This is a genomic window from Achromobacter sp. NFACC18-2 (assembly GCF_900108985.1).
GTDB lineage: Bacteria > Pseudomonadota > Gammaproteobacteria > Burkholderiales > Burkholderiaceae_B > Achromobacter.
Window position 1 is genome coordinate 111407 of sequence record NZ_FNYM01000004.1, and the last position, 115343, is coordinate 226749.

General features: G+C 67.4%; 93 protein-coding genes and 2 pseudogenes (2 of these 95 running past the window's edge). 44 read left to right on the forward strand and 51 right to left on the reverse strand.

Going from position 1 to position 115343, the window contains the following annotated elements:
- Together BMW75_RS07555 and BMW75_RS07560 are read left to right on the forward strand one after the other, a co-directional pair.
- On the forward strand, positions 1–31 hold the end of the coding sequence (locus BMW75_RS07555; protein ID WP_092578235.1) for an efflux RND transporter permease subunit. 3065 nt of this gene lie to the left of the window's left edge; 31 of the gene's 3096 nt are visible here — the last part of the coding sequence; its start codon lies beyond the left edge, outside the window; the stop codon is at positions 29–31.
- 70 nt (positions 32–101) lie between these two features.
- Positions 102–641, forward strand: coding sequence for a PaaI family thioesterase (locus tag BMW75_RS07560; protein ID WP_092578238.1), 540 nt, complete (start codon positions 102–104; stop codon positions 639–641).
- Between the two features lie 37 nt (positions 642–678).
- Here the strand turns inward: BMW75_RS07560 and BMW75_RS07565 are convergent, their stop codons facing one another.
- On the reverse strand, positions 679–1413 hold the full coding sequence (locus BMW75_RS07565) for an acetoacetate decarboxylase family protein (protein WP_175493119.1): 735 nt from the start codon (positions 1411–1413) through the stop codon (positions 679–681).
- A 127-nt stretch (positions 1414–1540) separates the two neighbouring features.
- Here BMW75_RS07565 and BMW75_RS07570 point away from each other — a divergent pair, with 127 nt between their 5' ends.
- From BMW75_RS07570 to BMW75_RS07580, 3 genes are all read left to right on the forward strand, one after another.
- Positions 1541–1945, forward strand: coding sequence for a DUF2946 family protein (locus BMW75_RS07570; RefSeq protein ID WP_175493120.1), 405 nt, complete (start codon positions 1541–1543; stop codon positions 1943–1945).
- 188 nt (positions 1946–2133) lie between these two features.
- Positions 2134–4245, forward strand: a complete 2112-nt coding sequence (locus BMW75_RS07575; protein WP_092578245.1) for a TonB-dependent receptor — start codon at positions 2134–2136, stop codon at positions 4243–4245.
- Between the two features lie 14 nt (positions 4246–4259).
- Positions 4260–5726, forward strand: a complete 1467-nt coding sequence (locus tag BMW75_RS07580) for a PepSY domain-containing protein (RefSeq protein ID WP_092578247.1) — start codon at positions 4260–4262, stop codon at positions 5724–5726.
- Positions 5727–5765: 39 nt separating this feature from the next.
- Here BMW75_RS07580 and BMW75_RS07585 read toward each other — a convergent pair whose 3' ends face one another.
- From BMW75_RS07585 to araD, 5 genes are all read right to left on the reverse strand, one after another.
- Positions 5766–5963, reverse strand: coding sequence for a hypothetical protein (locus BMW75_RS07585; RefSeq protein ID WP_092578249.1), 198 nt, complete (start codon positions 5961–5963; stop codon positions 5766–5768).
- 30 nt (positions 5964–5993) lie between these two features.
- Positions 5994–6686 (reverse strand): HAD-IA family hydrolase, encoded by a 693-nt coding sequence (locus tag BMW75_RS07590; protein ID WP_092578251.1) that lies wholly within the window; start codon positions 6684–6686, stop codon positions 5994–5996.
- A 231-nt stretch (positions 6687–6917) separates the two neighbouring features.
- Positions 6918–7907 (reverse strand): Bug family tripartite tricarboxylate transporter substrate binding protein, encoded by a 990-nt coding sequence (locus BMW75_RS07595; RefSeq protein WP_092578253.1) that lies wholly within the window; start codon positions 7905–7907, stop codon positions 6918–6920.
- A gap of 60 nt (positions 7908–7967) precedes the next feature.
- Positions 7968–8678 (reverse strand): ribonuclease activity regulator RraA, encoded by a 711-nt coding sequence (locus BMW75_RS07600; protein ID WP_092578255.1) that lies wholly within the window; start codon positions 8676–8678, stop codon positions 7968–7970.
- Positions 8679–8731: 53 nt separating this feature from the next.
- A complete protein-coding gene (gene araD, locus BMW75_RS07605) occupies positions 8732–10462 on the reverse strand; it encodes an L-arabinonate dehydratase (RefSeq protein WP_092578257.1) in 1731 nt (576 codons plus the stop codon).
- 136 nt (positions 10463–10598) lie between these two features.
- Here araD and BMW75_RS07610 point away from each other — a divergent pair, with 136 nt between their 5' ends.
- Positions 10599–11288: a GntR family transcriptional regulator gene (locus tag BMW75_RS07610; RefSeq protein WP_092578259.1), complete on the forward strand. Its 690-nt coding sequence runs from the start codon at positions 10599–10601 to the stop codon at positions 11286–11288.
- 5 nt (positions 11289–11293) lie between these two features.
- On the opposite strand, the gene BMW75_RS07615 is transcribed toward BMW75_RS07610, so the two are convergent.
- On the reverse strand, positions 11294–12712 hold the full coding sequence (locus BMW75_RS07615) for a hypothetical protein (RefSeq protein ID WP_092578261.1): 1419 nt from the start codon (positions 12710–12712) through the stop codon (positions 11294–11296).
- A 149-nt stretch (positions 12713–12861) separates the two neighbouring features.
- On the opposite strand from BMW75_RS07615, the gene BMW75_RS07620 reads away from it, so the two are divergent.
- Entirely contained in the window at positions 12862–13320 is a 459-nt protein-coding gene (locus BMW75_RS07620; RefSeq protein ID WP_092578263.1) for a surface-adhesin E family protein, read from the forward strand.
- A 41-nt stretch (positions 13321–13361) separates the two neighbouring features.
- Here BMW75_RS07620 and BMW75_RS07625 read toward each other — a convergent pair whose 3' ends face one another.
- From BMW75_RS07625 to BMW75_RS07700, 16 genes are all read right to left on the reverse strand, one after another.
- Complete coding sequence (locus BMW75_RS07625; protein ID WP_092578265.1) at positions 13362–14657, reverse strand: O-acetylhomoserine aminocarboxypropyltransferase/cysteine synthase family protein; 1296 nt, start codon at positions 14655–14657, stop codon at positions 13362–13364.
- Between the two features lie 170 nt (positions 14658–14827).
- A complete protein-coding gene (locus BMW75_RS07630) occupies positions 14828–15298 on the reverse strand; it encodes a ubiquinone anaerobic biosynthesis accessory factor UbiT (protein ID WP_092578267.1) in 471 nt (156 codons plus the stop codon).
- Positions 15295–16188: a U32 family peptidase gene (locus tag BMW75_RS07635; protein WP_092578269.1), complete on the reverse strand. Its 894-nt coding sequence runs from the start codon at positions 16186–16188 to the stop codon at positions 15295–15297. Before BMW75_RS07635 ends, BMW75_RS07630 begins: the two co-directional genes overlap by 4 nt.
- The gene (locus BMW75_RS07640) at positions 16185–17201 is read right to left on the reverse strand and encodes a ubiquinone anaerobic biosynthesis protein UbiU (RefSeq protein ID WP_092578271.1); all 1017 of its coding nucleotides are present in this window, start codon (positions 17199–17201) and stop codon (positions 16185–16187) included. The genes BMW75_RS07635 and BMW75_RS07640 overlap by 4 nt, the downstream gene beginning before the upstream one ends.
- A gap of 102 nt (positions 17202–17303) precedes the next feature.
- On the reverse strand, positions 17304–17966 hold the full coding sequence (locus BMW75_RS07645) for a response regulator (protein ID WP_076520644.1): 663 nt from the start codon (positions 17964–17966) through the stop codon (positions 17304–17306).
- Between the two features lie 14 nt (positions 17967–17980).
- Positions 17981–19918 carry a type IV pili methyl-accepting chemotaxis transducer N-terminal domain-containing protein gene (locus BMW75_RS07650; protein ID WP_092578272.1) on the reverse strand — a complete coding sequence of 646 codons (1938 nt, stop codon included), beginning with the start codon at positions 19916–19918 and terminating at the stop codon, positions 17981–17983.
- 78 nt (positions 19919–19996) lie between these two features.
- Positions 19997–20494, reverse strand: coding sequence for a molybdopterin-guanine dinucleotide biosynthesis protein B (gene mobB / locus BMW75_RS07655; protein WP_092578274.1), 498 nt, complete (start codon positions 20492–20494; stop codon positions 19997–19999).
- The gene (locus BMW75_RS07660; protein WP_092578276.1) at positions 20491–21156 is read right to left on the reverse strand and encodes a carbonic anhydrase; all 666 of its coding nucleotides are present in this window, start codon (positions 21154–21156) and stop codon (positions 20491–20493) included. Before BMW75_RS07660 ends, mobB begins: the two co-directional genes overlap by 4 nt.
- 1 nt (position 21157) lies before the next feature.
- Entirely contained in the window at positions 21158–22156 is a 999-nt protein-coding gene (gene moaA / locus BMW75_RS07665) for a GTP 3',8-cyclase MoaA (protein WP_092578278.1), read from the reverse strand.
- A complete protein-coding gene (locus BMW75_RS07670; RefSeq protein ID WP_092578280.1) occupies positions 22153–22914 on the reverse strand; it encodes a peptidylprolyl isomerase in 762 nt (253 codons plus the stop codon). The genes moaA and BMW75_RS07670 overlap by 4 nt, the downstream gene beginning before the upstream one ends.
- A gap of 22 nt (positions 22915–22936) precedes the next feature.
- Entirely contained in the window at positions 22937–23620 is a 684-nt protein-coding gene (gene narI, locus BMW75_RS07675; protein ID WP_092578282.1) for a respiratory nitrate reductase subunit gamma, read from the reverse strand.
- An 18-nt stretch (positions 23621–23638) separates the two neighbouring features.
- Positions 23639–24286 (reverse strand): nitrate reductase molybdenum cofactor assembly chaperone, encoded by a 648-nt coding sequence (narJ, locus tag BMW75_RS07680; protein WP_092578284.1) that lies wholly within the window; start codon positions 24284–24286, stop codon positions 23639–23641.
- A 15-nt stretch (positions 24287–24301) separates the two neighbouring features.
- Positions 24302–25867: a nitrate reductase subunit beta gene (gene narH / locus BMW75_RS07685; RefSeq protein WP_092578286.1), complete on the reverse strand. Its 1566-nt coding sequence runs from the start codon at positions 25865–25867 to the stop codon at positions 24302–24304.
- A complete protein-coding gene (locus tag BMW75_RS07690; RefSeq protein WP_092578288.1) occupies positions 25864–29607 on the reverse strand; it encodes a nitrate reductase subunit alpha in 3744 nt (1247 codons plus the stop codon). Before BMW75_RS07690 ends, narH begins: the two co-directional genes overlap by 4 nt.
- A gap of 180 nt (positions 29608–29787) precedes the next feature.
- The gene (locus BMW75_RS07695) at positions 29788–31173 is read right to left on the reverse strand and encodes a NarK family nitrate/nitrite MFS transporter (RefSeq protein WP_092578290.1); all 1386 of its coding nucleotides are present in this window, start codon (positions 31171–31173) and stop codon (positions 29788–29790) included.
- Positions 31174–31200: 27 nt separating this feature from the next.
- Positions 31201–32460, reverse strand: a complete 1260-nt coding sequence (locus BMW75_RS07700; RefSeq protein WP_076520633.1) for an MFS transporter — start codon at positions 32458–32460, stop codon at positions 31201–31203.
- A gap of 241 nt (positions 32461–32701) precedes the next feature.
- Here BMW75_RS07700 and BMW75_RS07705 point away from each other — a divergent pair, with 241 nt between their 5' ends.
- The gene (locus tag BMW75_RS07705) at positions 32702–33958 is read left to right on the forward strand and encodes an NnrS family protein (RefSeq protein ID WP_092578292.1); all 1257 of its coding nucleotides are present in this window, start codon (positions 32702–32704) and stop codon (positions 33956–33958) included.
- Positions 33959–33970: 12 nt separating this feature from the next.
- Here the strand turns inward: BMW75_RS07705 and BMW75_RS07710 are convergent, their stop codons facing one another.
- Positions 33971–34927: a molecular chaperone DnaJ gene (locus tag BMW75_RS07710; RefSeq protein ID WP_092578294.1), complete on the reverse strand. Its 957-nt coding sequence runs from the start codon at positions 34925–34927 to the stop codon at positions 33971–33973.
- A 174-nt stretch (positions 34928–35101) separates the two neighbouring features.
- Here BMW75_RS07710 and BMW75_RS07715 point away from each other — a divergent pair, with 174 nt between their 5' ends.
- The 11 genes and pseudogenes from BMW75_RS07715 (at position 35102) to BMW75_RS07765 (ending at position 54158) form a co-directional block, all read left to right on the forward strand.
- Positions 35102–36343: an efflux RND transporter periplasmic adaptor subunit gene (locus BMW75_RS07715; RefSeq protein ID WP_092578296.1), complete on the forward strand. Its 1242-nt coding sequence runs from the start codon at positions 35102–35104 to the stop codon at positions 36341–36343.
- A gap of 15 nt (positions 36344–36358) precedes the next feature.
- Entirely contained in the window at positions 36359–39439 is a 3081-nt protein-coding gene (locus tag BMW75_RS07720; RefSeq protein WP_092578298.1) for a multidrug efflux RND transporter permease subunit, read from the forward strand.
- Positions 39436–42504: an efflux RND transporter permease subunit gene (locus BMW75_RS07725; RefSeq protein ID WP_092578301.1), complete on the forward strand. Its 3069-nt coding sequence runs from the start codon at positions 39436–39438 to the stop codon at positions 42502–42504. The genes BMW75_RS07720 and BMW75_RS07725 overlap by 4 nt, the downstream gene beginning before the upstream one ends.
- A gap of 281 nt (positions 42505–42785) precedes the next feature.
- Positions 42786–45743, forward strand: coding sequence for a caspase family protein (locus tag BMW75_RS07730; RefSeq protein WP_092578303.1), 2958 nt, complete (start codon positions 42786–42788; stop codon positions 45741–45743).
- Between the two features lie 8 nt (positions 45744–45751).
- Complete coding sequence (locus tag BMW75_RS07735) at positions 45752–47578, forward strand: gluzincin family metallopeptidase (protein WP_139208503.1); 1827 nt, start codon at positions 45752–45754, stop codon at positions 47576–47578.
- A gap of 128 nt (positions 47579–47706) precedes the next feature.
- Positions 47707–48459: pseudogene (locus tag BMW75_RS07740) on the forward strand (efflux RND transporter permease subunit); the annotation flags it as partial.
- Between the two features lie 122 nt (positions 48460–48581).
- The gene (locus BMW75_RS07745) at positions 48582–49574 is read left to right on the forward strand and encodes a glycosyltransferase family protein (RefSeq protein ID WP_092578307.1); all 993 of its coding nucleotides are present in this window, start codon (positions 48582–48584) and stop codon (positions 49572–49574) included.
- A 298-nt stretch (positions 49575–49872) separates the two neighbouring features.
- The gene (locus BMW75_RS07750; RefSeq protein ID WP_092578309.1) at positions 49873–51429 is read left to right on the forward strand and encodes an efflux transporter outer membrane subunit; all 1557 of its coding nucleotides are present in this window, start codon (positions 49873–49875) and stop codon (positions 51427–51429) included.
- Complete coding sequence (locus tag BMW75_RS07755; protein ID WP_092578311.1) at positions 51426–52589, forward strand: HlyD family secretion protein; 1164 nt, start codon at positions 51426–51428, stop codon at positions 52587–52589. The genes BMW75_RS07750 and BMW75_RS07755 overlap by 4 nt, the downstream gene beginning before the upstream one ends.
- The gene (locus BMW75_RS07760) at positions 52579–53664 is read left to right on the forward strand and encodes a DUF2955 domain-containing protein (protein WP_092578313.1); all 1086 of its coding nucleotides are present in this window, start codon (positions 52579–52581) and stop codon (positions 53662–53664) included. Before BMW75_RS07755 ends, BMW75_RS07760 begins: the two co-directional genes overlap by 11 nt.
- Positions 53661–54158 carry a transporter suffix domain-containing protein gene (locus tag BMW75_RS07765; RefSeq protein ID WP_139208504.1) on the forward strand — a complete coding sequence of 166 codons (498 nt, stop codon included), beginning with the start codon at positions 53661–53663 and terminating at the stop codon, positions 54156–54158. The genes BMW75_RS07760 and BMW75_RS07765 overlap by 4 nt, the downstream gene beginning before the upstream one ends.
- 53 nt (positions 54159–54211) lie before the next feature.
- Here BMW75_RS07765 and BMW75_RS07770 read toward each other — a convergent pair whose 3' ends face one another.
- Positions 54212–55144 carry a LysR family transcriptional regulator gene (locus BMW75_RS07770; protein WP_076520620.1) on the reverse strand — a complete coding sequence of 311 codons (933 nt, stop codon included), beginning with the start codon at positions 55142–55144 and terminating at the stop codon, positions 54212–54214.
- Between the two features lie 112 nt (positions 55145–55256).
- On the opposite strand from BMW75_RS07770, the gene BMW75_RS07775 reads away from it, so the two are divergent.
- Both BMW75_RS07775 and BMW75_RS07780 read left to right on the forward strand, forming a co-directional pair.
- Entirely contained in the window at positions 55257–56726 is a 1470-nt protein-coding gene (locus tag BMW75_RS07775; protein ID WP_092578315.1) for a M20 family metallopeptidase, read from the forward strand.
- An 18-nt stretch (positions 56727–56744) separates the two neighbouring features.
- Entirely contained in the window at positions 56745–57725 is a 981-nt protein-coding gene (locus tag BMW75_RS07780; protein ID WP_092578317.1) for a Bug family tripartite tricarboxylate transporter substrate binding protein, read from the forward strand.
- A 60-nt stretch (positions 57726–57785) separates the two neighbouring features.
- Here BMW75_RS07780 and BMW75_RS07785 read toward each other — a convergent pair whose 3' ends face one another.
- From BMW75_RS07785 to BMW75_RS07795, 3 genes are all read right to left on the reverse strand, one after another.
- On the reverse strand, positions 57786–58364 hold the full coding sequence (locus tag BMW75_RS07785) for a lipid-binding SYLF domain-containing protein (protein WP_092578319.1): 579 nt from the start codon (positions 58362–58364) through the stop codon (positions 57786–57788).
- A gap of 117 nt (positions 58365–58481) precedes the next feature.
- Positions 58482–60857, reverse strand: a complete 2376-nt coding sequence (locus BMW75_RS07790) for a catalase (RefSeq protein ID WP_092578321.1) — start codon at positions 60855–60857, stop codon at positions 58482–58484.
- A gap of 12 nt (positions 60858–60869) precedes the next feature.
- On the reverse strand, positions 60870–61484 hold the full coding sequence (locus BMW75_RS07795) for a hypothetical protein (protein ID WP_092578323.1): 615 nt from the start codon (positions 61482–61484) through the stop codon (positions 60870–60872).
- A gap of 333 nt (positions 61485–61817) precedes the next feature.
- Between BMW75_RS07795 and BMW75_RS07800 the strand changes: the two genes are divergently transcribed.
- From BMW75_RS07800 to BMW75_RS07815, 4 genes are all read left to right on the forward strand, one after another.
- A complete protein-coding gene (locus BMW75_RS07800; RefSeq protein WP_092578325.1) occupies positions 61818–62168 on the forward strand; it encodes a DUF3325 domain-containing protein in 351 nt (116 codons plus the stop codon).
- 171 nt (positions 62169–62339) lie between these two features.
- Positions 62340–64334 carry a ribonucleoside triphosphate reductase gene (locus BMW75_RS07805; RefSeq protein WP_092578327.1) on the forward strand — a complete coding sequence of 665 codons (1995 nt, stop codon included), beginning with the start codon at positions 62340–62342 and terminating at the stop codon, positions 64332–64334.
- Between the two features lie 95 nt (positions 64335–64429).
- Positions 64430–64612: an anaerobic ribonucleoside-triphosphate reductase gene (gene nrdD, locus BMW75_RS07810; protein WP_092578329.1), complete on the forward strand. Its 183-nt coding sequence runs from the start codon at positions 64430–64432 to the stop codon at positions 64610–64612.
- The gene (locus BMW75_RS07815; RefSeq protein ID WP_175493121.1) at positions 64578–65384 is read left to right on the forward strand and encodes an anaerobic ribonucleoside-triphosphate reductase activating protein; all 807 of its coding nucleotides are present in this window, start codon (positions 64578–64580) and stop codon (positions 65382–65384) included. The genes nrdD and BMW75_RS07815 overlap by 35 nt, the downstream gene beginning before the upstream one ends.
- Here the strand turns inward: BMW75_RS07815 and BMW75_RS07820 are convergent.
- Positions 65375–66793, reverse strand: a complete 1419-nt coding sequence (locus BMW75_RS07820) for an aminotransferase-like domain-containing protein (protein ID WP_254791955.1) — start codon at positions 66791–66793, stop codon at positions 65375–65377. The genes BMW75_RS07815 and BMW75_RS07820 overlap by 10 nt on opposite strands.
- 129 nt (positions 66794–66922) lie before the next feature.
- Between BMW75_RS07820 and BMW75_RS07825 the strand changes: the two genes are divergently transcribed.
- The 3 genes from BMW75_RS07825 to BMW75_RS07835 all read left to right on the forward strand — a co-directional run bounded on the left by BMW75_RS07825 (position 66923) and on the right by BMW75_RS07835 (position 70153).
- Complete coding sequence (locus BMW75_RS07825; protein WP_092578617.1) at positions 66923–68212, forward strand: hydroxymethylglutaryl-CoA reductase, degradative; 1290 nt, start codon at positions 66923–66925, stop codon at positions 68210–68212.
- Positions 68213–68282: 70 nt separating this feature from the next.
- The gene (locus BMW75_RS07830) at positions 68283–68768 is read left to right on the forward strand and encodes a hypothetical protein (protein WP_092578333.1); all 486 of its coding nucleotides are present in this window, start codon (positions 68283–68285) and stop codon (positions 68766–68768) included.
- Complete coding sequence (locus BMW75_RS07835; RefSeq protein WP_092578335.1) at positions 68765–70153, forward strand: tripartite tricarboxylate transporter permease; 1389 nt, start codon at positions 68765–68767, stop codon at positions 70151–70153. The genes BMW75_RS07830 and BMW75_RS07835 overlap by 4 nt, the downstream gene beginning before the upstream one ends.
- On the opposite strand, the gene BMW75_RS07840 is transcribed toward BMW75_RS07835, so the two are convergent.
- Positions 70137–71282, reverse strand: coding sequence for a type VI secretion system Vgr family protein (locus BMW75_RS07840; RefSeq protein ID WP_175493122.1), 1146 nt, complete (start codon positions 71280–71282; stop codon positions 70137–70139). The two genes, BMW75_RS07835 and BMW75_RS07840, sit on opposite strands and share 17 nt — an antisense overlap.
- A 243-nt stretch (positions 71283–71525) precedes the next feature.
- Here BMW75_RS07840 and BMW75_RS07845 point away from each other — a divergent pair, with 243 nt between their 5' ends.
- Complete coding sequence (locus BMW75_RS07845) at positions 71526–72683, forward strand: NAD(P)H-dependent flavin oxidoreductase (RefSeq protein WP_092578338.1); 1158 nt, start codon at positions 71526–71528, stop codon at positions 72681–72683.
- Positions 72684–72696: 13 nt separating this feature from the next.
- Here the strand turns inward: BMW75_RS07845 and BMW75_RS07850 are convergent, their stop codons facing one another.
- Together BMW75_RS07850 and BMW75_RS07855 are read right to left on the reverse strand one after the other, a co-directional pair.
- Positions 72697–73365 carry an HAD family hydrolase gene (locus BMW75_RS07850; RefSeq protein ID WP_092578340.1) on the reverse strand — a complete coding sequence of 223 codons (669 nt, stop codon included), beginning with the start codon at positions 73363–73365 and terminating at the stop codon, positions 72697–72699.
- Positions 73366–73477: 112 nt separating this feature from the next.
- Complete coding sequence (locus tag BMW75_RS07855; RefSeq protein WP_092578342.1) at positions 73478–74686, reverse strand: MFS transporter; 1209 nt, start codon at positions 74684–74686, stop codon at positions 73478–73480.
- 118 nt (positions 74687–74804) lie between these two features.
- Between BMW75_RS07855 and BMW75_RS07860 the strand changes: the two genes are divergently transcribed.
- Positions 74805–75716: a LysR family transcriptional regulator gene (locus tag BMW75_RS07860; RefSeq protein ID WP_092578343.1), complete on the forward strand. Its 912-nt coding sequence runs from the start codon at positions 74805–74807 to the stop codon at positions 75714–75716.
- Here BMW75_RS07860 and BMW75_RS07865 read toward each other — a convergent pair.
- On the reverse strand, positions 75707–76507 hold the full coding sequence (locus BMW75_RS07865) for a DUF169 domain-containing protein (protein WP_076520603.1): 801 nt from the start codon (positions 76505–76507) through the stop codon (positions 75707–75709). The genes BMW75_RS07860 and BMW75_RS07865 overlap by 10 nt on opposite strands.
- Before the next feature lie 224 nt (positions 76508–76731).
- On the opposite strand from BMW75_RS07865, the gene BMW75_RS07870 reads away from it, so the two are divergent.
- Both BMW75_RS07870 and BMW75_RS07875 read left to right on the forward strand, forming a co-directional pair.
- On the forward strand, positions 76732–77481 hold the full coding sequence (locus BMW75_RS07870; RefSeq protein ID WP_092578345.1) for an SDR family oxidoreductase: 750 nt from the start codon (positions 76732–76734) through the stop codon (positions 77479–77481).
- A gap of 27 nt (positions 77482–77508) precedes the next feature.
- Complete coding sequence (locus BMW75_RS07875) at positions 77509–78009, forward strand: GNAT family N-acetyltransferase (RefSeq protein ID WP_092578619.1); 501 nt, start codon at positions 77509–77511, stop codon at positions 78007–78009.
- 587 nt (positions 78010–78596) lie between these two features.
- Here the strand turns inward: BMW75_RS07875 and BMW75_RS07880 are convergent.
- The 4 genes and pseudogenes from BMW75_RS07880 to BMW75_RS07895 all read right to left on the reverse strand — a co-directional run.
- A complete protein-coding gene (locus tag BMW75_RS07880; RefSeq protein ID WP_092578346.1) occupies positions 78597–79424 on the reverse strand; it encodes a TIGR02391 family protein in 828 nt (275 codons plus the stop codon).
- Positions 79425–79448: 24 nt separating this feature from the next.
- The gene (locus BMW75_RS07885) at positions 79449–82958 is read right to left on the reverse strand and encodes a DEAD/DEAH box helicase (RefSeq protein WP_092578348.1); all 3510 of its coding nucleotides are present in this window, start codon (positions 82956–82958) and stop codon (positions 79449–79451) included.
- On the reverse strand, positions 82948–83718 hold the full coding sequence (locus tag BMW75_RS07890) for a Hachiman antiphage defense system protein HamA (protein WP_092578349.1): 771 nt from the start codon (positions 83716–83718) through the stop codon (positions 82948–82950). Before BMW75_RS07890 ends, BMW75_RS07885 begins: the two co-directional genes overlap by 11 nt.
- Before the next feature lie 151 nt (positions 83719–83869).
- Positions 83870–84109: pseudogene (locus BMW75_RS07895) on the reverse strand (IS3 family transposase); the annotation flags it as partial.
- A 976-nt stretch (positions 84110–85085) separates the two neighbouring features.
- Here BMW75_RS07895 and BMW75_RS07905 point away from each other — a divergent pair.
- Positions 85086–85616 carry a hypothetical protein gene (locus BMW75_RS07905; RefSeq protein WP_139208505.1) on the forward strand — a complete coding sequence of 177 codons (531 nt, stop codon included), beginning with the start codon at positions 85086–85088 and terminating at the stop codon, positions 85614–85616.
- A gap of 70 nt (positions 85617–85686) precedes the next feature.
- Entirely contained in the window at positions 85687–86817 is a 1131-nt protein-coding gene (locus BMW75_RS07910; RefSeq protein WP_092578353.1) for a hypothetical protein, read from the forward strand.
- Between the two features lie 518 nt (positions 86818–87335).
- On the opposite strand, the gene BMW75_RS07915 is transcribed toward BMW75_RS07910, so the two are convergent.
- From BMW75_RS07915 to BMW75_RS07940, 6 genes are all read right to left on the reverse strand, one after another.
- A complete protein-coding gene (locus BMW75_RS07915; protein ID WP_092578354.1) occupies positions 87336–89312 on the reverse strand; it encodes a TRAP transporter large permease in 1977 nt (658 codons plus the stop codon).
- A complete protein-coding gene (locus BMW75_RS07920; RefSeq protein WP_092578356.1) occupies positions 89309–89932 on the reverse strand; it encodes a TRAP transporter small permease subunit in 624 nt (207 codons plus the stop codon). Before BMW75_RS07920 ends, BMW75_RS07915 begins: the two co-directional genes overlap by 4 nt.
- A 125-nt stretch (positions 89933–90057) precedes the next feature.
- Positions 90058–91185: a TRAP transporter substrate-binding protein gene (locus tag BMW75_RS07925; protein ID WP_092578358.1), complete on the reverse strand. Its 1128-nt coding sequence runs from the start codon at positions 91183–91185 to the stop codon at positions 90058–90060.
- A 284-nt stretch (positions 91186–91469) separates the two neighbouring features.
- Positions 91470–92993 (reverse strand): amidase, encoded by a 1524-nt coding sequence (locus tag BMW75_RS07930; RefSeq protein WP_092578360.1) that lies wholly within the window; start codon positions 92991–92993, stop codon positions 91470–91472.
- Positions 92994–93005: 12 nt separating this feature from the next.
- Positions 93006–93986, reverse strand: a complete 981-nt coding sequence (locus BMW75_RS07935; protein WP_092578362.1) for a Bug family tripartite tricarboxylate transporter substrate binding protein — start codon at positions 93984–93986, stop codon at positions 93006–93008.
- A gap of 48 nt (positions 93987–94034) precedes the next feature.
- Entirely contained in the window at positions 94035–95384 is a 1350-nt protein-coding gene (locus BMW75_RS07940) for a D-serine ammonia-lyase (RefSeq protein ID WP_092578363.1), read from the reverse strand.
- 120 nt (positions 95385–95504) lie between these two features.
- Here BMW75_RS07940 and BMW75_RS07945 point away from each other — a divergent pair, with 120 nt between their 5' ends.
- Positions 95505–96434 (forward strand): LysR family transcriptional regulator, encoded by a 930-nt coding sequence (locus tag BMW75_RS07945; protein WP_092578364.1) that lies wholly within the window; start codon positions 95505–95507, stop codon positions 96432–96434.
- A 39-nt stretch (positions 96435–96473) separates the two neighbouring features.
- Here the strand turns inward: BMW75_RS07945 and fhuE are convergent, their stop codons facing one another.
- The 7 genes from fhuE to BMW75_RS07980 form a co-directional block, all read right to left on the reverse strand.
- Positions 96474–98669 (reverse strand): ferric-rhodotorulic acid/ferric-coprogen receptor FhuE, encoded by a 2196-nt coding sequence (gene fhuE / locus BMW75_RS07950; RefSeq protein ID WP_092578365.1) that lies wholly within the window; start codon positions 98667–98669, stop codon positions 96474–96476.
- A 118-nt stretch (positions 98670–98787) separates the two neighbouring features.
- Positions 98788–99543 carry a dienelactone hydrolase family protein gene (locus tag BMW75_RS07955; protein WP_092578367.1) on the reverse strand — a complete coding sequence of 252 codons (756 nt, stop codon included), beginning with the start codon at positions 99541–99543 and terminating at the stop codon, positions 98788–98790.
- 92 nt (positions 99544–99635) lie between these two features.
- Complete coding sequence (locus BMW75_RS07960) at positions 99636–100451, reverse strand: AraC family transcriptional regulator (protein WP_092578369.1); 816 nt, start codon at positions 100449–100451, stop codon at positions 99636–99638.
- 131 nt (positions 100452–100582) lie between these two features.
- Positions 100583–101224, reverse strand: a complete 642-nt coding sequence (locus BMW75_RS07965) for a Vgb family protein (RefSeq protein ID WP_092578371.1) — start codon at positions 101222–101224, stop codon at positions 100583–100585.
- A gap of 30 nt (positions 101225–101254) precedes the next feature.
- On the reverse strand, positions 101255–102484 hold the full coding sequence (locus BMW75_RS07970) for a helix-turn-helix domain-containing protein (protein ID WP_092578372.1): 1230 nt from the start codon (positions 102482–102484) through the stop codon (positions 101255–101257).
- A 101-nt stretch (positions 102485–102585) separates the two neighbouring features.
- Complete coding sequence (locus BMW75_RS07975; RefSeq protein WP_092578374.1) at positions 102586–103938, reverse strand: ATP-binding protein; 1353 nt, start codon at positions 103936–103938, stop codon at positions 102586–102588.
- Positions 103935–104597: a response regulator transcription factor gene (locus BMW75_RS07980; RefSeq protein ID WP_092578375.1), complete on the reverse strand. Its 663-nt coding sequence runs from the start codon at positions 104595–104597 to the stop codon at positions 103935–103937. The genes BMW75_RS07975 and BMW75_RS07980 overlap by 4 nt, the downstream gene beginning before the upstream one ends.
- 134 nt (positions 104598–104731) lie before the next feature.
- On the opposite strand from BMW75_RS07980, the gene BMW75_RS07985 reads away from it, so the two are divergent.
- The gene (locus BMW75_RS07985; RefSeq protein ID WP_092578377.1) at positions 104732–105508 is read left to right on the forward strand and encodes a MipA/OmpV family protein; all 777 of its coding nucleotides are present in this window, start codon (positions 104732–104734) and stop codon (positions 105506–105508) included.
- A 51-nt stretch (positions 105509–105559) separates the two neighbouring features.
- On the opposite strand, the gene BMW75_RS07990 is transcribed toward BMW75_RS07985, so the two are convergent.
- On the reverse strand, positions 105560–106162 hold the full coding sequence (locus BMW75_RS07990) for a M23 family metallopeptidase (protein ID WP_175493123.1): 603 nt from the start codon (positions 106160–106162) through the stop codon (positions 105560–105562).
- Positions 106163–106337: 175 nt separating this feature from the next.
- On the opposite strand from BMW75_RS07990, the gene BMW75_RS07995 reads away from it, so the two are divergent.
- The 8 genes from BMW75_RS07995 to BMW75_RS08030 form a co-directional block, all read left to right on the forward strand.
- Positions 106338–107201 (forward strand): DUF3348 domain-containing protein, encoded by an 864-nt coding sequence (locus tag BMW75_RS07995; RefSeq protein WP_092578379.1) that lies wholly within the window; start codon positions 106338–106340, stop codon positions 107199–107201.
- Positions 107202–107211: 10 nt separating this feature from the next.
- Positions 107212–110508: a DUF802 domain-containing protein gene (locus tag BMW75_RS08000; RefSeq protein ID WP_092578381.1), complete on the forward strand. Its 3297-nt coding sequence runs from the start codon at positions 107212–107214 to the stop codon at positions 110506–110508.
- The gene (locus tag BMW75_RS08005; protein WP_076520581.1) at positions 110505–111155 is read left to right on the forward strand and encodes an OmpA family protein; all 651 of its coding nucleotides are present in this window, start codon (positions 110505–110507) and stop codon (positions 111153–111155) included. The genes BMW75_RS08000 and BMW75_RS08005 overlap by 4 nt, the downstream gene beginning before the upstream one ends.
- Positions 111145–111888, forward strand: coding sequence for a DUF2894 domain-containing protein (locus BMW75_RS08010; protein WP_092578384.1), 744 nt, complete (start codon positions 111145–111147; stop codon positions 111886–111888). Before BMW75_RS08005 ends, BMW75_RS08010 begins: the two co-directional genes overlap by 11 nt.
- Positions 111889–111961: 73 nt before the next feature.
- Positions 111962–112207: a ParD-like family protein gene (locus tag BMW75_RS08015; protein WP_076520579.1), complete on the forward strand. Its 246-nt coding sequence runs from the start codon at positions 111962–111964 to the stop codon at positions 112205–112207.
- A complete protein-coding gene (gene map / locus BMW75_RS08020; RefSeq protein WP_092578386.1) occupies positions 112208–112999 on the forward strand; it encodes a type I methionyl aminopeptidase in 792 nt (263 codons plus the stop codon).
- A gap of 130 nt (positions 113000–113129) precedes the next feature.
- Positions 113130–114383, forward strand: coding sequence for an MFS transporter (locus tag BMW75_RS08025; protein ID WP_092578623.1), 1254 nt, complete (start codon positions 113130–113132; stop codon positions 114381–114383).
- Positions 114384–114636: 253 nt separating this feature from the next.
- Positions 114637–115343, forward strand: the 5' portion of a protein-coding gene (locus BMW75_RS08030; RefSeq protein WP_092578388.1) for a Bug family tripartite tricarboxylate transporter substrate binding protein. 280 nt of this gene lie beyond the right edge of the window; the window shows 707 of its 987 coding nt (coding positions 1–707); it begins with the start codon at positions 114637–114639; its stop codon lies off the right edge, out of view.

Consider the following 115343-nt stretch of genomic DNA (forward strand, 5'->3'; position numbering starts at 1 on the left):
CGCCGCCAGACCCGAGGCCGTTCCCGGGTGACGATGGGTTCACCCATACCGCCCGCGGCGCGGCGGCCCCTCGCCGCGGGCATCACGATGAAGGGGTACGCATGTACAACAATCGACAGGCCTGCTGGATGACGCAACACGAGGCCGCGCGCGCCCGACTCCTTGCAGGAGGCGGCAAGCCCGACATCGCCAGCGCGGAACAACTCGGCGGCATGACGGGCCTGCAGATCCTGCAGGCCATGATGGCCGGCGAGCTGCCCTATCCGCCAATGAACGACACCATGAACATGACCCTGGTGGATGCGGAATCGGGCTGGGTGGTGTTCATGGGCGTGCCGCAGGCGCGGCATTGCAACCCCTTCGGCACCATCCATGGCGGCTGGTTCTCCACGCTGCTCGATTCGGCGCTAGGGTGTTCGATCCAGAGCGCGCTGCCGGAAGGCCGCACCTACACGACCGTCGAACTGAGCGTCAACATCGTGCGGCCGGCAACGCCGTCCAGCGGCCCGCTGCGCGCCGCCGCCACGCTGATACACAGCGGCAGACAGATCGCCACGGCGCAGGCACGCGTGGAGGACGAAAACGGCAAGCTGTACGCCCACGGCACCACGACGTGCATGGTGTTCGACCGCCGCGCGTAGCGGCGCGGGGCTGGGTCGGCGGGCGCCCGCTCCGCCCCTAGACCCCGAACGACACGGACATGTCCTGCAGCCACACGCTGGCCAGCGGCTGGCGTGCGGCCAGGAAACCGAGCGGACCGTCTTCGGCCACGCGCCAGCGCGCCGACCCGAAACGCGCCCTGCCCCGCACGGTGCAGCGGGTGCGCAGCGGGCCCGCGTGACCGTCCTGAACCGTCCACACCGCAAGGCGCAGCGGAACGGCCACGCGCAACCCCGGGTGAAATTGCAGGCTGGCCACGAACTGCCCGTCATCCGTGCGGCACGCGGCCGTGCCGGTGCCGACATTGCCGGAAGCGCCGAACTCGCCGGGAACGCCGGGAACGCCGGAAGCCCCTTCCGCGCGCAGCGGCTCGAACCGGCCCATCCGCTTGGGAATGCCCCACAACTCCCGGCCTCCGGCGGCGGCGGCATCGTCGTCCACCCAGATCGGGCCGACAGTGCAGGCGGGCGCCAGCAAACCCGCATGGCGCACGGCCGTGGCAAAGAGCAGTTCGTTGTAGGCCAGCGTGCCGCCCGGTTCATAGGCAGTCCAGACCGTGGCGCAGATGGCATGGCGGCCCAGGGTGACCACGCGCGCGTCGCCGGGCGCCCGCTGGCGCGGCAGATCGACCAGAGGGACGCGCCACGCGCTGATGAGCGCATGGCCGCGCAGGTGCCATGGCGCCGGGGGATAGGCGCCCGCCGCATCGGGGTGCACGTCATCCGAGGGACGGTCGTGGGAAGGCTCAATCATGCTGGCGAACTCCTGTGCAGGCCGCCGGCGGCGCGCCGCAAGATCGATAGTAAAGGTCCTGCGACAGATCGCCGCACGTGTTGCGATTCGTAGAGAATGCGTCAGATTCTGTAATAGAATCCCGCCCATGCGTACCGACCGGGACTCTGCGATCAAGCCCCGCGGCCTGCCCTGGCGTTTGCTCGTCTGTCTGGCAATGGCCGCGTTCGTGCTGCGCGCTTTCATCCCGGACGGCTTCATGGCGGGGCGGTCGACGACCTCGCTGATGCTGACGCTGTGCGACGCGGGCGGCGCGCTCAATGTGACGTTCGATCTGCCGTCGCAGCCCGATTCCAAGCATGCCGCGAGCGATGCCTGCGTCTTCGGCGCCCTCGCCGCGCATGCGATATTGCCCGAGACCGGTCTGGCGCCCGTGCTCTCGGCCCAGGCCGCCTACGCAGCGCCTGCATCCGCCGTCCATCGCGCCGCGCCGCCGCTTCCCGCGCTGGGCCCGCCCCTCGGGCCACGCGCCCCGCCTTCCCTGTCTTCCTGATTTGCCGCGCCCGCGCGCTTTGCGCCGCGCTCGGCAGCGAAGGGAGGGATACGTCCGGAACATGCCTCGATACGTCGCCAGTACATTGGCGCCGCCCGCGTGATGTCCCCCTCTTCGCGTCCGCATTGCCCGCCGGCATTCACGCCGGCGGCAGATCCAGTCGAAGACACTGAAGAAGAGGGGTCATTTTGGCCATCGTTCGTACGCACGCGTGCCTGGGCACGTCCCTGGTCCTGGCCGCATTCAATGCCGCCGCGCAAACCGCTCCCGCAACACTCGCCCCCATCACCGTGATGGGAGGCGCCGAAACGGCGCTGACCACCGAGGCATCCACCGGCTCCAACCTGGGGCTCACGCCCATGCAGACGCCCGCCAGCGTCGACATCATTTCACGGGACCAGATCACGGCGCGCGGCGACGCCAGCGTGATCGAAGCGATCACCCGCGCCCCCGGCTTCTCGGCCATGCCCCATCCGGGCAACGGCAACAGCGCCCTGTCGGTGCGCGGCTTCACGGACAGCACCTCGGTCATGCGGCTGTACGACGGGCTGCGCCAATATGGTGGCGTCGGCCTGACGTTTCCGTTCGACACGTGGTCGGTGGAGCGCATCGAGGTCCTGCGCGGACCGGCGTCGGTGATCTATGGCGACGGCGCCATCGGCGGCGTCGTCAACGTGATCCCCAAGCGGCCGACGCGCGGGCCCATCCAGAACGAGATCCAGGCCACGATAGGCACGCAGGACACGGCCCGGCTTGGACTGGGCAGCGGCGGCGCGCTGAGCGATACGCTGTCGTATCGCCTGGACGTGAGCGGCAATTACACGGACGGCTGGGTGGACAACGGTCAATCGGGCGACGCCACGTTCTCGGGCGCGCTGCGCTGGGACGCGACGCCGGACCTGAACATGACGCTGAGCTACGCGTATGGCTATCAGCGCCCGATGCGGTATTTCGGCACGCCAATGATCAACGGCGAGCAGGACGAGGCGCTGCGCAAGCAGAACTACAACGTCGACGACGGCTTCATGCGGTTCCGGGATCAGTGGACGCAACTGGACACGGTCTGGACGCCGAACGACGCCACCACGGTGCGCACCCGCCTCTACCACGTGCAGAGCGACCGCGACTGGCGCAATGCCGAGCGCTACGTCTACAACCCCGCAACCAGCCTGATCGACCGGTCCGACAACACCCAGATCACGCATGACCAGACGCAGACCGGCCTGACCACCAGCGCCGTGTTCAAGGGCAGGCTGGCCGGCCTGGACAACACGGTGTCGGTGGGCTTTGACGTCAACCACGCCACCTTCAAGCACACCAACAACACCTACACCGGCAGCTCCGGCCCCGTGGACCCCTATGACCCGGATCACGGCAAATACCAGAGCGACGTCCCGTTCATCCCGCGCTACCAGAACAAGGCGGACCAGTTCGCCCTCTTCATGGAGGATCGCCTGGCGTTGACCAGCAAGTGGTCCGTCATCGGCGGCTTGCGGTACGACCATGCGAAGGTCACGCGCGATGACCTGATCACCGATCAACGCGCGCTGTCCCAGACTTATTCCGACGTCGGCTGGCGCATCGGCACGGTGTACGACATTACGCCGGATCTTGCCGTGTACGCGCAATACGCCGAGGCCGCCGATCCGGTCAGCGGCCTGCTGATGATCAGCCCGGCCAATGCCGAGTTCGACATGTCGCGGGGCAAGCAGATCGAGGTCGGTCTCAAGCAGAATTTCCTGGACAACCGTGGCGAATGGACGCTCGCGGCCTATCAGATCCGCAAGACCAATCTGCTGTCGCGCGACGCCGACGACCCCAGCCTGCGCGTGCAGGTGGGCGAGCAATCGTCGCGGGGCCTGGAAGCGTCGCTGTCGCTGGCGTTCGCGCCCGGCTGGACGATCGAGGCCAATGCCACCATGCTGCGGGCCAAGTACGACGACTTCTCCGAATCGGTCGGCGGCGCCGCCGTGTCGCGCGCGGGCAATGTCCCGCCCAATGTGCCGCAGCGCCTGGCCAACCTGTGGCTGACCTGGAATTTCCAGCCGGGCTGGACCGCCATGGGCGGCCTGCGCTACGTGGGCAAGCGGTACGCCGACAGCGCCAATACGCTGGAACTGCCGTCCTACACGACGACCGATCTGGCGCTGCGCTGGGACGTGAACAAGGACACCGCCATCACGGCCCGGGGCTTTAACGTCTTCGACCGCGCCTACTACACGACCGCCTACTACACCAACACGCAGTGGCTGTACGGGCCCAGCCGCCGCTTCGAGCTGACCCTGAACCATCGCTTCTGAAGGCGGGCCGGACCATGGACCTCAAGGCACGGGCCCGCAGGCTGACCTACCTGGTCCATCGCTGGCTGGGCGTGGCAGGCTGCGTGCTGATGCTTGCGTGGTTTCTGAGCGGCATCGTCATGCTGTACGTCGGCTACCCGAAGCTGACGCCTGCCGAACGCTACGCCCGCCTTCCCGTCCTGGCCGCGGACGCCTACCCGGCGCCGGACGCGGCGGGCCCCCGCGTCCTGACGTCGGTGCGCGGCGAGCCCAGCTATGTGGTGTCGACGCCGGACGGGCCGCGCGCCTGGTCCGCGCGCACGGGCCAGCCCCACGGCGCGGTGACGGCGCAGATGGCCGTCGCCGAGGCCGGGCGCTTCTGGCCTGCCGGCGAACCGCGCTATGAGGGCCTGGTCGAGGAAGACCGCTGGACCCATTCGCGCGGCCTGGACCGCCATCGCCCGCTGCACAAGGTCCGCATGGACGGGGAACCGGCCGGCGTCCTGTACGTGTCCTCGGCCACCGGCCAGGTCGTGCTGGACGCGCCGCTGGCGCAGCAGCGCTGGAACTACGCGGGCGCATGGCTGCACTGGCTGTACATGGCGCGGGACCGCTCCGTCGATCCGGTCTGGAGCTGGATGGTGATCGTCCTGTCCGGCCTCTGTACGGTGCTGGCGGCCAGCGGCGCGGTCGTCGGGGTGTGGCGCTGGCGCTTTCGCGGGCGCTACAAATCAGGCGCGCGCACGCCCTACCGCGAGGCCTGGATGCGCTGGCACCATATCGCCGGCCTGCTCTTCAGCGCCTTCGTGTGCACGTGGATCTTCAGCGGGCTGATGTCGATGAATCCGGGCGGGATTTTCTCCGGGTCCGGCCCCGGCCCCGATCGCCCCGCCATGGCGGGCCCGGAACACGACGCCTCCCTCGCCGACCCGCAGCCGGTGCTGCAGGCACTGCGACGCGCGGGCTTTCTGGCCGTTGAGCTGGAATGGCGCTGGCTGGCGGGTGAACCGTACGTGGTGGCGCGCGACGCCAGCGCCGACAGCCGCATCGTCAGGCAGGGCACGGCCGGGCTTGCGGTGCAATCGTCCTGGCAACCGGAGCCCGTGCGCAACGCGGCCCGCGCGCTATTTCCAGACGCGCCGGTGCACGCGCAAGTGCTGGACCGCTACGACGCCTATTACTACGCCCGCCACGCCGAAGCGATGAATGGCGGCGCGCCGCGCGGACTGCCCGTACTACGGCTGGACTTCGACACGGCGGCGGCGGATCGCGTCTATGTGGACCTGCGCACGGGCGAACCGGTCCTCAGCCTCTCACGCGCGCAGCGGGTCGGGCGCTGGCTCTTTTACTTCCTGCACAGCTGGGACCTCCCCGCCCTGCTGGACGCTGGCGTGGGCCGGGACCTGGCGCTCATCCTGCTTAGCCTGGGCGGCCTGGCCCTTTCCGCCACCGGCATCGTGCTGGGCGCGCGCCGGCTGGGCTGGGCGCGCGACCGCCAGTAGCCTCCGGCGGCCCGCCGGCCGACACGCAGCGCGCCCGGCTCAATCCGAGTGCGGCTGCGGCGGCGTGTCGATGGACGCATCGACCTGCGAGATCGACTCGCCCGGATAGGCGACGCGCGCCGCCGCGGCCGCGTCCTCGCGGGTGGGATAGGCGCCCGGATCCTCCTGGACGCCCAGCAGCGCAATGCCCCGAAAGCCCCACTTGCCATCGGCGCGCTGGAAGACTTCGACGATCATGTCATCTCCTCAATGCAAGACGGGCTTCCGTCATGGTGTCCCTGCCAGGCGGGCGCAGGCGGCCGGCAGGTCGTCAAAGTGATGCAGCAGCACGTCTGGCGCCAGCGCCGCGGCGGGGATCTCGCTGTATCCGAAGTCCACCAGGATCAGCGGGGTTCCCGCGCTGCGGGCGGCGCCTGCGTCGGTGTCGGCGTCGCCCACCATGACGGTGCGCGCGAGGTCGCCGCCCACGGCCTGCACCGCCTCGATCAGATGGGCGGGATTGGGCTTGGCCGCTGACACGGCGTCGATGCCGGCCACGCCGTCGAAAAGGCCCGCCATGCCAAGCTTGGTCAGCAAGTTGCGCGAGAGGTCCGTGGGTTTGTTGGTGCAGACGACCAAGGCCGCGCCTGCGGTCCGCAGGGTCTTGAGCGCATCGATGACGCCGGGGAACGGTCGCGTTTCGTCCGCGATATGGTCGCTGTAATAGGCAATGAAGCCGCCGAACAGCGCAGCCGTGCGCGCGGCGGGCTCCGGTTCGCCGGCGCTTTCCAGGCCAAGCTGTAACAGCCAGCGCGCACCTCGGCTGACGTAGGGCCGGCCCCGTTCATAGGCCAAGGGCTGATAGCCGTGCGCAATCAGCACGGCGTTGACTGCTCCGATGAGATCGGGGGCCGATTCGACCAACGTCCCGTCCAGATCGAACGCGATGGTGGCCCCTGCGAGGGCGGCGAGATCGTTCACGATAGGTGACTCCACTGCGGTGACTCCGCTGCGAGCCTGACTGCCGGACAGGACGCCGGGCCAGGTCCCGATAAGCCTTAGCTTACTGCCGCGCGGCCTCGCCCACACGACCCGCGTGCAGACGCCATCAGTCACCGTGCAGCGCAATGCCGCCCCGGGCGCCGGATGATCCAGGCGCCGAGGGCCGCTGCGTGAACCACAACGCGCCCCCGGACTTCGCCCGATACTGCCCTACTCCACCGACGCGCCCGACTTCTTCACGACCTCGGCCCAACGGGGGATTTCCGTGGCCATCAGGTCGCGCAGTTGGTCCGGCGTGCTGCCGACCAGCTCCATGCCCATGGTCTTGCCCAGCTTTTCCTGGACGTCCGGTTCTTTCAGGATCAGGGCGATTTCGGCGGCCAGCTTGTCCAGGATGGGCTTGGGGGTGCCCTTGGGCGCGTAGACCGCCTGCCATGACGCCATCTGGAAGCCAGGCACGCCGGCCTCCTGCATGGTCGGCACGTCCGGCGCGAGCGCGATGCGGTCCTTGGTGGTCACGGCCAGCAGCTTGAGCTTGCCGGTCTGCAGCAGCGGCAAGGCCGCCGTCATCTGGTCGAACATGAACGTCACCGCGCCCGACGACACATCCACCATGGCCGGCGGCGTACCCTTGTAGGGCACGTGGGTGAGCGGCACGCCGATCATGCCGGAAAACAGTTCGCCGGCCAGGTGCGTGGAGGTGCCCGCGCCGGAGGACGCGAAGGTGCGCTTGGATGGGTCGCGCTTGAGCAGCGCAATCAGGTCGGCCACCGAGTTCACGCCCAGGTTGGGATCGACCAGCAGCACGTTGGGCAGGAAGGCAATCAGGGACACCGGTTCGAAGTCCTTGACCGGGTCGTACTTCAGGTTCTTGTACAGGCTGGCGTTGATGGCGTGCGTGCTGATCGTGCCGCCGAACAGCGTGTAGCCGTCGGGCGCGGCCTTGGCCACGTAGGTGGCGCCGATGCCGCCGGCGGCGCCGGGCTTGTTCTCGACGATGACGTTCTGGTGCAGGCGGTCGCCCAGCTTCTGGGCTAGCACCCGGCCCACCACGTCGGTCGAGCCGCCCACGGTGAACGGCACCACATAGGAAATCGGCTTTTGCGTCGGCCAATCGGCGGCACTGGCGGGCATGGCCAGGGTGCCGAGGACGGCGCCGGCCAGCAGCGCGGCCAGCGCGCCGCGTCGTTGCATGTTCATGGTTGTCTCCTGCCTATCTTTATCGGTATGGGGGGGTGCCGGCTGCGCCGGCGGCAAGGCTCAGCGGCCCTGTTCTTTGCGCCAGGCGGCGAACTTGTCCTTGGTGCCGGGATCGGTCGGCGGATACAGGCCCAGGATGGACGCGCCGCCCTGCACCTGGCTGGTGACGAAGTCCTCGAAGACGGTCATCTCGACCGCTTCGATCGCGATCTCGTCGGCCAGGTGGGCCGGAATGACCACCACGCCTTCGCGGTCGCCCACGACGATGTCGCCGGGCCACACGGCCACGTCGCCGCAGCCGATGGGCACGTTGATGTCCAGCGCCTGGTGCAGCGTCAGGTTGGTGGGCGCGGACGGACGCTGGTGGTAGGCGGGAAAGCCCATCTCGGCGATCTCGGGCGAATCGCGAAAGCCCCCGTCCGTGACCACGCCGGCCACCCCGCGCTTCATCAGGCGGGTGACCAGGATGGAGCCGGCGGACGCGGCGCGCGCGTCCTTGCGGCTGTCCATGACGAAGACCGCCCCTTCGGGGCAGGTCTCGACGGCGGCGCGCTGCGGATGCGCGCGGTCTTCGAACACCTTGATGGTGTTCAGGTCTTCGCGCGCGGGGATGTAGCGCAGCGTGAAGGCCGGGCCGACCATGTTGGGCAGATTGGCGTTGAGCGGCCGCACGTCCTGGATGAACTGGTTGCGCAGGCCGCGCTTGAACAGGGCCGTGCACAGCGTGGCGGTGCTGACGCCGGACAGCCGGGCGCGGGTTTCGGGATTCATGGGGGACACGATGGCTCCGGGTAGGTAGACGAAAATGCGGAAAAAGTCTGGGTTCAGAAAATGGCGGGCTCGGGCACGGGCGCGCCGAATTCCGTTTCCAGGAAGTCGAAGTCGCAGCCGTCGTTGGCCTGCAGGATGTGCCGGGAATACATCCAGCCGTAGCCGCGCTCGTAGCGCCGCGGCGGCGGTGTCCAGGCGGCGCGGCGCGCGGCCAGTTCCTCGTCGCTGACGTTCAGGTTGATGGTGCGCGCGGGCACGTCCACGGTGATCGTGTCGCCCGTCTTGACCAGCGCCAGGGGGCCGCCCACGTGGCTTTCGGGCGCGACGTGCAGAATGCAGGCGCCGTAGCTGGTGCCGCTCATGCGCGCATCCGACAGGCGCAGCATGTCGCGCACGCCCTGTTTGACCAGCTTGGTCGGGATGGGCAGCATGCCCCATTCCGGCATGCCGGGGCCGCCTTGCGGGCCGGCGTTGCGCAGGATCATGATGTGGTCGGCGGTGACGTCCAGGTTTTCGTCTTCGACGGCGGCTTTCATGCTGGGGTAGTCGTCAAAGACCAGCGCCGGGCCGGTATGGCGCAGGTACTGCGGGGCGCAGGCGCTGGGCTTGATGACGCAGCCGTCGGGCGCGATATTGCCGCGCAGCACGGCCAGCGCGCCCTCGTCGTAGATCGCTTCGTCCAGCTTGCGGATCACGTCGTCGTTGTAGACCTCGGCGCCGGCGATGTTCTCGCCCAGCGTCTTGCCCGTGACCGTCATGGCGGACAGGTCCAGGTGGCCGTGCAGGCGGGACATCAGCGCGGGCAGGCCGCCCGCGTAGTAGAAGTCTTCCATCAGGTAGGTGTCGCCGCTGGGCCGGATGTTGGCGATGACGGGCACCTTGCGGCTGGCGGCGTCGAAGTCGTCCAGGCCCACCGCGCAGCCCGCGCGGCGCGACATGGCGACCAGGTGGATGATGGCGTTGGTGGAACAGCCCATCGCCATGGCGACGTTGATGGCGTTCTTGAACGACGCGGGGCTCAGGATGCGCTGCGGCGTCAGGTCGTCCCAGACCATGTCCACCACGCGGCGGCCGCATTCTGCCGACATGCGCATGTGGTTGACGTCGGCGGCGGGAATCGACGAGGCGCCCGGCAGCGTCATGCCAATGGCCTCGGCGATGGCCGTCATGGTGCTGGCGGTGCCCATGGTCATGCAGGTGCCGTAGCTGCGGGCGATGCCGCCCTCCACCTCGGTCCATTGTTCCTGCGTGATCTTGCCGGCGCGGCGTTCGTCCCAGAGTTTCCAGGCGTCCGATCCGGACCCCAGCACCTTGCCCTTCCAGTTGCCGCGCAGCATGGGGCCGGCGGGCACGTAGACACAGGGCAGGCCCGCGCTGATCGCCCCCATGATGAGGCCCGGCGTGGTCTTGTCGCAGCCGCCCATCAGCACCGCGCCGTCCACCGGGTGGCTGCGCAGCAGCTCTTCCGCTTCCATGGCCAGAAAGTTGCGATACAGCATGGTGGTCGGCTTGACGAAGGATTCCGACACCGAGATCGCGGGCAGTTCCACCGGGAAGCCGCCGGCCTGGAACACGCCACGCTTCACGTCCTCGACGCGCTGCTTGAAATGGCTGTGACAGGGATTCAGGTCGGACCAGGTATTGATGATGGCGATGACCGGGCGCCCGGCCCAATCGTCGGGGCCGTAGCCCATTTGCATCATGCGGGAACGGTGGCCGAAGGAGCGCAGGTCGTCCTTGGCCATCCAGGCGGCGCTGCGCAGGCTTTCGTAGGGTCGTTTCATCGGGATAGGAGGAAAGGCGTTGTGACGGTCAGGGCATTTAAACACTAATACATTAGTGCGTCAGCTAGGTGGAAACCCGCTACACTGCCGTTTTCGTCACCGCCCTTCCCTACGCGGAATCTCGATACCGTATCCGATGCAAAGCCAGAAGCTCAGACTGGACCGCTCCCGCTACGCGGCGCCCCAGGTTTTCGAACACCTGCGGCGCCAGATCATTTCATTGGAGCTCGCGCCCGGCGCGCCGCTGTCCCGCGTCACGCTCGCCGACAGCTATGGCCTGAGCCAGACGCCCATCCGCGACGCGCTGATGCGGCTGGCCGAGGAAGCCCTGGTCGATATCTATCCCCAACACACCACCGTCGTCAGCCGCATCGACATCGCCGCCGCCCGCCAGGCGCACTTCCTGCGCCGCTCGCTCGAATTGGAAATCGTGCACCTGCTGGCGCAGCGGACCGACCCGCTCCTGCTCCAGCGCCTGCAGTCCAGCATCGACCTGCAGCGCGCCAGCCACGCCAGCGGCCAATACCAGCAGTTCATCAATGCCGACCAGGCGTTTCACCGCGACATGCACGAGGCCGCCGGCGTCGCCAGCCTGTGGGACATGGCGCAGCGCTACAGCGGCCACCTGGACCGGCTGCGCCGCCTGCATCTGCCCGAAGCCGGCAAGGCCGAACGCATCCTGGACGATCACCAGCGGCTGGTGGACGCCATCGCGGCGCAAGACCCCGCGCGGGCGCAGCAGGTGCTGCGCGAGCACTTGTCCGGCACGCTCAGCCAGGTCAACGAAATCTGCAAGCGCTATCCGGAATACGTGGTGGCGGGATAGCGGTCTCAGTCCAGCGGATAGCGCTGGATCACGGTCTTGCCGCCGCGCTCGGCCAGCGTCAGCAGGGCGTCGCCCGTCTGGTCCAGGCCCAGCAGCCCGCGCTCCTGTTCGTAGGACAGTTGGAACGGCCGCCAGGACCTGCCTTTGTCGCGGCTGTAGAAGTAGGTTTTGGTGTATTCGTTGTCGGGGAACAGGTGATCGGCATAGGTCTTGATGACCCACGCATTGCGGCCGAACCACGCCTGCCCGATCCAGGACCGGGCCCCGCGCACGTCGGGCGACGTCGATCGCTTCACCCAGGACAACCCGGCCTTGTCCAACTGGTAGATGGCCCCGCCCTCCGTCTCGAACACCGGCTCGTCGCGTGTCAGAAGCACCTGCGCCGCCTGCTCGGGCACCCGAGGCACTTCCGGCGTGACGCGGAACGCGGGCGAGGCGTCTTCCTGGAACTGCACCTCGAAACGCCGCGTCTCGATCAACTCGGGCGCCTCCTGGCCCTCGGGCCTCACGCGCGTGCGCCAGCTCCAGCCCACCGCGCGACGGTCGTCCAGCGGGTACAGCGACCAGCCGTACCCGAGCTGGCCTTCGCCGTAGGCTTCGCGGTCCCGCTCCGCCGACGCCGCGAACTTGCGCTCGAAGGCGGCCGAATCGGGCCAGACCTGTTCCTTGAGCAGCGTCGCCGACCAGCGCCGCGCGCCGTCGCAGCTGTAGAGGAGCCGCACGCCGGTCTCGTGGTGTTCCAGCGCGATGGCCAGGCGGTCCGTCAGGAAGGTGGTGTGCTGTTGGGGGACGCCCAGCGTCACCTCGGGATCGTAGGTCCAGGTCGTGCCCAGATCGTCCGAGCGCAGCGCGTCCCAAGCGGCGGGCTGGTCGCCTTCGCCCGGGCTGCGCAGGGTGCCGGCGACAAGAAATAGCGGCTGGCCGCCCGGCGCGCCGATGAGCGTGACGCCGGTATCGCCGCTGATGGAACCCAGCAGGTCGAATACGCCGGTGCCCCGGCCCCCATAGATGAGATTGCGCGCGTCGGTGGTGGACCGGCCGGTCTGCAGCATGGCCAGGGCCAGGTCGCCAGTCCCGTGCGCCAGGGTGGTGATGGCGCCGGCCTGCGCCAGCCGCACGCGCTGCTGCTGCAGACGTTCTTTCAGGGACGGAACCTGTGTGTCCAAGACCGGGGCCTGCGCCAGCCCGTCGATGTCCCGGGCGGTGACCAGGAGCTGACCGGTGAGGAGCTGGCGTTCTCCGTAGCGGTGGATGGCCACCCGGGAATACGAGGCCAGCGCCGGTCCGTTGAGTTCGCCCACGATCTCGCTACGCGGCAGGGGCTCGCCCATCGGGATGATCTGGTAGATCCCCCAGGCCAGCACTCCGGCGGCGGCGATCGCAAGGCCTGCGGCCAGCAGTCTGATGGTCTTGGGTCCCGGCATTCTGGGCATATACGCCAGCCCCCCGCCGCCAGCCATTTATCGAACGGACGGAACTATAGCGCGTTGCGTCCGGTTCTCTATACTGGCGTAACGCATGCTCACGTCTTGCCGGACGCGCGCCCCTGCCCCGACGCCACGGAAACCGTCCCATGACCGCAAGGCCTCCCGCCGCCCTCCTCGCCCTGGCCCTGTTTGTCGCCGCTCACGGCAGCCCCGGCGCGCACGCCGCCGCCAACGATCCCAACTGGGTCCCGGTGGACCCGCAGGCAATGCCGGGGGTGTTCTACGACACCCACTCGATCCGGGCCGTGTCCGACAACCCGACCGTGATGGCCGTGACCGTGGCCTGGTTCTACGCCCAGCCGCGGATCTCCGAAGCCAACGGCCAGCCTTACGGCTCAGTCACCCAGCCGGTCACGCTGAACTGCGCCGCCAACACCTACACGGTCACCCAGGTCCTGCACCACGCTGGCAATGACGCCACCGGCGCGATCGTGGAATCGATACCGGTGGCGGGCATCCGCAACGCGCCGGTCACGCGCGACCCGGTCCAGCGGCGCCTGCGCGACCTTATCTGCACGGAAAATGGCAAAAGCGCCCGCAAATAGCGGGCGAGTAGCGGGCGCCTTGCCGGCCGCCGGCGCGGCGATCACACCTGTTCCAGCGCCTGTTCCAGGTCGGCGATCAGGTCGTCGATATGCTCGATGCCGATGGACAGACGCACGGTTTCCTCGCGCACGCCGGCCTTTTGCAGTTCTTCGGGGTTGAGCTGGCGGTGCGTGGTGGACGCCGGATGCGTCGCCAGGGACTTGGAATCGCCAATGTTGACCAGGCGCGTGAAGAGCTGCAGCGCATCCTGGAAGCGCGCGCCGGCCTCGCGGCCGCCCTTCACCCCGAAGGTGAACAGGCCGGGGACCTTGCCGCCCAGGTACTTGCGGGCGAGCGCGTGGTCCGGATGGTCCGGCAGGCCCGCGTAGTTCACCCATTCCACCTTCGGATGCTCTTTCAGGTACCCGGCGATCTTGACCGCGTTTTCGACAATGCGGTCCACGCGCAGGGCGAGGGTCTCGATGCCCTGCAGGATCTGGAACGAATTGAACGGCGAAATGGCCGCGCCGGTATTGCGCAGCGGCACCACCCGGGCGCGGCCGATGTAGGCGGCCGGGCCGAAGGCTTCGGTGTAGACCACGCCGTGATAGCTGACGTCGGGCTCGTTCAGCCGCTTGAACCGCGCCTTGCGCTCGGCCCACGGGAACTTGCCCGAGTCGATGATGGCGCCGCCCAGGCTGGTGCCGTGGCCGCCCAGGTACTTGGTCAGGGACTGCACCACGATGTCGGCGCCGTGTTCGATGGGGCGCAGCAGGTACGGCGAGGGCACGGTGTTGTCGACGATGAGCGGCAGGCCGTGACGATGCGCCAGCTCGGCCAGCGCGGCGATGTCGGTGATGTTGCCCAGCGGATTGCCGACCGATTCCGCGAAGATGGCCTTGGTGCGGTCGTCGATCTGCGCCTCGAACGCGGCCAGGTCCGAGGGGTCGGCAAAGCGCGTGGTGATGCCGTACTGCGGCAGCGTGTGGGCGAACAGGTTGTAGGTGCCGCCGTACAGCGTGCTGGACGAAATGATGTTGTCGCCGGCCTCGGCGATGGTCATGATGGCGTAAGTGACGGCCGACTGGCCCGACGCCAGCGCCAGCGCGGCGATCCCGCCTTCCAGGGCCGCCACGCGCTGCTCCAGCACGTCGGTGGTGGGATTCATGATGCGGGTGTAGATGTTGCCCGCGACCTTCAGGTCGAAGAGGTCCGCGCCGTGCTGCGTGTCGTCGAACGCGTAGGCCACTGTCTGGTAGATCGGCACCGCCACCGCGCGCGTGGTCGGATCGGGGCGGTAGCCGCCGTGGACGGCCACGGTTTCCAGGCGCCAGTTGGGCTTCTTCGCTTCAGTCATGAGTCTCTCCGGGTATTGCGTTTTTCAAGGGTTCAGATCAGGCGGCAAACGCGCGCGCGGCGCGCAGGATGCCTTCGATGTCTGCCTGGTTGTCATTGGGCCCGTTGGACGGGCGCACGTAACCATACCCCACGATGCGCGCCGCGGCACTAGCCGGCGATCCCGGACCATTACCCGCCAACCCCACCCCCCACCCCGCCGCCCGCCCCGCCGGTCATGCGCTGCAACCACGCGGGCCGGGGCGCCGCGTCCAGCCAGTTCTTCACGATCAGGCCCAGCTCCGTATCGCCCGCGATGCGCAGGCGGCGCTGGAAGAACAAGGTGTCGGCGTCGGTCTGCGCGCGCATCAGCGCCAAAAAGTCGGCCAGCTTCGCGCCCAGTTCCAGGTCGGCGGCCGCCTCGGCCGCGCCGCGGCTCCAGAGCGGCCGGAAAGCCCCGTCCCGCACGATGAAGCGGCTGCGCAGGCCCAGGTCTTCGACCGTGATGGCAAAGCTGCGCCCGTCCAGTTCGGCGGGCGGCTCCAGCCACTTGAGGCGGCGCGCCAGTTCCAGCCCGGCGGCGAAATGCAGCGAGACGAAGGGCCCCGGCACGCGCCGGCCCAGCTTGGCCAGCAGCGGCGGCAGATTCAGCGCGGCGCTCATACGGCAACCTCCTGCAGCGCGATCCCGGCCTGCCCGTAGTAATAGCCGTTGCAGCGGCCAATGCCGGCCGGCGGCGACACGGCGTCCGGCTTGCCGCCGCGGCGCGTCGCGTCCAGCGCGGCAATCGCTTCCAGCGTCCCGGCCGATTGGGGGCTGACGCGCAGCACCTCGATGCCCATCCCCGCCAGCTCCGCGGCTTCGGCCAGCAGATCCAGGCAGGCTGCCGACTGCACCTGGATGCCGTTGATGCCCAGGAATTCGCGCGATTCGCGCGTGCGCATGTCCAGCCCGTCGGGATGCTCGATGCAGCGAAACCCGCAATCGTCCTTCTTGAGCCGGAAGTGGCGCGCCGTGAAGCACCGCGCCGAGAACGCCAGCGCCATCCTGCCCCAGACCATGACTTCGGCCTGCATGCCCGCCGGCCGCTCCTGCAGCAAGCGGGCCAGCGTGGGGCCGTCCATTTCGAGCGGCGCGACAAAGCGCACCGCGCCGCGGTTGGCCAGCCAGGCCAGCGTGCCGCCGTGATAGGCGTTCAGGTGCGGCCCCGCCACGAAATCGCGCCCGCTCAGATGGCGCACCGCGCCCAGTTCGCCGGCTTCCACCATGAAGTCCGGCTGCTCGCACAGCTTCTTGAGGGCGCTGGCCTCGGCCCCGGTTTCGATCAGGGTGCGGCCCGACAGCACGACGGTCTTGCCCTCGGCGCGCAGGTCCCGGGCAAGCCCCAGCCAATCGTCGGCGCGCAGTTCGTGGCGCCGGCTGCAGACGGTTTCGCCCACGTACACGATGTCGGCTGGGCTGTCGGCCACGGCGGCGTAGAAGTCCATGGTGCGCTGGCGCGGCCAGTAGTAGAGCAAGGGACCGACTGAAATCTGGAATGGGAGCAGGTTCATTTCCACGGCCTTTCGAATGCGCCTTGAGTGACTTGGGAACCCTCGGCATGGCGCGCCAGCATGGCGTTCCATTCGGGGCGCGGCGAGTAGCGCGCGGCGTTCGCGTGCACGCTGTCCAGCGCGGCGCGCAAGGTGGACACCACCTGCGTGACGTAGGCCGGGCTGCGCTGGCGGCCTTCGATCTTGATGGCGGACACGCCCATCTCGGCCAGGCGCGGCAACAGGCCGATGGCGTTCAGGCTGGTGGGCTCTTCCAGCGCGTGGTCGGCGTGCCCGTCCACGTCGAACCGCCCCTTGCACAGCGTGGGATAGGCGGCGGGTTCGCCGGGTTCGTAGCGGTCGATGAGAATGCCGGAGAGCCGCGCATCCATGCGGCCGTCCTCTTCCACCCAGCGCACCGCGTGCGCGGGCGAACAGACGCCCTTGTTGTTGGGGGAATCGCCCGTGGCGTACGAGGACAGCAGGCAGCGGCCTTCGGCCATGACGCACAGGCTGCCGAAGCCGAAGACTTCGACCTCGACGCTGACGTTGGCGCAGATGCGTGCCACCTCCGCCAGCGTCAGCACGCGCGGCAGCACCACGCGGCGGATGCCGAACTGTTCCTTCATGAGTTCAATGGCGTCGGCGTGCGTGGCCGAGCCCTGCACGGACAGATGCAGGCGCAGGTCGGGATAGCGGTCGCTGGCGTAGGCGAGCAGGCCCGGATCGGCCATGATGACGGCGTCGGCGCCCAGGTCGTGCGCGGCATCCACCGCCGCCCGCCATTCGGCCATGCGGCCCGCCTGCACGAAGGTGTTGATGGCGAACAGCACCTGCCGGTTGCGGCGATGGGCGAGTTCGACGCCTGCGCGGATGTCTGCTTCGGTGAAATTGAGCCCGGCGAAATTGCGGGCATTGGTGGCGTTCTTGAGCCCGAGATAGACGGTGTCGGCGCCCGCCTCTATCGCTGCCTTCAGCGCGGCCAGGCTGCCCGCCGGGGCCACGAGCTCCATGGGAGTGGTTCGAGTTTGCATGACGGCCAGTCTATGGGCCGCCCGTGCGCCGGGCCTTGTCGAAAATCAAACGGCGCGGCGCCTTCGGGTGTCTGACACCGAAGTGCTCGCAATCGCGGGCGCCTATTCTTCCGTATACAGGCCGCGCTCCACCGCATACACGGCCACCTGCACGCGGCTGGTCAGATTGAGCTTTTTCAGCACGTTCTGCACATGGATCTTGACCGTGCTTTCGCTGACGTCCAGTTCGCGCGCGATGACCTTGTTGCTGGCGCCGCGCGCCAGCCATTGCACGATCTGCGTCTCGCGCGCGGTGAGGCGGTGGCGTTCGGCGGACCCGGGCGGCGGCGGCGTCTGGCTGGCCTGGCCGCGGAACTGCTCGACCAGCTTGGCGGTCATGCTGTCGGCGATCACGGCTTCGCCGTTGGCGGCGCGGCGGATCGCCGACACCAGCGCGTCGGCGTCGATGTTCTTGACGAGGTAGCCGCGGGCGCCGTCGCGCAGCGCCTGGCCGAGTTCGTCGGCCTCTTCGGAGACCGTCAGGATGATGACTGCGCACCCGGGCAGGTCCTGCGTCAGGAGCTGCAGCGTTTCCAGCCCCGACAGCCCGGGCAGGTTCAGGTCCAGCAGCACCACGTCGGGCTTGAGCTCCTGGGCGCGCTTCAGGCCCTCCACCCCGTCCCCCGCCTCGGCCACGACTTCGAAGTCGGGCTGGCGCTGCAACAGCAGGCGGACCCCGGAACGGAACAGGGTGTGGTCGTCGATGAGCAGGATGCGGATGGTCATGATGGACAGGAAGGTCAGGCAGCCTGGCGTTCAGCGCCAGGCAGGGTGAGCGCCACGCGCGTGCCGGCGCCGGGCTGCGATTCGAGTTTTATCACGGCGCGCATGCGCGCGGCGCGCTCGCGCATGATGTGCATGCCCACGTGGGATTCGCCGCGTTCGGCGACGTCGGCCGGGTCGTAGCCCTGCCCGTCGTCGGCGATCTGCAGGGTGAAATCGCGGCCGTTCTCGACAGAAATGCGCACGCGGCTGGCTTCGGAATGCTTGCGTACGTTGGACAGGGCCTCCTGCAGGATGAACAGCACCTGGAGCTGCTGCTCGGGCTGCAGCGGCGCGCCCTCGCCCTGGCTGAAGGTGAGCTCGGTCTCGATGGCGGTCTGGCGCCGGAAGCGGGCGACGGTGTCCTCGATGGCGGCCTGCAGATCGCCCTGCGACAGCTTGCTGCGGAAATTGGTCAGCAGTTCGCGCACGTCCTGGTAGCTTTCGTCCACGCCGGTGCGCAGGAGCGGCAGGATCTCGCTGACCTCTTCGTCGTCGCCGCGCTTGATGGCGGCGTCCAGCATCTGCAGTTGCAGGTTCAGGAAATTCAGCCCCTGGGCCAGGCTGTCGTGCAGGCCCTGCGCCACCAGCCCGCGCTCTTGCACGACGGCAAGCTGGCGGGCCTGCGCGCTCAGGCGCCGGTTGTCCAGCGCCACGCCAAGGTGCTGGCCCAGCGTTTCCAGCAGTTGCGATTCCGACGCCATCAGGCGGCGCTGCTGGCGGAAATGCAGCGAATACGAGCCCAATACCTCGTCGCGGGTCACGATGCGGAACACGGCCACGCTGGAGAAGCCCTCGCGCTGGCAGTTCAGGTCCAGCTCCTGCGGCGACTGGCGGAAGTCCTGGATGACGATGACCCCCGCCTGGCGCGTCGCCACGCCGCAGTAGCAGTCGTCCACTTTCATGCAGTGCTCGGCCTGCACCAGTTCGTCGGACAGGCCGACCGACACCACCAGGTTGAGCTTTTCATTGTTGGGGTCCAGCGCGCGGATGCTGCCGGCGTCCGCGTCGAATTGCAGCATGACGCGGCGCAGGAAGCCGTCGCACATGGCTTCGATCTCATTGGGCTGGTTCAGGAACGCCGCCATGTCGTACAGCGCGCCGATGTCGCGGTTCTGCGCCGCCAACTGCGCGGTCTTCTGCTCCACCCGCTGCTCCAGGCTGGTGTACAGGTCCTGCAGTTCGTCGGCCATGCGGTTGTAGCCGCGCGCCAGCACCCCGAACTCGTCCTGGCTTTCCACCGGCAGCCGCGTGCTGAACTCGCGGTCGGCCATGCGCTGCAGGCCGTCGCGCAGGCGCAGCACGGGAGAGATGATCCACAGGTAAAGCAGGTAGATCATCGCCAGCGTCCCGGCGCTGGCGATCGCGGCCAGCACGCCCTGCGACAGGCGCAGCGACGTGGTCTTGCCGGCGTTGTCCTGTTCGATCATGCGCACCAGCGTGTCGGCCCGGGCCACGAACTCGGGCAGCGTCTCCAGGTACGCCGAGGCGTCCGGCTGGGCGATGGCCCGCAGCGCCGCCGGCTTCATGATGTCGCGCCAGTAGGCCGCCACGTCCTGCCACTGGGCGCGGATGGCGGGGTCGTTGGGGATGAAGAGCGGACGCGCGGGGTTGCCGCGCGCCAGGCGCGCGATGGTCTCGTCCAGCACGGCGATCTGTTCGGCGGTCCGCACGTCGCGGCCGGCTTGCGGGCGCATCAGTTCCACCGCCACGCGGTTCGCGCGCATGCGCAGGCTGCCGGTGTCGTTGATGGCCGCGCCCGCGCCTTCCAACTGCCACGACAGCCAAAGCGTCCAGCTCACCATGGCAAGCACCACCACCAGCGCCAGCAGCGAACTGGCCACGATGCGCGTGGAAAGGCGGTGCCGGGGCGACGGAAGCGCGTCGGAACGGGCGGCGGTATCGGCGGGCGTCATGGTGGTCGGTGCGAAGAGCGCGATTCGGGCATCAGTGTAGTCCCTTCCCGCAAGCATTCAGACACCATGTTCGCGCGATCATCCCAGCCCAAGGGCGCGGCAGAGAAAGTCCGCGACCCGGGCGGGTTCGTTCAGCGGCAGGCAGGGCAAGGCGATGCCTTGCGGCGCGTCGGTCACGACCGCGAGAAATCCGGGGTCCTCGGTATGCAGCGGCGGCTTGCCCAGCGCGGGCCGGTAGACCTCGATGCGCGGAATGGCCGCCTGCTTGAAGCCTTCGACCAGCACCAGGTCGGCGGGCGACAGGCGCGCCAGTTGCGCGTCCAGCGTGGGTTCGGGCGCGTCGCGCAGCTCATGCACGATGGCGTAGCGGTACGGCGAGGCGATCATGACCTCTTGCGCGCCCGCCGTGCGAAAGCGCGCGCTGTCCTTGCCGGGCGGCTCCATCTGGAAATCGTGATGGCTGTGCTTGATGACGTTCACGCGCAGGCCGCGCGCGCCCAGCAACGGCAGCATGGCTTCGATCAGGGTGGTCTTGCCGCTGCCGGAGCGGCCGGCGATGCCGAATACAGGGGTCATGGGAGGGCAGGTTCCGTCAGCAGAGGGCAAACGATGGGCAGAAACGTGTCCGCACGCGGGGAGTATGCCAGCAAAGCGCCGGCCACCAGGTCGAAATACCAGCCGTGCAGCGTCAGGCTGCCGCCGTCCACGGCCCGCCGGACAAAGGGCAGGTCTTCGAGGTTGCGCAGGGAGATCAGAATGGAAGCCTGCTCGCAGGCGCGGCGGCGCTCTGCCTGGGAGGCGTGCGGCATCTGCCGCAGCACCTGTTCCCGCGCCGGTTCGGCGATGTCCATCCAGCGCCCGAGATAATCGGTTTCGCCATCGCGGCGGATGCCCCGCTCCATCAGCGCGCGGATGCCGCCGCACTGCGCATGCCCCAGCACGATGATGCGGCTGACCTGCAGTTGCTCGACCGCGAACTGAATGGCCGCCAGCACGCCCTGCAGGCCGCGGTCCTTGCTGGACGGCGGCACCAGGTTGGCCACGTTGCGCACGGTGAAGATGTCGCCGGGGTCGCACCCCAGCAGCATGGCCGGGTCCACCCGGGAATCGCAGCAGCCGATCAGGAGCGTGCTGGGATGCTGGCCGTCGCGCAGGTTGCGGTACAGCGATGGCGCGTCTTCGTAATACTGCTGCTGGAAACGCTGGAAGCCGCCGACCAGCCGTTCGAGGTCTTGCATGTCAGCCTCCCGTCTGCGCCATGAAACGCACGATGCGTTCGGGACGGGCGTTGAATTCGTGGCGCTCCGGCTTGGCGGCGATGCCCGCCACGATGGCCTGGATGAGGTCGCCGTCGCTGGCGCCCGCGCGCAGCAGTCGTCCCAACGGGATCTGGTCTTCCTGCCCCAGGCAAAGGTACAGGGTGCCGTCCACGCCCAGCCGGACGCGGTTGCAGGTGGCGCAGAAATGGCGCGACATCGGCGTAATGACGCCCAGCACCGGCGCGCCCTGCCCGCCCGTCCAGTACCGCGCCGGACCGTTGCGCGACTGCGCCAGCGACGGCACCAGGCCGGCGTCCGCCGCCAGCCGTGCGCCCATCGCGTTCAGGTCGGTGTGCGTGTGGCCCCGTCCGCATTCGCCCATGGGCATGGGCTCGATGAGGCGCAGCACGAAGCCCTGTTCCATCGCGTACGCCAGCAGGCGCCGCACGTCGGATTCGGGCGTGGCGGCGTGCACCACGCTGTTGAGCTTGATCGGGGCAAAGCCCGCCTGCCGCGCCGCCGCCAGTCCGGCCAGCACGGACGCCAGGCAGTCGCGCCCGGTGATCTGCGCGAAGGCCGCGGCGTCCAGCGTGTCCAGGCTGATGTTCAGCCGGTCCACCCCCGCCGCGCGCAGCGACTGCGCATGGCGGGCCAGTTGCGTGGCGTTGGTGGACACGGACAGGTCGCGCAGGCCGGGCATGGCGGCGATGGTGGCGGCCAGCCCGGCCACGCCCTTGCGCAGCAGCGGCTCGCCGCCGGTCAGCCGGACCTTGGCGACGCCCAGGCCGACGAACAGCCCGACCAGCCGGGCCATTTCGTCGTGGGACATCCAGTTGGCCGGCGTTTCGAAGCCCTTGAAATCCTTGGGCAGGCAGTAGCTGCAGCGCAGGTCGCAGCGGTCCGTGACCGACACGCGCAGATAGTCGATGCGGCGGCCGAAGCCGTCGGTCAGGGTGGCAGGCGCAGGCTCGTCCATCATGCGGCGCTCCCGGCGAAGACCCGCTCGGGTTCGCCGTCGTCCAGGTCGATGCCCGAGATCTTGGCCCGCCCCACCAGCAGCTTGGTGTACTGCCGCCAGGCGGTATCGCGGCTCATGGCGGTGAGCGCCGTGGCGATCTGCCGGGCGACCTGCTCGTAAGGCAGCAGCCGCCCTTCGACACGCCGCGTGACGCGCACGATGTGCAGGCCATGCCGCGTCTGCAGCAATTGCGGCAGCAGTCCGCCCGAGGGCAGCGCGAACACCGCGCGCTCGAATTCCGGCACGGTGTCGCCGCGCCCGAGCTGTCCCAGGTTACCGCCCACGGCCGCGGACGGGCAGTTGGACTGCGCGCGCGCGACCTCGGCAAAGCGCGACGGGTCCGCCAGCAGGTCGGCCAGCACCACGTTGGCATGCGCTTTCAGCATGTCCAGGTTCACGTCGGGCGTGACCTGGAACAGGATGTGGTCCGCCTCGACCAGCTCGCCCACCATGAAACGCTCGGGGTGCATCTGGTAGAAGCGGCGGCAGGCCGCCTCGTCCGCCTCGGGCGCGGGCGCCTGGCTGGCGAGCAAGGCGCCGATGGCGCTTTCCTCGTCCGAGACGTCCAGGCCCTGGCGGCCGGCCTCGTCCAGCAGCACGCGCCGCAGCACCAGGGCCGTGACGGCCTCGCGCATGGGATTGCCGGCTTCGGCGTGCAGGGGCAGTTCACGTTCCAGATCCGCGTCGTTCAGTTCGACGCCATTGACGATGACAGGCATGGTCGGCTCCTTGGACGAGGGATCAGCGCGGGCGGACCAGCTGCCAGGCGCGGCCCAGATAGCCGACCGACGCGAAGCCGCTCCATACGTGCACCAGGCGGGTGAACGGGAAGATCACAAAGAGCGTCAGGCCCATGAAGAGGTGCGCCTTGAACAGCAGCGGCACGCCGGCGACATAGCTGGCGGCGTCGCCCTGGAAGGTGACGATGTGCTGCGCCCAGGTCATCAGGTGCACCATCATCTCGCCGTCCATGTGGCCGGCCGACAGCACGATGGTGGACAGCCCGAGCAGCAGCGTGACCAGTATCCACAGCAGCAGGAGCTTGTCGCCCGGACGGGTGGCGCGGGCGATGCGCGGGTCCGTCAGGCGGCGGTGGATCAGGATCAAGAGGCCGATCAGGCACAGCCCGCCCATTACGCCGCCGGCCACCATCGCGACCATCTGCTTCAGGGAATGCGACACGCCCAGCGTGTCCCACACGATGACCGGCGTCAGCAGCCCGACCAGATGCCCGAAGAACAGGCCCAGGATGCCGATGTGGAACAGGATGTTGCCCAGGCGCAGCTGGCCCCGGTGCAGCAGCTGCGAGCTGTCGGACTTCCAGGTGTACTGCTCGCGCTCGAAGCGCGCCAGGCTGCCCAGCAGGAAGACCGTCAGCGCGATGTAGGGATAGATGCCGAAGAGAAACTGATTCAGGGAATTCATGATGCGTCGTCCTGAGCGTTAATGGGTCGCGGGCGAACGGGGATAGAAGCGCACGGTCTGCGCCCCGTCGCCCGAGAACGGCCGCAGCAGCGGCTCCACGCCGTCCGCGCCGGCGCCGAAGATCTCCATCGCCTCGTCCATGTCGCGCACCGGCGCCTCGGTCTGCACGCGCGGGATCACGCGGGACTGGGCCCGCAGCACCGCGAAGATGCAGGCGTAGGGGCTGTCGCCCTTGGCCAGGCGGGCGCCGATGGCCGCGAGCACGTGGATGGCTTCGTCCAGCAGTTCCTGCGCCTTGTCGGGGTCGATGACCCCCAGGAATTCCAGGAACAGCGGCACGTGGTCCGGCAGTTCGGACACCATCGGCTCAAAGCCATGCTCGCGGTAGGTGTCCAGCAGGTCGACCATGGCCTGGCCGCGATCGCGGCTTTCGCCGTGCACGTGTTCGAACAGGTGCAGCGAATGCGAGCGGTTGCGGTCGAAGGTGGCGACGTAGTTTTCCTGCAGCGGGATCAGGTCGTTGGCGGCCAGGTAGCCCACCAGCGGCTGCAGGGTTTCCTCGGCGTCCGGATAGGTCGCGATGGCCGCTTCCAGTTCGCCCAGGTGGTCCAGCAGTTCGGGCTCGGGGTAGCACAGCATGGCGGAAAGCAGACGGTACAGGCTCATGGTTTTCTCCTTTCCTCAGGCCGACACGGCCTTCTTGCGGGACTTGGGCATCTCGATGAAGATTTCGCTGCCTTGCGGCTTGCGGCCGAACAGGCTGCCTTCCGAGACGCCGCCCGAGCAGCCGTTGCCGAATGTGAAGCCGCAGCTGCCCTTTTCGTTGAAGCTGTCCTCGACCACTTCCTTGTGGCTGCTGGGCACGACGAAGCGGTCCTCGTAGTTGGCGATGGCCATGATGCGGTACATGTCCTGCACGGTTTCCTCGGACAGGCCCACCTGGTCCAAAAGGGCCGTGTCGCGTTCGCCGTGGACGGTTTCGGACCGCTTGTAGGCGCGCATGGCCAGCATGCGTTCCAGGGCCTGCAGCACCGGCGCTTCCTTGCCGGCGGTCAGCAGGTTGGCCAGGTAGCGCACGGGGATGCGCAAGGACGACACGTCGGGGATCATGCCGCTCTTGCCCACGGTGCGCTGCGGCATCTTGCCGGCCTCGGCGGCCGTCTGGATGGGCGACAGCGGCGGGATGTACCAGACCATCGGCAGCGTGCGGTATTCCGGATGCAGCGGGAAGGCGACCTTCCACTGCACGGCCATCTTGTAGACCGGCGAGTTGCGGGCGGCATCCAGCCACGATTCCGGGATGCCCTGCTCGCGCGCGGCGGCGATCACCTCGGGCGAATGCGGATCCAGGAAGAGACCGAGCTGTTCTTCGTACAGGTCCTGCTCGCTGGCGGTGGACGCGGCGTTTTCGATCTGGTCGGCGTCGTACAGCAGCACGCCCAGGTAGCGGATGCGGCCCACGCAGGTTTCGGAGCACACGGTCGGCTGGCCGGCCTCGATGCGCGGATAGCAGAACGTGCACTTCTCGGCCTTGCCGCTGCTCCAGTTGTAGTAGATCTTCTTGTACGGGCAGCCCGAGATACACATGCGCCAGCCGCGGCACTTGTCCTGGTCGACCAAAACGATGCCGTCGTCTTCGCGCTTGTAGATGGAACCGGACGGGCAGCTCGCGACACAGGCCGGGTTCAGGCAGTGCTCGCACAGGCGCGGCAGATACATCATGAAGGTGTTCTCGAAGGTCGAGTACATCTCCTTCTGCACGCCTTCAAACAGCGCATCGCGGCTGCGCGCGCTGAATTCGCCGCCCAGGTCGTCTTCCCAGTTCGGGCCCCACTGGATCTTGTCCATCTTCTTGCCCGTCAGCACCGACACCGGGCGCGCGGTGGGCGGCGTCTGCGACAGCGGCGCGTTCTGCAGATGCTCGTAGTCGTAGGTGAACGGCTCGTAGTAGTCGTCGATGGCGGGCAGGTTCGGGTTGGCGAAGAGGTTGGCCAGGATGCGCAGCTTGCCGCCCTGGCGCGGCTCCAGCTTGCCGGCGGCGGTGCGGGTCCAGCCGCCCTTCCACTTTTTCTGGTTCTCCCATTCCTTCGGATAGCCGATGCCGGGCTTGGTTTCAACGTTGTTGAACCAGGCGTATTCGACACCGTCGCGGCTGGTCCAGACGTTCTTGCAGGTGACCGAGCAAGTGTGGCAGCCGATGCACTTGTCCAGGTTCAGCACCATGCCGATTTGGGCGCGTATCCTCATGATTGCTTCTCTTCTTGTTGCAGTTCTTCGACGAGCGGGCCTTCCAGCCAGTCCACCTTGTTCATCTTGCGCACGACCACGAATTCGTCGCGGTTGGCGCCCACGGTGCCGTAGTAGTTGAAGCCGTAGGCCTGCTGGGCGTAGCCGCCGATCATGTGCGTGGGCTTGAGCACAGTGCGCGTGACCGAGTTGTGGATCCCGCCGCGCTTGCCGCTGGTTTCGGCGCCCGGCACGTTCACGATCTTTTCCTGCGCGTGGTACATCAGGCACATGCCGACCGGCACGCGCTGGCTCACGACCACGCGGGCGGTCAGCGTGCCGTTCACGTTGAACACTTCCACCCAGTCGTTGTCGACCAGCCCGGCCTGCTTGGCCTCGGCCTCGGACACCCACACGTGGGGGCCGCCGCGCGACAGCGTCAGCATGCGCAGGTTGTCCGAGTACGTGCTGTGGATGCCCCACTTCTGGTGCGGCGTGATCCAGTTCAGGACCAGTTCCTTTTCGCCGTTCGGGTACTTGCCCAGCATGGGCGCGACCGTCTTGGTGTCGATGGCCGGCTTGTACACGCACGAGCCCTCGCCAAAGTCCAGCATCCAGCGGTGATCCTGGTAGAACTGCTGGCGGCCGGTCAGGGTGCGCCATGGGATCAGTTCATGCACGTTGGTATAGCCGGCGTTGTAGCTGACCTCTTCGCTTTCCAGGCCGGACCAGGTGGGCGCCGAGATGATCTTGCGCGGCTGCGCCTGGATGTCGCGAAAGCGGATCTTGTCGTGCTCGCGGCCGACGGCCAGGTGCGTGTGGTCGCGTCCGGTGATCTTGCCCAGCGCCTCCCAGGCCTTGACCGACACGTGGCCGTTGGTCTCGGGCGCGAAGGTCAGGATCATTTCGGCCGCGTCGATGGCCGTGTCCAGGCGCGGACGGCCCTGGCTGACGCCGGCTTCGGTGACGCTTTCATTGATGCCGGCCAGTTCGTGGACTTCGTGCTGGGTGTTCCAGTTGATGCCCTTGCCGCCATTGCCCAGCTTGTCCAGCAACGGCCCCACCGACGTGAACTTGCGGTAGATGTCGTTGTAGTCGCGTTCGACCACCGTCATGGACGGCGCGGTCTTGCCGGGGATCAGGTCGCATTCGCCCAGCTTCCAGTCCTTGGGCTCGAAGGCCTGGCCCAGTTCTCCCGGGGTGTCGTGCATCAGCGGGGTCAGCACCAGGTCGCGGCGCTTGCCCAGGTACGGGCCGCCGATGTCGCTGAACTTCTTGGCCAGCAGCTTGTAGATCTCCCAGTCAGTCTTGCTTTCCCAGAGCGGCTGCACGGCTTCGCTCAAGGGGTGGATGAACGGGTGCATGTCGGACGTGTTGAGGTCGTCCTTTTCGTACCAGGTGGCCGTGGGCAACACGATGTCGCCGTACAGGCAGGTGGTGCTCATGCGGAAATCCAGCACCGTCAGCAGGTCCAGCTTGCCTTCGGCGGCGTCTTCCTCGTAGGTGACTTCGGTCGGCTTGATGGCGGCGGCTTCGTCGCCGAACACCGCGTTCTGCGTGCCCAGCAGGTACTTCAGGAAGTACTCGTGGCCCTTGCCGCTGGAGCCCAGGATGTTGGAGCGCCACACGAACATGTTGCGCGGGAAGTTGGCCGGGTCGTCCGGGTTTTCGCAGGACATGCGCAGTTCGCCGGACTTCATCAGCTCGACGGCGTGCGCGACGGGGTCCTTGCCCAGGCTGTCGGCCTGCGCCACCACGTCCAGCGGATTGGTGCGCAGTTGCGGGGCCGACGGCAGCCAGCCCATGCGCTCGGCGCGCGCGTTCAGGTCGATCATGCTGAGGTCGCCGTACTTGGCGCGGTCGGCGGTGGGGCCGAGCACTTCCTGCACGTTCAGCTTTTCATGGCGCCACTGGCTGGTGTGCGCATAGAAGAAGGATGTCCCATTCATCTGGCGCGGCGGGCGGACCCAGTCCGCGGCAAAGGCCAGGGGCGCCCAGCCGAACTGCGGGCGCAGCTTTTCCTGGCCCACGTAATGCGCCCAGCCGCCGCCGCTCTTGCCCACGCAACCGCACATCATCAGCATGTTGATGATGCCGCGGTAAATCATGTCCATGTGGTACCAATGGTTCAGGCCGGCGCCGACGATGACCATGGACTTGCCTTCGGTGTCGTGCGCGTTCTGCGCGAACTCGCGCGCCACCTGGATGACCTGCGCGCGCGGCACGCTGGTGTGCTTTTCCTGCCAGGCCGGGGTGTAGGGCACGTCATCGTCGTACGAGGACGCGACGTTGCCGCCGCCCAGGCCGCGGTCCAGGCCGTAGTTGGCCATCTGCAAGTCATACACCGTGGCGACCAGGGCCTCGCTGCCATCGGCCAGGCGGATGCGGCGGGCGGGCACGTTGCGCACCAGCAGCTCGTCGTGTTCGCTGCCGAAGTATGGGAAGCCCACGCCGACCACGGCGTCGGACTGGCCCACCAGGGTCAGCGTCGGGACGATGTCGCGGCCCGAGCCGCCGTCCTTGGATTCGAGGTTCCAGCGGCCGACCTTTTCGCCGTCGTTGACAGCGCCCTCGCCCCAGCGGAAACCGATGCTGCCGTTGGGCGCCACCAGATCGCCGGTGGTTTCGTCCAGCACCAGCGTCTTCCAGTCGGGGTTGTTCTGTTCGCCCAGCGCGTTGTCCAGTTGCGAGGCGCGCAGGAAGTGGTCAGGGGCGTAGAAGCCGTCACGCTGCTTGAGCTGCACCAGCATCGGCATGTCGGTGTAGCGGCGCACGTAGTCCGTGAAGTAGGCCGACTTGCCCGACAGGTGGAATTCCTTGAGGATCACGTGGCCCATGGCCATGGCCAGCGCGGCGTCGGTGCCCTGCTTGGGCGCCAGCCAGATGTCGCCGAACTTGACCATTTCACCGAAGTCGCTGGACACGGCCACGGTCTTGGTGCCCTTGTAGCGGACTTCCGTGTAGAAGTGCGCGTCCGGCGTGCGGGTCTGCGGGACGTTCGAGCCCCAGACCATCAGGTAGGTCGAGTTGTACCAGTCGGCCGATTCCGGCACGTCGGTTTGCTCGCCCCAGATCTGCGGGCTGGCGGGGGGAAGGTCGCAATACCAGTCGTAGAAGCTGAGGCAGGCTCCGCCCAAGAGGCTCAGGTAGCGGGCGCCGGCGGCGTAGCTGACCATGGACATGGCGGGGATGGGCGAAAAGCCGATCACGCGGTCCGGGCCGTACTTCTTGATGGTGAGCGCGTTGGCCGCGGCGATGATTTCCGTGGCGGTGTCCCAGTCAGCACGCACGAAGCCGCCCAGGCCGCGCACCGACTTGTAGCGCTTGGCGCGCTTGGGGTCCTGGCTGATCCATTCCCAGGCCGCGATCGGGTCCATGGTCTTGCGGGCTTCGCGCCACATTTCGATCAGGCGGCCGCGGATCATGGGGTATTTCACGCGCTGCGCCGAGTACACGTACCAGCTGTACGACGCGCCGCGGGGACAGCCGCGCGGCTCGTGGTTGGGCAGGTCGGGCCGCGTGCGCGGGTAATCCGTCTGCTGCGTTTCCCAGGTGATCAGGCCGTTCTTGACATACACCTTCCAGGAGCAGGAGCCGGTGCAGTTCACGCCGTGCGTGGAGCGCACCACCTTGTCGTGCTGCCAGCGGGCGCGATAGGCGTTCTCCCACTTGCGGTCTTCGTTGACCGTTTCGCCATGACCGTCCGCGAAGGTGGACTTCACCCGCGACATGAACTTCAACCGGTCCAGAAAATGACTCATTGTGTTTCTCCAAGAACGCCGGGCTTCCCGGCGCGTACTGCGATCGATGCTGTTGAAACCACTTTAGGGCTGGGGCGTGCGCCGGACCATTCGCCGGTGGCACAACCAGGGGTCGGCAGAGTGACTAGACACCCGGGCGGGCCGGACTAGCCGGTCCCGGTCCCGGTCCCCATCCGGCCGTCAGCACGGCACGGGCGCGTTGCGGCGCGCGTAGTACCACCAGGTGATGACCATGCAGGTGGCGTAGAAGGCGATGAAGCAGTACAGCGCGGTCTGCACGCTGCCCGTCATCTCCAGCGACGTGCCGAAGCTGCGCGGAATGAAGAAGCCCCCGTACGCCCCGATGGCGCCCGAGAAGCCCAGCACCGCCGCCGATTCCTTGGCGGCGTCCGCCGTGGCCTGCTTTTGCGCGGCCGGCCCCTTGCCCTGGGCGGCCTGCGTGCGCTCACGCAGGAAGATCACGGGGATCATGCGGAACGTCGAGCCATTGCCCACGCCGGTCAGCGCGAACAGCACGATGAACATCGACAGGAAGCCATTGAAGTCGCCCGCGCGGCCGGCGGCCGGCAGGAACATCATCACGCCGGCCACCGCGGCGATCATCCCGGCGAAGGTGAACAGCGTGACCCGCGCGCCGCCCAGCTTGTCCGAGATCCAGCCGCCCACGGGGCGCGTCAGGGACCCCACCAGCGGGCCCAGGAACGCATAGGCCATCGGGTTCACCGTCGGGAACAGGGTCTTGGTCAGCATGGCGAAACCCGCCGAGAAGCCGATGAAGGACCCGAAGGTGCCCACGTACAGCCAGCACATCAGCCAGTTGTGCTTGCGCTTGAAGATCACGGCCTGGTCGGCGAAAGAGGCGCGCGCGTCGGCGATGTCGTTCATGCCGAACCACGCCGCGATCGACGCCAGCGCGATGGGCAGCACCCAGATGAAGCCGGCGTTCTGCAGCCACAGGTTCTGCTGCGCGCCGTTGGCCGTGATGACCTGGGGCTCGCCGCCGGCCACGCCGAAGACGCCCACCGAAATCACGACCGGCACCACGAACTGCACCAGCGACACGCCCAGGTTGCCGATCCCCGCGTTCAGGCCGGTGGCCAGGCCCTTCTTTTCCTTGGGAAAGAAGAAGCTGATGTTGGCCATGCTGGAACTGAAGTTGCCGCCGCCCAGGCCGCACAAGAGCGCCAGGATCAGCAGCGTCGGGAACGAGGTGGTCGGGTCGCGCAGGGCAAAGCCCATGCCCAGCGCCGGGATCAGCAGCGAGGCGGTCGAGATGGCCGTCCACTTGCGGCCGCCGAAGACGGGCACGAGGAACGAATAGAAGATGCGCAGCGTGGCGCCCGACAACGCGGGCAGCGCCGTCAGCCAGAAGAGCTGGTTCTTGGACAGCATGAAGCCGGCGCGGTCCAGATTGACCACGACCACGCTCCACAGCATCCAGATGCTGAACGCCAGCATCAGCGCCGGGATCGAGATCCACAGATTGCGGTTGGCGACGCGCGCGCCGGTCTGTTTCCAGAAACCGGGATTATCCGGCTCCCAACGCGCAAGAACATGAGTGGACATGGGATTCTCTCAGGGGGTGGGGGTGGGTCAGGCGGCTTGCTGCCGGGCGATGGCCGCGCTTTCGGGCCGGAAACTGAAATGCATGAAGACGAGCGAAACGCAGACGGTGCCGTACAGCAGCATGAACGCGCTGGAGCGAATGCCCGTCAGGTCCAGCAGCACGCCGAACATGATGGGGAGCACGAAGCCGCCCAGGCCGCCGGCCAGGCCGACGATGCCGGACACGGCGCCGATGTTGCCGCTGAACTCATCGGAGATGAACTTGAAGACCGAGGCCTTGCCGATGGCCATGGCGATGCCCACGATGAACAGCAGGATGGTGAACGTGACGGGGCCCAGGGCGATACCGAACGAGCGCGGGCCGCCGGCGGTCAGGATGGTGAATTCGGTTTGCGGGTAGCTCAGGATGAAGAACGCGACCCAGCACACCCACATCACCCACCACGTGGTCTTGTAGGCGCCGTAGCGGTCGGAGATCCAGCCGCCCAAGGCGCGCAGCACGCCGCCGGGCAGCGAGAAACACGCGGCCAGCAGCGCGGCCAGCTTCATGTCGAAGCCGTACTCGCCGATGTAGTACTTGGTCATCCAGAGCGCCAGCGCCACGTAGCCGCCGAACACCACCGAGTAGTACTGGCAGTAGCGCCAGACGCGCGGGTCCTTGAGCATGGCGAACTGGGCCGACAGCGACGCGCCGCCCGCGACGCGGTGCGAGGGATCGGACGACGAAAACAGCCAGAAGAGGATCGCGGTGACCAGCAGCGCCACGGCGTACACCTGGGGCACGATGACCCAGGCGCCGCCGGCGGAGGCGATCAGCGCGGGCGCCACGAACTTGGTGATGGCCGAGCCGGAGTTGCCGGCGCCGAAGACGCCCATCGCCAGGCCCTGCTTGTTGCGCGGAAACCAGCGGGCCACGTAGGGCGTGCCCACCGAGAACGAACCGCCGGTCAGGCCGACAAAGAGCGCCAGCACCAGGAAGTGCCAGTACTCGGTGGCGTAGGACAGCAGCCAGATCGGCGCCACCGCCAGCAGCATCAGCACAAAGAACACGGGACGGCCGCCGTAGCGGTCGGTCCAGATGCCCAGCGGCACCCGGACGAGAGAGCCGGTCAGGACCGGCATGGCGGCCAACAGGCCGAATTGCGTTTCGGACAGGCCGAGCTGATTCTTGATGGGAATGCCCAGCACGGCGAAGATCATCCACACCGCAAAGCAGATGGTGAAGGCAAACGTACTGGATATCAGGACCCGCATCGGCGCGCCGGCCGAGGATTGATGTGCTGCCATGGTTAGTCTCGCTTTTGCTGACGAATTCCTATGTGGCTAGCCTAAGGAGGCCGCCTTCGGCTCACCATTCCCCAGCCGGCCAAAGGGGCATTTCCGATGTGCCTAGTCATGCGGGCGATCCGGCCAGGCTTGCGCTGGATCAATTCCAGCCGACACGGCGGCCGGCCGGCGGAGTTAATATGTATTTCAAATACACGTTCAAAACCGCAACCCCGCGCCGGCATGGCGCAAGGGCCAGACCATGACGACGCTGCTCTCGATCGAAGAACCCGCACGGCCCGCGCGCCGCCCGCCGCCCTCCTGGGCCGCTTTCACCGAGATGGGGTTTCGCCCGCTCTACCTGGCCGGGTGTTGCTGGGCGCTGATTTCCGTGCTGCTGTGGGTGCATGCGCCCGCGCGCCTGACGGGCGTGCTGAACGGCATGTTCTGGCACGCGCACGAAATGCTGTGGGGCTTTGTGGCGACGATTGCCGTGGGCTTTCTGCTGACGGCGGGGGCCAACTGGACCGGCAGGAACCCGCTGCGCGGCAATCCGCTGGCCGTTCTGTGCGCACTGTGGATCGTGGCGCGCGTGGGCTACCTCGTGCCCGGCCGGCCCGCCTTCCTGGTCGCCGCGGCGGCCGATGTGCTGTTCTTCGCGTGGGCGGCCGGCGCGCTGGGACGCGCGGTCGCCGTCACGCGCAATCAGCGCAACTACGGCGTGCCCTTCCTGCTGCTGGCGCTGGGCGCGACCAACGCGCTGTATCTCTGGGCCACGGTCCAGGGCGACTACCTGACGCTGATGCGCTATTTCAACGCCGGGCTACTGTCCATGGCGGTGCTGACCCTGCTGATCGCGCGCCGCGTCATGCCCTTTTTCGCCAAGCGCGCCGTCGCCGGGCTGGACATTCCCCCCCACACTCGCAGCGGCCATTGGCAATTGGGCGCCGGCATCGTCGCCATCGCCTGCCTGTTGGCGGGCGCACAGCAGGCCGCCGCGCTGGCGCTGGCGGCAAGCGGCGCGGTCGCGCTGGTCCAGTGGGTGTCATGGAAGCCGTGGGCCGTGCGCCGCGTGCCGTTGCTGTGGATCCTCTATGCCGGCTACCTCGGCCTGGGCATCGGCTTGCTGGTGGGCGCCGCGCAACTGGGCGGCTATGTCGTGCGGCAGGCGTGGCCGGCCCACGTCATCGGCGTGGCGGGATTCTCGGTGCTGATCCTGGGTATGGTGACGCGCACCGCGCTGGGCCACCTGGGCCGCCCGCTGCAGACGGACCGCAGCATGGTCGTGAGCTACGCGCTGATGATCCTGGCGGCCCTGCTGCGGCTGGCGGCCTTGCTGCCCACGGCCGCCACGCTGGGCCTGCTGCATGCGTCGGCCACCGCCTGGGCGCTGGCGCTGGGCCTGTACCTTTGGCGGTTCTTCCCGATGATGATCCGGCCGCGCGCGGATGCCGCGGCCAGGCCGGCGGCCCCGGTCATGCGGGTGATGCCGGTGTCGCGGCCCAAGGGCGCCGATTGACGGCAGGACCCATCAACGCCGCCCTTCGCGGCGCTCCATCGCGGCGACTTCGCGCCGCATCGCCTTCACCCAGGCCTTGAGCAGCGACTCGTCCGAGAACTGCATGACCTCGTGCTCCAGCTCCTGGATGTATTCCTGGACATCCTTGATGTCGGCATCCAGCTCTTCCATCACCGTGTCCGGGTCGAAGGACGCGAACGGGTCCAGTTCATAGCGCAGCTTGAAGCCTTCCTCGGCGAACTCGACCTGGCTGAGGACCTCATCGAGCTGGGCGGCGAGCACCGTGTTGGCCTCCTGCAGCCCGCTGTCGGGAATGTCGCTGGCAGGTTGCACGACGGCCTGCAACGCGGGGTCCTGCGCGGCCTGGGCCAGCCGGTCCTGTTCGGCCTGCTGCAACGCCTGCCAGGCCGCGGCGTTCGACACGGACGGCAGCTTCACGGCGCGGGCGTACTCCAGCAATTCTTCCGCGTCCTCGTCGTCGTATTGATCCTGGATGACCTCAAGCAACTGCATGGGCGACAGCGTGTCCAGGTCGGCGTCGTCCAGGTCCAGCGCGTCGGCCAGCTCGTCGCGCGCGCTTTCCACCAGTCCGGCCAGATGCGCATCGTAGTCGGCGCCGCTGTGCTTCTTGTAGAGCGTCCTGAGCCGCGCCGTGTCGCAGCCGGCGGGCAGCTCGGTCTTGGCCGACAGCACCAGCAGTTCTTCCGCGAATTCCGTGACCAGTTCGGACACGAACTGGCGTTCGGACTTGGACAGGCCCATTTCCTTGTTCGCGTGATCAAAGCACAGCACCAGCTTGTAGCGCAGTTGGTTGAGCTTTTCTTCCAGCGGACGCAGCGCCTGCGTGTACTTGCGCTGGTATTCCGATTCAACCTGCTGCCACTGCGCCAGCCGGGCGCGCTCGGCCGCCAGCCTTTCCTGCAGGCGCTCGCATAACTCACGCGGACTTTCGAGGGATTTTTCGCCCATGGACCCACTCCTTGCAAACTCGGTATTGAAAACAGCCGCCACTCTAAACGATACCGGCGCCCAAGGCCGGCGCGATACGCGCAAACCCTGCTTGATCGTCGGCCTTAATAACGCTAATCATTATTATTAATATAGAATCTCGCCTGTCCGCTACCCCCTTGCCTGGCAGCCTTGATGTCCCTGCGCTCCCTTGCGGGCCCCTCCCCGACACGCCCCCGCCTGATCCTGATCGCCGCCGCCCTGTTGCTGGCCCTGCTGATCGGAGCGGCGGCCTGGCTCGCGGGCGACAAGGGCTCTGCTGCTCCGCCGTTGCCCAACTACGGAAAACTGCCCGTCGCGGTCAGCGTCGACGCCGCGCGCATCGGCCCGCTGCAGCGCGACCTGCACGCGCTGGGCACCATCACCCCGCTGGCGCAGGTGACCGTGCGCAGCCAGGTCGACGGCGAACTGATCCGGCTGCACTACACAGAAGGCCAGGCCGTGGCCCGGGGCCAGTTGCTGGCGGAGATCGATCCGCGCCCGTACCTGGCCGCGCTGGCGTCGGCCGAGGGCGAACTGGCGCAGACGCAGGCGCTGCTGGACAACGCCGAAGCGGACCTGCGGCGTTACCGCAAGCTGGCGCGCCAGGAGGCCGTGGCGGGCCAGCAGCTCGATGCCGCCGAAGCCCAGGTGCGCGCCTATGCCGCGCAGCGCCAGAAGCACCAGGCGCAGGTCGCCGATGCCCGGCGCCTTCTGGACCTGACCCGCATCGTCGCGCCGCACGCCGGCCGTGTCGGGCTGCGGCGCGTCGACGCGGGCAACCAGGTGCGCGCGGCCGACGTCGACGGCTTGACCACCCTGGTGCAGATGGCGCCCATCTCGGCCCTGTTCAGCATTTCGGAGACCCGCCTGGACATCCTGCGACGAGCCCAGGCCGACAACCCGGTGCTGCGCGTGCAGGCCTGGGACGCCGATGACCGCCGAATCCTTGCCGAAGGCACGCTCGAGGCGCTGGACAACCGCATCCAGGCCGCCAGCGGCACGGTGCGGCTGCGCGCCCGCTTCGACAATGCCGACGAATCGCTGTTTCCCAACCAGTTCGTGAACATCCGGCTGGCGGTGGTGCAGCGGGACAACGTGGTGACCATCCCGAGCGCCGCGGTGCAGTACGGTTCCGAGGGCGCATTCGTGTTCGTCATCGGCGACGATGCCCGGGCGACGCGCCGGGTGCTGGAACTGGGCCCGGCCAACGCCGGCCGCATCGTCGTGCTGGCGGGCCTGGCCCCGGACGAGCGCGTCGTGGTCGAAGGCGTGGACCGCCTGCACGATGGCCGCGCCGTGCAGGTCGTCGACCAGCGCATCGACCCGAACATCGACCCGCAAATCGCCCCGCACATTGCCCCGCAAGCTGCCCGGCGCATCGACCCGCAAGGCTAGCAAAAGGAATCCCGCATGAGCCTGTCGCGCCCCTTCATCCTGCGCCCGGTCGCCACGTCCTTCCTGATGATCGCCCTGCTGCTGTCGGGCCTGTTGGCCCTGCGCATGCTGCCCGTGGCCGCGCTGCCGCAGGTCGACTACCCCATCATCCAGGTGACCACGCCGTATCCGGGCGCCAGTCCCAACGTGACCGCGCGCGCCGTCACGGCGCCGCTGGAGCGCCGCTTCGGGCAGATCCCGGGCCTCAAGCAGATGTCGTCCACCAGCGGCAGCGGCATCTCGGTCATCACGCTGCAGTTCGCCCTGGACGTGCCGCTGGGCGTGGCGGAACAGGAGGTGCAGGCCGCCATCAGCGCCAGCGATTCGCTGCTGCCGAACGACCTGCCCACGCCGCCCGTCTACCGCAAGGTCAACCCGGCGGACGTGCCGATCCTGACGCTGGCGGTCACGTCCGATTCCCTGCCCCTGCCCAAGGTCTACGACCTGGTCGACACGCGCATGACCCAGCGGCTGTCGCAGCTTTCGGGCGTGGGCATGGTCAGCCTGGCCGGCGGACAGCGCCCGGCCGTGCGTGTGCAGGTCAATCCCATGGCGCTGGCCGCGCGCGGGCTGCAGTTGTCAGACGTGCAGGAGGCCATCGCCAAGGCCAACTCCAACCAGCCCAAGGGCAGCTTCGACGGTCCGGTGCGGTCCGTCATCATGGACGCCAACGACCAGCTCCAGAGCGCCGAGGAATACCGCGAGCTGATCGTCGCCTGGAAGAACGGCGCCCCGGTTCGCCTGGGCCAGATCGCCACGGTCGAGGACGGGGCCGAGGACCGCTACCTGGCCGCCTGGGTCGACAGCCAGCCCGCCGTGCTGGTGAACATCCAGCGCCAGCCCGGCGCCAACGTCATCGCGGTGGCGGACCAGGTCAAGGCGCTGCTGCCGCAACTGACCGCCAGCCTGCCCGCGGCCGTGCAGGTCCGCATCCTGACCGACCGCACCGACAGCATCCGCGCGTCGGTGCGCGGGGTGCAGTGGGAGCTGGCCTTCGCCGTGGGCCTGGTGGTGCTGGTGACGTTCCTGTTCCTGCGCAACCTGCCCGCCACCCTGATCCCCAGCCTGGCCGTGCCGCTCTCCCTGATCGGCACCTTCGGCTTCATGTACCTGGCCGGCTTTTCCACCAACAACCTCACGCTGATGGCGCTGACGATCGGCGCGGGCTTCGTCGTGGACGACGCCATCGTCATGCTGGAGAACATCGCGCGCTACCGCGAACAAGGCCACAGCCCCATGGCCGCCGCGCTCAAGGGCGCGGGGCAGATCGGCTTTACGCTGGTGTCCCTGACCCTGTCGCTGATCGCGGTGCTGATTCCGCTGCTCTTCATGGAAGACGTGGTGGGCCGGCTGTTCCGCGAGTTCGCCATCACCCTGGCCGTCGCCATCCTGATCTCGCTGGCGGTGTCGCTGACCTTGACGCCCATGATGTGCGCGCGGCTGCTGCCCGCGCACGCCCCCGCGCGGCCCGGGCTGCTGGACCGCCTGCAGGCGCGCTATGCCGGCTGGCTGGACGTGACGCTGCGCCACCAGCGGCTGACCCTGCTGGCGATGCTGGCAACCGTGGCGCTCACCGGCCTGCTGTACCTGGCGGTGCCCAAGGGCTTCTTCCCGGTGCAGGACGGCGGCGTGCTGCAGGGCGTGACCCAGTCGGCGCAAAGCACGTCGTTCGACGCCATGTCGCGCCGCCAGCAGGCGGTGGCGCAGCGCCTGCTGGCCGATCCGGACGTCGCCACCCTGTCGTCCTTCATCGGCATCGACGGCATGAACGCCACGCTGAGCACGGGGCGGCTGCTCATCAACCTCAAGCCCTGGCACGAACGCAGCGCGCCGCTGGCCGACATCATGGCGCGGCTGGACGCGCGCGCCCGCGAGGTGCAGGGCATTTCGCTCTATCTGCAACCCGTGCAGGAACTCAACATCGAAGACCGCGTCAGCCGCGGCCAATACCAGTTCAGCCTGACCTCGCCCGACAGCGCGCTGCTGTCGCGCTGGACCGCCGCGCTGATGCAGCGGCTGGCCCAGGCGCCCGAGCTGGCCGATGTGTCGTCCGACCTGCAGGGCGGAGGGCGACAGGCGTATCTGGAGGTCTCGCGCGACGCCGCCGCGCGCCTGGGCGTCACGATGGACGACGTGGCGCAGGCGCTCTACAACGCCTTCGGCCAGCGCCAGGTCGCCACGCTGTTCACCCAGTCCAACCAGTACCGCGTGGTGCTGGAAGTGGACCGGTCGATGGCGACCAGCCCCGAGGCGCTGGAACGCATCCATCTGCAGACGGAAAACGGGCAGGCCATTCCGCTGTCCGCCCTGGCCACCGTGAGCGAGCGCGCCGCGCCGCTGGCGGTCAATCACCTGTCCCAGTTCCCGGCGGTGAACCTGTCGTTCAACCTGCCGCCCGGCGGCTCGCTGGGCCAGACCATCGCCGCCATCGAGGCGGCCCGGCAAGAGATCGGCATGCCCGAAAGCGTGGAGCTGCGCCTGCAGGGCGCGGCGTCCGCCTTCCAGGCGTCGCTGTCCAACACGCTGTGGCTGATGCTGGCGGCGGTGGTGACCATGTACCTGGTGCTGGGCATGCTGTATGAAAGCGCGATCCATCCGGTCACCATTCTGTCCACCCTGCCCTCGGCCACCGTGGGCGCGCTGCTGGCCCTGCTGATCACGGGCCGGCCGCTGGACCTGATCGCCGTCATCGGCATCATCCTCCTGATCGGACTGGTCAAGAAGAACGGCATCATGATGGTGGACTTTGCGCTGGAGGCCGAGCGCACGCGCGGGCTCGCGCCCCAGGACGCGATCCGCGAGGCCGCGCTGCTGCGGCTGCGGCCCATCCTGATGACGACGCTGGCGGCCCTGTTCGGCGCGCTGCCGCTGATGCTGGCGACGGGTTCCGGCGCCGAACTGCGCCAGCCGCTGGGCTGGGTCATGGTTGGCGGCCTGCTGGTCAGCCAGGTCCTGACGCTGTTCACCACGCCCGCCGTCTACCTCTTCTTCCACCGCCTGGGCCATCGGCGCGCCCAGGCCACGCCCGCGCCCGGCGCCGAAGGCCCCGCCCCATGATCCGGGCGCTGCTGCACCGGCCGGTCGCCTGCATTTTCCTGGCGCTGGCGCTGACCCTGCTTGGCGCCGTCGCCTGGCGGCTGCTGCCGGTGGCGCCGCTGCCCCAGGTGGATTTTCCGACCATCGAGGTGCGGGCCGACCTGCCGGGCGCCAGCCCCGAGAGCATGGCCAGCACGGTGGCCGCGCCGCTGGAGCGGGCGCTGGGCAGCATCGCGGGCGTCAGTTCCATGAGTTCGTCCAGCAACCAGGGATCGACCCGCGTGCAGCTTCAGTTCGAGCTGGACCGGAACATCGACGAAGCCGCGCGCGACGTGCAGGCCGCGATCAACGCCGCGCGGGCCGAACTGCCCGCGGGCATGCCCGGCAATCCCACTTACCGCAAGGTCAACCCGTCGCAGGCGCCCATCATGGCGCTGGCGATCAGCTCCGCCACCCGGCCCGCCGGCCAGCTCTACGACCTGGGGTCGACGGTGCTGGCGCAGAAGATTTCGCAGATCGGCGGCGTGGGCGAAGTGACCCTGGGCGGCAGCTCGCTGCCCGCGGTGCGGGTGCAGGTCAATCCCAATGCGCTGGCCCACTACGGCGTGGCGCTGGACGACGTGCGGGAGGCGATTTCGGACGCCGCGCCCATGGGCCCGCAAGGCCAGCTCGATTCGGCCGCGCGGCGCTGGGAAGTCGGCACGCCCGAGCAGCCGCGCCGCGCGCGCGACTACGACAGCCTGATCGTGCGCTACCAGAACGGCGCCGTGATCCGGCTGTCGCAGGTGGCGCGCGTCAGCGACTCGGTCGAAAACCGCTACAGCAGCGGTTTCCACAACGGCAATCCGGCGGTGGTGCTGACGATCAGCCGCCAGCCGGGTTCGAACATCATCGAAACCATCGAGGCCATCAACCAGGCGCTGCCGGGCCTGCGCCAGCTGATGCCCGCCGACGTGGACCTGACCGTGGCGCTGGACCGTTCGCCGGGTATCAAGGCCACGCTGCGCGAAGCCCACATCACCTTGGCGCTGGCCGCCGGGCTGGTGATCCTGGTGGTGTGGCTGTTCCTGGGCAACGCCCGCGCGGCCGCGATTCCCAGCGTGGCGATTCCCGTGTGCCTCATCGCCACGTTTGCCGTCATGTTCGCGTGGGGCTTTTCGCTGAACAACCTGTCGCTGATGGCGCTGATCGTCGCGGCGGGGCTGGTGGTGGACGACGCCATCGTCGTGCTGGAGAACATCTCGCGCCACCTCGAACGCGGGCTCACCCCGGTCAAGGCCGCGCTGCGCGGCGTGCGCGAAGTGGGCTTCACCCTGGTCGCCATGACGGTGGCGCTGAGCGTGGTCTTCGTGTCCATCCTCTTCATGGGCGGGCTGGTGGAGCGGCTGTTCCGCGAGTTCTCCATCACGCTGGTGGCCGCCACCGTGATTTCGCTGGTGGTGTCGGTGGCCATCATCCCGGCGCTGTGCGCGCGCTGGCTGCGCCCCGCGGGCCACGTCGCGCCGCGGCCATCGCGCCTGCAGGCGGCCTTTGCCCGCGTGCACCACTGGTACGGGACGTCGCTGGCGCGCGTGCTGGGCCATGCCCGGCTGACGCTGCTGATCCTGGCCGGCGTCGTCGGCCTGAATGTCTATCTGTACGTGCAGGCCCCCAAGGGCTTTCTGCCCGTCCAGGACACCGGCCAGCTCATGGGCTTCGTGCGCGGCGACGACGGCTTTTCGTTCCAGGTCATGCAGCCCAAGATCGACCAATACCGGCAACTGGTGCTCAGGCACCCGGCGGTGCAGGACGTCATCGGCTACAACGGCGGCGGCCTGGGCATCAGCAATTCGCTCTTCCTGATCCGCCTGAAGCCCGCGTCCGAACGTCGGGAGACCTCCACCGAGGTCATCAACTGGATGCGCATGAACACCCCCGCGGTGCCGGGCGGAATGTTCTTCCTGAACGTGGACCAGGACCTGCGCATGCCCGGCGGCCTCGGCAATTCCGGCGACCACGAACTGGCCATCATGGCCAGCGACGTGCCGGCTTTGCGCGAATGGTCGCGCAAGATCTCGCGCGCCATGCAGGACATCCCCGAACTGCGCGACGTGGACGCCCAGGGCGACGGCGCCACGCAGCAGGTCGTTATCGACATCGACCGCAGCGCCGCGCAGCGGCTGGGGGTGGACATGGAGACCGTCAGCAGCGTGCTGAGCAATTCATTCAGCCAGCGCCAGGTCGCCACCCTGTACGACGCCATGAACCAGTACCGCGTCGTGCTGGAGCTGGACCCGCGCTACACCGAAGACCCCGAAGTCCTGGAGCAGGTGCATGTGGTGGCGGCGGACGGCAGCCGCGTCCCGCTGACCGCCTTTGCCACCTACGACAACGGGCTGGTCAACGACCGCGTCTACCACGACGGCCTCTTCGCGGCCGTGTGGGTGGGCTTTTCGTTGGCCCCGGGCGTGTCGCTGGAACAGGGGCTGGCCGCCATCGACGCCGCCATGGCGAAACTGATGGTGCCCTCGCACATCCAGACCCGGCTGGGCGGCGATGCCCGCAATTTACAGCAAAGCCTGCAGGACCAGCCCTGGCTGATCCTGGCTGTGCTGGTCGCCATCTATCTGGTGCTGGGCATCCTGTACGAAAGCCCCCTGCATCCGCTGACCATCCTGTCCACGCTGCCCTCCGCGGGCGTGGGCGCCCTGCTGGCGTTGCGGCTGGCGGGCATCGAATTCACCCTGATCGCGCTGCTGGGCCTGTTCCTGCTGGTCGGCATCGTCATGAAAAACGCCATCCTGATGATCGACTTCGCCCTCAGTCTGGAGCGCCGCGAAAACCTGACCCCCGAACAGGCCATCCACCGCGCCGCCCTGCTGCGCCTGCGGCCCATCGTCATGACCAACCTGGCCGGCCTGCTCGGCGCCTTGCCGCTGGTGCTGGGCATGGGCGAAGGCTCTGAACTGCGGCGTCCGCTGGGCGTCGCCATCGTGGGCGGGTTGATGATCAGCCAGTTCCTGACCTTGTATACGACGCCGATTGTGTATCTGGCGTTGGAAAGACTGCGGTTGCGCCTTCGCGCGCGCGCCAGCTTGCGTACCTAGCCTGCCATCCAGGCGGCCTGCGATCGGAACGTCGATCGTGGCCAACGAGGCTCCATACTCATATTTTGGTATGTCGCACCGCTCGCGCGGGATTTAAAAGAACGACATTGCGTGGGATCACGGGAATCCGGCTTATTCCATCAGCGCCTCAAAAACGATAGTCGCGGCATTCGACACCGTTGTCTAGCCATCGTTGTCCTCCAAGCATGGCGCCGGCACAGCCATAGACATGACGATACGCGCAGTCGTTCCCCCAATGCAGGCTCGATATCTGGAGTTCCATGATGGCCACTCCCACTTTCAAACGTGTCTCGCTGGCGCAATTCCAACAGATCATCAAGCAGTTTGCCTTCACGCGCGCCATCGATGAGGTGCACATGCACCACACATGGCGCCCCCGCAGACAGGATTTTCGAGGCCACGAGACGATCGTGGGGATGTGGCGCCACCATACCCAGACCAACGGATGGGCCGACATCGCCCAGCACGTAACCATCGACCCGGAAGGGTTCATCTGGCTCGGCAGGAATTGGAACACCCCGCCAGCGAGCGCAGCCGGTCACAATGGCACCCGCAACCAGGGACCGTTCATGTTCGAGATGATCGGCGACTTCGATGCCGGCGTCGATCTCTTCGATGGACCGCAGAAGGAGACCACCCTGGGCGTGATCGACGCCGTGCTGCGCCATTTCAACCTGCCCGACCGGGCGCTGCGCTTTCACAACATGATGTCCTCGAAGTCTTGTCCTGGCGGTGCCATCCGCTACCCGCAGCTCCTCGCCGACCTCGCCGACTATCGCCTGCGCCACGCGAAGGACGAGGGGCCTTCGCCCCAAGGACGCGCGATTCGGCCGTTTCCGACTGAATCGGGATTCATCGTGGAGGAAGCCATTCAGTCCCTGCATCGATCCGACATGGGACTTACCGAATCCGCAGACGCCGAGCCGCACGACGGCAATGGGGCACATGGGCATTACGGCGGCTACCCGACATACGGGGCGCGAACTGACGGAGCCGCCAACGGACACACGTCTGCGTTCGAAAGCCCCGTACGCCCGCGCGACAGCCTGTCCAGCGCCGATCTGGCCCGGCTGCGCCCCCACGTGGTCAACCTGACCGCCGGGCGGTTTTCCCACAACGGGATGATGACCACCACGCCCGAGGACGTCGACGCGATATTCGGCGACCACCTGCCACGCGCCCTGCGGGAAGCCGGTGGACAGCCCGTCAAGATCCTGTTTTTTTCCCATGGCGGCCTGGTTTCCGAGTCAACCGGTCTCAAGATCGCTGCCCTGCAGATTCCGTGGTGGATAAGCAATGGCGTCTATCCCATCCACTTCGTCTGGGAGACCGGCCTTTTTCACTCGATTGCGCAATTGCTGCAACAGCGGCCGTCCACGCGCGGTCTGGATCCGAGAGACCTCACCGACCCCGTGCTGGAACAGATCGCGCGGCGCCTGGGCGGCATCAATATATGGGGCGCGATGAAAACCAACGCGCAGCGGTCAGTTGACCCTCCCACGAACGCGAATCCGACGGGCGGCGGCGCGCACTATGTCGCGAAAAAGCTCGGGGCCTTGTGCGACGACCATCCGGGCAAATTCGAACTGCATGCCGTCGGGCACAGCGCGGGTTCCATCTTTCATGCGCACTTCGTACCCACTGCGCGCCAACTTGGCGCTTCCCGATTCAAATCGCTGCAGTTCCTGGCCCCGGCCCTCGCCGTCGACGTATTCAAGGAACGCCTGCTTCCCCTCATTGGGAACGGCAGCCAGCACGCCGTCGAAGACCTCGCGGTCTTCACGATGACGCGCGAGTACGAGCGCAAGGATCATTGCGCCCGCATCTACGGCAAATCCCTGCTCTATCTGATTCATCACGCGCTTGAAGAGCGCTTCGATGCGCCGCTTTTAGGCCTGGAGGACAGCTTGCGGGATGACCCAGACCTCAGGCGGCTGTTCGGCCTGGGCACCACCACAAACGACGCCGCCAGAATCATCTGGTCGCCCAGTCCGGACAGCACGGGCCGCTACGCCAGCCGCGCCACCGCCCACGGCGATTTCGACAACGATGGGGCGACGATGAACAGCCTGCTGCGGCGCGTGCTGTCCAAGAACGATATCGATCCCATCGTCGACTTCCCCGCCGCGCGCGGGCCGTCCACGGCCGAATGGTCCTGGCTGGACGAGATCGACTGGCCCGACATCCTGCTTCCTTCTGGGCCACAAAAGCAAACCCATACCACAGAGATGGTGACCTACAACGATTCCTGGACACCCGCTCTCAGCCCACCGAAGGCCGTTTCATCGACCGGCGGCCGCCGGGTGGCGCTCTGTGTGGGAATTGATGCCTACCCCGACCCGGACGATCAGCTGGCTGGATGCGTCAACGATGCTCAGCTTTGGGGCCAGGCTCTCGGCAACCTGGGGTTCGAAACCGCGCTGTTGCTGGACGGCGGCGCGAGCCGCGCCGCGATAGAACATTCCCTCAGGCGGCTCATCGGCAATTCCCGGCCTGGCGACGTGCTCGTCTTTCATTACTCCGGTCATGGCACCCAGGTCGATGACTGGGACCGAGACGAAGACGACGGATTCGATGAAGCCCTGTGCCCGTTCGATTTCCGCACCGGCGCCCTGTTCCTGGACGATGACATCGCCCGCTTGCTGGCAGACCTGCCGCAAGGCGTCAACATGACGCTGTTCATCGATTCCTGCCATAGCGGGACCGTCACGCGGTTCGCCGTGGGCCCCGGAGGACGACTCCCACCGGGCACGCGTGCGCGGTATGCAAAGGCGACCGACGAGTTGCGGACGGCAAATCGACGGTTTCGTGCGGCATTGCGAGCCCCCCGTGCATTGAACGGGCGCGGGGAACAATCCCCCATGAACCACACGAAATTCTCCGCCTGCCGGGATGACCAGCAAGCGCTCGAAAGCAATGGCAACGGCGAATTCACGCGTAGGGCGCTGCAGATTCTGCAGGAGAGTGTCGCGGGCATGAATCACGCGCAATTCCAGGCCCGGCTGGAGAAATCGTTCGGGCCGAACTCCCGGCAAAATCCCCGCCTCGATTGTCCGCGGGGCATTGAAACGCATTTGCTGTTGCAACCCTTGGCCGACGCGGTGCAAGCCGGGCCCATACGGCAAATTCGGGAATTGGACACGACCGTCCAGGGCGTCCCCTCGATGGAAGCCATCCAACTGATGTCCCGGGCGATCCACGTCCTCGCGCAACACTGAGGACAGCCATGCCGTCTTCAATGTCGAACGGACACTACCAGATTGCGGCGGCGTTGATGCGCCGCCCCCCCATCCCCTACACCCGGACGAAGGACGACCCCTTGCATCGGCGGCTGCGGATCTATGCAGCAGATCCTTCGCTTCCAAAACTGGATGGCGCAATTACGACCGTCCAGGTGGACTACGAACCCTTGGCGCCGGGACCCGTGGGCGCGCTGTTTGAAGTGGATTGCAACGATCCCGGACAAGGCGAAACGTATCGAAGCGCCAATCTGGACGCTCCGGCCGTCCTATTGGCCGATGGCTACCCGCCGTCCATGTCGGACCCGCGTTTCCATCAGCAGATGGTCTACGCCGTGTGCAGCACGACCTACCGCAGCTTCAAGGACGCATTGGGCCGGAACCCGACCTGGGGCTTCGGCTCCGCGGACGCCGCGGCAAAACTTCGCTTGAGACCTCACTATGGCGATGACCGCAACGCGTACTACTGTAGCGAGCCGAGCCAGGGAGAACTGAGGTTCGGCTACTTTCGCGCCGAGGACGCGCCGCTCGACAACCGGTCGCTTCCTGGAGGCTATGTGTTTACCTGCCTATCGCACGACATCGTGGTGCATGAAGCCACGCATGCCCTGCTGGACGGGCTGCGTGCGCACTTCATGGAGCCCACCACTTCCGACGTGTTGGGCTTTCATGAGGGATTCGCCGATCTCGTCGCGATCTTCCAGCGGTTTCGTCATACCGAGGTGGTCACCCAGGCACTGCGCCAGTTTCGTGGGGCACCGGAAAAGTCCGAGTTGCTGACGCACCTGGCCACGCAGTTTGGCTACGCGACGGGGCGCAACGGCCCGCTTCGGCTTGCCATCGAACAAGATCCGACCAAACCCCTGCAATACGATGGGAGCTTGGGCCCTCATGCGCTGGGATCCGTGCTCCTCAGTGCGGTGTTCGAGGCCTATACGCAGGTATACCGGCGCAGGACCGAGCGGCTGATGAGATTGGCCACCAAGGGAACTGGTGTGCTGCCGCCGGGCGAACTGCCTTACGATCTGCTGGTGCTGCTTGCCGGCGCCGCCAGCAAGCTGGCGCGCCAGTTCCTGACCATCTGCGTCCGGGCCGTCGACTACTGTCCCCCGTCCGGCCTCACCTTTGGAGACTACCTACGCGCCTTGATCACTGCCGACTACGATCTGGTCCCCGACGATCCGTGGGACTATCGCGGCGCCCTGATAGACGCATTCCGCAGGCGCCGCATCTATCCGAGCTCGGCCTCTAGCCTGTCCGAAGACGCCCTCCTCTGGCGACCTCCGCGCATCGCCATGCCGAAGATCGAAGACATGGATATCGCGGCGCTTCGTCTGTCCGACGACACGGACACGGCCAAGCAGGTCGAGGAGCTGCTGACCCTGGCGCATGTTCTGGGAACGTACGTCACGCAGCCTGACCGTCTTCAGGAATTTGGACTCGCCCTGCCGGGGGACCCGCGATTGGACGGCGATCACGTTGACGCGCCCTGCGTGCAATCAATCCGCCCCGCCCGACGCGTCGCCCCCCAAGGACAGGTGGCCACGGACGTGGTCGTCGAGATCACGCAGGCGCGCCAGGTGGCTCCCCGGCCCGGACAGCCCGGCTTCGAGTTTCATGGAGGCGCGACCGTTATTCTCGGGACGGACGGCACGATCCGCTATTCAATCCTGAAAAGCGTGGTCAGTCCCAATGCCGTCCAGGACCGGCGGGCTTGGCTGGCCAGTCCGGCGGCACAGCCTACGTGGCGCGTCGAAGAGAACGCCTATCTGCGGCAACGCGATCTACTTCTGTCCTTGCACCGCCAGGACTAGTCCCCAGCACCCATGTGCACCTTCGTCTTGCACGCGACCATCCTTCCGGACGAGGCTCGTGCACGCGCGCAGCTTGGCATTGCCCGCAGCGGCGCCTATCCGCAATCGCAGGTGGTCGGCGCGGACGCGTTCTCAGCGTGCTGAGCAACTCGTTCAGCCAGCAGCAGGTCGCCACCCTGTACGACGCCATGAACCAGTACCGCGTCGTGCTGGAGCTGGACCCGCGCTACACCGAAGACCCCGAAGTCCTGGAGCAGGTGCATGTGGTGGCGGCGGACGGCAGCCGCGTCCCGCTGACCGCCTTCGCCACCTACGACAACGGGCTGGTCAACGACCGCGTCTACCACGACGGCCTCTTCGCGGCCGTGTGGGTGGGCTTTTCGTTGGCCCCGGGCGTGTCGCTGGAACAGGGGCTGGCCGCCATCGACGCCGCCATGGCGAAACTGATGGTGCCCTCGCACATCCAGACCCGGCTGGGCGGCGATGCCCGCAATTTCCAGCAAAGCCTGCAGGACCAGCCTTGGCTGATCCTGGCTGTGCTGGTCGGCATCGTCATGAAAAACGCCATCCTGATGATCGACTTCGCCCTCAGTCTGGAGCGCCGCGAAAACCGGACCCCCGAACAGGCCATCCACCGCGCCGCCCTGCTGCGCCTGCGGCCCATCGTCATGACCAACCTGGCCGGCCTGCTCGGCGCCTTGCCGCTGGTGCTGGGCATGGGCGAAGGCTCTGAACTGCGCCGCCCGCTCGGCGTCGCCATCGTGGGCGGGTTGATGATCAGCCAGTTCCTGACCTTGTACACGACGCCGATTGTGTATCTGGCGTTGGAGCGGCTGCGCCTGCGATTCGGGTCGGCGTGGCGGCGGCGAGCGCCGCGCTGACGGGCGCCGGCGCGACGGGCGCGGAACCGCCGCCCAGGACGCGCATCTCAATAATTTACAATTTGTGGCGGACGTGATCACCGATGACCGGTCACCGTCCGGACTCCACCCACGCAGAACCTATGACCACGCAGAAAATCGGCTACCTCGAATTCAGATACGGCGCCAACCCGAAGCGCCGCACCGCCAACGTCGGCGACAGCATCCAGTCCATCGCCGTGCGACGCTTGCTCAAACGCCTGGGCGTCGACGACGCCAACATGGTCGGCATCGATCGCGATTCCCTGCGCAACTACGATGGCGCGCCGGTCAAGCTCATCATGAACGGCTGTTTCCACGAGGGCTGCTTCCCCCTGTCCCCCCAGATCGAGCCTGTTTTCTTCGGCTTCAACGCCGAAAGCGAATCGGTCGTCGCCGACAACAAGGCGCTGTTTCGCAAGCACCAGCCCATCGGCTGCCGGGACAACGCCACCAAACGCCTGTTCGACAAGCATCGCATCGCGGCCTTCGTGACGGGCTGCGCGACGCTCACCCTCGACCGGCGCGAACATGCCGTGGAAGGCGGCAAGCCGGTCATTGCGTTCGGGGCGGGATCCGGCGTGCTGCAGCAAAAGCTGCTGGAGAACATTCCCAAACCCATCCTGGAACGCGCGCGCCTCATCTACCAGCGCGAGCCAGTCAGCGAGATCCCGCTGAGCGACGCGTCGGTCGCCAAGATGGACGATTTGGCGCAGTCCTATCTGGACATCTACAAGAACGAGGCGTCCATCGTCGTGACGCCGCTGCTGCACGTTGCCAGTCCCTGCATCGCCATGGGCATTCCGGTCGTGCTGGCGCGGCGCGACCGGGACGACCGGTTTACGGCGATCGACCGGCTGCTTCCGGTGTATACGCCCGCCGAGTTCTCATCCATCGACTGGCAAGTGCGGACCCTGAACGTCGAGGAACTGAAAGCCGCCATGGTGAACGTGGCGCGCCAACTGCTGCAGGACGCCCCGCCCGCGCAGAGCGATCTCGACGTCCTGGCCACGCGCTACGGCGCGCCCCCGTTGCTGCAGCCGCCCCACGTCTCGTCTCCTGGCTGGCGACTGCGCAAACTCTTCGGCCGGCGCTGACCGGCACGCCCGCCGGCGATGGCCCGATCCGGCGGGCCGCCTGGCCAAAAAACGTTTTGCTGGCACCGGCGGAAAAAGCTCAATAGAATCGATTGGCATGCGGACGCAAGCCCGTTCGCCCCGGCCGCTCGCGGATCCCCGGATCCCGCGCGTGGCCGGCGCGCACCGGCCGCTCCCCCGCCGGCACAGGCGCCGCCTTGGCGCCCGCGCCAGGCAATCCGGCATCCATGCCGCGCGGCAACATCGGGCCGCACGACTTGGGTCGTTGCAGTTAGGCTTTTGACAGACCTGGTGCCCAATGTGGCCGATGACTGGTTCGAATCGACTGCTGCTGACCGGCGTGCTCTGCCTCGGCGGTTGCGTGCAAGTGGGGCCGGACTTCGAGCCTCAGCGGGTCGCTTGGTCCGACCAATGGGACACCCCAGCGCTGCAACAGGCCACCGCAGCCGGCGCCCAGCCCGATGCCCGCGAGTGGTGGCGCATCTTTGACGACCCCATCCTCGAATCGCTGATCGCACAGGCCGACGCGCACAATCCCGGCGTGCAGGTGGCCGGCCTGCAGATCATGGAGGCGCGCGCGCAGCTTGGCATTGCCCGCAGCGGCGCCTATCCGCAAACCCAGGTCATCGGCGCGGATGCGTTCTACCAGCGCCGCTCGTCCCGGTCCGCCGAGGGCAATCCCCGGCCCAGCAGTTTCTGGCAATACAGCGCGGGGTTCGACATCGGCTGGGAACTCGATTTCTGGGGCCGCTTCAGCCGCGCCATCGAATCCGCCGACGCGGCGTACTTCGCGTCCGAGGCCAACCGCGAGGACGTGCTGGTGCTGCTGCACGCGCAGGTGGCCGACAGCTACTATGCGCTGCGCACGACCGAGGCGCGGCTGCGCATCGCCCGCGACAACGCGGCCATCCAGAAGCGCAGCTACGAGATCACCGAGCGCCTGTTCAACAGCGGCGAAACCGACGAGCTGGACCTGCAGCAGGCGCGCACCCAGTATCTCGGCACGCTTGGCACCATCCCCGAGTTCGAAAGCCAGATCGCCCGCACCCGCAACGCGCTCGCCGTGCTGGTGGGCAAGCCGCCCGGCCCGATGCCGGAATTGCCGGACCTGGCGGCGCAGGAAGCGGTCATCCCGCTGATCGACCGGGCGGTCCTGCAGGACGTGCCTGCCAACCTGCTGCTGCGACGTCCCGACATCCGGGCCGCGGAGCTGCGGATCGCGGCGCAGTCCGCGCAGGTGGGCGTGGCCAAGGCGGACCTCTACCCGTCGCTGACCCTGTTGGGCAGCATCGTCTGGACCGCCACGTCGCTGGCCGGCACTTCCGGCGCCTCGGCGCTGCTGGGCGGCCCCAGCCTGACCTGGAACGTGTTCGACCACGGCCGGATCACCAACACGGTGCGGGTGCAGGACGCCCGGTTGCAACAGCTCATCGTCGTCTACCAGGACGCCGTGCGCCAGGCGGCGCGGGAAGCGGACGATGCGGCCACGGGGCTGATCAAGTCCCTGGAACGCGACGGCATCCTGTATGACGCGGCGCTGGCGGCCAAGCGCTCGCTGACGCTGGCCAACGCCCTGTACCGCGAGGGCTATTCCGACTTCCAGCGGGTGCTCGATGCCCAGCGCGCCCTGGCCACGCAGCAGGACACCTATCTGGTGAACCGGGGCAATGCCGTGCGTGACCTGATCGCGCTGTACAAGGCCCTGGGCGGCGGCTGGCACAGCGACCAGCCGCTGCTGGATCCGGCCACACGAGAGCAGATGCAGCAACGCACCAACTGGGGCGACCTGCTGTCCGACGCCGGACGGCCAACGCCCGTTTCCGCGCGCCCCCCGACACCGAGGCGATCCCCATGACTAGTCCCAGGTCCGCGGCGTCCGCGCCCTCGTCGGCCAGATCCGCCACACCCGCCCCGCCCGAACCGCCCGCCGCCCCGCCGCCGCCCGCGGATCCGGCCAGGAAGGGCATCCGCTGGGTGCTGCTGGTGATCGTCCTGAGCCTGGTCTGGTATCTGCTGGCCGACCGCTACACGCCCTATACGCAGCAGGCGCGCGTGGAGGCTTTCGTGGTGCCGGTGGCCTCGGAGGTATCGGGCCGCGTCGCCAAGGTGCACGTGCGCAACAACCAGGACGTGGCGGCGGGCGCGGTGCTGTTCGACGTCGACCCGGAGCAGTACCGGATCGCCCTGGACCGCGCACGGGCCGACCTGGACGCCACGCGCCGCCAGATCGGCGCCAGCACGGCGGGCATCGATTCGGCGCAGGCTTCGCTGCGCGCCGCGCAGGCCAATGAGGTGCGGGCGCGGCAGGACAGCACCCGCCTCGAACGCCTGTACCGCGAAGACCGGGGCACGATCTCGCTGCGCCGGCTGGAGATTGCGCACGCGAACCTGGCGCAGGCGGTGGCCCAGGTCGCGGCGGCGCGCGCCGAGGTCCAGCGCGCGCGCGAACAGGAAGGCGGCAGCGAGGAAGACAACGCCAAGCTGCGCAGCGCGGCCGCGGCGGTCGAGAAGGCCGAACTGGATCTGGCCAACACGCAGGTGCGCGCCCGCGCGGCGGGCCTGGTCACGGACCTGCGCACCGATGCGGGCCAGTTCGCGGCCGCGGGCAAGCCGGTGATGACGCTGATCGCCATCCACGACGTGTGGATCAACGCCGACATGACGGAGAACAATCTGGGCCATGTCGAACCGGGCACGCCCGTGGCCATCATCCTCGATGCATTGCCCGGACGGGTCTTCGAAGGCCGGGTGCGCAGCGTGGGCTACGGCGTGAGCGTGGGCGCCGCCACGCCGCCAGGCAGCCTGCCCACCGTGCAGAACAGCCGCGACTGGCTGCGACCGGCGCAGCGCTTTCCGGTCGCCATCGACCTCGATCCCGGGCAGCTCCCGTCCCTGCGCGGCATCCGGGTCGGCGGCCAGGCCGAAGTCATGGCGTTTCCCCGGCCCGGCAATCCGCTCAACCCGCTGGGCCGCGTGTACCTGCGGCTGATGAGCTGGCTTTCCTATGCCTACTGACGCCCCGCCCTTTCCCCGCGATCCCCGCGGCCAGCGCGCCATGCGCCTGGGGGTCGGGACGGCGCTCTGCCTGGCCGTCAGTTTCGGCCTGGACATGCCGATCCCGATGGTCGCGCCGGTGCTCGGGGTCTTTCTGCTGGCGCAGATGAACCGGCCGTTGTCCCTGAAGGCCGGCCTGGGGCTGGCGCTGGTGGCAATGTTCACCACTGGCACCGGCCTGCTGCTGATCCCCTTGCTGCGCTACTATCCGGCCGGCGGCGTGCTGCTCGTCGGCCTGTGCCTGTTCCTTGCGTTCCGGCATGGCTTGCGCGGCGGCAACAATCTGGTGTCCACCTTTCTCATCATCGGCCTGACCATGATTTCCGCGGCGGGCACCTTCGACTTCGGCCTGGCCGTGACGGTGATCGAGGCGCTGGTCAAGGGTCTGCTCCTGGCCGCGCTGGTGCTGGGCGTGTGCCACGCGCTGTTTCCCGAGCCGCCCGGCGTGCCGGCGCCGCCGCCCGCCCCCGTCCTGCCCGCGGCCGAGGCGACCCGCATGGCCTTGCGCGCGGCGCTGGTGGTGCTGCCGGCCTTCCTGCTGGCGCTGACCGATCCGCTGGGCTACATGCCCATCATCCTGAAAGCGGTCGGCCTGGGCCGCCAGAGCTGCGTCACCGCCGCGCACGGCGCCGCCCGCGAGATCCTGGGATCGACGCTGCTGGCGGGCGTGCTGGCCGTGGCGTTCTGGGCCGCGCTGCGGCCCTTTCCCAGCCTGTGGATGTACTTCCTGTGGATGTTGCTTTTCGCCCTGGTGATTGCGCGCAAGCTCTATCGGCTGAGTCCCACGCCCCATGCGCCCAGCTTCTGGCTGAACACGCTGGTCACGCTGATCATCCTGCTGGGCCAGTCGGTGCAGGACAGCATCGCCGGCAAAGACGTCTACACGGCGTTCGCCGTGCGCATGGGGCTGTTCATCGCCGTCACGCTGTATGCCTGCCTGATGCTGCAGTTGCTGGAACCCCGGCCGCGCGCGCCGCGCCAGTCCCGGTTTTCGTTCCGCCGACCGTTCACACGACTCAAAAGGAGCCCGCCATGACTACCCAAGACATGCCCACCCCACCCGCGCCGGCGATGGGCTGGCGCTTCAAATGCGGAATCGGATTGTTCATCCTGGCGTTCGCGCTGTGGTTCCTGATCCCCGTCGGCGCCGCCATGGACATTCCCGGCACACGCATCGCCGCGCTGACCGGGGCCATCTTCATCGCCAACAAAGTCCTGCTGATCACCTGCATCGCCGTGATGGGCAAAGAGGGATTCCAGCAGCTCAAGGCCATCATCGGCGGCCACGCGAAAAAGCTCGCGCCCGTGCAGAAGGTGGGGCCGGTGCGCCACGCCATCGGGCTGGTGATGTTCATCCTGCCCCTCCTGACCTCGATGCTGGAGCCCTACGTGGACCAGATCTGGCCGGGGCTGCGGCCGAATCTGTGGCAGGCGCAGTTGCTGGGCGACGCCATGCTGGTCGCCAGCTTTTTCGTGCTGGGCGGCGACTTCTGGAGCAAACTGCGCGCGCTGTTCGTGCGGTCGGTGTAGCGGCGCGAGCCCGCACCGCCCTGGCGCGCAGCCCCTGCGCTTAGCTCCTGCGCTTAGCCCCTCGCCCCGCCGCCGTCCTGGTCCGGCGCCCGCGGCGCGGCGGTCAGCCGCCGCGCCATGAATTCCAGGAACTCCTTGGCCAGCGGCGGCAGGGTGCGGCCCTGCAGCGTCACCGCCTGGATGCTGCGCTGGCGCATTTCCGGATTGCTGAACGGCACTGCCGCCAGCGCCGCGCCCTGCGGATCGCCCATCAGCGTCAGGTAGCCGGACAGCGCGACGATCCGGCTGCCCGGCAGCATGGGCAGGAAGGCCGCGGAATGATTGGATACGTAGGCCGGCTCGATGTGCAGGCCGGCGTTGGCGCAGGCCGTGTCAAACAGCTGCCGCACCGTGGTGCCCTGGTCGCCCAGCGACAGCGGCACGTCCGCGAGATCCCGCAGGCTGATCGTGCGCCGGCTGGCGAGCGGGTGCTGGCGGCACATGACCGCGTACACCGGCGCGCGGGTCAGCAGCTCGGTCTTCAGCCGGTCGTCCTGCCCGACCGTGTAGCGCAGCGCGATCTGCGACAGGCCCTCCAGGATCAGGCGCGTGACCTCGTCCGGACGCTCCACATGCAGATGAAAGCGCGCCTCGGGGCGAAGCTGTTTGAAATCGGCCATGCACATCGGCATGAAACGGTGCGCGAACCCTTCCGTGCAGGCCAGTCGGATCGTCACGTCGCCCAAGGCGCTGCGCCGCCGGATGTCGGTGGTGACGCGCTCGGCCTCCAGGGCGGCGGCCTGGGCATAGGCCGCGAGTTGGCGGCCCGCTTCGCTCAGCGTCATGCCGCGCGCCTGCCGCTCGAAGAGCACGATGCCCAGGCTGTCCTCCAGCTTGGCGATCTGGCGGCTGACGGCCGACGCGGCGACATGCTGCGCTGCCGCCGCGCCCGCGATCGAGCCGCAGCGGGCCACTTCCAGGAAATATCTGAGACTCAGGGAAATCACGGATGCCTCGGTATGGGATGCCTTTATGGCAACGCTAAAGTGCGAATTATCTAATTGTGGCACGCGACGAAGCGTAATAACTTTGTGCCTCCCCACCGCACGAAGAACCGCCGTGACCCGCGAACAAGCCATCCTCCAAGCCGTACAAGCCTATGACAGCGGCGCCCTGCAGTCCGCGCTGGCGCGCCGCGTCGCCTACGCGACCGAAAGCGAAGTGCCCGAGCAGGCCCCCGCCCAGCACGCCTACCTGAACGACGAGCTGGTCCCGCTGCTGTCGGCACTGGGCTTTGCCTGTGACGTCCACGCCAATCCGGCCGGCGTCGATCTGCCGATCCTGGTGGCGCGCCGCATCGAGGCGCCCGGATTGCCGACCGTCCTGATGTACGGCCACGGCGACGTGGTGCGCGGCAACGCCGCCAAATGGGCAGCCGGCCGCGACCCCTGGCGCCTGCAGGTCGACGGCGACCGCTGGTACGGACGCGGCACGGCCGACAACAAGGGTCAGCATTCAATCAACCTGGAGGCCCTGGCCCGAACGCTCGCCGCGCGCGGCGGCGCGTTGGGATTCAACACCACCTGGCTCATCGAGACCGGCGAGGAAGCCGGTTCGCCCGGCCTGGCCGCCTTCTGCGAGGCGCAGCGCGACCTCCTGGCCGCCGACGTCTTCATCGCCAGCGACGGGCCGCGCCTGCATGCCGAACGGCCGACGCTGTTCATGGGTTCGCGCGGCGCCGTGAATTTCGAACTGAAAGTGCGGGCGCGCGAACGCGGCTACCACTCGGGCAACTGGGGCGGGCTGCTGTCCAATCCGGCCATCCGGCTCATGCACGCGATCGGCTCGCTGGTCGACGCCCAGGGCCGCATCGCCGTGCCCGGCCTGCGCCCGCCGCCCATCCCCGAGGCGGTCGCCGCCGCGCTCGCCGACCTGGACGTGGGCGGCGGCGAAGACGATCCCGAGATCAACGCATGGTGGGGCGAACCCGGCCTGTCCGCGCCCGAAAAGGTGTTCGGCTGGAACAGCCTGGACGTGCTGACCTTCGGCGCGGGCGATCCGGCCAAGCCCGTGAACGCCATCCCGCCGGAAGCCGTGGCCTGGTGCCAGTTGCGCTTTGTGGTGGGCACCGACTGGCACGCGCTGCGCACCCACGTCGCCGAGCACCTGCGCCAGGGAGGTTTCGACGACGTCGAGATCCGCGTCGGCATGCAGGCGGGCGCGACCCGCCTGTCGCCCGACAGCCCGTGGGTGCGCTGGGCCGCCGCATCGCTGCAACGCACCACCGGCAAGCGGCCGGCGCTGCTGCCCAACCTGGGCGGCTCGCTGCCCAACGACATCTTCGCCGACCAGCTCGGCCTGCCCACCCTGTGGGTGCCCCACTCCTATCCCGCGTGCGCGCAGCATGCGCCCAACGAGCATCTGCTGGGCAGCGTCGCCCGCGAGGGCCTGGCCATCATGGCGGGCCTCTTCTGGGACCTGGGCGACCAGGGCAGCTCAGTACGAGATTCCGTACGCGATTCGGCAAGCGATTCCGTAAGCGATTCCCTACGCGAGCCTGCCGCCGCCTCCTCTTCCGCCAACGCCTGACCCTGACCGAGCCTTCCCATGACCGCTAGATTCTGCACCGCCCTGTTGGCGTTTACGCTTGCCGCCGCCGCCCATCCCGGCGACGCCCATGCCGCGTACCCGGACCAGGCCATCAAGATCGTCGTGCCCTTCACGCCGGGCGGCGCCACCGATGCCGTGGCGCGCCTGCTTGCCACGCGCCTGTCGGGCAAGCTGGGCCAGCCCGTCATTGTGGAAAACCGCCCTGGCGCGTCCACGGTCATCGGCGCCGACGCGGTGGCGCGCGCCAAGCCCGACGGCTACACGCTGATGCTCTCCGGCAGCACCACCTACACCGTGCTGCCGGCGCTCAAGCCGTCGCTGCCCTACGATCCCGTGCGCAGCTTTGAACACATCGGCATTGTCGCCATGGCGCCCATCGTGCTGCTGGCGCAGAACGCGGTGCCCGCGACCACCCTGCAGGAGGCCGCGGCGCTCGCCCGCGAGCAAAGCGCCAAAGGCGGGCTGATGTATGGCACCTTCGGCCCCGGCTCGGCCCCCCACCTGGCCGGCGAGATGTTCGCGCAGGCCGCGGGCGCCAAGATGATGCCTGTGCCGTACAAGGGCAGCGCGCAACTCGTCACCGCATTGATCGGCGGCGAGGTCGCGCTGGGCGTGGACACGGTGTCCTCGGCCGCCCCGCAGGCGCGCGCCGGCAAGCTCCGCGCGCTGGCGGTCTCTGGCGATCGCCGCGTGCCGCAACTGCCCGACGTGCCGACGTTTGCCGAGGCCGGCATGGCGGACGCGGCGTTCGTCGGCTGGTATGGATTGGTCGCGCCCGCGCAAACGCCGGCCCCGGTGGTGGATACGCTGAACCGCGCCGTCGCCGAGGTCATGCAGGACGAGCAAGTGCGCAAGACCGTGTCGGACCTGTCGCTGGACCCCGTGTTCCTGCCCGGCCAGGCGTTCCGCGACCAGATCGCCAAGGAAGTCGGCACCTTTACCGCTGTCGCGGCGCGCGCGGGCATTACGCTGGATTGACCCGCGCACGAGGCGCGCGGCCGCAGCCCTGCCCCGGCCGTCATGGCGACGGCAACGGGTTCAGTTCGGATTGATGCGGCTGATCTTGGAGCCTTGCAGCCCCATCCCGGCCATCAGGCCCTGTTCGCCGAACGGCACGGCGTACACGTCCTGCGTCAGCGTGGTGGTCGTGATGCTGGCGGCATAGCCCTGGTCCACCACCACCAGGCTGGGCCCTGCGCCCAGCGACCAGCCATCGCTCTGGTCCAGGTAGGCCATCGCCGCCTCGTTCATGAAGAAGAGCGCGTAGCTGAACTGCTGCGCGCCGGCCTGGAATCCGAAAGACAGGGCCGAAATCGAGTAAAACCCCTCGACTTGCCCGCGGCGGATCAGCGCGCCTTCGCCGCGCTCGCCGCCCACCAGCAGCCCCCCCTTGATGATGCTGGGAAACACCAGCACCCCGACGGCCTTGTCGCCCAGCTCGCGCGTGCGCGGCGCCTGGGCGTAGAGCTGCTCCAGCGCGGCCAGCGAATCGGCGCTGAGCTCCGCCGCCGAGGCCGCGTGCGCGGGCGGCGACACCCAGGCCAGGGCCGAAAACGTCAAAAGGCTGGCGCAAAGCCAGCCCAGAAACTTCACAGGCAACACGGACGCGCGGTTCATACGGCCCCCCGGGGTAAGGAGGGCGAGCGCCGGTTGCGCTCGCCCGACCTGCCAACGCAGTATTCGCAGCCGCCACGTCGGTGTCAATGGTCCTTCCTTACCCGTGCTGCCGCGCCCTCATACCTTGGGCGGTGTCGTCTCCCGCTCAGGATGGCGGTGCTTGCCCAGCGCTTCAATGAACGCCTTGGGCGCCTCGCCGTCCAGCAGCAGGCCGCCGTCATTCGGGTCCGGATCGATGCCCGCCGCGGCGAACACCTGCACGCCGTCCCCGACGCCCATCAGCGTCTTGCCGTGGCGATAGGCGTCGCGCAGGAATTCCAGCGCCCGCCCGTCCGCCGCAAGACTCGCCATGGCCGCCGCCCCGCCGGGCACGACCGCGCCGTCGAACAGCCCCGACGGGTGATTGTCCAGCGAGGCGTCCGCGTCAAAGCTGCCGCCGTCGGCCGCCTGCACGGGGCCGATGCGCTGGCCCACCAGCCGAACGACGGCGCCCGCCTGGATGAGGGCATCGGCCACGGCGGACACCGCCTTGCCATCCACGCCTTCAGCCGCCAGGATGGCCACCTTGCGCGTCGCCACGCCGCCATCCCCGGGTCGCGCGGTCAACGACAGCGTCGGCGACACCTCGACTTCGGACTTGGGCGGATTCGGCATTGCGCGCGGCATCGGATCGGGCAGAGGCATGCCCAGTTGCTGCGCCACGCCCTGCGCCAGCTCGTCGGACACATTGCGCAGCGACGACACCATGCGCGCCCGGATCTGCGGCACCGTCACCTTGCTCAGTTCAAACGCAAAGGCATCGACGATGTGCTGCCGTTCCCATGCGGTCTGGCTGTTGTAGAACAGCGTGGCCTGGTTGTAGTGCTCGGCGAATTTCTCCGGATGCCCGCGCAGCTCATCGCTCGTCACCGGCTCCGGGAACGACACGAACCCGTCCATGCCCGCCTGGAACGGACAGCCGCCGGCCAGGGAATTGGGCTCATACGCCACCCGGCCGCGATGGATGGTCTGACGGTGCATGCCGTCGCGCTGGTTGTTGTGCACCGGTGCCAGCGGCGCGTTGATCGGGATCTCGTGGAAGTTCGGGCCGCCCAGACGCGAGATCTGCGTGTCGACATAGGAATGGATGCGGCCAGCCAGCAGAGGATCATTGGTGAAGTCCACACCGGGCACCACATGCGCGGCGCAGAACGCCACCTGCTCGGTCTCGGCGAAGAAGTTGTCGGGATTGCGGTCCAGCACCATGCGCCCGATGGGCACGACCGGCACCAGTTCCTCGGGCACGATCTTGGTGGCATCCAGCACGTCGAAACTGAAGCCTTCGGCCTGGTCGTCGGTGAACACCTGGACGCCAAGCTCCCATTGCGGACCGTGGCCGGCGTCGATCGCCTCCCACAGGTCGCGCCGGTGATAGTCGGGATCGGCGCCCGACACCTTGACCGCTTCGTTCCACACCTGCGAATGCGTGCCCAGGATGGGATTCCAATGGAACTTCACCAGCCGCGATTCGCCCTGGGCGTTCACAAAGCGGAAGGTATGCACGCCAAAGCCCTGCATCATGCGGTAGCTGCGCGGAATCGCCCGGTCCGACATCACCCACATCAGCATGTGGGTCGATTCGGGCATGAGCGACACGAAATCCCAGAAGGTGTCGTGCGCGGACGCCGCCTGGGGCATGCCATGGTGTGGTTCGGGCTTGACCGCGTGGACCAGGTCCGGGAACTTCATCGCGTCCTGGATGAAGAACACCGGCATGTTGTTGCCCACCAAGTCCCAGTTGCCCTCGTCCGTATAGAACTTCACGGCAAAGCCCCGGACGTCGCGCGCGGTGTCCTTGGACCCGCGTTCGCCCGCCACCGTGGAGAAGCGCACGAACACCGGCGTGCGCTTGCCCGCTTCGGCGAACAGCGACGCGGCGGTCAGGTCGGTGAGCGGCTTGTAGCACTCGAAGTACCCATGGGCGGCCGAACCGCGCGCGTGCACGATGCGCTCGGGGATCCGCTCATGGTCGAAATGCGTGATCTTCTCGCGCAGGATGAAGTCCTTGAGCAGCGCGGGTCCGCGCAGCCCGGCCTTGAGCGAATGCTGGTTGTCGCTGACCCGCACGCCCTGGTTCGTGGTCAGTTCCTGGCCGCTGGCGTCCGCGCGCACGCGGGGCAACGTGCCGTCGACCTGATTCACGCCGGGCGTGGCCGCGTCCCCGGTCTTGGCCGAGGTCTCGCTTTCGGACAGCGAGCTCGCGCTCACGGCCGGGTCGACCGCGCCGACGTGCGCGCCCGCGTAGGGACAGCGCGCCGCCTCTTCGCCATACTCGGCCTCCTTGTTCGTGTTGTGGGGCATGGCGCCCGCCGTGGCGCCCACGGCCGCCGCGCGCTTGAGCGCGGGATGCGAGGGCTTGCCGGCCGGCCCGCTGGCGGGGCCGCTGTCGGTGTTCATGTATGCGGTATCGAGCGCGCCGCCCGATCCACCCTTGCCTGGCTTCTTGCTTGCCATGAGTCGTTCTCCTTAATGGGCCAGCATCGAATCGCGCGCCTGTTCGGCACGGGATGCGCCAATGGCGGTTTCCACCTTCTTGACCTCTTCGGGCGGCGGCAGCACGGCCGGAAAGCCGAGCGATTCGATCCACAGCTCGCGGGACCAGCCCTGCGTGTGATAGAGGTGATGGTCCTCGTCGGTCGCCACGGCGTCATAGGCCTGCTTGAGGATCTTGGCCTGCTCGCCCGACTGCTGCTCGGCGATCAGGCCGATCAGCGACCAGTTGGCGTGGTCCTTGGTTTCGGCCAGCACCACGCATTCGGTCGCGACCAGCTGGGCGGCCTGCGCATCGCCCGCGCTCAGCGCCATCTTCATGGCCCGCACGAGCGATTCGCCCATATGCCGCACCACGTCGCGGCCCGGCGAACTGGCTTGCGGGTCCAGCTTGAGCTGCTCGAACACGGTCATCAGCACGCGGCGATGCGTCCGCGTTTCTTCCAGATAGCCCAGCCATTCCTTCTTCAGGTCTTCATTGACGGCACAGGTCACCGCAGTCTCGTAGATCGCGAGGCCGCCGATTTCCGTCTCCAGGGCCTGGTACAGCAGTTCCTTGATTTGTGCGGCGTTTCCGGCTTTGCGTTTCATGGTGGCGCTCCTTTGTGTTGGGTCATCGCTTGGGGTCATCACCGGGGCCATCGCCTGGGCCGTCGCGTGGACCTTCGGCCATCGGCATGGCAACGATCAACCCGGCTGAAGGCGCGTATTCAGCAACTGCCGTTCCTGCTTGCCGCGGCGGCCGCGCGCGCGCCCGCAGGCGCATCGCCCCGGCCCGCCGGGCCAGGCACCGTGAAAAAAATACAAAGTCCCGGCGCACGGGTCGCGCCGCCGATTCCCGTAGAATCGGGGTCATTACCCACCACCGCGCAAAGGCGCCGACCCACCCGGCCGGCGCCGAGAACCGCGCATGACTGCAGCCGCATGCCCATGAATGACTTCATCGCCATCGCGATGGCCCTGCTGCTGATCTACGCCGGCATGGCCTGCCTGGCCCTGGCGGCGCCCCGCCACTACGACCAGGTCTGGACGCGCGATCCCCGCGCCGGCCACACGCGCGTGCTGCGCGGGGCCGGCGTATTGCTCCTGGGCCTGGCCATCCTGCCCTGCGTGGGGCTGTGGGGCGACACGCACGGCATGGTGGCCTGGCTGGGCTGGCTGTCGGCGGGCGCGCTGCTGTGGATCGGCAAGCTCTCGTGGGCGCCGCATCCGGCGGCCACCGCCGCGGCCCTGGCGGTGGCGATATCGCTGGTGGGCGTCGGCATCGGTTTTTGACCCGGCGGCGGCCATCGCGCCGCGCCTGCACGCGCCGTGTTGCGCGAATTCGCAGCCGCATGCAGGCGTTTGACGCGGGTCAATCCGCGCGCATATCCGCCCATCCCTTTCCGAATTCAGCACCATATGTGGTGGTAGAGTTTTCGCACTCCACTACATATGGTGCCAACAATGGAAATCCAACACATCCTCAAGCGCGACGGCCGCGTCGTTGCATTCGATAGCGAGAAGATCGCGCAGGCCATGGCGGCGGCGGGCCAGAGCACGGGGGAGTTGGACCTGGAAGGCGCCCGGGCGCTGACCGGCCCGGTGATCGCGGCGCTGGCCGGCAACGTCTGCCCTGGCGTCGAAACCATCCAGAACCGCGTAGAGGAAGCCCTGGTCCAGGCCGGCCACTGGCGCACGGCGCGCGCCTATATCGTGTACCGCGAACAGCACGCCCGCCTGCGCGCGCTGCGCCACACGCTGGTGGACGTCGAAAGCGCCATGGAAGAGTACCTGGAGCAGCGCGACTGGCGCGTCAATGCCAACGCCAACCAGGGCTACAGCCTGGGCGGCCTGATCCTGAACGTGGCGGGCAAGGTCACCGCCAACTACTGGCTGTCGAACGTCTTCACGCCCGAGGCCGGGCAGGCGCACCGCGAAGGCGACATCCACATCCATGACCTGGACATGCTCAGCGGCTACTGCGCCGGCTGGTCGCTGCGCCAGTTGCTGACCGAAGGCTTCAACGGCATCCCGGGCAAAGTCGAGTCCACGCCCCCGAAGCACATGTCGGCCGCCATCGGCCAGATCGTGAACTTCCTGGGCACGCTGCAGAACGAATGGGCCGGCGCGCAGGCGTTCAGCTCGTTCGACACCTACATGGCGCCCTTCATCCGCCGCGACGCCATGACCTACGCGGACGTAAAGCAATCCATCCAGGAACTGATCTTCAACCTGAACGTGCCCAGCCGCTGGGGCACGCAGACGCCGTTCACCAATCTCACGTTCGACTGGACCTGCCCGGCCGACCTGAAGGACCAGATCCCCTATGTGGGCGGCGAGGAAATGCCCTTCTCCTACGGCGAGCTGCAGGCTGAGATGGACATGATCAACCGCGCCTACATCGAGGTCATGATGGCGGGCGACGCGAAGGGCCGCGTGTTCACCTTTCCGATCCCCACCTACAACATCACGCCCGACTTCGACTGGGACCACCCCAACTCCGAACGCCTTTTCGAAATGACGGCGCGCTATGGGCTGCCCTACTTCCAGAATTTCCTGAATTCCGACCTGGAGCCGCACATGGTGCGCTCCATGTGCTGCCGCCTGCAGCTCGACCTGCGCGAACTCCTCAAGCGCGGCAACGGCCTGTTCGGCTCGGCCGAGCAGACCGGCTCGGTCGGCGTGGTCACCGTGAACTGCGCCCGCCTGGGCTACACCTGCCGGGGCGACGAGGCGCTGCTGATGGAACGCCTGGACTACCTGCTGGGACTGGGCCGCGACGTGCTCGAAACCAAGCGCAAGGTGGTGCAGCGCTACATCGACCAGGGCCTGTATCCCTACACCCGCCGCTACCTGGGCACGCTGCGCAACCACTTCAGCACGCTGGGCGTGAACGGCATCAACGAGATGATCCGCAACTTCACGGGCGACGCCGACGACGTCACCACGCCAGCCGGCCACGCATTCGCCGTGCGCCTGCTGGACCGCGTGCGCCAGCGCATGACCGAGTTCCAGGAAGAAACCGGCCACCTCTACAACCTGGAAGCCACGCCGGCCGAAGGCACCACCTACCGCTTCGCGCGCGAAGACCGCAAGCGCTACCCCGGCATCCTGCAGGCCGGCACCGACGCCCAGCCCTACTACACCAACTCCAGCCAGTTGCCGGTGGGCTACACGGACGATCCCTTCCACGCGCTGCAACTGCAGGAAGCGCTGCAAGGCAAGTACACCGGCGGCACGGTGCTGCACCTGTACATGAACGAAGCGGTGTCGTCCGCCCAGGCCTGCAAGCAGCTCGTGCGCCGCGCGCTCAGCAACTTCCGGCTGCCCTACATCACGGTCACGCCGACGTTCTCGATCTGCCCCCATCACGGTTACCTGGCCGGGCATCACGAGTTCTGCCCCAAGTGCGATGCGGAACTGCTGGCCAAACAATCGGCGTGCTGCGCCCCGGCCTAGCCACGCCCTCACCCGGGCCGGCGCGCGACCCTCGCGGCGCGCGCCGGCCTCCATCCCGCCGGACCTGCGCCCGGCATCCCTACCAAGGAAATCCTATGCAAACCTTGACCGCCCCCAACGCCGCCTCTGCGCCCGCCGTCCAGCTGGACGACAGCCAGCGCGTGCGCTGCGAAGTCTGGACCCGAGTGATGGGCTATCACCGCCCGGTCTCTTCTTTCAACACCGGCAAACAGGGCGAATTCAATGAACGCCGCTTCTTCGTCGAACGCAGTGCCTGAAGGCGCTTCGCCCAAAGGCGCCGGCCCCGCCACGCAGGCCGTGCGCCGGCTGGCGGACCGGCCGGCCTATGCCGCGCCGCCCCAGCCGGTCATCCAGCCCCTGCCCCGGCACTCAGCCGCCGTGGGCGGGCTGGTGCCCTTTTCCACCGTGGACTGGCCCGGCCAGCTTGCCGCGGTGGTGTTCATCTCGGGCTGCCCGTGGCGCTGCCACTACTGCCACAACACCGAACTGCAGACGCGCGCCGCCCGCTACGACTGGCGCGAGGTCCGTGCGTTCCTCGAAACCCGCAAAGGCCTCCTGGACGCGGTGGTGTTTTCCGGCGGCGAGCCGCTCAGCGAACCGCGCCTGCCCGCCATGATCCGCGACGTCAAGCGCATGGGATATCGCGTGGGCCTGCACACGGCGGGCATCTATCCGCTGCGGCTGGCGGACGTGCTGCGCCACCTGGACTGGGTGGGCATGGACATCAAGGCCGATGCCAAAGGCTATGACGACATCACGGGCCGCCGCGATTCGCAGCGCCCGGCGCTGGCATGCCTGACCCAGTTGCTGTCGGCCGGGGCCGACTTCGAGTGCCGCATCACCTGGCACCCCGACTGGCTGGACGAAGCGCGCCTCCTGGCATTGGCGCGCGAACTCGCCCGCCGGGGCGTGCGCCGCTTTGCGGTGCAGGCGGCGCGCAGCGGCCCCTGCACGCCGGCCGCGCGGGCCTTGAGCACCGCCGCGCAGGCCGAGTTGCGCCAGGCTTTCCAGGAATTCGCCTATCGCTGAGCCAGGTACGCGGACAGCGTGGCGTGGAACCGAGGCGACACCACGGCGCCGACATTGCAGCGGGACCACGGCGACACGGCCGTGGGATCGACGCTGAACACACGCCCCGGCGCCATGATGACCTTTTCGGCCATCAGCGCCTCGGCCATCGTCAAGGAGTCTTCGACGCCCGGAAACGACGACCACAGATAAAGCGAACTCGTCGGCCGGGTGAACACGCGCGCGCCCAGCGCGTCCAGCACCTGCAAGGCCTGTCCGGTCGCGGCCTCCAGCCGCTGGCGCAGGCGCACCAGATGCCGCTCGTAGTGGCCTTCGCGCAGCATCACGTCCACCATGCGCTCGCAGTACTCCGAGCTGCTGACGTGCACCAGCGCCTTCAGGTCCGCCAGATCGCTGGCCAGCGCCGCATTGCAGGCAATGAACCCCACGCGCAGCGCCGCCGAGAAGGACTTCGAGAAGCTGCCGATGTAGATCGTCCGCTCAAGCTGGTCCAGCGCCGACAGCCGGACGGACGACGTCGGCTTGAAATCCGCCAGCGGATCGTTTTCGACCAGCATCAGGTTGTAGCGCTCGGACAATTGCAGGACCTTGTAGGCCTTGGCCGGGGAAATGTCCGAGCCGGTCGGGTTATGCGCGATCGACTGCGTGAAGAACAGGCGTGGCTTTTCGCGCTGCAACAACGCTTCCAGCGCGGCCAGGTCGGGACCGTCCGGCAGGCGCGGCACGCCCAGCATCCTCACCCCGGCCAGCTTCAGTTTGCCAAAGAGCGGGTAATAGCCGGGGTTGTCCACCAACACGGTCGAGCCGGGGGGCAGGAAATACCGGATCACCAGATCCATCGCCTCGTTCGCGCCATGCGTGAGCACGAGCTGCGAGGGCGCCGCGCTGATGCCCACGTCGCCCAGCTTGCGCACCAGGCTTTCGCGCAGCGGCGCATAGCCGAAGCGGCTTCCGTAACGGAACAAGGCGCCCAGCCCCGTGCGCACCACCTTCTGGTGATAGCGGTCCATGCGCATGTCGGCCAGCCACTCCACCGGCGGAAAGCCATCGCCCACCGCCACCGCGTCGGGCTGGGTCTTGAGCTGTTCGCGCATGAGCCAGACGATGTCCATCGCCCGGCTTAACTGCCCGGGCTCTTCGTCCGCCGCCGGGCCCGCATGCTTGACGTCCAGCACATAAAAGCCCGAACCGCGCCGCGGCTCCACCAGTCCGCGCGCCACCAGCAGTTCAAAGGCCACCACCACCGTGTTCTTGGCATAGCGGTGCAGTTGCGCCAACTCGCGCAAGGAGGGCAGCTTGTCGCCCGCGCGATAGACGCCATCGGCAATCTGCTGGCCGATCAGGTTGGCCAGGCTCTCGGCGATGGGCGCCGCGCGTTGCGGCCTGCCGGGCGGTTTGGCTGGTTCCACGCGAACTCCCCGTTTGTTCATTGCCAAAATTGGTGCAGTGCGATGGTACTGTTTGCCCAAACTGTACCTCTCAATGGCGGTACAGTTTACCTAGAATCGGGCCACTCGATTTCTATACGGAGACATGCCATCGTGGCCGATTCACGCCTGCCCAACTTCCGGGCCCTCACCCCCGCCCAACGTCTCGCCGCCATCGCGGACGCCGCCTCGCTCACGGCCGAAGAGCGGCAATTGCTTGCCGCGCCCGGCGCCCTGGGCCTGGCCCGCGCCGACGGCATGATCGAAAACGTGCTGGGCACGTTCGAGCTGCCGTTGGGCGTGGCGGGCAACTTCCAGGTCAACGGGCGCGACGTGCTGGTGCCCATGGCGGTGGAGGAGCCGTCCGTGGTGGCGGCCGCCTCGTACATGGCCAAGCTGGCGCGCGAATGCGGCGGCTTCGAGACGTCCAGCACCCGACCGCTGATGCGCGCGCAGGTGCAGGTCCTGGGCCTGACCGACCCGCATGGCGCGCGCCTGGCCCTGCTGCGCGAGCGCGAACGCATCCTGACGCGGGCCAACAGCCGCGACAAGGTGCTGATCGAACTGGGCGGCGGCTGCCAGGACATCGAGGTCCACGTCTTCCCGGACACGCCGCGCGGCCCGATGATCGTGATGCACCTGATCGTCGACGTGCGCGACGCCATGGGCGCCAACACCGTCAACACCATGGCCGAGGCCGTGGCCCCGCTGGTCGAGGAAATCGTCGGCGGGTCGGTGCGCCTGCGCATCCTGTCCAACCTGGCCGACCTGCGCCTGGCCCGCGCCCGCGTGCGCCTGACGCCGCAGGCGCTGGACACGAAGGACCGCAGCGGCGCCGAGATCATCGAAGGCGTGCTGGACGCATACACGTTCGCCGCCATCGACCCGTACCGCGCCGCCACGCACAACAAGGGCATCATGAACGGCATCGACCCCATCATCGTGGCCACCGGCAACGACTGGCGCGCGGTCGAGGCCGGCGCGCATGCCTACGCCAGCCGCTCGGGCCGCTACACGTCCCTCACCCATTGGGAGAAGGACACGTCGGGCGCGCTGGTCGGCACCATTGAAATGCCGATGCCCGTCGGTCTGGTGGGCGGCGCCACCAAGACGCATCCGCTGGCGCGCCTGGCGCTCAAGATCATGGACGTGCGCTCGGCGCAGGAACTGGGCGAAGTCGCCGTGGCCGTCGGCCTGGCGCAAAACCTGGGCGCGCTGCGCGCACTGGCCACCGAAGGCATCCAGCGCGGCCACATGGCGCTGCATGCCCGCAACATCGCGCTGGTGGCGGGCGCAACCGGCGCGGAGATCGACGAGGTCGCCAAGCGCATGGCCGCGGAGCAGGACGTCCGCACCGACCGCGCGCTGGCTTTGCTGGAGGAACTGCGCGCTTCCCGATAATTCCGCCGGACAAGAACCCGAGGCGGCGCCGGAGATTCCCGCGCGCCGCCCGCAGACCTAGGAGAGAGACATGAAACACATCCCCCCGGCGCCCTCCGCGCGCCTGGCTGAAGTCTGGAGCGACACCGTGGACCTCAGGCACCTGGCCTGGGCCATCGGTATCGGAATCTCGGTCAGCGTGGCCGGATTCTTCGCCGCCAGCCGTTGGCTGCGCGGCGTGGTCGCGTCGCCCGAACTGGCCCACGCCTACGCCATGCTGGCCGGACTGGCGGGCTGCGTGCTGGCCGGCGTCATCTGCGCCCGCCTGTTCCCCCCCAAGCGCGAAGTCCTCGAACACAGCGCCACGCACGACCCGGCCTGGCGCGCCGAAGTGCTGGCCGAACTGGCCGAGCAACCTGGCGGCCTGGGCACGCTGGCCGACCTGCCCGATGCCGTGGTGCGCGAACTGAAAGAGCTGGACCTGTACGACCTCTTTGCGCAACCGACGGCCCAGTCCGCCATGCCCGCCGCCGCCGAAACGACGCGGCGCGGCGCCGGCAAGGAGGCGCTGGCATGAGCGACCCCGTACTGCTCGAACAAATCATGGTGGCCGCCGGGATCGGGCTGCTGGGCGCGGTGGTGTTTGCCGCGATCGGACTGGTGTCCGGCACGGACGAAACCACCACCCTGGCGCCGCTGACCCTGCTGGTGGTGCTGCTGGGCGTGCCGCCCGCCGGCGTCTTCACCTTCTTCCTGGCCGGCGCGGTCGCCAAGCACATGACGCACGCCGTGCCCACCGCGCTATTGGGCATCCCGGGCGATACCCTGGCCACCCCCTTGCTGCAGGACGCGAACATGCTGCGCAAGCTGGGCGTGCCGCACATCGCGCTGCGCAAGATGGTGTCGGGGGCCATTGTCGCGGCCTTCGTCGCGGTGCCCCTGGCGGTGCTGTTCGCGGTGCTGCTGGCGCCGTTCGGCGCGGCGATCACCAAGTCCGCGCCGTGGATCTTCCTGGCCGCGGCGCTGCTGATCGCGTACTTTTCGGCCGGACGCTGGGCCGCCGTGGCGCTGCTGGTGCCCTTCGTCATGGTCATCATCGCGCTGCAGAGCCTGACCGCCAAGTACGGCGTCAAGCTCAGCATCAGCTACTTCCTGGGCATCGCCATCGGACCGCTGATCGCCGACCTGTTCACCGTGCTCTCGCCCCAGGGACGCGGCAAGATGCTGCGCGACAAGGTGCGCACGTTCTCGCTGGCGCCCGACGTGAAAGGCTGGTCGGGCTACTTCCCCAACCCGCTCAAGGTGATGGACCGCGTGCAGACCCGCTGGACGCTCGCCACCGCCGCCGTGTCCAGCGCCACGTTCGTGTTCAGCCCGGTCGCCATGACCGTCGTCCTGGGTGAACTGGTGGGCTCGCGCGTCAAGCACGCCTATCACCGCCTGACCACCGTGCTCAGCGCGCGCAACGGCGTCACCGAGGCCACCTACATCGCCGAGGCGCTGATTCCGCTGATCGCCTTCGGCCTGCCCCTGAGCCCGGTGGCCGCGGGTCCTGCGGCGCCGCTGTTCAACGCGCCGCCGCGGTTCACCGTGGATGCGGCGACCGGCCAGACGCACAACCTGCACAACCTGCTGAACCACTGGGAGTTCCTGGGCTACGGCATGCTGGCGGTGCTGCTGGCGGCGGTCGTGTCCTACCCCTTCGCGATGAACTTCGCGCGCCGCGCCGCGCTGTTCGTGTCGCGCAAGGTCAGCCACGAGGCCATCATCGCCACCTTCGTCGGGTTGATCATCGTGATCAGCGTCTGGGAAGGCCAGTTCCTGGGCCTGCTCGTCATCCTGACCATGGGCCTGATCGGCGGCCTGCTGTCGCGCCTATTCGGCTTTAACACCGGCGTGCAGTTCATGGGCTACTACACCGCCGTGCTGTCCGTGCCGGCGATCGTCAAGCTGTTTGGCTGAAGCGGTCTGGCTGTAGCGGGGCGGATGGGCGGGGCTTGAGACCGGGCTCGGGTTTCCAGTCGGCCGTCTCGGGGATGAGTTCGGCGGCGCAGTGGTACCGCGTGCCGCGTTTCCCGCCCGCCCCCGCTTCGTCGTGGCCACCGTGCTGCACGCCTTGATGGCGCAAGCGCACCGGCCGCCACGCCTTGTTCCATTCTTGCCGCGGATGTCCGATCAGATTGAACGCCAGGCCGGGGACGAGGCGCGCGTCGTCGCCCTGCGCGAAAGCCACGCGCGCATCGCGGCGCAGTCCCGGCAGCAGCGACGGCGTGAACGGCTTGCCGGCCTCGCTGCGCGGGTATGCCCCGGGGTAGACGTAGCGACCTGGGCGCGCGTCATGCATGCCCAGGTCGGCGGCGACGCGGGCGGACTGCGGGACGTAGCGCAGATTCGTGTAGGCGGCGTCGCGATGGAGCGGCACGCTGGTGCGCACCCGGACGGCGAACGTGAACCGGCGCAACGCGGGTTCGCGCGGCGCGCCGCCGCAGGCGGCGTTGTAGACGACGGGGCCGCCCTGGATTTCGCCCAGGCCGTGGATGCGATCGGCATGAATGAGGCGATGACTGCGCTCGGTGTGGTCAAAGCGGTAGAGATAGCCTTCTTCGGCGGCCAGGCGGTTCAGGAACTGCAGGTCCGTGTCGCCGGCCTGCACGCAATACGCCCGCCGCGGATGATCGGCGGCGGTGTGTTGCTCGTAGTCGGCGATGCCCAGGCGCTGGACGACGTCCGCCATGATCTCGGGCGCCGTCAGATACTGATAGACGCGCCAGCCGGAACAGCGGGCCGCGCGGACCAGCGACGGCGCCATGACGGCCCGGTAACATGTCCGCCGACACCCGGTATCGGCCCGTTCGCATTCCGACACGATGCCATGGATATGCCGTATGGGCTGCCCGCCGCGCCAGATCGTGAACAGCGCGGGCTGGTCCAGCAGCGCGCCGGCATTCGCGGCAGCGTCAAGGCTGGAAAGCTGCACGCACAACCGGTAGGGCTCGGACAGGGCCTCCTCGAACGTGAACGCATTGACCTCGAACGCCCCGCCGTGCTCGGGCACGAAAGTGAAGCGCAGGTCTCTTGAATACGCAGGCAATACCCCACCTGGGCGGAAACGGAATTGTCGACATGTTCCTCGCTGGCGATCCGCCCTGTCCATCGGACGCGTCTGATGGGAAGGAGAAAAGCCCGAATCTGGGGCCGGAGCCGGGCCATGGAAACCCCGGCCGCGCCGGCCGCCAGGTCTGGTCCCATTGCCGCGCCACTTGATCCTTCGCAAGGCGGCGCACCCTGCCTTGCTCTAGCCTCTGGTCTCTTGACCAGAGGAAAGACTCATATCATGACGTGGTTCAAATCACTCTCCCTCGCCGGACGCGAGTTGCTGCCCATCGTGCAGGGCGGCATGGGCGTCGGCGTATCTGCCCACCGCCTGGCCGGCGCGGTTGCCAGCCAGAACGGCGTAGGCACCATCGCCAGCGTCGATTTGCGCCATCACCACGCCGATCTCGTGGAGCAGACCGAAAAATGCAATGACCGCGACACGATCGACACCGCCAACCGCGAGGCCTTGCACCGCGAGGTGCGCGCCGCGCTGGAGACCGCGCAGGGCCGCGGCCTGGTGGCCGTGAACGTCATGAAGGCGGTGCGCGACCATCCCGCGCTGGTGCGCCAGGCGTGCGAAAGCGGCGCGCAAGCCATCGTGATGGGCGCGGGCCTGCCCCTGGACCTGCCCGAGATGACGGCCGATTTCCCCAAGGTGGCCCTGGTGCCCATCCTGTCCGAAGCGCGCGGCGTGGCTGCTGTGCTGAAGAAATGGATGAAAAAAGGCCGGCTGGCCGACGCCGTGGTCATCGAACACCCGGGCTACGCCGGCGGCCATCTGGGCGCGGCGCGGCTGGACGACCTGCACAGCGAACGCTTCGACTTCAAGCGCGTGCTGGCCGATTGCCACTCGCTCTTTAGCGAATTGCAGCTCGGCCGCGATGCGCCGCGGCTGATCGTGGCGGGCGGCGTCGGCAGCCATGAGCAGGTGCGCCACTGGCTGACCCACGGCGCCGACGGCGTGCAGGTGGGCACCGCGTTCGCCGTCACCCACGAAGGCGATGCGCACGAAAACTTCAAGCGCGTGCTGATCGACGCCGATCCCGACCAGCTCGCGGAATTCACCAGCGTGGCCGGCCTGCCCGCGCGCGCGGTGGCCACGCCGTGGCTCACGCGCTATCTGCGCCAGGAAGGCACGCTGCAGGCCAACACCCGCGCCGATCCGCGGCGCTGCAGCCAGCGCATGGACTGCCTGACGCAATGCGGCCTGCGCGACGGCATCGCCAAGTTCGGCCAGTTCTGCATCGATTTGAAGCTGGCAGCGGCCATGCGCGGCGAGGTCAGCCGGGGCCTCTTCTTCCGCGGCGCGTCAAAGCTGCCGTTCGGCAACGCCATGCGCTCCGTGCGCGAACTGATGGACTACCTGCTGCACGGACAGATGCCCGCGACGGCGTAGTCCGGCAGGCGGCTCAGATGACGTCCGGCAGCCGCCGCAGGTCGTCGATGACCTCGAAAGCGCCCTCGTCCAGCAAACGCTGCCGCTGCTGCGGCCCGTTGTGCGAGGCGCCCACGAAACCCACCGCCCGCATGCGCGCCGCGCGGGCGGCGCGCACGCCGGGCACGCTGTCCTCGACCACCACGCAATCCAGCACCGCCGCTCGCATCTGCCGCGCGGCGTAAAGAAAGACGTCGGGGGCCGGCTTGCCCTTGGCCACCTGCGCGGTGCTGAACACGTGGGGCGCAAAGGCATCCCACAGGCCCACCATTTTGAGCGCCGCTTCCAGCTTGCGCGGCGTGCTGCTCGAGGCCACGCACAGGTCCAGACCGCGTTCGCGCAGGATCGTCAAGGTTTCGTGCACGTGCGGCAAGGCGCGCAGCTCGGTGCGGAAAGTGTGCTCCAGCCGGTCGGCGTACTGGCGCGCGAATTCCTCGGGCAGCGCGCAGCCGTTCTCCGCCTGGAGCGTGCGCCACATGTCCGCATCCGGGATTCCGGCAAAGCGCGACGCCGCTTCTTCGGGCGTGATCGTGATGCCATGTTCGGCCAGCGCGCGGGACTGGGCCCGGGCGGCAATGATTTCGCTATCGATAAGGACGCCGTCGCAATCGAAGATGACCAGGCGTGGGGCGGACGTATGCATGTAACCTCCAACGTGTCGTCCGAGCCATGATAGGCCAGCCGGGTTACCGCGGCATGCCAGCCCGCTGCCCGCCCGGCTGGCAAGCGCCTTGCGCCGCCACCGCCGCGCGCGGTCAAAGCCGTGCGCCGTCGACCCGCCGCAGGCGCCACGCGATCGCCACGCCCGCCAGCCCCGCCGCCGCCACGATAAACGACGCGGACGTCCAGCCAAAGCGGTCGATGGCCCCGCCCACCGCCACCGGCCCGATCACCTGCCCCAGGTTGCTCCCCTGCATGACCAGCCCCACCGACGCCGCGCCGAGCGCCGGGCGCGGCGCCACCAGCGGCGCGGTGCCCAGCAGCGTGGCCGGAATCAGCCCGCCCACCGCCGAAAACAGCACGCACAACAGAAAGGTCGACATGGCCGGCAGCGCGGACCCGAAGATCAGCAGCGCCACAGCCGCCATCGCCGCGCTGGCGCAGGCGATCAGCGTGGACCGCCGCCACCCGCGCGCCAGCAGCACCCCGGCGCCCAGGTTGCCGATCACGTTGGCGGCGCTGGCCAGCGCGCTGTACAGGCCGGCCGCGGCAAGCGTCAATCCCAGCGCCTCCATGAGCAGCACCGGCAGGAAGGTGAACAACGCAAAGAACATCACGCTGTACAGCGTGAAGGACAGCGCCAGCAGCGCGGGACCGGCGGCGCCCAGGGTATCGGCGGTGTCCTGGCGCAGGCCACGCCAGGACAGCCTGCCCCCGCCCGGCGTGGGCGGCGACAGCAGCGCCACGCAGACCAGCGCCACGCCCGCGGCGATCCCCGCGCACCACCAGTAGGCGTGCCAATCGGAAAACGCCTGCGAGGCCAGCATCGCAATCGCCATCCCGGCGGGCATATAGCAGCTCCACAGGGCAAAGGCGAAGTCGCGCCGGCCCCCCGTGACAATGCGCTGCAGCAAAGCGGGACCCGCCACCGTGATCATCAGGAAACCCAGCCCTTCGAGCACCCGCGTCGCCAGCAGCTCGCCGTAACCGGGGGCCAGCGCGCCCGCCGCCGTGCCGCAGGCCGTGGCGGCCAGCCCCAGCATCAGCATGGGCCGGGCGCCAAAGCGCGCGATCACGCCGCCCGCCGCAATGCCCCCGACCATGCCCAGGAGGGAGAACACCGCCGTGAGCGTGCCGATGGACGCCAGGTCCAGTCCCATGTCCTTGCGCAGCAGCGGCGCCGCGATGATGACTTTGCCGACCTGCAGGGCCGCCACCACCCCCGCGCCGACGACGGCCGCCACGGCGCCCCAGCGGACCTGCGCCGCGGGACCGCTTGCCGTCGCGAATTCGACTTTTTCCATGCTGACCTCGATGTCCAGACGATCCCGGCATCATGCCGGCTTGAGCCTATCCTGCGAAGTGATAACCTTTTGACGTTCTTGATCGAAACAATAGATCACTGCCTAAGCCACCGCTGCCATGATCGACGCCCTCACCCTGGACCAATTGCGCGTGTTCGCCGCCGTGGCGGACACGGGCAGCTTCCGCGCCGCGGCCCGCCGATTGTCGCGCGTGCAATCGGCCGTCAGCCATGCCATTGCCAACATGGAGGCGCAGCTTGGCGTGCCGCTCTTTGACCGCAGCGGGCATCGCCCCGTCATGACGCCGCAGGGCCAGGCCCTGCTGGCCAATGCCCGCGACATCCTCCTGCGCGTGGACGCCCTGCGCGCCCGCGCGCAAGGGCTGGGCGAAGGCGTGGAACTGGCGCTGTCGCTGGCGGTGGATACGCTGTTCCCGATCGAGGCTGCGGGCGCGGCGCTGGTCCGGATGGGCGCGGCGTATCCCTCGGTCGCGATACGCGTGTCGGTGCTGCCCCTGGGCGGCCCGGTCGAGGCCCTGCTGGACGGCACGCACACCTTGGGCATCCTGGCCGGCGAACACTTCCGGCATCCCCGCATCGCCGTGCAGGCGCTGGGCGCGGTGCAGATGGTGGCGGTCGTCGGCGCCGCGCATCCGCTGGCGCGGTTGGCGCGCACCGGCGCCGCATTGGCGGAGGCCGACCTGGCGGATCATCTGCAGATCGTGCAGGTCGATCCGTCGCCCCTCTCCGAAGGCCGCGATTTCGCGGTCCTGTCGCCCCAGACCTGCCGCGTCAGCGGGCAGGACACCAAGCACGCGCTGATCCGCGCCGGGCTGGGTTGGGGCCGGCTGCCGTTCTGGCAGGTCGAGCGCGACCTGGCCGAGGGCCGCCTGCTGCGCGTCCCCGCCGCCAGCCTGGGGCGCGACAGCCAGATCGCCACCGAGACCTATCTCGCGCATCGCATCGACCGTCCGCTCGGTCCGGCGGCTCGCGCCCTTGCAGAGGCGCTGCACGCGCAGGCTCAACCCTGAGCCCTGGGCGCCTGCGCGTAGCTCACGCCCATGCCCGCACGCACATCGTTCTGGATGCCATAGGGCGCGATGGGATAGCGCAGCCCATTGGCCGACAGCGCCTTCATGCCTTCGATCGCAATGGGCAGATAGCGCGGCGGCAACGCCATCAGCATCTCTTCGTCCGGCACGCCGCCGTAGCGGCGCTCGGCGAAACAGGGCAAGGACAGGCTCGGTTCGCCGGTCGCAAGCGCCCGGCCCCAGGAATCCGCACAGGCCGTCTCGCCCACCACGCTGAAGTCAAAACGCCGGTAGTTCTTCCATTGCAAGCCGTTGATCAGGATGATCATCTGGCCGGGCGTCGCGTACACCAGGCAGATGTCGGGCGGATCGAGGCGGCCCGACGCCAGCGGCGACACCACCATGGCCCGATACTTGCCCGCGGGCACACAGGACAGCGCCTCCTGCCGCGCCTGCGCGTCCGCCTGCGTCGCGTGCCACACGCCCACGTAGTCCTCGCCGCGCTTCCAGGCTTCGTCCTGCGGCCCCAACCCGATGACGGCCCGGCACTGCGCGCCGACCAGGTCGTCCCCGGTAATGCCCACGGTCCAGCCCAGCCGCGCCGCCATGCCGACGATCTGGTCGGTGGTGTGGGTGGCGCTGGGCCGCCGCAGGCCCTTCACGCCCGCCATGTCCGCCTCGTGCTCGTAGAGCTTCATGCCGATGACCGTGGTCTTCAGCCGCAGCAGCCGGTTCAGATCGTCGACCAGCGCCGCCCAGTTCAGCGGGGTTTCCTGCCTTGTCTCTTCCATGATCGTCCTTTGGACTGTTGTACGCGGTCGGGCCGGCTCGATCCCGGCGCTGCCGCAAGCGGATAAGACTACAACGAATGGCCGCCGCGTCGTTGGCGAGGGACGGGCGACAGGCGGCGCCGTCGCGGCGTTCAGGCAGATTCATGCGAAATATCGTGCGGCGCACGCCCTGAAAGGCGCAACATGACTGTTCCTCTCGCCTCCCCTGCAAAAAGGAACCCGACATGAACCGCTTCGAAGACAAAACCGTGCTGGTCACCGGCGGCACCAGCGGCATCGGCCTGGCCGCCGCCCAGGCCTTCGCCGCCGAGGGCGCCCGCGTCATCGTGACCGGGCGCGACAGCGCCGCGCTGGAGAAGACACGCGCCCTCCTCGGCGCCAAGGCGCTTGCCATCCAGAACGTCGTGGGCGCGCCCGAGGCGCCGGTCGCGCTGGCCGCGGCCCTGGCCTTCGCGGGGGTGCGCCTGGACGCCGCCTTCATGAACGCCGGCACCGCCCGCTTCGCCCCGCTGGCCGATGCCACCGAGGAAATGTGGGACGACATGTTCGGCACCAACGTGAAGGGCGTGTATTTCCAGCTCCAGGCGCTGGACCCGCTGCTCAATGACGGCGCGTCCATCGTGCTCAACGGTTCCATCAACGCCCGCATCGGCATGCCGGCCACGTCGATCTACGCCGCCACCAAGGCCGCCCTCATTTCACTGGCCAAGACCTTGTCCGCCGAACTGCTGCCGCGCGGCATCCGGGTCAACGTCGTCAGCCCCGGCCCCGTCGCCACGCCGATCTATGACAAATTGGGCCTGGACCGCGCCGCGCTGGAGAAGACCGCCGCCGGCATCAAGGCGCAGATCCCGCTGGGCCGCTTCGGCACCCCCCAGGAAATCGCGGCGACCGTGCTGCACCTGGCCGCCCGCGAGTCCGCCTTCATCGTCGGCACGGAAATCATCGCGGACGGTGGAATGAGCCAGCTTTGAGACCCCACCCTTTTAATGCGGATTTCCATGCCCCACTCCCCGACCGTCACACTGCGCCGCCTCCAGATCGCTGACATTCCCCTGGTGCTGTCCATGGAATCCGACCCGGAAGTCATGCGCCACAGCACGGGCGTAAAGGCGGCCGATGAAGCAAGACGCCGCGAACTGCTGGCATGGCTGGATGAACCGGTGACGGACATAGGCCATTGGGCGGTGGTGGCGGATGGCATGGCCGTCGGATGGGCCAGTCTGACGCAGCTCGGCACCACGGGCAGGCTCCAACTTGCGTACCGCCTTTGCCAGCCTGCGTGGGGGCGGGGAATCGCCACGCTCGCTGGCGCGCAGCTTTGCAACTATGCGTGGCAAAGGCTGGACGTCCCGAAGCTTTTCGCCGTGGTCTGGCCAGGCAATAAAGCGTCCATGCGCGTCCTGGAAAAGCTCGGATTTGCGTTCGTTGGGCGCGAGTGCCATTACGGTCGCGAGACCAAGGTGTATGTGCTGTGCCGTCCTGGCTTGGCGTCTGGATGAGGCCGAGCATGTGCAGTGGGTTCTGGCCTTCGGCGGCTCACGAGTGTGAAAACGAGAGATAAAGTCGGTCGCGCTTTGCTCACCATGCTTGGCCGGCGCCGCAGTCTTAAATCTCGGCCATGTTCCTGCTCGCGCGTCGACGCTCGTTACAGGAAGCCGATAGGCTGAGTTCCGGTCTCTATGCCGTGCGGCAAATGCCCGCTTGCGACCCATTGCGGTCCTTCGGCCCCCTTCACTCAGACCGCGCAGCACTGAACAGTCGGCAGTTGCTCGCTGTGCATTATTCGCATTTTCGTAAGGGTGACCTGCTGCGCCTACGCCACCGCATTCACCGCGATGGCGACACCGCCAACGAGGTGATCCTGCTCAATTCGCACAGCCCATGACCGAGAGCGCATAGCCGAGTCCCGTGAGATCGCCGCCCTAAACCGCCGACCGTACCGCGGCGCCGCAGCCCCAACGGGGCTTTCGCGGCATAAAACGCCGTCCCGTCGCAAGCGGCTGGCGGCATTTATTCCACGTTCCCCGATTGGGTCCTTGCGCGCGCGGTTCTGAACGGCAGGCCATTCTGTCAAGCTCGTAGATGTCTACTGAAGTCTGGTCGATACAGCCGCCACTTTCTGCACTCCATCCAGCTTGCGATGGATCAGTGACACCAACGTCAAGATGTCGAGCGCATCCTGCTCGGACATGGGCCAATTCGTCTTCGGGGCGTGGGCCAAGGGATTGCGCACGGCACCGAACAGTCCGATCAGCAGGTTCGAAAACCCTCTCTGTTCGCTCTTTTCGGACTCGGTGCTCAGTGGCCCCAAAACCAAAACTGGCTGCTGGCCCGCGAACGCTTTGTTCACCAAGTCGGCGCCATCGCTAGTCAATCCCGACAGTGAGCGAATCCGCTCGGCGACGCCCTTGCTTGCCTCGAAGACCGCATGAAAGTAGTTCTCGTCCAATAGCTCGGCGCGGCAATAGTTCAAGACCTCTGCATGAACGACGCGATTTTCGAGCGCCGCCTTGAGACGGCCGGCACGCGCGCGGGCCACACCCAGCGTCGTCGCCTTGTCGGCGTACGCTACCTTGCCATCGTCGCGTACATAGAACCCTGAGAACGCCAGCACCACATTGAGTTCGTCACGCCGCCGGGCAAACATCCCGGGATCGCGTGCATAATTCACCGGGTTCATTGCACGGTTGATGAACATGATGAGGGCGTTTCCCATCTGATGCTTGTTCTGCACCTCGGCGAGGGCATTGAACAGCCGCTTCCACTTCGTAATACTGGGCGAAGTGTCGGCCACCTCGATCTCCTGCAGCAGGCGCTCGATCTGTGTACCGCTTAGACCGCGCTCGGTATCGGCCAGCACGCGGCAGGCGGCTTCAAGCTGCTGCGAATTGAAAGGAGGAATCCGTGTCGCCATCTCGTAGCTCCGATTGATCAGCCTTCAGGCCACCCATAGTTTGTCTGGGCCAACGTAGTTGAGCGCAATAGTCTTTCGAGATTCAGATGCGGTAGCCGTCAACAACCCCGCGCGATTGGCGTTGAGTCGCCGGGTCAAGACCCCGAGACGTTCGTAGTCGGCGCTCATAACGATATCCTCCAACTCGGTAACGGAGTCGATACGGAGCGGCGTCCCAGGTTTCGGTATTTTCCCCTCAAGCCAGGACACCTGAGCTGAGTCGATTGTTCGAGTCCATGGCTGTGCCGCCTGCACATCGAAAGAACGTACGAACTCCATCCACAGTGAATGCGTTTCAACAGTCGGCCACGAGGCTTTGGCGGCAAGGGCCTCAACGGTTTCGCTTCGGATCCACTGAACCAATGCGCGGGCCGAAGTGAACTGGCCATCTCCATCATGAACAGCCTGTATCGCAGCAAGTCGCGACGCGAAACCAGCTTGCATAAGATACGCTGCAGACCTAAGTAGAGTCCCTGTCTCCACTGCAGCGACGGCGAGTCTCGACTCTCGGTCCGTGGTTTCTGTTTTCTCATCGAGCGGGCCCTGATGCGCAAGTCCGCGCACACGCACCGCCTCCATAGCCCACGGGAGCTTGTATATCAGCCCTTGCTCCACGAAGGTGAGAACCTCTGCGGTATTTGCTGTAGTCAGCGCTGCCAATGGCTTGCCACTGAGCCACAACGACAATATTTCCCTCCAATTTGGGGGCAGGTCATCAGGAACAAATGGAGGTATAGAAAAGACGACCTCAGCGAACGCTGTGATCGCCTTGGTTGCTTCGAGAGGATCTGCACGCAGGATCGCGTCATTCGCGCGCGCCAAGAACGCTTCCAGTTCGACCGCCCGAGCATCGAGCAAGCGCCCCGTTTCCAAGCCCACACCAGCCAGAAAATAGCCCCGCCGGTGTGCTGCAGTCGAGTGGCTCCACACAAACTTCGCTCGCGCCACCAGCGTCGTCTTGAGCGCCTTTACGACATGGGCCTTACGATGTTTGAGCCGTCGTTCGAACAATGATGAAGCAAGTGCCTCGTCGAGGCGTGCTTCAATCTCGTCATCCGGTACTGCCTGATCGCCAAGCAAGCTCAATATTGCGGTGTCAAGACTGGTCATGTAAGACCGCCACTTGGACGCCTCACTGGCGGCGTCTTCGACGGACTCGTCGGACACCTTGGGGAATTCCCAAGCAGCATTTCCCGCCACGTATGCCAGCAAGCTGTCCACGTCTCTCGTTCCAAGTTTGGCCGCCATCCGCAGCAGCAAGGTGAGGATCAGGCGCAGCAACCCGCTTTCCATTTGTCGCCCACTGTGATCGTCAATCATGGCCTGCCACTGTCGTCGGCGATTTTTCTCGTCGTCGAACATGGGGTACAGAACCAATCCCTCGACATCTATGTACGCTCGGCCCGCACGGCCGACCACATTTCGGAACTCGGAGATATCAATGGGCTGGCGATTGCGGATCAATCCGTGGAAGACGAGGCTTGTCGCGGAGAGATTCAGGCCCTGCGCAAGAGTCGGTGACGAGATCGTGATTTTCAGAACCCCATCACGCAACAGTCGCTCGACTTCTTTGCGGTAGGGTGAAGGTAAGGCACCGTGATGCACCGCCACACCGAGCTGCAGACACTTCAACAGTACGTGCTCCTTGCCGAACCACTCTGCACCAATGGCCAGGGCCGATGCAAGTACCGCCTCGTCCTGGTCGAACACCGAGGCCAAAGCGCCACGTTTGTGCAGGTCGACGATCGCCGTGGCGAAGGGCTCCACCGATGCGCGTAGTGGACAGAAGATAAGCACAGCCTGACCATCGTCCACAAGGCGCCAGGCCGTTGCGAGGCAGAGTTCACGTTGATCCTTGGGAAAACTCGTGGTGCGTCTGCCGATTGGGGGCACAAATCCGCTGATGAATTTCGGAACAAACGGTTTCTCATCTCCCACCGAAACGGTAAGACTCGCGTGCTCCCCGCTCCACGTCACTTCGCCGAAGCGAAGCCGTGTAGGCCGCCACGTATCCTGAATCAAGCCTTCGGGCTTGTCGCCTGTCAGCCATGCCGCAAAGTCATCAAGCTGGTCGCCCTCAGGAAGAATTGCCGACAGACAGACGATGCGGCGGCTCGCCGCATCGGAGCGGGTCAGAAGCCGCTGAATCTGAGCCTCGTAGCGCACTTCTCGTTCATTGAGACCAATCATGTGCCCTTCATCGAGCACAACCAGCCCGACGTCATCCAAAAGCTCTGGGTCGCTTCGAAGGGCAAAGTCTAGTTTTTCTGGGGTCGCCACGATGATGTCCCTAGCGCGCAGCGCATCAACATCGGCGCCGCTCGCTCCGATGCTTCCGTACAGGCTTGAGACAGTCTTTCCCAGCGGCCGAAAGGTGCGCTGCAGTCCTACCTCTGTCTGCGCTGACAAGGCCCGAAGCGGCGTGACGAACACGACACGCTTGCTAGCAGCCAGGCATGCCAGTATGCAAAGCTCGGCAATCCGCGTCTTTCCTGCGCTGGTCGGAAGCGAGAGCACCAAGTTGGCATCGTCGTCAAGCACTCGCTTTGCGGCTTCGATTTGGGACGGCCACAGCTCAATTTCAGACCGTCCGCGGCGATACAAGGAAGCGATGAATAGCTGTCTGAGTTCGGACCAAGCCGGGGCAGCGTCGCCGGGCGAGCCAACGATCGGCAGTAGTTGGTGGAAACTCATGTCCCAGAGCCCCCGGAGCAGATGAATTGCCAACTTGTGGCACCACCACAAGGCAACAAGATTGAACTCGGCGGCCCCGTCCCTTCCGACGCGGAACTTTGAGAGAGATGTCTCTATCAGCAAGGCGTCACCTCGTTCAAACGCAAGCAGTGCGGTTGCCAGCGCGCCCAGGAAGTTATCTATCAGCGCCAAATCCACTGCGTTGACAAGCGGCGAATCTTCAGGCTCTTCGTCAGATCCGTCCTGTGCGGGGACCTCGCTCAGTGCCGAACCAATGGCAGAGATCAAGGCCTCATCGGACCCAGTGTCATTCGATTTCCATCTTGCGATCTCATCATTGAGGCCATCTAGATCTCGCAGCATCAGTTTTGCGAGGCATCGTTCACAGTTGCTAAGGTTAGCCTGCTCAATGCCTACATGCAGCAGCGAAAACGCGCGCGCAGAGAAACGGCCCAGGTGATAAGAAGCCGCGGCTACGACGCGATGGAAATCACGTGCAGGAGCTTCCTTGTTTCTGGCGACCACTGCCTCCAGTGCTTCACCCGCGTGTTCAAAAGCACTTCGCGCAAGTACCGCGCTTCCGCCCAACTCCAGAAGTCGTAGTCCGTGCGACAGCAGCGAGTACGCGTAGGAGAGTAGGTCGTAGCTCAAGAACGTCGAAAATTTCGGGGCGTCGACTGGAAGAACTCCCTCGCGCCAGATCATCGATCTGGACTGCCCGCGCGCCAGGAGTTTCTCCCTAAACCCTGGGGCTATCGCTTGCTCGATGTTCGCCTCAATCTCGTTGATGCTAGACGCCATCGCTGCCTACCAAATCAAATACCGATTTAATGAACTTCTGATGCTCGACAACACGGAGGCCGACCGATAGCTGCTCAATGCTTCCCGTGTAGGTCTCAAGGTCGCGACGCAAGAGCACGGTAGGATTATTCCCGGAGAACGTGAACATCAGGTGCGTGACTTGTGAGGTCTTGAGCCGCGTCTTGAGTTGAGCCGAGTCAAGCAAATCAGCTAAGTGCGTGTGCCCTTGTTCAAAGCATCTGTCGGCCACGAACGAAATCGCGTGTGCAGAAGGACGCCCCTTGTTCGCGGACAGTGCCTTTCGTGCCGCAGTTACAGTCGTCCCGGATAGCGAGACGCGACTCTTCGCCTCACCCTTGAGAACCAGAACCTCCCCATTGGTTGCATCCACACCAAACGCAAGGACGTCCTCGCCTCGCATTGACATATTGCGGTGGTCTTTCCAACGCAAGCGTTTCACTCCCTGCGTGAAAACCGTGAACTCGCCGAGGTAGGAGGTTCCCAGAATCTCGCCAAGGTCGCCAGAACGAATGGACTTGGAGGTGGGCAGTTTCTCTTCGATGTATTCGGCCACAGCTGTCTTGCCCAGCGATTTCATCAAATGGGCGACGCGGGCATCTGAGGCATACTGCGAGGGAACAAGCTTTGATAGCGCCTTGACAGCGCCACCTATTTTTTTTGGATCCGCATTGAGAACCGTCATCTCATGACCGTTGACGGTTTCCTTGATGGTTGCGCACCATTTGGCGAACTGTGCCATTCATCCCTCGATCGGCTGTATTTGCTTCAAATAGTATCAAGCTCTTCAACAGAATTCGAATTGAGGCGACCCGACGATTGACATAGAGACGGCTCGGAAACACACGGGCGTTGACAACTGGGTTTTGAAGGGGAGGCCATCGAACGGATGCTCACTCAGGCCGCGCCAGTCCCGTGAGTTCATCGCCCTGCCGTTCAAACTCTACCGGTGAGACGCCGCCCTTGAAATTGTGACGTCGCTTCGGGTTGTAGAACATCTCGATGTAGCCAAAAACATCGCCGCGGGCGTCAGCGCGAGCCAGATAGATTCGCTGCTTGATGCGTTGACGCATGACTAGCTGGAAGAAGCTCTCGGCCACGGCATTGTCGTGGCAACTCCCTCGCCGATTTAGTCCGACCATATTCCCGCCCAATGCCTTACGCGTCTGGATCGCAGGGCGCCCGAAGCCTTTTCCACACGACGACGAAACCAGCCCTCAGGCGAAGAGACTTGGAACGCTCGACATGGTCGCCCGATTGTTTCTGCCGCAGGGCTCGAGCTAGCGTGCCATCTCCATAGACATGGAGCTCCATGCTCATTGCTCCACGGTGATTCGACTACCCGCCCAGGGACCATATCGAAATATGTGGCAGGTAAGATGCCCCAGTACCGTCGATCACTTCGGCGAATCAGCGGGAGCGGACGGTCAGGGTTCAAGCTGACTTCCAGCGTATCCCCGACCGGCGCCACGCCGAGGCTGGTGCGTCCGATGGCCCTGCGCTGGCGTATACAGCGAAAGAGGTCCCTAAGTGAATTTCCTAGAAGTCTCTATGCTGGAGCAGCTCTGATGCTGCCGACTCTGTACGTAGGCGTACAAAAGCTGCTAGTCGATCCCACCCGCCCGTCCCGAGCGATGGCTGGGGCCGCTGCGGCAGCGGGACGCAGTTCGCGGCGGACACAAGCGATCAACTGGCAGGGAGCGTAGCTTCAACCGTTCGAAGCCTCTTGGGCACCTTTTTTCAAGTTAAGTGAACCATTCCAGTGAAAATCTCAACTTGAATGAACCAAACGCTCCAAGTTCACTGAATCGAAAATTCCTAAGTCATTGATTCTTATAGGATGAATTTTTCAACTTCAATGAGCTTCGACATCCGAGCCTGCCCAGGAGATGCTTATTGCATGCCTATGGGCGGAGTGGAAAGGGCCGGAAGGGCGCCTCCTTTCATTTGCCGCGATCACGGACGAGCCGCCCCCGGAAGTGGCCGCGGCTGGCCACGATCACACCGTTACCCTTGGCAAAAGGAATGCGACCCGTTGGCGAAGTCATGTCGCGCAGTATGATCCGTTACGGCCGAGGCGCTCGAGGACTTCGGCCCGATTATTGAGCCATGGCCGGCGATACCGATATAACTTTGCTTGGCAACCACCTTGGATTTCCCATGACACCAATTCAGCTCGATATCCAATCTCTTGTTGAACGAGCACAACACGAGTTGATCGAGACGGTGCCGATCCCGGTGACTCACCATGATGTCGAGGATCTCGCGTCGAGCACGCATCCTCAGGCCGTCCTGGGGCGGACATTCAATTTGTATGCGCTTTGGTCCCGCGCAAGCCTCGAATCACCATGGACCCTGATGTATATCGGAGAACGTCATAGTTCCGCCGGCTTGAGCCGCCTGCGCGATCATCTCTTCAAGGTATCTTCGAGTACCAAATCGAAACTTAAAGAGGTTCGCGACGTTGTCCGCGCGGGCGCACAGATGGGGGTAACACTCATCTTGGTTCAGCCGGAGTCGCTGCGCCTGACGGTCGAGGAGGAGCTGCTGCTCCTGAATTCCAGGTACATCGGCCAGTTGCCCTGGAATAGAAAAGGGGTCGTCGCGCTGCGCGAACGGCTGCCATTCCCTGCGCTGTGATCAAGAGGAGCGCATTGCGATCCGAGCGATAAGACCTTAATACAAACTCAATATATCTAAAATTGAGACTATGAAACTGCCCAAGGAACTGCCCGAGCTTATCGAGGATGCGGTCGAATTTACGGACGCAATGAAAGCTGACTTGGACGCGCGTTGGTATGCCGCGTCGGATGTTGAGCTAAGCATCAGATGGCTGAGCACGATGGAAGTTAAGGCGACCGCGAGTGTTGAACCGTCACTGGAAACTGTCGAACAGCATGTCGTTTCTCTGAGCTATGGACTGCTTGATTGTCTGTACTCTGTGGCTTTCGAGTTCGCAAGATTTACGAGAGTTCCTTCCGGCGAGGATCACGTGCACGGTACGATTGCACCGCCTCAGCATATTGATATTCTTGAAACAGCCGAACTCATGTTCATGGTCGGCCTGATGTTTGTCTTCTATCATGAGATTGGTCATCTGAACCAAGGGCACGGTTCCATTCGCGCGCTTTACGGCGACGATCCAACTAACGGTCTCATTGATGATTTTGAGGAAGCGGAAGTCCGTCGAAAGGTGGGAGACGCTGCGACGATATCCCATGCCACCGAGTTTGCCGCTGATTTTGAGGCCCAGGATTGGATGGTGCGCCATCTCTCTAGCCTTTCAGGAGACGAAGCTATACACCAGGCTTACCTCCAATGTGCGATGGTGAGCTGCACCATGCTCTTATTTAATGGCGATCAGCCGGTCCAGCTGGATTCTGAGCCGCTAGGCACACATCCCTATCCAGTCGTCAGAATGGACATCTGGATTCAGGGTTTCACGGAGAGAATTGCATTGCTCGCTCAACGGTTGCAGATCACCGAGGACAGAGCAGAGCTTTCGAAACGCTTTTCTGACGCGGGCTTCTTGGCCCTTCTGAGTTGGTTGACGCGGAACGACAAGCTAGACAGCCCACCGCATAGTGACTTCTGCAAAGGCCTGCCTACTCATCCGAATTTCTCGACCTACATGAGGCATGTGATCAACAGCTGGAGCCGTCATGACGAACTAGCTCGAGCCGCTCGTCGGTACGGCTGGCCGATGGGCGTGTTGTACTTCACGGACGAATACAGGGCGCGTGTCGAGGCCGAGCCGAATCGGGATAGCTTCGTAGAGCACCTTGAAAAGGCATTACAAGCCCTTGCTCCGGGTGGATTGAGTGGGCGCCAACTTCAGTGAACCAAATCTCAAGTTGAACGAAATTCGACACCTACTGTAGAAGTTCATTGAAGATGCAAGTTTGCTCAATGAACTTGAAAGGTAACAAATGTGTATAGGCTTGCCCGGCGCTCATCTCGCGTTGCGGCACTGTGCTGCTCGGGGACCTTGGTAGACACTGATGATTGTCGGCTTCTGGCCGATAGGCGTCTCACAATAGCGCCATCGTGCGCAGAGCCGGCTTCCAATTCCACCCGGCATCCATGAAGGCGCGCTGTGTCACCTGGCGCGAACGCTGCATGGGCCAAGCGGCAGGCGGCCCCTTATATAGCTCAGCCGCCTGTACTTTCCGACACCCCTTCCCAGCGACCGACTTTTGTTCAGTCATCTTCCGTCGAAGGCGGAAAGACCTGGGGCGCGACCGACTTTATTTCTCTTGCAGGTGACTGTCGTTCGGTGTCGCTGTCGACAGGGACACAATGAGCCGCAACTCCCTGAGCGCCCGGCTCCGGCCGCCTCCAAGGCGGCCGGCACCCCCATCAACGGTACAGCACCGTCGGCAGCCACATCCCGATGCCCGGGAACACATACAACAGGAAGATCGCAACGATCTGAATCCCCATGAACGGCAGCATCCCCAGGAAAATCTGGTTCAGCGTCACATGCGGCGGCGACACGCCCTTCAGGTAGAAGGCCGACATGGCGACCGGCGGCGACAGGAACGCGGTCTGCAGGTTCAGCGCCACGAGCAGCCCGAAGAACAGCGGATCGATGCCGAACGTGTTGAGCAGCGGCACGAAGATCGGCATGAAGATCACGATGATCTCGGTCCATTCCAGCGGCCAGCCCAGCAGGAAGATAATGACCTGCGCCAGCAGCAGGAACTGGATCTGCGTCAGGCCCAGCGACAGCACCCATTCCTCGATGATGCGCTGTCCGCCCAGCAGCGCGAACGCCGCCGAGAAGATGGACGACCCCACGAACAGCCAGCAGACCATCGCGCTGGTCTTGGCCGTCAGGAACACGGATTCGCGCAGCACCGGCAGGTTCAGCCTGCGGTACGCCAGCGCCAGCAGCGCCCCGCCCATGGCGCCCATGGCGGCGGCCTCGCTGGGCGTGGCCAGGCCGAAGCCGATCGATCCCAGCACGGCCGCGATCATCACCGCCAGCGGGAAGAACGACCCCATGAGCATCTTGAAGATTTCCAGCCGCGCCCAGGTCAGCGCCGCGTAGAACACCGCCAGCATCACCGCGCAGATGCCCGCGAAGATCCAGAAGCCGGTGGGCGTGGGCAGACGGCCGTCAGCCTCGGCGGGCGCCGCCTGCGCGGGCGCGGGCGCGGCTGCCGGCGGTTGCGCGGCCGGCGTTCCCGGGGGTTCGCTCAAGCCGGACGCGGCGGGCGTGCCCGGCGGCTCGGCCAGATCATTGGACGGCGGCTCGGGCAGGTCGTTGGACGGCGGCTCAGCCAGCCCGTCCACGGGCGGCTCGCTCAGGCCGGAATCGAAACCGCTGGAACCCAGCCGGAGTTCCGCGGGTATCTCGTACACCACGGGCGGCTTGGTCAGCGCGTGATGCACCACCCCCAGCATCAGGACCGTGACCGCCAGCGGGGTCAGCGCGATTGCCATGTTGCGCGTCAGATAGCCGAACGGCACCGCGGCGTTGCGCCTGCCCTTGAACATCGCGGCCAGCATGCCCGAGACCGCGCGCGTGTAGCGTCCCGCGGCCATCGCCGCCGAGGGCGGCGGCAAGGGCACGCCGCGCTCTTCCTTGGGCAGAGGCGGCGCCAGATCGGGCCGGAGCTTCGCCACGAGAATCACGTACAGCATGTACAGGAAGGCAAGCAGCACACCGGGGAACAGCGCGCCGGCATAGAGCTGGACCACCGACACGCCGGTGGTGGCGCCATAGACGATCAGCATGACGGACGGCGGCAGCAGGATCCCCAGGCAGCCGCCCGCGGTGATGGACCCGGCCGTCAGGCGCACGCTGTAGCCCGCTTTCAGCATGGCCGGCATTGCCAACAGGCCCATCAGCGTGACCACCGCGCCGACGATGCCTGTGGCCGTCGCGAAGATCGCGCAGGTGGCCAGCGTGGCGACCGCCAACGCGCCCGGCAGCCGCGCCAGTGCCAGGTGCAAGGACTTGAAGAGCTTTTCGATCAGGTTGGCGCGTTCGACCAGATACCCCATGAACACGAAGAGCGGTATCGAGATCAGCGAATCGTTCGTCATAGTGGCGTACGTGCGCTGCACCATCAGGTCCAGCGTCTGGCCGAGGGACCGTCCAGGGTCCGAACTCTGCATGTAGTACGCCAGGAACGTAAAGAGCACGCCCATGCCCATCAGCGTGAACGCCGTCGGAAAGCCCAGCATGATGGCCACCACGATCAGCGCCAGCATGAGCAGCCCGATGTGACCCGTGGTGAGGTTGTCCCACGGCGTCAGGAACGCGATCATCAGGAGCACCAGCGCAATACACGACAGGCCGAACCACAAAGCCTTGTGGATTTTCATCGCTGGGACTCCCCCTGGTTGACGTAGCGATCGAGCCCGGCGATGTCGTCGTCCTTTACGTGCACCATCTTCTTGAGCTTGTCGACGTCCACTTCTTCGACGTCCTCTTCACGCGATGGCCACGCCCCCTGCTTCAGGCACAGAATGCAGCGCATCACTTCGGCCACGCCCTGCAGCAGCAGGATGGCGCCAGCGGCCGGTATGAAGGCCTTGAAGGGATAGATCGGCGGCCCGTTGGCCATGAGCGACGAATGCTCGCGGATCGCGATGGAATAGCCCGCGTAGTCCCAGCCTGCCCAGACCAGGGCGATCACGCCGGGAAAGAAGAAGACGATGAAAAGCAGCAGGTCCAGCCCGGCCTGCACGCGCGGCGCCAGGAACCCATACAGGATGTCGCCCCGCACATGGCCATTCTTGGCCAGCGTGTACGCGCCGGCCATCATGAAGAGGATGCCGTAGTACATCATCTGCAGGTCGAACGCCCACGCGCTGGGCTGGTTCAGGATGTAGCGTGCCGCGACCTCCCAGCACACATGCAGCGTCAGCACCACGATCAACCAGGCGAAGGTCTTGCCGACAAAAGTGGAAAGGCGGTCTATGAAACGTACGATTCGGATCATCGAAGGTCCTGGAGTCGGGCCCGCTCACGCCGCGGCAAGCCTGCCGTAGGCGCGCGCGGACCCGGGACGCATGGTGAGGCGCCGCGCGCCGGCCAGGCGGCGCGCGGGAGTGGCGCAGGACTGCGTCAGGCCTGCTTGGTGCTGCGCGAGAAGTAGTGGTTGTAGGCCATGCGGAAATTGACCGTCGTGTCGCCCTGCCAGCGCCCCACCCGCTCCGCAAACGCGCGCTGCGATTCCAGCACCTTCTTGAACAGCGGATTCTCGGCCGACCGCTTGGCGATCATGTCGTCCCAGATCTTGAGCTGTTGCTGCAGGATCGCGTCCGGCGTCTTGTAGAACTTGACGTTGTGTTCCTTCTGCAGCTTGATGTAGTCCTGCGAGTAGCGGTTGGCCGCCTTCCAGGACATGTCGGCGCTGGATGCCTGGGCCGCATAGCTCAGGATGTGCTTCAGGTGTTCGGGCAAGGCGTCGTACTTCGCCTTGTTGAACAGGATCTCGAACTGTTCCGCGCTCTGGTGAAAGCTCTGCAGCATGCAGATCTTGGAGACGTCCTGGAAGCCAAGCGCCAGGTCGGACGAGGCGTTGTTGAACTCCGCGCCGTCCAGCAGGCCGCGGTCCAACGCGGGCACGATCTCGCCGCCGGGCAGCGCGTTCACCGCCGCGCCCATGGCCGTGTACATGTCGATGGCCAGGCCCACGGTGCGGAACTTCACGCCCTTGACGTCCTCGACCTTGGTGACCGGCCGCTTGAACCAGCCGAAGGGCTGCGTCGGCATCGGCCCGTACATCAGGGACTGCACGTTCACGCCCATGGCCTTCTGGATCTCGACCAGCAGTTCCTTGCCGCCGCCGTACTCGTGCCAGGCCAGCAGCGTGTTGGCGTCCATCCCGAACGAGGGACCCGAGCCCCACAGCGCCACGGCGGTGTTCTTGCCGTACCAGTAGGCCACCACGCCGTGGCCGCCATCCAGCGTCCCCGCCGACACGGCATCCAGCAGGTCGAAGGCCTTGACCACGGCGCCCGCGGGCAGGACCTCGATCTTCAACTGGCCGCCGGCCATCTCGTTGACCTTGCTGGCGTAGTCGCGCGCGAATTCGTGGAAGATGTCGTTCGCGGGCCAGGTGCTCTGGAACCGGAAGGAGATGGGCGCGTTCTGCGCCTTGACGACGGCGGGAAATCCTAGCGCCGCGGCGCCGGCGGCGGCTGCGCCGGAGATGAATTTGCGGCGGCGGGGCTTGGTAACGTGTTGCATGGCTTGTTGTCTCCTGGGGTGGACTACATGGACCAGCGTGTAGTTACTACTCCTGCATGGGCGCGGGATGGAAACGCCTGCTGCGGGCTTCCCGGTTCCGGACGATGCGTCTGATGCGTCTGATGCGCAACTTTGGAGTGATTAAACCTGCCTGACTAACGGCTGACAATCCGCTTTTGGTCAGGAGTTACCCTAGCAGATGAACTAGCCCAAAAATGCGAAAGGCCAGCGGCCGCAGTGCGCGGCGCTGGCCCGATGGCCGACGCGGACGATGTCCGCGATCGCTACACCGCCGACACCTCCCCCACGTCGCCCCCGCCCTGCAACAGCGGCGGCGCCGTCACGATGGAGGTCAGCGCCGGCTCGGCCGGGCGCAACGCGGCAAGGTCCGGACGCGGACGCCGCAAGGCTTCCATGCCCGCGAACGCCTGCTCCATTGCCTGCGCCGCGGCCAGCACCTCGCGGTCGCCGCGAAAGCGCCCGACGATCTGCAGCCCGAACGGCATGCCCGCTTTATCGCGTCCGCACGGCAGCGTCAGCGCCGGATGCGTGGTCAGCGTGACGACATAGGTCAGCGCAAGCCAGCGGTAGTAGTTCTCCTGGGCGACGCCGTTGATCTTGTCCGCATACAGCTGCGTCCACGGAAACGGCGAGACCGGCGTGGTGGGCGACAGGATGAGATCGTAATCGTCGTAGGCGCGCTGGAAGCGCTTGATCAAGCGCGTCTGTTCGGCCTGCGCCCAGGCGCAATCCTTCAGGCTCATCGCCGCGCCCATTTCGAAGTTGGCGCGCGTGTTCGGACCCAGGCTGGACGGGTCTTTTTCGTAGGCGTCGCGCATGCCGGCCACGAAGGCCTCGGCGCGCAGCACGTCGAAACAGCGATGGGCTTCGCCCACGTCCAGTTCGATGGGATCGCAGGCGGCGAACAGATGCCGCATGGCCGCGATCTTTTCCCGGAAGGCGGCGCGTATGCCGTCATCCACGTCGCACGCGCCGAAGTCTTCCGTATACGCCACCCGCAGCGAGCCCAGGTCCGCAACGCCTGGGTTCAGGAATTGCAGCGGGTCCAGCGGATAGCTGAGCGGATCGCCCGCGTGCGGCCCCGCGCTGGCGGCCAGTTGCAGGCAGGCGTCGGCGACGGTGCGGCCCATCGGGCCCACCACCGAGATCGGCGTCCAGCCCAGCGGCTTGCGCACGCTGGGCACGATGCCGGGCGACGGCCGGAAGCCGACGACCCCGCACTTGGACGCGGGAATGCGCAGCGAGCCGCCCGTATCCGAGCCCGTGCACACCGGCAGCATGTCGCTGGCCAGCGCGGCCGCGGAACCGCCCGACGAGCCGCCCGCGTTCAGGTTGGGGTTGAACGGATTGCCGGTCGCGCCCCACACGGTGTTGCGCGAATTGGCGCCCGCGCCCATTTCGGGCACGTTGGTCTTGGCGGCGACGATGGCGCCTGCGCGGCGCAGGCGGGCGACCAGCTCGATGTCCTCGTCGGGCACGTAGCCGCGATAGAGCGGCGAGCCGTAGGTGGTCAGGACGCCCGCGGTGGGTTCCAGGTCCTTGACCCCCATCGGCAGGCCGTGCAGCAGGCCCAGGGGCTCGCCGGCCATCACCGCGCGTTCCGCCTCGCGCGCCTCCGCCCTCGCCCGCTCGTAGGCGGTAGCGGTGACGGCGTTCACGTACGGATTGACGGCCTGGATGCGCGCGATGCAGGCCTCCAGCAATTCCACCGGCGAAAGCTGCCGCGCGCCGATCATGCGCCGAAGTTCAACCGCGGTCAGCGATACCAGGGTGTCGTCCAATGCCATCGTCGTGTTCCTTCAATCGACCTTGATGTTGGCCCGCTGCGCGACTTCACGCATGATGGGCAGTTCCTTCTGGATCAGCGCCTCGCCCTCGGCGGCGCTGGAGTAGGCGGCTTCGAAGCCCTGCGCCTCCAGGCTCTTGACCACCTCGGGCGATTCGACCGTGGCCTTGAGCGCCTTTTCCAGGCGGGTCTTCACGTCCGCCGGCAGGCCGCGCGGCGCGGCAACCATCAGCCACGTATCCATCGCCACCGACGGATAGCCCTGTTCGGCGAACGTGGGCACGTCCGGCAGGAACGACGAGCGCTTGGGGCTGGAGACGGCCAGCACCCGCACCTTGCCCTGCTTGCTTTGCGGCAGGGCCGCGGCCACGGTGTCGACCGAGAACGGAATCTGTCCGCCGATCAGGTCGGTCATGGCGGGCGCGCTGCCCTTGTACGGCACGTGCGTCATCTTCACATTGGCGGCCGCCATGAAGGCTTCGCCCACGAAATGCGACGTGGTGCCGGTGCCGAACGAGCCGTAAGGCGGCTGGTCATGGGCCGGATCCTTCACATACGCCACGAACTCCTTCAGGTCCTTGACCGGGACCTTGGGATTGGCCAGAAGGGCCAGGCCCGTGCGGCCGACGATGCCGATGGGCTCGAAGCTCTTGACGGAGTCGTACGGCAGCTTGCTCTGGATGGCCGGGTTCACCGTGAAGGTCGTGCCCGAGCTGACCAGCAGCGTGTAGCCATCCGGCGCGGCCTTGGCGACGTACCCGGCGCCGATCACCGTGCCGGCGCCCGCGCGGTTTTCCACCACGATGGTGGTGCCCAATTCCTGGCCCAGCTTCTGCGCCACCACGCGGCCCAGCACATCCGTGGCGCCTCCTGGCGGAAAGGGCACGACCAGCGTGATCGGGCGGCTGGGATAGGCATCCTGGGCCGCGGCGGGGGCAACGGCGCCGAAGGCGCTGGCGACGGCGAGACTGACTGCAAGAAACGAGGTTTTCATGGCGGTGCTCGAAGGGAGATGGTGGAAAGGCGGCGCGTCTGTCGGCGCCTAGGTACCGGCCGCGAGCGATCGCCCGCGGCTCAGGAAACGGTCATATTCTTCGTCGGGCACGAACAGGCCGCCCGTGGTCCAGGCCAAATGCGTGGCGCGCGGCAGGTGCGGCAGGAGCCCCTGCGCTTCCAGCCACGCCCGGCCGGCGTCGGTGCCGCACAGGTGACGCGGCCCGCTGAATCCGGCCGCGGCCGACGGTTCGATGCGCAGGCCCTCGCTGTCCTTGAGCCGGGCCAGGTCGGCGTAGAGCGTGTCGTCCTGCACGGTGTAGACCCCGCGCAGATGCGCGCCCACCGCCGCATACGCCAGCTCCGAGGCGGTCGGCACGGCCAGCCCGTCGGCTTCGGTCACATTGGTGAGCCCCACGTCGTAGACCGACGCGCTGGCCGGCGCGCCGGGCAATTCGCCGTGGCCGGCCATCATGCGCACCATGAAGCACGGCGACTGCACCGGCTCGGCGAAAAAGCAATGGACGTGCGGGCCATAGAGCTGCGTCAGTCCGAAGGCGATGCCGCCCGGCGCGCCGCCCACGCCGCATGGCAGGTAGACGAAAAGGGGATGCTCGGCATCGACGCGCACGCCGGATTCGCCAAGCTGGATGCGCAGGTGCAGCGCCGCGGCGGCGTAGCCCATGAACAGGGATGCGGAGCGCTCGTCGTCCACGAAATAGCCATACGGATCGGCCTCAACCTGCGCCCGGCCGGCGGCCACGGCCTTTTCGTAGTCGCCCGCGTGCTCGACGACCTCGACCCCGCGTGCGCGCAGCCGCGCCTTCTTCCAGGCCTTGGCGTCGGCCGACATGTGCACGGCCGACCTGAAACCCAGCGCCGATGCGATCACGCCGATGGACAAACCCAGGTTGCCCGTCGAGCCCACGGCCACCTGGTAGCGGCCGAAGCAGGCGCGCGCCAAGGGGCCCGCCAGCTTGCGGTAGTCTTCGCCCGGACGCAACAGGCCCTCACGCAGCGCCAGCGATTCGGCGAATTCCAGCACTTCGTGGATGCCGCCCCGGGCCTTGATGGACCCGGCGACGGGCAATGCATGGTCGGCCTTGATCCACAGGCGTCCCGCGCTGTGCGGCAGGCCGATGGCCGCCTGCATGGCGGCGGCGGGCAGGAGCGGCGACTCGATCACGCCGTTCGTCTCGGCCAGTTCGGGAAACAGCTCGGCCAGCAGCGGCGCGAATCGCGCAAACCGCTCCTGGGCCGACAGCACCTGATCCATCAGGAAATGCGCGCCGGGGCCACCGGCCGATCCAGAGGCGACAGGTCCGGTCCACAGCACCGGCCTTGCCTGCCGGAGCGATTCCAGAACGGGGGACGGGGAAGAAACGTCGGATTGAAACATTGCGGTGATACCCGGTTGTCGGCACGATCGATGCCCACATCCTAGAGTCGCTCCGCGGTTTGCAGCAATATCAATGGTTAGAATTCTTCTTTGCGCTTTCCGCAAACCTTGGATCCCGCCATGAACCCTCGCGTCCTGCAGGAAATCTCCCTGCGCTATTTTTTGGAAGTGGTGCGCACCGGCTCGGTCAGCGAAGCCGCCGCGCGCCTGGATGTCGCGCCCTCGGCCGTCAGCCGCCAGATCGCGCGCGTCGAACGCGAACTGGGCACCCTGCTGTTCGAGCGCCGCGCGCGCGGCATGCTGCCCAACGCCGCCGGCGAACTGCTGGCCGCGCACGCCAAGCGCATGCAACAGGACGTGGAACGGGTGGCGGGCGACATCCTGGCGCTGCGCGGCCTGCGGCAGGGCCATGTGCGCATCGTCAGCACGGAAGGCTATGCGTCGGAGTTCGTGCCCGCGGCGATCGCCGCGTTCCGCCAGCACTACGCGGGGATCCGGTTCTCGCTCGACGTCTGCTCGCAGCAGGAGATCCCCCAACGCATCCGGGACGGCTCGGCCGACATCGGCGTCACGCTCAGCCTGACCTCGCAGCGGGACATTCGGGTGGAAATGCGCGTGCCCGCCCCGGTCCGGGCGATCCTGGCCGCCGGCCATCCGCTGGCCGGGCGCCGCGAGTTGGCGCTGGCGCAACTGGTCCCCTACCCGCTGGCGCTGCCCACGCCGGATTCCACGCTGCGCCAATTGATCGACATCAGTTGCAGCCGCCAGCAGCTGCATTGCGAGCCGGCGTTCACCAGCCGCAGCATCGACGCGCTGGTCGGCTTTGCCAGCGCGGGCGGCGGCATCGCCTTCTGCGGCGAGCTGGCGATCCGCAATCGCCTGCAGTGGGGCAGGATCGTCGCCCTGCCATTGCGCGACCGCGAAATGAACGAACGCCATTTCGAGGTGCAGACGCTGGCCGGGCGCATCCTGCCCGAAGCCGCCAAGGCCTTCATCGCCAGCATCGCGGACGCGGCGCGGGCGCCGTCCGGCCAGGACGGGCCCGCGTGACGCGCTGAACGGCCAGTTCGGCCAGGGCGGTCGGGACGGTCAGTACTGGTAGCGCATCGTCAGCATCGCGCTGCGGCCCGCGGCCCATGCCCCCTGGCTGTAGAAGCCGATCTGGCTGTAGTACTTGCGGTCGAACACGTTGTTCACGTTGAGCTGCGCCGACAGGCTGCGGTTGAAGCGGTAGCGGGCCATCAGGTTGGTGATGGCGTAGCTGCCCTGCCCCACGCGTTCATCGCCGTTGGGACCGCTGGCGATGGTGTAGACGTGGCTTTGCCAGTTCACGCCGCCGCCCACGGTCAGGCGATGCCAGTCGCCCGGCAGTTGATAGGTCGTGAACACGCGCACCAGGCTGCGCGGCTGGTCGGTCTGGATCGCGTTGCCTTCGCCATCGCTCGCGGTCCAGTGCGACCAGCCGGCCGCCACGTTCCACCCCGGCGTCACTTCACCCGACAGCTCCAGGTCGAAGCCGCGGCTGCGCGTTCCCTGCGCGGCCGTGTAGGCCTGGTTCGTCGTACCGGGCACGATCTGGCCCGGATCCACCTGCGCCACGTTGTCCTGGTCGATCTGGAAGATCGCCGCGCTGCCGTTCAGGCGGCCGTCCAGCCACTCGCCCTTGATGCCGGCTTCGTAGGACTTGCCCTCCAGCGGGTCGAGCCAGTTGGCGTCGCGGTCCTGATAGGTTTGCGGATTGAAGATGCCCGTGTAGCTGACGTAGGCGGTGTAGGTGTCGTTGATGTCGTAGAGCAGGCCCGCGTAGGGCGTGAAGGCATTCTTGTCGAATTCGGTGCGGCCTTCGCCGCCGAAGCCGACCGAGTTCGTCTTCCAGGTGCTGTAGCGTCCGCCCACGATGAGCTTGAGCGGGTCGGCCAGGTTCAGGCGCAGGGCGCCGTACCAGCCGGTCTGCGTGGTGGTGTAGCGGCTGGCGATGATGGAATCGTTCCAGTCGGGCTCGGGATACGAACCGTTCCAGTTCAGGAAGTTGCCCACGCCGGCCGCGTCGATCGCGGAGCGGTAGTCGAAGTCGCCCTTCTGGCGGCTGAAGCTTGCGCCCACCACCGCCTCGTGGCGGCGGCCGAACAGCGTGAACGGCCCGTTGGCCTTCAGGTCCAGCGAATTCTGCTTGCGGTCGCCCAGGTACCACGCGGGCGACGCACCCATGCCCTCGCCGGTCTCGCGGTCGGGCCAGCCATACAGGTACAGCAGCTTGCCGTCCATTTCATTCTTGGAATAGGACGCCGTGGCCTGCACGCGCCAGTCGTTGTCGAAGCGATGGTCCAGGGTGGCAAAGGCGCCCTGCGTGGTGCTGCCCCACGAGGTCCAGCGCGCGCCGGTGTTCAGCGAACGGCGCCAGTCGGTGCGGCCGCCGTCCGCGTACCAGAGCGGGAATCCGCCCCAGCTGCTGCCTTGCGGGTCGTTGTCCTGGTAGTTGTAGCCCACGCTCAGGGTGGTGCGCGAACTCAGGTCGGCGTCCACCACGCCGTAGAACACCTTCTTCTGGTTCTGGTAGTAGTCCAGGTACGAGTGGTTGTCCTGGTATGCGGAAACGATGCGCCCGCGCACGCTGCCGCTGGCGTTGAGCGGTGAGGACAGGTCGGCCGTCACGCGATAGGTGTCCCAATTGCCCACGCCCGCGCTCAGGTCGGCCTTGAACTCGCGGCTGTCGGCATGCTTGCGCACCAGGTTGATGGAGGCCGACGGATTGCCCGCGCCCGTCATGAGGCCCGTGGCGCCGCGCACGATTTCCACGCGGTCGTAGATGATGGGGTCGACGGAAGACTCGCCCGCCGAGTAGCCCACGTCAAAGGCCGTGGGCACGCCGTCGTACATGTAGTTGGTAATGCTGAAGCCGCGCGAATTGAAGGTGTAGCGCTCGCTGTCGAAGTTCTGCACCGAGATGCCCGGCGTGCTGGACATCACGTCCACCAGCGACCGCATATCCTCGTCTTCCATGCGCTGGCGCGTCATGACGGTGACCGATTGCGGCGTCTCGCGCAGCGACAGCGACAGGCCCGTGCTGGCCGCGGTGGCGCGGGGCGTGTACGAGCCCGTTCCTTCCGTCGTCGCGGGATTGGCGTCGTCGCCCACCACCTGCACCGAGGGCAGCGTGGCCACGCCGGCGTCCTGGGCCGTGGCGGCGGCCGAGGCCAGCGCCAGCACGACAAGCGCAGGCGTGCGGCGCAGTGCGAAACGAGGGTGAACGACGGGGCGTCGGCCGACGGGCCTTTCTGCTTGCATAGTGACTTCCTACCAGGTTGGTCTGCGATGACAAATCGGCACGAAGTGTAAATGCAAATCCTTCTCATATCTATGTATTGTTGTTTTTTCCCATTGCTGCGACACCCCCGCCCCTGTATCAGTCCCCGCCCTCGCGGGACAGCGCGTGCGCAAGATGCGCGCGCATCGCCGACCAGGATCGCGCATCGGCCAGGGGGTCATACACCAGCCCGCGTTCCGGAAACCGGGCGCCCGGAAAGGTGAACGCGTGGCGCGCGTGGCCATAGGCGTGAAGCTGCCAGTCCGCGCCGGCTTCGGTCAGTTCACGGGCGATCGCCAGCACATCGGCGGGCGGCGCCACCGGATCTTCCCAGCCGTGCAGCAGCAGGACGCGGGCATCGATCCGCCCCGCCGGGAGGCCCGCTGGCGGATGCAGCACGCCGTGAAAGCTGACGGCGGCGGCCAGATCGGCAGGCGCCGCGCGGGCCAGATCCAGGGCGCACAGTCCGCCGAAGCAATATCCCGCCACGGCCATCCGCGCCGGGTCCACGCCGGGCAGGCGGCGCGCCGCCGCGTACCCGGTCAGCAGGCGGCGCCGCAGCAGCATCCGGTCCGCCAGCAGCGGGCTCATCAGCGAGGTGTTGTCGCCCAGCGGGTCGCCGCGAACGCCCTTGCCATAGACATCCAGTGCGAAGCAGACGTAGCCCAATCCCGCATAGCGCTCAGCCAGCCGCCGCGTCGGATCGTTCAGGCCGCTCCATTCGTGCGCCAATACGACGCAGGCACGCAAGCGCGCGGATGGGCCGGGATCGACCGCATACCCTTCAAAGGTGAGGTCGCCGTCGGTGTAGTCGATGGCCTGCGCGCGCAGGACGGGCGGGGGTTCAGGCAGCATGGCCGGCTCTCCAGAAAAAAAGGAAGGCCGATCGTAGGCGGCCGCCGCGGCGCCGTATTGAACGAATGGGACAGGGGGAGCGCGACGCTTGCCTAGAGGTAGAACGCGGGCCCCGGCGTTCCCGCATCCGGGCGGAACTGCGCTGCCAGCGCCGAGCCGCCGCCGCGCGCATAGCTGCCGGGCGTCACGCCCAGCCTGCGCCGCCAGTTCCTGATCTGGTGCGCCTGGTCGCTAAAGCCGGCCAGCGGATCGCCGCGTCCGGACTGCACGTCGCGCAGACTGCGATGCAGGCGCTCCAGATCGGCCATTTCCTTGGGCCCGACGCCCAGATGGCGGTGGAACCACCGTTGCAGCTGGCGCCGGTCGGTCTGCGCAGCCTGGGCGGCCTGTTCGACCCGGCCTCCGGCGCGCAGCACCGCGTGCGCCGCCGCGACGCGCATGCCTTCCGGCACGCACCGGGCGCGGTCCAGCCGGGCCAGGAGCCATCGGTCGATCTGGGCGGCGATGCGCACGGGTCCGGCCTGCGCGTCCACGCAGTCGGCCAGCGATGCCGCGGCTGCGTCGCCGGCAAGCGCGCCCAGGTCGGCGAGGCAGTCCGCGCCGCCGGCCTGCACATGCGGAAACAGGCGCAGGACGCCCGGGACGGTCAGCATCGCCATCATGAAGCAGGTCTCGGACCAGGAACGCCATTCCCGCACGCGGGACTGCAGCCCCAGCATCGAGACGCGCGGCACCAGCGCGCCGTCGCGCGTGGCGTTCGGCCGCCCCATATTGACGGACAGCACCGCCAGCGGAATCGGACTGGTGCGGATAGCCTGCCCCGCGAAGACTCCCGGCAGGTCCTGGACGAACCAATAGGCCTGCACAAGGCCGGCAAGCGGCGGGGCGGGAGGCAGGGACAGGAACATGCGCGGCAATCTATCACAGGGCCGGGCGCGGCGGGCAGGTCTGGAACGCGGTTGAACCCGCCGCCCGGCCCTTCGCCTCGGCCTTCGTCATGGGGCAGCTTCGCCGCGGCCTCAACCCGGATCCGGCCTTCTCAACCCTCCCTGCCCGGACGCTGGACGGCGCGCACCTTGCCGCTTTCTCCGCCGCCGCAGTAGAACCGGGCGCCGCCGTCGGATTCCAGCCCCGACACGCCGATGCCCGCCGGCAGCTCCACCGCCTCCAGCACTTCGCCGGTGCGCGGCTCCACGCGCCGCAACTCGCTTTCATCCGCTTCCCAGGTGCCGTGCCACAGTTCGCCATCCACCCAGGTCACGCCGGTGACGTAGCGGTTGGACTCGATGGTGCGCAGCACCTGGCCGGTGGCCGGATCGACCTGGTGGATCTTGCGGTCGCGATAGGCGCCGACCCACAGGCTGCCTTCCGCCCAGGCCATGCCCGACACGCCCTCGCCGCCGGGCGCGGGGATGGTGGACAGGACCTTGCCGGTCTGCGGATCGACCTTCTGGATGCGGCCGTCGGCAATCTGGTAGAGATGCGTGCCGTCAAAGGCCGTGCCCGCGTTGGCGGTCAGGTCGAGCGTGCGCGAGGTCTGGCCCGTGGCGGGGTCAAGGGCGACCAGGCTGGCGCCGGTGGCGAACCACACCTGTGCGCCGTCGTACGTCAGTCCATGCACGGCATCGACGCCCGGGAACGGGCCATATTCGCGCAGGATTCGGGCTTGCGATCGTTTCATGGTGGCTCCTTTTGTAGGGGTCCGTCCATGCTACTGGCCTGGCAGGATGGCCGGGAGTAACAAGCTTGTCGTGAATCCGGGCACGGGCGGCAGCATCCAGCGCCGTGCGCGCCCCTGGCCGTAGGCCTGCACCCGGCCGGCCGCGGCCAGCGCGTCCAGCGCCCGCTGCAGGGTGCGCTGGCTGGTCCCCATGACGAGCGCCAGCGCCGAACTCGACCAGCCCTCGCCATCGGCCAGGAAGGCGAGCAGCGCGCCCTGCTCCGGGTCCACGTCCCCGGCGGCGGGGGCCAGCACCGCCACGTCGCGGCCGCCGCCGGGCGTGAGCAGGTAGCCATGGCGGGTGGCGCTGACGCTGGCGAGTCCGCGGACCGCCGCGCGCAGGCGGCCCATTTCCACGCGCAGGCGCGCGCGGTGCGTGTCGTCGAAATAGCGGGTGCGAAACGCCTGCACGATGAGTGTCTCGCGGTCCACGTCGTGCGGCCAGCCCTGCGCCAGCGCCCGCACCAGCGCAAACAGCACCGGCCGGCTGGTGAGGGCAACGCACGCGTCCGCGCGGCGCAAGGCATGCCGGCAGCCGTCCACGACCAGCGCGCCGGACGCCAGCAGCGCCTCGACCTCGTCCAGCAGCAAGGGACGCTCGCCGTCGCGTCCGATGCGCCGCGCCACCGGCGCATCCATGGCCTGCGCCGCGCTGCGCACTTCCGTCACCAGCGCCGCAATGCCCGCCTCGCCCGCCGCGCGCTCGGCACGCGACAGCGCGGCCCTCGCCATTCCGGCCGCCTGGCGGCGCATGGCAATGCCGGCCACGATCAGGTCGTGGATGGCGCGCGAAGCCCAGGGCAAGGAGGCCGGCTCGATGCCTGCAAGCGTGCGGTCCGCGTCGTCCAGCCGCCCCAGCAGCAACTGCCGGCGCGCCGCCAGATGCAGCGCGTGCGCCGCGTTGACGAGGTCGCCGTGCGCCTGCAGCGTGGCGCGGGCGGCCTCCAGGCTCTTGTCGGGGTTGCCCAGATCGCGTGCCGCCAGCGCGATCTCCGCTTCCGCGACGACGCAGCGGGCCCGGGGAACGGCCGCCTGCGGGCCGAAGGCTCGGGCGGCGCCGCGCAGCAGCGTGCGGGCGCGCGCCAGATCGCCCAGTTGCGCCATGGCGATGCCGCGCAGGGCCAGCGCAGGGGCATCGTCCCGCAAGGCCACGTGGTTCAGCGCGGCCAGGGGATCGCCGGCCGCCAGCGCGCGCGCCGCGGATGCGATCAGAAAGTCCATGAGGAATCCGCCAATGCCCACCCCGTTGCCCGGTCCGGCATCCAATCTACACCAAGCGCCCGCGAGCGCGGCGGCGCGCCCGGCCGCCCCCACCGCGCGCTTCAGGCCGGCGGGAACGCCACCGTCAGTCCGACGCCGGCGCCGTCCAATCCTTCGCTCACCGTCACGGACGCGCCGTGCTGGCGCGCGATCTGCGCCACCAGCGACAGGCCGATGCCGCTGCCCCCGGCCGGGGCGCCGGCGGCGCGATAGAACCGGTCGAACACCCTGCGGCGCTCCGCGGGCGCGATGCCCGGGCCGTCGTCCGCGACGCGCAGGAAAGCCCCGCCGTCCGACACGGGACCGCAGGACACCGCGATCCGGCCACCGCCCGGCGTATAGCGGACCGCGTTATCCAGCAGGTTGCCCAGCAGCACGCCCAGCGCGTCCAGATTGCCCATGACCGCGCAAGGCCGCACGTCCAGGGTCAGCCGCTGCCCCGCCCGGCCGGCGCAGGCTTCCCAATCGCGCGCCAGCAAGGCGACCAGCCCGTCCAGTCCGACCTTTTCCGGCGCCTGCGCGCTATCGACCAGGGCATCCATGCGGGCCTGGTCCAGCAACTGCTCGGCGATGCGCGTGGTCCGCTGCGCGACCAGGCGCAGTTTTTCGGCGGCCTGCGTGGATTCGGCCGAGCCCGCGCTGCGCGCGACCAGTTCGGCGTGTGCGCTCAGCGCCGCCAGCGGCGTGCGCAATTCATGCGCGGCGTTTTCGAGGAAGCGCCGTTCGCGGTCCAGCGCCCCCTTGACGCGCAGGAGCAACTGGTTGATCGACCGGATGAACGGACGCAGTTCGCCCGGCATGCCCGCCAGCGGCAGCGCGGCCAGGTCGAACGGACCGCGCCGCTCGATGGCCGCGCCCGCGCGGTCGACCTTGCGGAACGCTCGCCCGATCACCACGCAGGTCACCGCGGCCAACAGCAGGAACAGGATGGAAACGATGACCAGGCCGCGCGTCGCGTTGGCCAGCATCTTGGCGCGCAGCTCGCTCTGCGAATACGCCAGTTGCACCTGCACCTTGCCGCTCGCGTCGGTGACCGAATACACGCGCCAATTCACGCCGCCCGCGGCGCTGTCCGTGTAGCCGTCTTGAAACGACGGATTCAAGGGCTGAGCGGGCGACTCCCTGGATTGCAGCAACGGCCGCCTTTCGGGCAGGGACCAGACCTGGAAGCTCGCCCGGTCACCGTTGAACTGGACGGTGGGCGGCAACGCGAAGCGCTCGGCCGGGGCCACGTTGCCCAGCAGGCTGACGGGCATGGCCGTCAGGAGCTGGTTCGCCCCGTCGTAAAGCCCCTGATCCTGCAGGCCCGTCTGCGCGCGCCGCGTCTCGAACTGCTGAAACGCGAACACGAAGATCCAGGCCAGCAACAGCGTCAGCAGCAGCGTGACGGTCAATTGCCGTTGCAGGTTTTTCATTGGTCCGACTCGATGCGGTAGCCCATGCCATGCACGGTCGTGATCAGCTTGTCGCCCAGCTTGCGGCGCAGTTGATGGATGTACACGGCCACCGTGTTGCTTTCCAGCGCGGCGCTGTGACCATAGACGGCGGTTTCAAGCTGCTCGCGGTTGACGGTGTGGCCGATGCGCTCCATCAGCGCCAGCAGCGTCCGGTACTCATGCGCGCTCAGGCTGACCTCGACCCCGTCGCGCGTCACGCAGCGCCGGGCCGGGTCGAGCGCAATGTCGCGGCAGCGCAGCGCGGAAACTACGGCATTGCTGCTGCGCCTGACCACCGCGCGCAGCCGCGCGTGCAGCTCATCGAGCTGAAAGGGCTTGACGATGTAGTCGTCGGCGCCCGCATCCAGTCCCTGCACCCGTTCGCTCAGGCGGTCGCGCGCGGTAATGATGAGAACCGGGGTGGCGTCATAGCGCGACCGCAGGTGCTTGAGCACCGCCAGGCCGCTCCCGTCGGGCAGGCCCAGGTCCAGCAGCACGGCGTGAAATCCATGCTCCACCAGCGCCAGGCGCGCCTCGGACACGCTGCGGACCCAATGCGCGTCGGCGCCCGATTGATTCAGGCTGGTGTGCAAGGCGTCGCCCAGCATGGCGTCGTCTTCAACTAGCAGGACACGCAAGACAGCTCCAGAAAAGCATAACGGCGCAAGCATGCCCGCGCCGCTTTAAAAACTTTTTAAAACCCGGCGCCCACAATGCGCACCGTTCGCGGCGGGCATGACGCCCCTCGCGCATCCCTGTAGAAAGGAATGGAATGAAGCTGGGTATCTTAACAAGCGCTCCCCTGGCTGCCGCCGCCGTGCTGGCCGCGGTAGCAGGCAGCGCCCGCGCCGACGAAGGCGGCAACAACTTCATCGGACTGGGGGTAGCCGCCCTGCCCGTCTACGAAGGCTCGCGCGAATACCGCGCGCTGCCGGTGCCCCTGATCAACTACCAATCGGGCAGCTTCTTCATCTCGCCCCGCGCCGGCCTGCCCGCGATGGGCTTGAAAGCCGATCTGGCGCCGGATTGGAACGCCGGCGTCTTTGTCGGCATGGAGCTTGGCCGCGACGCGTCCGACGCCGACCGTACGCGCGGGCTGGACGATATCGATTTCCACGGGGCCTACGGGGCATTCGTCGAATGGTCGCCGGGCCCGTATTCCCTGATGGCCGCCTACCGCCAGGCCGCGCACAGCGGCTACGGCGGAACGCTGGAGCTGCGGGCCACCTACGCCGCCTGGCACGACGCGAACAACCGGCTCTCGGTGGGCGCCAGCACGCAATGGGCCAACGGCGACGCGATGCAGACCTGGTTCGGCGTCACGCCGTCACAGGCCGCGCGCAGCCGCGAGGGCCTGGACGCGTACTCGCCGTCGGCGGGCTTCAAGTCCGTCGCGCTCTTCGGCACGTGGGCCCACCGCTTCGACGCGAAGTGGAGCGCGATCACCACGCTGGGCGTCAACACGCTCGTGGGCGACGCCCGCGACAGTCCCCTGACCGAAAAGAAGACGAACGTCTTTGCCAACGTGGGCGTGGTCTACGCCTTCTGACGCCCGGCTGCTGCCCGCCAAGACGCGCCGGTTCATCGACTTCCCGGCGGATTATCTGGACGGCTCCGCATCCTGCGCCCGGGCGGAGACCGCGGTCGACAACGCCGGCGCGGGCGCACGCAGCAAGGGATAGGGGTTGAGCGCCCCGCCGGCCGCATAGATGCCGTAGTGCAGATGCGGCGGCGTCCCCTTGGCGTTCCCGGTATTGCCGACGAAGCCCAGCACGTCGCCCGGCGCGACGAGCTGGCCGCGGCGGATGTCCGCGTAGCCGTCCAGGTGCGCGTAGTAATGCATCTGCCGGCCCGGCCCCATCACCCAGACCACCTGGCCGCCCAGGGTGTTCTCGCCGATGCGCGTGACCACGCCCTGCGTGGCGGACAGCACGGGCGTGCCGCGCTTGGCGAAGATGTCGATGCCTTCATGGCTGCGGCCGCCCGAGCGCGCCGCGCCCCACGTATCGGCCAGTTGGCGCGGGGCGATGCCCTGGACCGGCACGGGCAGCGAGGTGGGCGCGTCCAGCCAGGACAGCCGCGCCATGTGCCACGGCGCGCGCGCCGCGTCGGGCAGGCGCGGCCAGGCCCAGACCGCAAGCCCGGCCAGCGCGGCAAGCAGGAGGAGGCGTCGGGCAAGTCGCAAGGGCGTATGGGCGTCCATGAAAGGTTCGACGACGGCACCCGCGAGGGGTTCCCCGGGGTCCGCGCGCGTCACAGTGTTACACACGGCCGCAATCCGACCCCAATTTGCGCCCTGGACTTGCCCTGGCGCGTCCCGGAGCGGCCCTCCCGCCCCGCCCCAGCGTGTAAACTCCCCCCTTTTTGACTCTGGTGGTATGTTGCAAGCCCCCCAGCGCACAGGTTTAAGCGGCCCGACGCTCATTCGCTTGCTGACTCGCCTGACGGACGCGGATGTCCAGCAGTCCAGGCAGTCGCTATCCGACCATCTGAGCCAATGGCTTGGCTGGACGGACGCGATCGCCCTGTCGGCGGCGCTGAACACGAGTCCGCCCGTGATTGCGCCCGGCGCCCGCCTGTTCAGCAGTGCCGAAGAGCGCGAGTGCGTGCGCGTGCGCACCACCTTGGCGGACGCCATTGCCAGCGACACGGCGGCCACGGCCGCCAGGCGCGTCACGCCCGGGACCGCCCCCGCGCGGGCGCCGGCAAAGAAGCTGGCTGCCGTCCTGGCCGAGGACGAGTTCGATTATTCAAGTTTCCGCCAGCGATATCTGTCGCTGCAGCACACGATGGAAACCAGCATCGGCAACCTGCGCAGCCGCCTGCGCGGGATGGTCGCGGCGCGCAACGGGGAATGGACGCGGCTGGCGGTGGTCGACGCGATCATGGACCGCGCGCTGTTGCCCAAGGAGCGGGCCCTGCTGGGCGCGATTCCGAAGCTGCTGCAAACGCATTTCGACAGGCTGCGCAAGGCCGACGAAGCCGCGCGGGCCGCGGCCACGGCCCAGGCCGAAGCGGCGGAACTGGCGGACCCGGCGGACGCCGCCGCGCAGACCGATGCCGACCCGGGCGCGCCCGCCGGCGACGCCGCGCCGGCCAGCCCGGAACCGGCGGCCCCGCCGCCGCCCCCAGGCGCGTGGCTGGACACGTTTCGCGCCGACATGCGCGCCGTCCTGCTTGCCGAGCTGGATGTTCGTTTACAACCGGTCGAAGGGCTGCTCGCCGCCCTTCGCACCAGCTAATTAGGACACCATGTCCAAGACTCTGATCAATATCGTGGTTTTCCTGGCCGGACTGGCCGTTGTGGGCTGGATCGGCGCAGGCTATGCGGGCACGAACCCGCTGGCCCTGGCCGTGACGCTGCTGATCGCCGTCTGCTACCTGGCCGGCGCGCTGGAGCTGCTGCGTTACCAGCAGGCAACGTCATCCCTTGCGCGCGCCGTGTCGGACCTGGACGAGGCGCCCGGCAGCCTGGGCGCCTGGCTCGACAAGGTGCCCGCCGGCCTGCGCAATGCGGTGCGCCTGCGCATCGAAGGCGAGCGCGTGGGCCTGCCCGGACCGTCGCTCACTCCCTATCTGGTCGGCCTGCTGGTGCTGCTGGGCATGCTGGGCACGTTCCTCGGGATGGTCGTGACGCTCCGCGGCACCGGCCTCGCGCTGGAAAGCTCGACCGACCTGGCCGCGATCCGCGCGTCGCTGGCCGCCCCCGTCAAGGGCCTGGGCTTTGCCTTCGGCACGTCGATCGCCGGCGTAGCCGCCTCCGCCATGCTGGGCCTGCTGGCCGCGCTGTGCCGGCGCGATCGCGTCCAAGCCGCGCAGCATCTGGACACCAAGGCCGCGACCACGCTGCGCGTGTACTCGCAGAGCTACCAGCGCGAGGAATCCTTCAAGCTGCTCCAGCGCCAGGCCGAGGTCATGCAGCGCCAGGCAGAAGCCATGCCCGCCATCGTCGGCCAGCTCGAAGCCATGATGAAGGGCATGGAACAGCAGAACCAGGCGCTCAATGAGCGCCAGCTCGCCAGCCAGACCGCCTTCCAGGGCAAGGCCGAGGCGGCATACGCCCGCCTCGCGTCCATCATGGAGCAGTCCATGAAGGACAGCGTGGCGCAGAGCGCCCGCTCGGCAGGCGAAGCCCTGCAGCCCGTGGTGCAAGCCACCATGGACAGCCTGTCGCGCGAAACGGCGACGCTGCAGGAAACGGTCGCCCAGGCGGTCCACCAGCAGTTGCAAGGCATGACGGCGGGCCTGCAGGCCGCGACCACGGACGTGGCGGGCATCTGGAGCCAGGCGGTGGCGGGCCAGCAGCGCGCCAGCGAAGCCATGGCGCAGGACCTGCGCGCCTCGCTGGACCGCTTTGCCCAGACCTTCGAACAACGCTCGGCCGACCTCCTGGACAGCGTATCGGCGCGCCTGGAGGCGTCGTCGGGCCATATGTCGCAGGCCTGGACCGAGGCGCTGTCGCGCCAGCAGCAGGCCGGCGAAAAACTGGCCGGCGACAATCTGCAGGCCCTCACAGCGGCGGCGGCCAGCTTTGAACAGCATTCCGCCTCGCTGCTGCGCACGCTGAACGCGTCGCACACCGCCTTGCAATCGGAACTTGCCTCGCGCGACCAGCAGCGCCTGTCCGCCTGGACCGAGACGCTGGGCGTGATGGGCGCCACGCTGCGCCAGGAATGGGAACAATCGGGCGCGCAGGCGGCCGCCCGCCAACAGGAAATCAACGACTCGCTTGCGCAGACCGTGCGCGACGTCGCCGCGCAGGCAACCGCGCAGGCCGCCCTGCTCGAAGGCGTGTCGGCCCGCCTGGAAGCCGCCGCCAACGGCGTGTCGGACCAATGGACCCGCGCCCTCGCCCGCCAGGAAGAAACCAGCGGCAAGCTTGCCGCCGGCAACCAGGCCGCGCTGGAGGCCGCCACGGCGGCCTTCGAACGGCATGCCACCTCGCTGCTGCACACGCTGGACCAGTCGCACGCCGAACTGCAGACGGCCCTGGCCGAACGCGACGAAGCCCGCCTGGCCGCCTGGAGCGGCACACTGGCCGCGATGACCGCCAAGCTCGGCCAGCAATGGGAACAGGCCGGCGCCAGCACCGTGGCCCGCCAGCAGGAAATCAACGACGCGCTGGCCCAGACCGCGCGCGGCATCGCCAGCCAGACCGAGGCGCAGGCCGAACGGCTGCAGGACATGTCCGCCCGCCTGGAAGCCGCCGCGGGCAGCGTCACGCAAGCCTGGACCGATGCGCAGGCCCGCCAGGAAGACGTCGGCAGGCAGCTTGCCGCCGACAACCAGCGCGCCCTGGAAACGGCCGCGGCCGCCTTCGGCCAGCACGCCGACGCGCTCCTGCGCACGCTGGACCAGTCGCACGCCGACCTGCAGGCCGCGCTGGCCTCGCGCGACCAGGAGCGCCTTGCCGCCTGGACCGGGTCGCTGACCGCGATGGCCGCCAAACTGGGCGAGGAATGGGAACAGGCCGGCACCCAGGCCGCCCTGCGCCAACTCGAAATCAGCGACGCGCTCACCCAGACCGCGCGCGACATCTCCGCCCAGACGCAACAGCAGGCCGCCCTGCTGGACGGCGTGTCGGCGCGACTGGAAACCGCGGCCGGCCACGTCACGCAGGCCTGGACCGACGCGCAGACCCGCCAGGAAGAAGTCGGCAGGCAGCTCGCCGCCGACAACCGCCAGGCGCTGGAAGCGGCATCGGCCGCGTTCGGCGCGCACTCGGCCGAATTGCTGCAGACGCTGGCGCAATCACACACCGCCCTGCAGGCGGCGCTGGCTGCCAACGACGAAGACCGGCTGGCCGCCTGGACCGGCAAGCTGGCCGCCATGGCCGACGCGCTGCGCTCTGAATGGGAACAGGCGGGCGCGCGGGCCGCCAGCCTGCAGCAGGATATCTGCGACACCCTGAACCTGACCGCGCAGGACATCACGGCGCAGACGCAGGCCCATGCCAGCGAAACCATCGCCGAGATCGGCCGCCTGGTGCAGGCGGCGTCCGAAGCGCCGCGCGCCGCCGCCGACGTCATCGGCGAACTGCGCCAGAAGCTCTCGGACAGCATGGTCCGCGACAACGAGATGCTGCAGGAGCGCAACCGCCTGCTGGAAACGCTGGGCACCCTGCTGGACGCCGTCAACCACACCGCCGCGGAGCAGCGCACGGCCGTGGACGCGCTGGTCGCCTCGTCGGCCGACATGCTCGAGCGCGTGGGCGCGCAATTCACCGACAAGGTCGACGCCGAGACCGGCAAGCTGACCGAGGTGGCGTCGCTGGTCACCAGCAGCGCCGTCGAAGTGGCCAGCCTGGGCGAAGCCTTTGGCGCGGCGGTGCAGGCCTTCGGCGAATCGAACGACAAGCTGACGGCGCACCTGCAACGCATCGAGGCGGCGCTGGACAAGTCCATCGCGCGCGGCGACGAGCAGCTCTCGTACTACGTCGCGCAGGCCCGTGAGGTCGTGGACCTGAGCCTGATGTCGCAGAAGCAGATCATCGAAAACCTGCAGCAGCTGGCCGCCCAGCGCGCCACGGCGGGAGCGGAAAGCGCATGAGCGACGATATCGACGGCGGCGTGGAGCCCACGGCGCCCGCCTGGGCCGTCTTCGGCGACCTGATGTCGGTGCTGCTGGGCGCCTTCGTCCTGATCCTGGTGAGCGTCGTCGCGGTGCAGTTGCAACTGTCGACGCGGCTGGAAGAAGCGGTCAAGCAGCGCCAGGAAGAAACGCAGCGCCGCGAGACCCTGGAGCAGGCGCTGGCCGGCCCGCTGGCCGCCGGCCGCGTGACGTTGATCAACGGGCGCATCGGCATCAGCGGCAGCGTGCTGTTCGCGCTGAACTCCGACCAGCTCCAGCCCGAAGGCCGCGAGATCCTCAAAAGCCTGATCGAACCGCTGTCCGCCTACCTGACGACCCACAACGAGATCCTCATGGTCAGCGGTTTCACCGACGACCAGCAGGTGCGCGAAGGCAACCGGCGCTTTGCCGACAACTGGGACCTTTCCGCCCAGCGCGCGCTCACCGTCACCCGCGCCCTGATCGACGAGGGCGTCCCGTCCTCGATGGTGTTCGCGGCCGCCTTCGGCGCCGAGCAGCCCGTGGCGTCCAACGCCGACGAGGAAGGCCGCGCGAAGAACCGCCGCGTCGAAATCACGCCCATCCCCAAACCGTCCAACGAAGCGGGTAAGCCCGGTGAGCAGTGACGGCAGCCGCCCGGGGCTCCTGGACGCGCGCGCGACGCTGGACGCCTGGCGCGCAAGCGGCGCGGACCGCGTCAATCCCCTGCGCTTTCACCTGATCGACGCGCTGGACCGCCGCGCGGCGGGCTACGGCGGGCAGGCTCGCCAGCGGCTGGACGAACGGCTGGCCGGTTTGATCCAGGCCTATCAGGCCGAACTGACCGGCGCGGGCGGCGCGGCCGGGCCGGATGCCTTGCCGGCGCCCGCCCAGCCCGGACCGCTCGCCGGCCTGGTCTCCTACATCGACCGGCCCGCGCCTGCGGACCGCCTGGACACCGGCGCCGCCCCGGCCGAGGCCGAGCTGCCCGGTCCCGCCGACCACCTCGCGCGCGACGCGCTCGGGTTGCGCGCCGCCTACCCGGAGTTGCCGCTGCTCGACGAATTCCGGGCGCTCTGGTCCCGCTTCAGCGCCGACCGCCAGGTCCGCCAATCGCAGGAGCAGGTGCACAAGAACGCCGGGCCGCTCAATTCCAACCAACTGGTGCACCGCGCGCTGTCCCTGATGCGCGAACTGTCGCCCGGCTACCTGCAGCAGTTCCTGTCGTACACCGACGCGCTGATGTGGATGGAACAGATGACGGCCGCCTCCGCCCCCGCCGCCAAGGAAGCGCCCCGCGCCAGCGCCGCCCGCAAATCCCCGCGCGGCAAGTCCCGCAAGGAAAGCAAGCCAGCCAAGGAAAGCAAGGACGGCGCCTGAAGGCGATTTGCGCGCGCCCCCCGCGCCGCAGTACCATACGTTCCATATACAAACCATATACGGAACATCCACTATGGGCATCGTCAAGATTTCCGAGCAAATGCACGAGAACCTGCGCGTGGCCAGCGGCGCCCTCAGCCGCTCCATCAATTCCCAGGCCGAACACTGGATGCGCATCGGCATGCTGTCCGAGCTCTATCCCGAACTGCGCCATGCCGACATCTGCCAATTGCTGATCCGCATCGAACAGGCCGACGGCTTCACCATCGCCGCGCTCTCGCAAGGGCGGCCGCAACCCGCGCAGCAGGAGGCCGCGTAAATGGCCAAGAAGGTTTCCATCAAATCGGCCGCCGACATCGAAATGGCCCGCGAGGCGGGCGCCATGGCGGCCGAAGTGCTGCACATGATCGGCGAACACGTCCGCCCCGGCGTCACCACCGATGACCTGGACAAGGTCTGTCACGACTACATCGTCAACGTGCTCAAGGCCACGCCCGCCAACGTCGGCTACCACGGCTTTCCCAAGACCATCTGCGCCTCGGTCAACCACGTCATCTGCCACGGCATCCCGTCGGCCAAGGTGCTCAAGAACGGCGACATCCTGAACATCGACGTGGCCGTCATCAAGGACGGCTGGTTCGGCGACACCAGCCGCATGTACTACGTCGGCCAGCCCAGCCCGCTGGCGCGCCGGCTGGTCAACACCACCTATGAAGCCATGCGCGCCGGCATCATGGCCGTCAAGCCGGGCGCCACGCTGGGCGACATCGGCCACGCCATCCAGACGGTCGCGCATCGCGAGCACTTCAGCATCGTCCGGGAATACTGCGGCCACGGCATCGGCCAGATCTACCACGACGACCCGCAGGTGCTGCATTACGGCCGCCCGGGCGAAGGCATGGTGCTGCAGCCCGGCATGATGTTCACCATCGAACCCATGATCAACGCGGGCAAGCCCCAGACCAAGCAGTTGCCCGACGGCTGGACGGTCGTCACCAAGGACCGGTCCCTGTCGGCGCAGTGGGAACACATGGTCGTCGTCACCGAGACCGGCTACGATGTGCTGACCACCTGGCCGGACGGCTTCGGCGACTATCCGCCGATACCCTGACCCGGCCGGTCCCTGCCGCAGCGCAAGGATCGGAGTGCAAGACAGCAAGGGCGCGATCAAGATCGTGCCCTTGTCGTTTGCGCGACGCTTGCCCCCTTTCCCTCGCTACGCTCACCTGGCTGCGTTCATCATGCCCGCCCATTCCCAGTCCGCCCCGTCCGCCCCGTCCGCCCCGGCTGGCGCCTTCCGGCGCCTGGCCGCCTCGAACCTGGCCGCGCAGTTCTCCGAGCAGATCGCCCTTGCCGCCGCGCCGCTGTACGCCGTGCTGGCCCTGGGCGCCGATGCCGCGCAGACCGGCTATCTGCAGACGGCGCAGACGCTGCCGTTCCTGCTGCTGTCCCTGCCCGCGGGCGTGCTGGCCGACCGCATGTCGCGCCGCGCGCTGATGACCGCCGCCGAAGCGGCCCGCGCGCTCAGCCTGATCGGCCTGCTGGCGCTGCTGTGGATGGGCGGTCTCAGCCTTGCGTGGCTGGCGGCGCTGGGCTTCGTGGGCGCGGTGGGCACGGTGGCCTACAACGTCGCCGCGCCCGCCCTGGTGCCCAGGCTGGTCCCGCCCACCGAGCTGGCCAGCGCCAACCGCTGGCTGGAACTGGCCCGCAGCGCCGCCTTCTCTGCCGGCCCCGCCGCCGGCGGCGCGCTGGTGGGCTGGATGGGCGCTTCCACGGCTTACGTGCTGGCCACCACCCTGTCGCTGCTGGCCGCCGTTCTTCTTGCAGGCCTGCCGCATGACACGCCCCAGCCCGCCCAGCGCCGCCATCCGCTGGCCGAATTGCGCGAAGGCGCGGCCTTTGTCGCCACGCATCCGCTCCTGCGCCCGGTGCTGCTGACCGCGCTCTTTTTCAATGCCGCCTGGTTCATCCTGCTGGCGATCTACGTCGCCTACGCCGTCGATCGCCTGGGCCTGACTGCCGCTGGCGTCGGCATCACTTTGGGCGTGTACGGCGCGGGCATGCTGGCCGGCGCCCTGGCCGCCCCGTGGCTCGCCCGCCGCCTGCCGTTCGGCGCCATGATCGGCGCCGGACCGCTGTCGGCGCTGCTGGCCAGCCTCATTCTGCTGTCGACGCTGGCGTTTCCGTCGGGGCCGTGGGCCGCGGTGGGATTCTTCCTGTTCGGCGCGGGGCCGATCCTCTGGACCATCACCACCACCACGCTGCGCCAGTCGGTGACGCCCAACGCCTTGCTGGGCCGGGTGTCGTCCGTGATCGTGACGGCGAACTTCGGCGCGCGGCCCGTGGGCGCCTTGATCGGCGCGACGCTGGCGGCCCGGTTCGGCGTGGACGCCTGCCTGTGGGTGTCGACGGCGGGATTCTTCATCCAGTTCGCCGTGCTGTTCACGTCACCCGTGCTGCGGCTGCGCAGCCAACCGCAGGCCGTGGCGTCCTGATAGACGCCCATGCGGGTCAAGCCGATTGCACAGGCAAGCATTCAAGACCCGGATCGCCCCCAATGATCTACCCGCAATCCTGAAGAAGTCTCCTGCAAAAGCCGCAGCACCGGCGCATCGCCAATGTCCATGCCCGCGTCCGTGATTGCGTCGGTTCGCGCAGTTCTGATCTGCGGTTTCAGCTATAGCCAATCCGGGCGCGCTACCTAGAATTTGAAGATTCCAATAATTCAAAAATTCTGGAGACGCAGACATGACCCACCCTCTTCCCACCCGCCGCGCCCTGCTGCTCGGCGCCCTGCTGATGAGCCTGGGCGCCAACGCCTTTGGCGCGCCAGGCGATTGGCCCGAACGCCCCATCCGGCTGGTTGTCGCCGGCTCGCCCGGCGCGGGCGGCGACATCTTCGCGCGCCTGATCGCCGCGCCGCTGTCCAAGGCGCTGAACCAGCCGGTGGTGGTCGAAACCAAGCCCGGGGCCAACGGCATGATCGCCTGCGACACCGTGGCCAAGGCTGCGCCCGACGGCTACACCTTGCTGTTCGCGCCGTCCTCCGCCATTCTCCTGAATCCCGTCGTGCTTCCCTCGCTGCCCTACGATCCGGAGAAGGACCTGCTTCCGATCGCTCAGGTCGGCGCGGCGGGCATATTGCTCGTCGCCAATCCCAGCACCGGCTTCAAGAACCTGTCGGACATGGTCGCCTATGCCAAGGCCAATCCCGGCAAGCTCGCCTACGGCTCCTGGGGCACCGGCTCGTCCGGCAACCTGGCCATGGAAGGCATCAAGGCCCACTACGGGCTGGACATGCCCCACGTGCCCTACAAATTGCTGGTCACCGAAAGCACCGACCTGATCGCCAACAACATCAGCGTCGGGTTCATGGACATCGCCTCGCCCATTCCCCACATGCGCAGCGGCAAACTGGTCGCCCTGGGCCAGACGGGTTCGCGGCGCTGGCCCGC

What these genes read in the sequence shown, in the direction of transcription:
- BMW75_RS07940 (WP_092578363.1), bottom strand. Translation starts at nt 95,384, where the DNA reads ATGTTTCAATCCGACGTTTCTTCCCCGTCCCCCGTTCTGGAATCGCTC.
- BMW75_RS07755 (WP_092578311.1), top strand. Translation starts at nt 51,426, where the DNA reads ATGACTAGTCCCAGGTCCGCGGCGTCCGCGCCCTCGTCGGCCAGATCC.
- BMW75_RS07945 (WP_092578364.1), top strand. Translation starts at nt 95,505, where the DNA reads ATGAACCCTCGCGTCCTGCAGGAAATCTCCCTGCGCTATTTTTTGGAA.
- BMW75_RS07635 (WP_092578269.1), bottom strand. Translation starts at nt 16,188, where the DNA reads ATGAACCTGCTCCCATTCCAGATTTCAGTCGGTCCCTTGCTCTACTAC.
- BMW75_RS08005 (WP_076520581.1), top strand. Translation starts at nt 110,505, where the DNA reads ATGAGCGACGATATCGACGGCGGCGTGGAGCCCACGGCGCCCGCCTGG.
- BMW75_RS07780 (WP_092578317.1), top strand. Translation starts at nt 56,745, where the DNA reads ATGACCGCTAGATTCTGCACCGCCCTGTTGGCGTTTACGCTTGCCGCC.
- BMW75_RS07725 (WP_092578301.1), top strand. Translation starts at nt 39,436, where the DNA reads ATGATCCGGGCGCTGCTGCACCGGCCGGTCGCCTGCATTTTCCTGGCG.
- BMW75_RS07920 (WP_092578356.1), bottom strand. Translation starts at nt 89,932, where the DNA reads ATGATCCGAATCGTACGTTTCATAGACCGCCTTTCCACTTTTGTCGGC.
- mobB (WP_092578274.1), bottom strand. Translation starts at nt 20,494, where the DNA reads ATGACCCCTGTATTCGGCATCGCCGGCCGCTCCGGCAGCGGCAAGACC.
- BMW75_RS07880 (WP_092578346.1), bottom strand. Translation starts at nt 79,424, where the DNA reads ATGGCGACACGGATTCCTCCTTTCAATTCGCAGCAGCTTGAAGCCGCC.
- BMW75_RS07585 (WP_092578249.1), bottom strand. Translation starts at nt 5,963, where the DNA reads ATGATCGTCGAAGTCTTCCAGCGCGCCGATGGCAAGTGGGGCTTTCGG.
- BMW75_RS07625 (WP_092578265.1), bottom strand. Translation starts at nt 14,657, where the DNA reads ATGACTGAAGCGAAGAAGCCCAACTGGCGCCTGGAAACCGTGGCCGTC.
- nrdD (WP_092578329.1), top strand. Translation starts at nt 64,430, where the DNA reads ATGCAAACCTTGACCGCCCCCAACGCCGCCTCTGCGCCCGCCGTCCAG.
- BMW75_RS07990 (WP_175493123.1), bottom strand. Translation starts at nt 106,162, where the DNA reads ATGGACGCCCATACGCCCTTGCGACTTGCCCGACGCCTCCTCCTGCTT.
- BMW75_RS07955 (WP_092578367.1), bottom strand. Translation starts at nt 99,543, where the DNA reads ATGCTGCCTGAACCCCCGCCCGTCCTGCGCGCGCAGGCCATCGACTAC.
- BMW75_RS07660 (WP_092578276.1), bottom strand. Translation starts at nt 21,156, where the DNA reads ATGCAAGACCTCGAACGGCTGGTCGGCGGCTTCCAGCGTTTCCAGCAG.
- araD (WP_092578257.1), bottom strand. Translation starts at nt 10,462, where the DNA reads ATGAAACGACCCTACGAAAGCCTGCGCAGCGCCGCCTGGATGGCCAAG.
- BMW75_RS07905 (WP_139208505.1), top strand. Translation starts at nt 85,086, where the DNA reads ATGGCCGGCGATACCGATATAACTTTGCTTGGCAACCACCTTGGATTT.
- BMW75_RS07730 (WP_092578303.1), top strand. Translation starts at nt 42,786, where the DNA reads ATGATGGCCACTCCCACTTTCAAACGTGTCTCGCTGGCGCAATTCCAA.
- BMW75_RS07690 (WP_092578288.1), bottom strand. Translation starts at nt 29,607, where the DNA reads ATGAGTCATTTTCTGGACCGGTTGAAGTTCATGTCGCGGGTGAAGTCC.
- narI (WP_092578282.1), bottom strand. Translation starts at nt 23,620, where the DNA reads ATGAATTCCCTGAATCAGTTTCTCTTCGGCATCTATCCCTACATCGCG.
- BMW75_RS07610 (WP_092578259.1), top strand. Translation starts at nt 10,599, where the DNA reads ATGCAAAGCCAGAAGCTCAGACTGGACCGCTCCCGCTACGCGGCGCCC.
- BMW75_RS07580 (WP_092578247.1), top strand. Translation starts at nt 4,260, where the DNA reads ATGGACCTCAAGGCACGGGCCCGCAGGCTGACCTACCTGGTCCATCGC.
- BMW75_RS07670 (WP_092578280.1), bottom strand. Translation starts at nt 22,914, where the DNA reads ATGCCTGTCATCGTCAATGGCGTCGAACTGAACGACGCGGATCTGGAA.
- BMW75_RS07925 (WP_092578358.1), bottom strand. Translation starts at nt 91,185, where the DNA reads ATGCAACACGTTACCAAGCCCCGCCGCCGCAAATTCATCTCCGGCGCA.
- BMW75_RS07630 (WP_092578267.1), bottom strand. Translation starts at nt 15,298, where the DNA reads ATGAGCGCCGCGCTGAATCTGCCGCCGCTGCTGGCCAAGCTGGGCCGG.
- BMW75_RS07765 (WP_139208504.1), top strand. Translation starts at nt 53,661, where the DNA reads ATGACTACCCAAGACATGCCCACCCCACCCGCGCCGGCGATGGGCTGG.
- BMW75_RS07860 (WP_092578343.1), top strand. Translation starts at nt 74,805, where the DNA reads ATGATCGACGCCCTCACCCTGGACCAATTGCGCGTGTTCGCCGCCGTG.
- BMW75_RS07855 (WP_092578342.1), bottom strand. Translation starts at nt 74,686, where the DNA reads ATGGAAAAAGTCGAATTCGCGACGGCAAGCGGTCCCGCGGCGCAGGTC.
- BMW75_RS08025 (WP_092578623.1), top strand. Translation starts at nt 113,130, where the DNA reads ATGCCCGCCCATTCCCAGTCCGCCCCGTCCGCCCCGTCCGCCCCGGCT.
- BMW75_RS07700 (WP_076520633.1), bottom strand. Translation starts at nt 32,460, where the DNA reads ATGGCAGCACATCAATCCTCGGCCGGCGCGCCGATGCGGGTCCTGATA.
- BMW75_RS07695 (WP_092578290.1), bottom strand. Translation starts at nt 31,173, where the DNA reads ATGTCCACTCATGTTCTTGCGCGTTGGGAGCCGGATAATCCCGGTTTC.
- narH (WP_092578286.1), bottom strand. Translation starts at nt 25,867, where the DNA reads ATGAGGATACGCGCCCAAATCGGCATGGTGCTGAACCTGGACAAGTGC.
- BMW75_RS07985 (WP_092578377.1), top strand. Translation starts at nt 104,732, where the DNA reads ATGAAGCTGGGTATCTTAACAAGCGCTCCCCTGGCTGCCGCCGCCGTG.
- BMW75_RS07970 (WP_092578372.1), bottom strand. Translation starts at nt 102,484, where the DNA reads ATGGACTTTCTGATCGCATCCGCGGCGCGCGCGCTGGCGGCCGGCGAT.
- BMW75_RS07830 (WP_092578333.1), top strand. Translation starts at nt 68,283, where the DNA reads ATGAAACACATCCCCCCGGCGCCCTCCGCGCGCCTGGCTGAAGTCTGG.
- BMW75_RS07785 (WP_092578319.1), bottom strand. Translation starts at nt 58,364, where the DNA reads ATGAACCGCGCGTCCGTGTTGCCTGTGAAGTTTCTGGGCTGGCTTTGC.
- BMW75_RS07850 (WP_092578340.1), bottom strand. Translation starts at nt 73,365, where the DNA reads ATGCATACGTCCGCCCCACGCCTGGTCATCTTCGATTGCGACGGCGTC.
- BMW75_RS07760 (WP_092578313.1), top strand. Translation starts at nt 52,579, where the DNA reads ATGCCTACTGACGCCCCGCCCTTTCCCCGCGATCCCCGCGGCCAGCGC.
- BMW75_RS07890 (WP_092578349.1), bottom strand. Translation starts at nt 83,718, where the DNA reads ATGGCACAGTTCGCCAAATGGTGCGCAACCATCAAGGAAACCGTCAAC.
- map (WP_092578386.1), top strand. Translation starts at nt 112,208, where the DNA reads ATGGCCAAGAAGGTTTCCATCAAATCGGCCGCCGACATCGAAATGGCC.
- BMW75_RS07960 (WP_092578369.1), bottom strand. Translation starts at nt 100,451, where the DNA reads ATGTTCCTGTCCCTGCCTCCCGCCCCGCCGCTTGCCGGCCTTGTGCAG.
- BMW75_RS07745 (WP_092578307.1), top strand. Translation starts at nt 48,582, where the DNA reads ATGACCACGCAGAAAATCGGCTACCTCGAATTCAGATACGGCGCCAAC.
- moaA (WP_092578278.1), bottom strand. Translation starts at nt 22,156, where the DNA reads ATGATGGACGAGCCTGCGCCTGCCACCCTGACCGACGGCTTCGGCCGC.
- BMW75_RS07560 (WP_092578238.1), top strand. Translation starts at nt 102, where the DNA reads ATGTACAACAATCGACAGGCCTGCTGGATGACGCAACACGAGGCCGCG.
- BMW75_RS07620 (WP_092578263.1), top strand. Translation starts at nt 12,862, where the DNA reads ATGACCGCAAGGCCTCCCGCCGCCCTCCTCGCCCTGGCCCTGTTTGTC.
- BMW75_RS07795 (WP_092578323.1), bottom strand. Translation starts at nt 61,484, where the DNA reads ATGAAACGCAAAGCCGGAAACGCCGCACAAATCAAGGAACTGCTGTAC.
- narJ (WP_092578284.1), bottom strand. Translation starts at nt 24,286, where the DNA reads ATGAGCCTGTACCGTCTGCTTTCCGCCATGCTGTGCTACCCCGAGCCC.
- BMW75_RS07615 (WP_092578261.1), bottom strand. Translation starts at nt 12,712, where the DNA reads ATGCCGGGACCCAAGACCATCAGACTGCTGGCCGCAGGCCTTGCGATC.
- BMW75_RS07815 (WP_175493121.1), top strand. Translation starts at nt 64,578, where the DNA reads ATGAACGCCGCTTCTTCGTCGAACGCAGTGCCTGAAGGCGCTTCGCCC.
- BMW75_RS07800 (WP_092578325.1), top strand. Translation starts at nt 61,818, where the DNA reads ATGCCCATGAATGACTTCATCGCCATCGCGATGGCCCTGCTGCTGATC.
- BMW75_RS08000 (WP_092578381.1), top strand. Translation starts at nt 107,212, where the DNA reads ATGTCCAAGACTCTGATCAATATCGTGGTTTTCCTGGCCGGACTGGCC.
- BMW75_RS07915 (WP_092578354.1), bottom strand. Translation starts at nt 89,312, where the DNA reads ATGAAAATCCACAAGGCTTTGTGGTTCGGCCTGTCGTGTATTGCGCTG.
- BMW75_RS07790 (WP_092578321.1), bottom strand. Translation starts at nt 60,857, where the DNA reads ATGGCAAGCAAGAAGCCAGGCAAGGGTGGATCGGGCGGCGCGCTCGAT.
- BMW75_RS07710 (WP_092578294.1), bottom strand. Translation starts at nt 34,927, where the DNA reads ATGGGCGAAAAATCCCTCGAAAGTCCGCGTGAGTTATGCGAGCGCCTG.
- BMW75_RS08015 (WP_076520579.1), top strand. Translation starts at nt 111,962, where the DNA reads ATGGGCATCGTCAAGATTTCCGAGCAAATGCACGAGAACCTGCGCGTG.
- BMW75_RS07640 (WP_092578271.1), bottom strand. Translation starts at nt 17,201, where the DNA reads ATGCAAACTCGAACCACTCCCATGGAGCTCGTGGCCCCGGCGGGCAGC.
- BMW75_RS07720 (WP_092578298.1), top strand. Translation starts at nt 36,359, where the DNA reads ATGAGCCTGTCGCGCCCCTTCATCCTGCGCCCGGTCGCCACGTCCTTC.
- BMW75_RS07650 (WP_092578272.1), bottom strand. Translation starts at nt 19,918, where the DNA reads ATGACGCCCGCCGATACCGCCGCCCGTTCCGACGCGCTTCCGTCGCCC.
- BMW75_RS07885 (WP_092578348.1), bottom strand. Translation starts at nt 82,958, where the DNA reads ATGGCGTCTAGCATCAACGAGATTGAGGCGAACATCGAGCAAGCGATA.
- BMW75_RS07735 (WP_139208503.1), top strand. Translation starts at nt 45,752, where the DNA reads ATGCCGTCTTCAATGTCGAACGGACACTACCAGATTGCGGCGGCGTTG.
- BMW75_RS07705 (WP_092578292.1), top strand. Translation starts at nt 32,702, where the DNA reads ATGACGACGCTGCTCTCGATCGAAGAACCCGCACGGCCCGCGCGCCGC.
- BMW75_RS07975 (WP_092578374.1), bottom strand. Translation starts at nt 103,938, where the DNA reads ATGAAAAACCTGCAACGGCAATTGACCGTCACGCTGCTGCTGACGCTG.
- BMW75_RS07910 (WP_092578353.1), top strand. Translation starts at nt 85,687, where the DNA reads ATGAAACTGCCCAAGGAACTGCCCGAGCTTATCGAGGATGCGGTCGAA.
- BMW75_RS07565 (WP_175493119.1), bottom strand. Translation starts at nt 1,413, where the DNA reads ATGATTGAGCCTTCCCACGACCGTCCCTCGGATGACGTGCACCCCGAT.
- BMW75_RS07805 (WP_092578327.1), top strand. Translation starts at nt 62,340, where the DNA reads ATGGAAATCCAACACATCCTCAAGCGCGACGGCCGCGTCGTTGCATTC.
- BMW75_RS07995 (WP_092578379.1), top strand. Translation starts at nt 106,338, where the DNA reads ATGTTGCAAGCCCCCCAGCGCACAGGTTTAAGCGGCCCGACGCTCATT.
- BMW75_RS07645 (WP_076520644.1), bottom strand. Translation starts at nt 17,966, where the DNA reads ATGACCATCCGCATCCTGCTCATCGACGACCACACCCTGTTCCGTTCC.
- BMW75_RS07845 (WP_092578338.1), top strand. Translation starts at nt 71,526, where the DNA reads ATGACGTGGTTCAAATCACTCTCCCTCGCCGGACGCGAGTTGCTGCCC.
- BMW75_RS07750 (WP_092578309.1), top strand. Translation starts at nt 49,873, where the DNA reads ATGTGGCCGATGACTGGTTCGAATCGACTGCTGCTGACCGGCGTGCTC.
- BMW75_RS07595 (WP_092578253.1), bottom strand. Translation starts at nt 7,907, where the DNA reads ATGAACATGCAACGACGCGGCGCGCTGGCCGCGCTGCTGGCCGGCGCC.
- BMW75_RS07875 (WP_092578619.1), top strand. Translation starts at nt 77,509, where the DNA reads ATGCCCCACTCCCCGACCGTCACACTGCGCCGCCTCCAGATCGCTGAC.
- fhuE (WP_092578365.1), bottom strand. Translation starts at nt 98,669, where the DNA reads ATGCAAGCAGAAAGGCCCGTCGGCCGACGCCCCGTCGTTCACCCTCGT.
- BMW75_RS07930 (WP_092578360.1), bottom strand. Translation starts at nt 92,993, where the DNA reads ATGGCATTGGACGACACCCTGGTATCGCTGACCGCGGTTGAACTTCGG.
- BMW75_RS07570 (WP_175493120.1), top strand. Translation starts at nt 1,541, where the DNA reads ATGCGTACCGACCGGGACTCTGCGATCAAGCCCCGCGGCCTGCCCTGG.
- BMW75_RS07600 (WP_092578255.1), bottom strand. Translation starts at nt 8,678, where the DNA reads ATGAATCCCGAAACCCGCGCCCGGCTGTCCGGCGTCAGCACCGCCACG.
- BMW75_RS07870 (WP_092578345.1), top strand. Translation starts at nt 76,732, where the DNA reads ATGAACCGCTTCGAAGACAAAACCGTGCTGGTCACCGGCGGCACCAGC.
- BMW75_RS07935 (WP_092578362.1), bottom strand. Translation starts at nt 93,986, where the DNA reads ATGAAAACCTCGTTTCTTGCAGTCAGTCTCGCCGTCGCCAGCGCCTTC.
- BMW75_RS07965 (WP_092578371.1), bottom strand. Translation starts at nt 101,224, where the DNA reads ATGAAACGATCGCAAGCCCGAATCCTGCGCGAATATGGCCCGTTCCCG.
- BMW75_RS07835 (WP_092578335.1), top strand. Translation starts at nt 68,765, where the DNA reads ATGAGCGACCCCGTACTGCTCGAACAAATCATGGTGGCCGCCGGGATC.
- BMW75_RS07715 (WP_092578296.1), top strand. Translation starts at nt 35,102, where the DNA reads ATGTCCCTGCGCTCCCTTGCGGGCCCCTCCCCGACACGCCCCCGCCTG.
- BMW75_RS07865 (WP_076520603.1), bottom strand. Translation starts at nt 76,507, where the DNA reads ATGGAAGAGACAAGGCAGGAAACCCCGCTGAACTGGGCGGCGCTGGTC.